General features: G+C 46.3%; 108 protein-coding genes (2 of these 108 cut by a window edge). 68 read left to right on the top strand and 40 right to left on the bottom strand.

The genetic code is table 11. From position 1 onward, the window contains the following. The 3 genes from GXP65_RS05120 to flgA form a co-directional block, all read right to left on the bottom strand. Positions 1-27: the 5' end (the start) of a flagellar protein FlgN gene (locus tag GXP65_RS05120; RefSeq protein ID WP_045416991.1), read on the bottom strand. It extends 411 nt beyond the left edge of the window; the window shows 27 of its 438 coding nt (coding positions 1-27); the start codon lies at positions 25-27; the stop codon falls past the left edge of the window. A gap of 22 nt (positions 28-49) precedes the next feature. Next, on the bottom strand, positions 50-331 hold the full coding sequence (gene flgM, locus GXP65_RS05125) for a flagellar biosynthesis anti-sigma factor FlgM (protein ID WP_162092215.1): 282 nt from the start codon (positions 329-331) through the stop codon (positions 50-52). A gap of 138 nt (positions 332-469) precedes the next feature. After that, on the bottom strand, positions 470-1,267 hold the full coding sequence (gene flgA / locus GXP65_RS05130; protein ID WP_162092216.1) for a flagellar basal body P-ring formation chaperone FlgA: 798 nt from the start codon (positions 1,265-1,267) through the stop codon (positions 470-472). 78 nt (positions 1,268-1,345) lie between these two features. Here flgA and flgB point away from each other — a divergent pair, with 78 nt between their 5' ends. Genes flgB through GXP65_RS05190 form a run of 12 tightly spaced genes read left to right on the top strand, consistent with a single transcriptional unit; the run spans position 1,346 to position 11,348 of the window. Further along, positions 1,346-1,708, top strand: coding sequence for a flagellar basal body rod protein FlgB (gene flgB / locus GXP65_RS05135; protein ID WP_005432433.1), 363 nt, complete (start codon positions 1,346-1,348; stop codon positions 1,706-1,708). Positions 1,709-1,710: 2 nt separating this feature from the next. Next, positions 1,711-2,145, top strand: coding sequence for a flagellar basal body rod protein FlgC (gene flgC / locus GXP65_RS05140; RefSeq protein ID WP_005432431.1), 435 nt, complete (start codon positions 1,711-1,713; stop codon positions 2,143-2,145). Further along, positions 2,145-2,831 carry a flagellar hook assembly protein FlgD gene (gene flgD / locus GXP65_RS05145; protein ID WP_005535962.1) on the top strand — a complete coding sequence of 229 codons (687 nt, stop codon included), beginning with the start codon at positions 2,145-2,147 and terminating at the stop codon, positions 2,829-2,831. The genes flgC and flgD overlap by 1 nt, the downstream gene beginning before the upstream one ends. A gap of 26 nt (positions 2,832-2,857) precedes the next feature. Continuing rightward, positions 2,858-4,057 carry a flagellar hook protein FlgE gene (flgE, locus tag GXP65_RS05150; RefSeq protein ID WP_005535960.1) on the top strand — a complete coding sequence of 400 codons (1,200 nt, stop codon included), beginning with the start codon at positions 2,858-2,860 and terminating at the stop codon, positions 4,055-4,057. Between the two features lie 12 nt (positions 4,058-4,069). Further along, entirely contained in the window at positions 4,070-4,801 is a 732-nt protein-coding gene (gene flgF / locus GXP65_RS05155) for a flagellar basal-body rod protein FlgF (RefSeq protein ID WP_005435899.1), read from the top strand. A gap of 39 nt (positions 4,802-4,840) precedes the next feature. Further along, the gene (flgG, locus tag GXP65_RS05160; RefSeq protein ID WP_005432423.1) at positions 4,841-5,626 is read left to right on the top strand and encodes a flagellar basal-body rod protein FlgG; all 786 of its coding nucleotides are present in this window, start codon (positions 4,841-4,843) and stop codon (positions 5,624-5,626) included. A 32-nt stretch (positions 5,627-5,658) separates the two neighbouring features. Beyond that, positions 5,659-6,330 carry a flagellar basal body L-ring protein FlgH gene (gene flgH, locus GXP65_RS05165; protein ID WP_005435900.1) on the top strand — a complete coding sequence of 224 codons (672 nt, stop codon included), beginning with the start codon at positions 5,659-5,661 and terminating at the stop codon, positions 6,328-6,330. Further along, positions 6,330-7,451, top strand: coding sequence for a flagellar basal body P-ring protein FlgI (locus tag GXP65_RS05170; RefSeq protein ID WP_038895878.1), 1,122 nt, complete (start codon positions 6,330-6,332; stop codon positions 7,449-7,451). Before flgH ends, GXP65_RS05170 begins: the two co-directional genes overlap by 1 nt. Positions 7,452-7,461: 10 nt before the next feature. Continuing rightward, entirely contained in the window at positions 7,462-8,010 is a 549-nt protein-coding gene (locus GXP65_RS05175; RefSeq protein WP_162092217.1) for a rod-binding protein, read from the top strand. Then, on the top strand, positions 8,011-9,384 hold the full coding sequence (gene flgK / locus GXP65_RS05180) for a flagellar hook-associated protein FlgK (protein ID WP_162092218.1): 1,374 nt from the start codon (positions 8,011-8,013) through the stop codon (positions 9,382-9,384). Positions 9,385-9,396: 12 nt separating this feature from the next. Continuing rightward, positions 9,397-10,296 carry a flagellar hook-associated protein FlgL gene (flgL, locus tag GXP65_RS05185; protein ID WP_162092219.1) on the top strand — a complete coding sequence of 300 codons (900 nt, stop codon included), beginning with the start codon at positions 9,397-9,399 and terminating at the stop codon, positions 10,294-10,296. Between the two features lie 11 nt (positions 10,297-10,307). Next, a complete protein-coding gene (locus tag GXP65_RS05190) occupies positions 10,308-11,348 on the top strand; it encodes a flagellin (protein ID WP_162092220.1) in 1,041 nt (346 codons plus the stop codon). Positions 11,349-11,655: 307 nt separating this feature from the next. Here GXP65_RS05190 and GXP65_RS05195 read toward each other — a convergent pair whose 3' ends face one another. Next, a complete protein-coding gene (locus tag GXP65_RS05195) occupies positions 11,656-14,376 on the bottom strand; it encodes a DUF2339 domain-containing protein (RefSeq protein ID WP_162092221.1) in 2,721 nt (906 codons plus the stop codon). A 225-nt stretch (positions 14,377-14,601) separates the two neighbouring features. On the opposite strand from GXP65_RS05195, the gene GXP65_RS05200 reads away from it, so the two are divergent. The 4 genes from GXP65_RS05200 to GXP65_RS05215 all read left to right on the top strand — a co-directional run bounded on the left by GXP65_RS05200 (position 14,602) and on the right by GXP65_RS05215 (position 19,538). Next, on the top strand, positions 14,602-16,395 hold the full coding sequence (locus GXP65_RS05200) for a sodium:proton antiporter (protein ID WP_162092222.1): 1,794 nt from the start codon (positions 14,602-14,604) through the stop codon (positions 16,393-16,395). A gap of 249 nt (positions 16,396-16,644) precedes the next feature. Further along, entirely contained in the window at positions 16,645-17,664 is a 1,020-nt protein-coding gene (fni, locus tag GXP65_RS05205; RefSeq protein WP_162092223.1) for a type 2 isopentenyl-diphosphate Delta-isomerase, read from the top strand. A gap of 162 nt (positions 17,665-17,826) precedes the next feature. Beyond that, positions 17,827-18,090, top strand: a complete 264-nt coding sequence (locus GXP65_RS05210; RefSeq protein WP_005432388.1) for a DUF3012 domain-containing protein — start codon at positions 17,827-17,829, stop codon at positions 18,088-18,090. A 266-nt stretch (positions 18,091-18,356) separates the two neighbouring features. Continuing rightward, on the top strand, positions 18,357-19,538 hold the full coding sequence (locus GXP65_RS05215) for a diaminopropionate ammonia-lyase (RefSeq protein WP_162092224.1): 1,182 nt from the start codon (positions 18,357-18,359) through the stop codon (positions 19,536-19,538). 103 nt (positions 19,539-19,641) lie between these two features. Here the strand turns inward: GXP65_RS05215 and GXP65_RS05220 are convergent, their stop codons facing one another. Further along, complete coding sequence (locus tag GXP65_RS05220; protein ID WP_011999216.1) at positions 19,642-20,127, bottom strand: Lrp/AsnC family transcriptional regulator; 486 nt, start codon at positions 20,125-20,127, stop codon at positions 19,642-19,644. 311 nt (positions 20,128-20,438) lie between these two features. On the opposite strand from GXP65_RS05220, the gene GXP65_RS05225 reads away from it, so the two are divergent. The 10 genes from GXP65_RS05225 to GXP65_RS05270 all read left to right on the top strand — a co-directional run bounded on the left by GXP65_RS05225 (position 20,439) and on the right by GXP65_RS05270 (position 29,130). After that, positions 20,439-21,206 (top strand): aspartate/glutamate racemase family protein, encoded by a 768-nt coding sequence (locus GXP65_RS05225; RefSeq protein ID WP_162092225.1) that lies wholly within the window; start codon positions 20,439-20,441, stop codon positions 21,204-21,206. Between the two features lie 40 nt (positions 21,207-21,246). Then, a complete protein-coding gene (locus tag GXP65_RS05230; RefSeq protein ID WP_162092226.1) occupies positions 21,247-22,440 on the top strand; it encodes a M20 aminoacylase family protein in 1,194 nt (397 codons plus the stop codon). A 113-nt stretch (positions 22,441-22,553) separates the two neighbouring features. After that, entirely contained in the window at positions 22,554-23,597 is a 1,044-nt protein-coding gene (gene dctP, locus GXP65_RS05235) for a TRAP transporter substrate-binding protein DctP (protein WP_045376052.1), read from the top strand. 118 nt (positions 23,598-23,715) lie between these two features. Next, complete coding sequence (locus GXP65_RS05240; protein WP_045370783.1) at positions 23,716-24,258, top strand: TRAP transporter small permease; 543 nt, start codon at positions 23,716-23,718, stop codon at positions 24,256-24,258. Next, complete coding sequence (locus tag GXP65_RS05245) at positions 24,255-25,598, top strand: TRAP transporter large permease (protein WP_162092227.1); 1,344 nt, start codon at positions 24,255-24,257, stop codon at positions 25,596-25,598. Before GXP65_RS05240 ends, GXP65_RS05245 begins: the two co-directional genes overlap by 4 nt. A 32-nt stretch (positions 25,599-25,630) precedes the next feature. Then, positions 25,631-26,812, top strand: a complete 1,182-nt coding sequence (locus GXP65_RS05250; RefSeq protein WP_162092228.1) for a Xaa-Pro peptidase family protein — start codon at positions 25,631-25,633, stop codon at positions 26,810-26,812. A 163-nt stretch (positions 26,813-26,975) separates the two neighbouring features. Continuing rightward, on the top strand, positions 26,976-27,377 hold the full coding sequence (locus GXP65_RS05255) for a GFA family protein (protein WP_162092229.1): 402 nt from the start codon (positions 26,976-26,978) through the stop codon (positions 27,375-27,377). 329 nt (positions 27,378-27,706) lie between these two features. Beyond that, positions 27,707-27,952, top strand: a complete 246-nt coding sequence (locus tag GXP65_RS05260) for a hypothetical protein (protein ID WP_162092230.1) — start codon at positions 27,707-27,709, stop codon at positions 27,950-27,952. A 139-nt stretch (positions 27,953-28,091) separates the two neighbouring features. Then, positions 28,092-28,544 (top strand): hypothetical protein, encoded by a 453-nt coding sequence (locus GXP65_RS05265; RefSeq protein WP_005432382.1) that lies wholly within the window; start codon positions 28,092-28,094, stop codon positions 28,542-28,544. 163 nt (positions 28,545-28,707) lie between these two features. After that, positions 28,708-29,130 (top strand): hypothetical protein, encoded by a 423-nt coding sequence (locus GXP65_RS05270; RefSeq protein ID WP_162092231.1) that lies wholly within the window; start codon positions 28,708-28,710, stop codon positions 29,128-29,130. A 172-nt stretch (positions 29,131-29,302) separates the two neighbouring features. Here the strand turns inward: GXP65_RS05270 and GXP65_RS05275 are convergent, their stop codons facing one another. Then, a complete protein-coding gene (locus GXP65_RS05275) occupies positions 29,303-30,067 on the bottom strand; it encodes a transporter substrate-binding domain-containing protein (protein ID WP_162092232.1) in 765 nt (254 codons plus the stop codon). Positions 30,068-30,252: 185 nt separating this feature from the next. Here GXP65_RS05275 and GXP65_RS05280 point away from each other — a divergent pair, with 185 nt between their 5' ends. The 6 genes from GXP65_RS05280 to GXP65_RS05305 all read left to right on the top strand — a co-directional run bounded on the left by GXP65_RS05280 (position 30,253) and on the right by GXP65_RS05305 (position 35,624). Then, a complete protein-coding gene (locus tag GXP65_RS05280) occupies positions 30,253-30,468 on the top strand; it encodes a TIGR02450 family Trp-rich protein (RefSeq protein WP_005432373.1) in 216 nt (71 codons plus the stop codon). A gap of 119 nt (positions 30,469-30,587) precedes the next feature. Further along, complete coding sequence (locus GXP65_RS05285) at positions 30,588-30,965, top strand: PH domain-containing protein (RefSeq protein WP_005432371.1); 378 nt, start codon at positions 30,588-30,590, stop codon at positions 30,963-30,965. Positions 30,966-31,410: 445 nt separating this feature from the next. Continuing rightward, a complete protein-coding gene (locus GXP65_RS05290) occupies positions 31,411-32,169 on the top strand; it encodes a PhzF family phenazine biosynthesis protein (RefSeq protein WP_162092287.1) in 759 nt (252 codons plus the stop codon). Between the two features lie 121 nt (positions 32,170-32,290). Then, complete coding sequence (locus GXP65_RS05295; RefSeq protein ID WP_162092233.1) at positions 32,291-33,325, top strand: helix-turn-helix transcriptional regulator; 1,035 nt, start codon at positions 32,291-32,293, stop codon at positions 33,323-33,325. Between the two features lie 116 nt (positions 33,326-33,441). Then, a complete protein-coding gene (locus GXP65_RS05300) occupies positions 33,442-34,881 on the top strand; it encodes an aminotransferase class V-fold PLP-dependent enzyme (protein WP_162092234.1) in 1,440 nt (479 codons plus the stop codon). Positions 34,882-35,033: 152 nt separating this feature from the next. After that, on the top strand, positions 35,034-35,624 hold the full coding sequence (locus GXP65_RS05305; protein WP_162092235.1) for a hypothetical protein: 591 nt from the start codon (positions 35,034-35,036) through the stop codon (positions 35,622-35,624). A gap of 45 nt (positions 35,625-35,669) precedes the next feature. Here the strand turns inward: GXP65_RS05305 and GXP65_RS05310 are convergent, their stop codons facing one another. The 9 genes from GXP65_RS05310 to fliD form a co-directional block, all read right to left on the bottom strand. Then, positions 35,670-35,957, bottom strand: a complete 288-nt coding sequence (locus GXP65_RS05310; protein WP_038890666.1) for a hypothetical protein — start codon at positions 35,955-35,957, stop codon at positions 35,670-35,672. Positions 35,958-36,043: 86 nt separating this feature from the next. Next, the gene (locus GXP65_RS05315; protein WP_005432362.1) at positions 36,044-37,036 is read right to left on the bottom strand and encodes a flagellar motor protein MotB; all 993 of its coding nucleotides are present in this window, start codon (positions 37,034-37,036) and stop codon (positions 36,044-36,046) included. Continuing rightward, positions 37,036-37,893, bottom strand: a complete 858-nt coding sequence (motA, locus tag GXP65_RS05320; protein ID WP_038890667.1) for a flagellar motor stator protein MotA — start codon at positions 37,891-37,893, stop codon at positions 37,036-37,038. Before motA ends, GXP65_RS05315 begins: the two co-directional genes overlap by 1 nt. 10 nt (positions 37,894-37,903) lie before the next feature. Continuing rightward, the gene (gene lafS, locus GXP65_RS05325) at positions 37,904-38,632 is read right to left on the bottom strand and encodes a lateral flagellar system RNA polymerase sigma factor LafS (protein WP_005432358.1); all 729 of its coding nucleotides are present in this window, start codon (positions 38,630-38,632) and stop codon (positions 37,904-37,906) included. A 12-nt stretch (positions 38,633-38,644) separates the two neighbouring features. Continuing rightward, positions 38,645-39,154 carry a flagellar basal body-associated FliL family protein gene (locus tag GXP65_RS05330; RefSeq protein ID WP_005432357.1) on the bottom strand — a complete coding sequence of 170 codons (510 nt, stop codon included), beginning with the start codon at positions 39,152-39,154 and terminating at the stop codon, positions 38,645-38,647. 22 nt (positions 39,155-39,176) lie between these two features. Beyond that, entirely contained in the window at positions 39,177-40,232 is a 1,056-nt protein-coding gene (locus tag GXP65_RS05335; protein WP_162092236.1) for a flagellar hook-length control protein FliK, read from the bottom strand. Next, complete coding sequence (locus tag GXP65_RS05340; protein ID WP_038890670.1) at positions 40,229-40,549, bottom strand: hypothetical protein; 321 nt, start codon at positions 40,547-40,549, stop codon at positions 40,229-40,231. Before GXP65_RS05340 ends, GXP65_RS05335 begins: the two co-directional genes overlap by 4 nt. After that, positions 40,533-40,919 carry a flagellar export chaperone FliS gene (gene fliS, locus GXP65_RS05345; RefSeq protein ID WP_038890671.1) on the bottom strand — a complete coding sequence of 129 codons (387 nt, stop codon included), beginning with the start codon at positions 40,917-40,919 and terminating at the stop codon, positions 40,533-40,535. The genes GXP65_RS05340 and fliS overlap by 17 nt, the downstream gene beginning before the upstream one ends. A gap of 19 nt (positions 40,920-40,938) precedes the next feature. Continuing rightward, positions 40,939-42,279: a flagellar filament capping protein FliD gene (gene fliD / locus GXP65_RS05350; RefSeq protein WP_162092237.1), complete on the bottom strand. Its 1,341-nt coding sequence runs from the start codon at positions 42,277-42,279 to the stop codon at positions 40,939-40,941. Positions 42,280-42,696: 417 nt separating this feature from the next. Between fliD and GXP65_RS05355 the strand changes: the two genes are divergently transcribed. Next, positions 42,697-42,984 (top strand): hypothetical protein, encoded by a 288-nt coding sequence (locus GXP65_RS05355; RefSeq protein WP_005432352.1) that lies wholly within the window; start codon positions 42,697-42,699, stop codon positions 42,982-42,984. A gap of 114 nt (positions 42,985-43,098) precedes the next feature. On the opposite strand, the gene lafA is transcribed toward GXP65_RS05355, so the two are convergent. The 9 genes from lafA to GXP65_RS05400 form a co-directional block, all read right to left on the bottom strand. Then, positions 43,099-43,968, bottom strand: a complete 870-nt coding sequence (lafA, locus tag GXP65_RS05360; protein ID WP_005432351.1) for a lateral flagellin LafA — start codon at positions 43,966-43,968, stop codon at positions 43,099-43,101. 236 nt (positions 43,969-44,204) lie between these two features. Next, positions 44,205-45,002, bottom strand: a complete 798-nt coding sequence (locus GXP65_RS05365) for an EAL domain-containing protein (RefSeq protein WP_086015390.1) — start codon at positions 45,000-45,002, stop codon at positions 44,205-44,207. After that, positions 44,995-47,085 carry a flagellar biosynthesis protein FlhA gene (flhA, locus tag GXP65_RS05370; protein ID WP_005432348.1) on the bottom strand — a complete coding sequence of 697 codons (2,091 nt, stop codon included), beginning with the start codon at positions 47,083-47,085 and terminating at the stop codon, positions 44,995-44,997. Before flhA ends, GXP65_RS05365 begins: the two co-directional genes overlap by 8 nt. A gap of 31 nt (positions 47,086-47,116) precedes the next feature. Next, complete coding sequence (flhB, locus tag GXP65_RS05375; RefSeq protein WP_162092238.1) at positions 47,117-48,244, bottom strand: flagellar biosynthesis protein FlhB; 1,128 nt, start codon at positions 48,242-48,244, stop codon at positions 47,117-47,119. Beyond that, positions 48,241-49,017, bottom strand: coding sequence for a flagellar biosynthetic protein FliR (gene fliR / locus GXP65_RS05380; RefSeq protein ID WP_005532242.1), 777 nt, complete (start codon positions 49,015-49,017; stop codon positions 48,241-48,243). Before fliR ends, flhB begins: the two co-directional genes overlap by 4 nt. Next, positions 49,017-49,286: a flagellar biosynthesis protein FliQ gene (gene fliQ / locus GXP65_RS05385; protein ID WP_005375036.1), complete on the bottom strand. Its 270-nt coding sequence runs from the start codon at positions 49,284-49,286 to the stop codon at positions 49,017-49,019. Before fliQ ends, fliR begins: the two co-directional genes overlap by 1 nt. 12 nt (positions 49,287-49,298) lie before the next feature. After that, complete coding sequence (gene fliP / locus GXP65_RS05390; protein ID WP_162092239.1) at positions 49,299-50,066, bottom strand: flagellar type III secretion system pore protein FliP; 768 nt, start codon at positions 50,064-50,066, stop codon at positions 49,299-49,301. A gap of 18 nt (positions 50,067-50,084) precedes the next feature. Next, positions 50,085-50,453, bottom strand: coding sequence for a flagellar motor switch protein FliN (fliN, locus tag GXP65_RS05395; protein WP_005432338.1), 369 nt, complete (start codon positions 50,451-50,453; stop codon positions 50,085-50,087). Continuing rightward, a complete protein-coding gene (locus tag GXP65_RS05400; protein ID WP_162092240.1) occupies positions 50,450-51,268 on the bottom strand; it encodes a flagellar motor switch protein FliM in 819 nt (272 codons plus the stop codon). The genes fliN and GXP65_RS05400 overlap by 4 nt, the downstream gene beginning before the upstream one ends. Before the next feature lie 386 nt (positions 51,269-51,654). On the opposite strand from GXP65_RS05400, the gene GXP65_RS05405 reads away from it, so the two are divergent. The 8 genes from GXP65_RS05405 to fliJ are packed head-to-tail and all read left to right on the top strand — an operon-like array spanning position 51,655 to position 59,720. Continuing rightward, complete coding sequence (locus GXP65_RS05405; protein WP_162092241.1) at positions 51,655-52,707, top strand: OmpA family protein; 1,053 nt, start codon at positions 51,655-51,657, stop codon at positions 52,705-52,707. Beyond that, the gene (locus GXP65_RS05410) at positions 52,707-54,038 is read left to right on the top strand and encodes a sigma-54 dependent transcriptional regulator (RefSeq protein ID WP_029388657.1); all 1,332 of its coding nucleotides are present in this window, start codon (positions 52,707-52,709) and stop codon (positions 54,036-54,038) included. The genes GXP65_RS05405 and GXP65_RS05410 overlap by 1 nt, the downstream gene beginning before the upstream one ends. A 14-nt stretch (positions 54,039-54,052) precedes the next feature. After that, on the top strand, positions 54,053-54,409 hold the full coding sequence (gene fliE, locus GXP65_RS05415) for a flagellar hook-basal body complex protein FliE (protein WP_005532233.1): 357 nt from the start codon (positions 54,053-54,055) through the stop codon (positions 54,407-54,409). A gap of 3 nt (positions 54,410-54,412) precedes the next feature. Then, positions 54,413-56,164: a flagellar basal-body MS-ring/collar protein FliF gene (gene fliF / locus GXP65_RS05420; RefSeq protein ID WP_162092242.1), complete on the top strand. Its 1,752-nt coding sequence runs from the start codon at positions 54,413-54,415 to the stop codon at positions 56,162-56,164. Beyond that, entirely contained in the window at positions 56,127-57,146 is a 1,020-nt protein-coding gene (locus tag GXP65_RS05425; protein WP_005432330.1) for a flagellar motor switch protein FliG, read from the top strand. The genes fliF and GXP65_RS05425 overlap by 38 nt, the downstream gene beginning before the upstream one ends. 4 nt (positions 57,147-57,150) lie before the next feature. Further along, positions 57,151-57,906 carry a flagellar assembly protein FliH gene (fliH, locus tag GXP65_RS05430; RefSeq protein ID WP_162092243.1) on the top strand — a complete coding sequence of 252 codons (756 nt, stop codon included), beginning with the start codon at positions 57,151-57,153 and terminating at the stop codon, positions 57,904-57,906. Then, positions 57,899-59,251, top strand: coding sequence for a flagellar protein export ATPase FliI (gene fliI, locus GXP65_RS05435; protein ID WP_005532229.1), 1,353 nt, complete (start codon positions 57,899-57,901; stop codon positions 59,249-59,251). Before fliH ends, fliI begins: the two co-directional genes overlap by 8 nt. A 28-nt stretch (positions 59,252-59,279) precedes the next feature. Next, positions 59,280-59,720: a flagellar export protein FliJ gene (gene fliJ / locus GXP65_RS05440; protein WP_005532228.1), complete on the top strand. Its 441-nt coding sequence runs from the start codon at positions 59,280-59,282 to the stop codon at positions 59,718-59,720. Here fliJ and GXP65_RS05445 read toward each other — a convergent pair. From GXP65_RS05445 to GXP65_RS05455, 3 genes are all read right to left on the bottom strand, one after another. Further along, on the bottom strand, positions 59,700-61,934 hold the full coding sequence (locus GXP65_RS05445) for an EAL domain-containing protein (RefSeq protein ID WP_162092244.1): 2,235 nt from the start codon (positions 61,932-61,934) through the stop codon (positions 59,700-59,702). The genes fliJ and GXP65_RS05445 overlap by 21 nt on opposite strands. Before the next feature lie 123 nt (positions 61,935-62,057). Further along, on the bottom strand, positions 62,058-63,059 hold the full coding sequence (locus GXP65_RS05450; protein WP_162092245.1) for a trypsin-like serine protease: 1,002 nt from the start codon (positions 63,057-63,059) through the stop codon (positions 62,058-62,060). Between the two features lie 151 nt (positions 63,060-63,210). Further along, positions 63,211-64,113 (bottom strand): LysR substrate-binding domain-containing protein, encoded by a 903-nt coding sequence (locus GXP65_RS05455; RefSeq protein WP_045376133.1) that lies wholly within the window; start codon positions 64,111-64,113, stop codon positions 63,211-63,213. A gap of 142 nt (positions 64,114-64,255) precedes the next feature. On the opposite strand from GXP65_RS05455, the gene GXP65_RS05460 reads away from it, so the two are divergent. From GXP65_RS05460 to GXP65_RS05475, 4 genes are all read left to right on the top strand, one after another. Continuing rightward, positions 64,256-65,179, top strand: a complete 924-nt coding sequence (locus tag GXP65_RS05460; RefSeq protein WP_162092246.1) for a DMT family transporter — start codon at positions 64,256-64,258, stop codon at positions 65,177-65,179. 108 nt (positions 65,180-65,287) lie between these two features. Continuing rightward, the gene (locus GXP65_RS05465) at positions 65,288-65,728 is read left to right on the top strand and encodes an SRPBCC domain-containing protein (protein ID WP_162092247.1); all 441 of its coding nucleotides are present in this window, start codon (positions 65,288-65,290) and stop codon (positions 65,726-65,728) included. A gap of 87 nt (positions 65,729-65,815) precedes the next feature. After that, positions 65,816-66,568, top strand: coding sequence for a phosphatase (locus tag GXP65_RS05470; RefSeq protein WP_162092288.1), 753 nt, complete (start codon positions 65,816-65,818; stop codon positions 66,566-66,568). A 100-nt stretch (positions 66,569-66,668) separates the two neighbouring features. After that, the gene (locus tag GXP65_RS05475) at positions 66,669-67,058 is read left to right on the top strand and encodes a cytochrome b562 (protein ID WP_005432299.1); all 390 of its coding nucleotides are present in this window, start codon (positions 66,669-66,671) and stop codon (positions 67,056-67,058) included. A 98-nt stretch (positions 67,059-67,156) separates the two neighbouring features. Here GXP65_RS05475 and GXP65_RS05480 read toward each other — a convergent pair whose 3' ends face one another. Beyond that, positions 67,157-68,062 carry a LysR family transcriptional regulator gene (locus tag GXP65_RS05480; protein ID WP_162092248.1) on the bottom strand — a complete coding sequence of 302 codons (906 nt, stop codon included), beginning with the start codon at positions 68,060-68,062 and terminating at the stop codon, positions 67,157-67,159. Positions 68,063-68,182: 120 nt separating this feature from the next. Between GXP65_RS05480 and GXP65_RS05485 the strand changes: the two genes are divergently transcribed. The 3 genes from GXP65_RS05485 to GXP65_RS05495 all read left to right on the top strand — a co-directional run bounded on the left by GXP65_RS05485 (position 68,183) and on the right by GXP65_RS05495 (position 72,326). Beyond that, positions 68,183-70,201 (top strand): alkyl sulfatase dimerization domain-containing protein, encoded by a 2,019-nt coding sequence (locus GXP65_RS05485; RefSeq protein WP_162092249.1) that lies wholly within the window; start codon positions 68,183-68,185, stop codon positions 70,199-70,201. 170 nt (positions 70,202-70,371) lie between these two features. Next, on the top strand, positions 70,372-70,731 hold the full coding sequence (locus GXP65_RS05490; RefSeq protein WP_162092250.1) for a hypothetical protein: 360 nt from the start codon (positions 70,372-70,374) through the stop codon (positions 70,729-70,731). Between the two features lie 155 nt (positions 70,732-70,886). Next, on the top strand, positions 70,887-72,326 hold the full coding sequence (locus GXP65_RS05495; protein WP_162092251.1) for a PepSY domain-containing protein: 1,440 nt from the start codon (positions 70,887-70,889) through the stop codon (positions 72,324-72,326). 52 nt (positions 72,327-72,378) lie between these two features. Here GXP65_RS05495 and GXP65_RS05500 read toward each other — a convergent pair whose 3' ends face one another. The 3 genes from GXP65_RS05500 to GXP65_RS05510 form a co-directional block, all read right to left on the bottom strand. Beyond that, entirely contained in the window at positions 72,379-72,762 is a 384-nt protein-coding gene (locus tag GXP65_RS05500) for a VOC family protein (protein ID WP_134976342.1), read from the bottom strand. Positions 72,763-72,788: 26 nt separating this feature from the next. Next, positions 72,789-73,718: a LysR family transcriptional regulator gene (locus GXP65_RS05505; protein ID WP_005432290.1), complete on the bottom strand. Its 930-nt coding sequence runs from the start codon at positions 73,716-73,718 to the stop codon at positions 72,789-72,791. Positions 73,719-73,795: 77 nt separating this feature from the next. Then, positions 73,796-74,269, bottom strand: coding sequence for a hypothetical protein (locus GXP65_RS05510; protein ID WP_050920011.1), 474 nt, complete (start codon positions 74,267-74,269; stop codon positions 73,796-73,798). Between the two features lie 286 nt (positions 74,270-74,555). Here GXP65_RS05510 and GXP65_RS05515 point away from each other — a divergent pair, with 286 nt between their 5' ends. The 9 genes from GXP65_RS05515 to tdh all read left to right on the top strand — a co-directional run bounded on the left by GXP65_RS05515 (position 74,556) and on the right by tdh (position 86,197). Further along, positions 74,556-75,239: a spondin domain-containing protein gene (locus GXP65_RS05515; protein ID WP_162092252.1), complete on the top strand. Its 684-nt coding sequence runs from the start codon at positions 74,556-74,558 to the stop codon at positions 75,237-75,239. 9 nt (positions 75,240-75,248) lie between these two features. Then, positions 75,249-75,944, top strand: coding sequence for a spondin domain-containing protein (locus GXP65_RS05520; RefSeq protein WP_162092253.1), 696 nt, complete (start codon positions 75,249-75,251; stop codon positions 75,942-75,944). A gap of 142 nt (positions 75,945-76,086) precedes the next feature. Further along, complete coding sequence (locus GXP65_RS05525) at positions 76,087-76,818, top strand: response regulator transcription factor (protein WP_162092254.1); 732 nt, start codon at positions 76,087-76,089, stop codon at positions 76,816-76,818. A 73-nt stretch (positions 76,819-76,891) separates the two neighbouring features. Beyond that, positions 76,892-78,265, top strand: a complete 1,374-nt coding sequence (locus tag GXP65_RS05530) for a HAMP domain-containing sensor histidine kinase (protein ID WP_162092255.1) — start codon at positions 76,892-76,894, stop codon at positions 78,263-78,265. A 572-nt stretch (positions 78,266-78,837) separates the two neighbouring features. Further along, the gene (locus tag GXP65_RS05535; protein WP_050910412.1) at positions 78,838-80,238 is read left to right on the top strand and encodes an aminotransferase class V-fold PLP-dependent enzyme; all 1,401 of its coding nucleotides are present in this window, start codon (positions 78,838-78,840) and stop codon (positions 80,236-80,238) included. A gap of 61 nt (positions 80,239-80,299) precedes the next feature. Continuing rightward, positions 80,300-81,232, top strand: coding sequence for a transporter substrate-binding domain-containing protein (locus GXP65_RS05540; protein WP_162092256.1), 933 nt, complete (start codon positions 80,300-80,302; stop codon positions 81,230-81,232). Beyond that, the gene (locus tag GXP65_RS05545) at positions 81,229-83,556 is read left to right on the top strand and encodes an EAL domain-containing protein (protein WP_077201992.1); all 2,328 of its coding nucleotides are present in this window, start codon (positions 81,229-81,231) and stop codon (positions 83,554-83,556) included. Before GXP65_RS05540 ends, GXP65_RS05545 begins: the two co-directional genes overlap by 4 nt. Positions 83,557-83,768: 212 nt before the next feature. Next, a complete protein-coding gene (locus GXP65_RS05550) occupies positions 83,769-84,962 on the top strand; it encodes a glycine C-acetyltransferase (protein WP_005432273.1) in 1,194 nt (397 codons plus the stop codon). Positions 84,963-85,165: 203 nt separating this feature from the next. After that, positions 85,166-86,197 carry an L-threonine 3-dehydrogenase gene (gene tdh / locus GXP65_RS05555; RefSeq protein WP_038891494.1) on the top strand — a complete coding sequence of 344 codons (1,032 nt, stop codon included), beginning with the start codon at positions 85,166-85,168 and terminating at the stop codon, positions 86,195-86,197. A 142-nt stretch (positions 86,198-86,339) separates the two neighbouring features. Here the strand turns inward: tdh and GXP65_RS05560 are convergent, their stop codons facing one another. After that, positions 86,340-87,353, bottom strand: coding sequence for a hypothetical protein (locus tag GXP65_RS05560; protein ID WP_038891495.1), 1,014 nt, complete (start codon positions 87,351-87,353; stop codon positions 86,340-86,342). Between the two features lie 367 nt (positions 87,354-87,720). On the opposite strand from GXP65_RS05560, the gene GXP65_RS05565 reads away from it, so the two are divergent. The 4 genes from GXP65_RS05565 to GXP65_RS05580 all read left to right on the top strand — a co-directional run bounded on the left by GXP65_RS05565 (position 87,721) and on the right by GXP65_RS05580 (position 94,458). Then, positions 87,721-88,827, top strand: coding sequence for a DSD1 family PLP-dependent enzyme (locus GXP65_RS05565; protein WP_162092257.1), 1,107 nt, complete (start codon positions 87,721-87,723; stop codon positions 88,825-88,827). A gap of 676 nt (positions 88,828-89,503) precedes the next feature. Further along, positions 89,504-91,081 carry a hypothetical protein gene (locus GXP65_RS05570; protein WP_240334972.1) on the top strand — a complete coding sequence of 526 codons (1,578 nt, stop codon included), beginning with the start codon at positions 89,504-89,506 and terminating at the stop codon, positions 91,079-91,081. Next, a complete protein-coding gene (locus GXP65_RS05575; protein WP_162092259.1) occupies positions 91,081-93,198 on the top strand; it encodes a hypothetical protein in 2,118 nt (705 codons plus the stop codon). The genes GXP65_RS05570 and GXP65_RS05575 overlap by 1 nt, the downstream gene beginning before the upstream one ends. Positions 93,199-93,369: 171 nt before the next feature. Beyond that, positions 93,370-94,458, top strand: coding sequence for a diguanylate cyclase (locus GXP65_RS05580; protein ID WP_162092260.1), 1,089 nt, complete (start codon positions 93,370-93,372; stop codon positions 94,456-94,458). A gap of 199 nt (positions 94,459-94,657) precedes the next feature. On the opposite strand, the gene GXP65_RS05585 is transcribed toward GXP65_RS05580, so the two are convergent. Beyond that, on the bottom strand, positions 94,658-95,872 hold the full coding sequence (locus GXP65_RS05585; RefSeq protein ID WP_162092261.1) for an OFA family MFS transporter: 1,215 nt from the start codon (positions 95,870-95,872) through the stop codon (positions 94,658-94,660). Positions 95,873-95,893: 21 nt separating this feature from the next. Further along, on the bottom strand, positions 95,894-96,940 hold the full coding sequence (locus tag GXP65_RS05590) for an alcohol dehydrogenase catalytic domain-containing protein (RefSeq protein ID WP_038891498.1): 1,047 nt from the start codon (positions 96,938-96,940) through the stop codon (positions 95,894-95,896). 581 nt (positions 96,941-97,521) lie between these two features. Here GXP65_RS05590 and GXP65_RS05595 point away from each other — a divergent pair. Beyond that, positions 97,522-98,241 carry a carbonic anhydrase gene (locus GXP65_RS05595; protein ID WP_038891499.1) on the top strand — a complete coding sequence of 240 codons (720 nt, stop codon included), beginning with the start codon at positions 97,522-97,524 and terminating at the stop codon, positions 98,239-98,241. A 67-nt stretch (positions 98,242-98,308) separates the two neighbouring features. On the opposite strand, the gene GXP65_RS05600 is transcribed toward GXP65_RS05595, so the two are convergent. Next, positions 98,309-99,412 carry a mechanosensitive ion channel family protein gene (locus GXP65_RS05600; RefSeq protein ID WP_005432249.1) on the bottom strand — a complete coding sequence of 368 codons (1,104 nt, stop codon included), beginning with the start codon at positions 99,410-99,412 and terminating at the stop codon, positions 98,309-98,311. Between the two features lie 349 nt (positions 99,413-99,761). On the opposite strand from GXP65_RS05600, the gene GXP65_RS05605 reads away from it, so the two are divergent. Beyond that, positions 99,762-100,109: a helix-turn-helix transcriptional regulator gene (locus tag GXP65_RS05605; RefSeq protein WP_005432247.1), complete on the top strand. Its 348-nt coding sequence runs from the start codon at positions 99,762-99,764 to the stop codon at positions 100,107-100,109. Between the two features lie 78 nt (positions 100,110-100,187). Here the strand turns inward: GXP65_RS05605 and lldD are convergent, their stop codons facing one another. After that, on the bottom strand, positions 100,188-101,327 hold the full coding sequence (gene lldD / locus GXP65_RS05610) for an FMN-dependent L-lactate dehydrogenase LldD (protein ID WP_162092262.1): 1,140 nt from the start codon (positions 101,325-101,327) through the stop codon (positions 100,188-100,190). Between the two features lie 288 nt (positions 101,328-101,615). Further along, positions 101,616-103,307: an L-lactate permease gene (locus GXP65_RS05615; RefSeq protein WP_162092263.1), complete on the bottom strand. Its 1,692-nt coding sequence runs from the start codon at positions 103,305-103,307 to the stop codon at positions 101,616-101,618. 157 nt (positions 103,308-103,464) lie between these two features. Between GXP65_RS05615 and GXP65_RS05620 the strand changes: the two genes are divergently transcribed. Both GXP65_RS05620 and GXP65_RS05625 read left to right on the top strand, forming a co-directional pair. Next, complete coding sequence (locus GXP65_RS05620) at positions 103,465-104,364, top strand: LysR family transcriptional regulator (protein ID WP_005432244.1); 900 nt, start codon at positions 103,465-103,467, stop codon at positions 104,362-104,364. A 137-nt stretch (positions 104,365-104,501) separates the two neighbouring features. Then, positions 104,502-106,541: a prolyl oligopeptidase family serine peptidase gene (locus tag GXP65_RS05625; protein WP_162092264.1), complete on the top strand. Its 2,040-nt coding sequence runs from the start codon at positions 104,502-104,504 to the stop codon at positions 106,539-106,541. 245 nt (positions 106,542-106,786) lie between these two features. On the opposite strand, the gene GXP65_RS05630 is transcribed toward GXP65_RS05625, so the two are convergent. Continuing rightward, positions 106,787-108,418 (bottom strand): ABC transporter ATP-binding protein, encoded by a 1,632-nt coding sequence (locus tag GXP65_RS05630; protein WP_162092265.1) that lies wholly within the window; start codon positions 108,416-108,418, stop codon positions 106,787-106,789. 80 nt (positions 108,419-108,498) lie between these two features. Then, positions 108,499-108,996, bottom strand: a complete 498-nt coding sequence (locus tag GXP65_RS05635; protein ID WP_162092266.1) for a hypothetical protein — start codon at positions 108,994-108,996, stop codon at positions 108,499-108,501. A 198-nt stretch (positions 108,997-109,194) separates the two neighbouring features. On the opposite strand from GXP65_RS05635, the gene GXP65_RS05640 reads away from it, so the two are divergent. From GXP65_RS05640 to GXP65_RS05650, 3 genes are all read left to right on the top strand, one after another. Continuing rightward, the gene (locus tag GXP65_RS05640) at positions 109,195-111,555 is read left to right on the top strand and encodes an ATP-binding protein (RefSeq protein WP_162092267.1); all 2,361 of its coding nucleotides are present in this window, start codon (positions 109,195-109,197) and stop codon (positions 111,553-111,555) included. A gap of 226 nt (positions 111,556-111,781) precedes the next feature. Beyond that, entirely contained in the window at positions 111,782-113,410 is a 1,629-nt protein-coding gene (locus GXP65_RS05645) for a methyl-accepting chemotaxis protein (RefSeq protein ID WP_162092268.1), read from the top strand. Between the two features lie 418 nt (positions 113,411-113,828). Further along, entirely contained in the window at positions 113,829-114,776 is a 948-nt protein-coding gene (locus GXP65_RS05650) for a porin (RefSeq protein ID WP_045376226.1), read from the top strand. A gap of 111 nt (positions 114,777-114,887) precedes the next feature. On the opposite strand, the gene GXP65_RS05655 is transcribed toward GXP65_RS05650, so the two are convergent. After that, positions 114,888-115,343, bottom strand: the 3' portion of a protein-coding gene (locus GXP65_RS05655) for a flagellar brake protein (RefSeq protein ID WP_170926985.1). It continues 282 nt past the right edge of the window; only the last 456 of its 738 coding nucleotides appear in the window; its start codon lies beyond the right edge, outside the window; it ends in the stop codon at positions 114,888-114,890.

Genomic DNA, 115,343 nt, shown 5'->3' on the forward strand with positions numbered 1-115,343 from the left:
AATGTGCTGCGATGCCGTCGTTGCCATGCATGACTCCTAGTGCGTTGCGTTACTCGTGACCAGTGTGAAATTGCATTACTGCTTTGGATAATGCTTGGGTATCTAGATTCAGTTCACCACGTGCCAACGCATTGCGAATTTGCTCAACCTTTGCCATGTCTACGTCTGGCAGGGATTTCATTTCTGCTTGAGCGCGATCGATCGCAGCTGTGTTCGCTTGAAATGCCGGCTCGTTAATTTTGCTCGGTGCAATGGTGTCGACTGGCTTTTTACTCGCCTGCTGGAATTTAGTTTGTGGGACATGACCGCCCGCGACCTTGTCGATTTTCATGCTGTTGTCCTCAATCATCATGTTCTAAATCGAATAGGCGACTAGGGTGTGATGAACATTAAATATTTATTTTTTGTACTCGAAGTTCACCTGCGCTGACGAGTGCCTAAATCGAAAAATGATAACCTGAGTCCAAAATCAAAACTGGGTATGCACCTGATTGAGCCCCGTTACGACAGCGCGTATCACTTTGCCAGAACTGGTGTTTTCTACCTCAATCTGCTGCCCCTTCTTTCCTTGTTCTAAAGCGACACCCTTGGTGCTGGCACTAAATCCATCTTTGCTGGCGATGATGATCACTTCGTTGCCTTTCTCGATCAATGGCGGCGAACTTAAGTTGGTTGGGTCAATGATTTGACCTGCTCGAATGCGGCGGGTGCTCTCAAGGCCAATGGCTTGGTTTGTTTTCGTGTAGAAATCGTCTTGGCGTGAAATCGTGCGTGTTTCTGATTTTAAGTTTGAGGCTGAGAGGGTTTCGTTGCGGTCAATTGTGCTGGTGGCGACAAGAACAGAAAGCGTCACCGCTGATTTGATTGTGACATTGATGCGCCATGGAGAGCTCACCGCTTCACAACTGACAGCACGCTTTAAATTGCCAACAGGCAACGGGCGGTTATCGCGTCCTATGATTGCCAAAGGGGCGTCACAAACCGGTAGATGATTGGCAGAGCCTGGCACCCATATTTGATAATCGAGTTGGTAGTTTCCCCATTGACGTGAGTATGCTAATTGCGCCACTTCTTGCTCAAACTGCTCGCCGACAATGGCTTTTAACTCGTCTGCGGTTAGGTTTTTCTCATTCGCTAAAGCATTGACTGAGCTTGCACTCAAAGCCAAACCGCAAAGCAGCATGATTGAGGAAAATCGACCTTTCCCCTTGGTTTGAATGGTTTCCGTAAACCGGAAGCGAGGCTTCCTTCCTTGTTTGTAATTCATTGATATATATAACTAAATTTTATGGCATGCATCTTGTTTTGATCTTGGCGTATTCGAGCCGACTTTAAGGAAAGATGCATGGCGATCACATTCGAAAATGCGTTAGGTGTACATCCAGAGGCACTCAATTTTCGCGTTCAGCGTACCAAAGTCCTCGCCAGTAACCTAGCAAATGTTGATACCCCAGGGTACTTGGCAAAGGACCTAAGTTTCACCACCGTGATGAACCAAATGTCAGCGGGCAGTGTGAACAAACCGGTGCCGAAGTTTCAGGTTGAGGCGCAATATTCGGTGCCTTACCAAAACAGCAAAGACGGCAACACTGTGGAACTGGGCGTTGAACAAGCCAAGTTCACGCAAAACAACATGGACTTTCAAACCAGCCTGACGTTTCTCAACATGAAATTCAGTGGCTTGGCGAAAGTGATTGAGGGACGTTAAACATGTCATTTACTGATATCTATTCGATCACTGGCTCGGCGATGACGGCACAAACCGTTCGCCTGAACACGGTAGCCAGTAACCTTGCCAACGCCGACGCGGTGTCTGCCAATCCGGATGATGCCTACAAAGCACTCAAACCTGTGTTCGCCACTGTGTATCAAAAAACGCAGATGGCGACAGAAAACGGTGTTTATCCGAATGCGGAAGTGCGCATTGTAGATGTGGTGCAGAACGCGGGTCAGGCAGAAAAACGTTTCGAACCTAACAACCCGTTAGCGAACGATGAAGGCTACGTGTACTACCCAGACATTGATGTGGTGTCAGAGATGGCCGACATGATGTCCGCAACGCGCAGCTTTGAAACTAACGTGGAAGTGCTGACGAATGTGAAAAGCATGCAGCAAGGTCTGCTTCGACTAGGGCAGGGCAATTAATGAGTCTCGCACAATATACTGCGCTCTCTTCTGACGCTCCAGTCGCAACTACCGCTAGTGGTGATACCGGCGGCATTTCTGCGAACCCATCGGATATGAACAGCGCAACGTCACTGCAAAACGAGTTTATCTCGCTCATGGTGGCGCAAATTCAAAACCAAGACCCGCTGAACCCGCTTGATGGCACTGAGTATGTCAGCCAGTTAGCGCAATTTTCGCAAGTTCAAAGTACTGAAAACATGTCGATGCTGATGCAAAACAGCATGGTATTGCTCGACAACATGCAGGTGCTTTCAACGGCTGGTTTGGTTGGTCAAACCGTGTACGTCTCTTCGAATGAATTTGAACTTGGTGAAGGCGTGCAAAGTGGCAAGGTCGAGCTAGAACATGGTTCGAACCAAGTGACATTAGTCGTCAAAGATGAGTTCGGCCAATCAACCAAAGTGCCTTTAGGTGCACACGGTGCGGGAGACGTTGAGTTCTCGATCAACCCCGAAGAGCTTGGTTTGAAACCGGGTAAATACACCGTTGCGGTGGAAGTTCAAGAAGGGCAAAAAAGTCCAAATGTTTTGCTGGCAGGCACGGTTGAGCAGGTACGTATTCCTAGCTCAGGTGGCGCAGCACTGGTCAATGTTCAAGGCGTTGGCAACGTTCCTTTCTATCAAATCACTCAGTTTGGTGCTTAACCAAATAAGGAAATCAGAGGTTATTTATGAGTTTTAACATCGCACTTAGTGGTCTGGACGCGACCAACACAGAGTTAAACACCATCAGCCACAACATTGCTAACGCATCAACGTACGGCTTTAAAGGCGGCCGCACAGAATTTGCCGCGGTTTACAACGGCATGCAACCGGGCGGCGTAGAAGTGGCGTCGATTTCTCAGAACTTCGATAAGAATGGTTCGGTGACGGGCACAGGCCGTGCAATGGACTTGGCGATCAATGGCAGCGGCTTCTTCGTGACGAAAGATCACATGGGGCAGATGCTTTACACTCGCGCAGGTGTGTTTGGCACTGATAAGAACAACTTTGTGACCGCAAACAACGGTGCCAAGTTGCAAGGTTACAGCGTAGACAACAATGCGAACCTTCAAACTGGCTCTGTTGGTGACATCAAAGTTTCTACCTCTTCACTTAACGCAAAAGCGACCGATAATCTGGACTTTGTGGCGAACTTCGACGCAAGCGCAACGGCAGTCGATCAAGCCATTTACCCATTCGATTCTTCCGATCCAAACTCATTCAATTCTTCTTACACCACTAAGGTGTACGACTCACTTGGTAATTCGCACACGGTCACTCAGTACTTCACGAAGACATCAGATAACGAATGGCAAGTGAACGTGGAAGTCGACGGTGCACCAACGACGCCAGCAACGGCTCAAACGGTTCAATTCAATACTGACGGCACGCTAGCTTCGCCAACGGGTTCTTTTAACGTTGCATTCCCAGCAGCGGGCGCAAACGCAATGAGCATTGATATCAGCTTGAACGGTAGCACTCAGTTTGGCGCTGCGTTTGGCGTGAGCACTAACAACCCGAACGGTTACACCTCAGGTGAGCTTGCGGGCGTTCGAGTGGAAGACAACGGCATGGTTTACGCGACTTACACCAATGGCCAGTCTCAGCTGCAAGGTCAGGTTGTGCTTGCGGATTTCGCTAACACGCAAGGTCTATCGAAAGTGAGCGGCACGGCTTGGACACAAAGCTTTAGCTCAGGCGCGCCAATCATGGGTGTTCCGGGTACAGGAACATTGGGTGACTTAACACCGGGTGCGCTAGAAGGCTCTAACGTTGACTTAACCAGTGAGCTAGTTGCGCTTATGACGGCGCAGCGTAACTACCAAGCGAACGCCAAAACCATTTCGACCAACGACAAGCTGACTCAAGCTCTGTTCAACGCGGTGTAATGGGAGAGTCGCATGGATAGCTTGTTATTTACTGCCACGTCGGGTGCGAGTCGAGTTCTTAAGGCTCAGCACGTACGTTCGAACAACTTATCGAACGCTGACACCGCAGGTTTCCGTGCCGATATGGAACGCGTTCGCAGCGTTGAGCTACAAGGTGCAGGCTTTGATGGTCGCACCATGGTGGTGACTAACTCAGCCGCAACGCGTTTTGATTCTGGCGACATCATGAAAACCGGTCGTCCTCTGGACGTGGCGATCATGGGCGAAGGCTACCTGACCGTCGAAACGCCAATTGGCAATGAAGCTTACACCCGAGCGGGCAACATCAAAGTCGATACCTTTGGCGCAATGAGCATCAATGGCTTCCCAGTTGTCGGTGAAAACGGACCCATCGTTGTACCTGATTTTCAGAAGATTGAAATCAGTGAACGTGGCCGTGTTTCTGTGATTCCTCCGGGTGGTGGTGCAGAAGTGGAAGTGGGCACTTTGAAAATGGTGAAACCACCAATCAACCAACTGCAAAAAGAGAGCGACAGCTTACTACACAGCGTAGATGGTGTGCCTTTCCCAGCGGATGAAACCGTGCAGCTATCTCCAGAGCACATTGAGGGCAGTAACGTTTCTGCCATTGATGAACTGCTGAGTGTGATGTCGCTAACACGTAACTTCGAAATGCAAGTTCGCATGATGAAAACCGCAGAAACCTTGGCGCAAGCCGGAAACAAATTGATGGCGGCGAGATAACCCTCTCACCAAGAGATTCTCGTCCAAAGGAGATAACCAATGCATTCAGCATTATGGGTAAGTAAAACGGGCATGGCAGCTCAAGATACCAAAATGACTGCCATCTCTAACAACCTAGCGAACGTTAACACGGTCGGCTTTAAGCGTGACCGCGTGGTGTTTGAAGACTTGTTTTACAGTATTCAGCGTCAGCCGGGCGCGCAAGTCGACCAAGTGAATGAACTGCCAAGCGGTGTTCAGCTTGGTTCCGGTGTTCGCGTTGTGGGTACGCAGAAAGTCTTCACTCAAGGCAACACACAAAATACCACTCAAGAGTTGGATTTAGCGGTGATGGGGCAAGGCTTCTTCCAAATCGAAAACTCTGACGGTCAGATCATGTACACCCGTAATGGTCAGTTCCACATCAACTCAGAGGGTTTGATGGTCAACAGCCAAGGTTTGCCACTAGAGCCGCAAATTCAAATCCCAGACAACGCGATTTCGTTCTCTGTGGGTGTGGATGGCACGGTAACAACCACATCGGCTGACGACCCAACACCGCAGCAATTGGGGCAAATCACGCTGGCGAAGTTCATCAACCCAGCTGGTTTAGAAGCCGTTGGCGGTAACTTGTTCCGTGAGACAGAAGCAAGTGGCCCTGCGGATGAATTGATTGCAGGTGAAGACGGAGCAGGCAGCATCAAACAGGGCGCTTTAGAAGGCTCAAACGTGCAGGTAGTGGAAGAGATGGTCGACATGATCACCACTCAACGCGCGTACGAGATGAACGCCAAAGTGGTTTCTGCCGCAGACGACATGCTGAAGTTTGTCGCGCAATCGATGTAAGTAAGAAATTGGTGATGATGAAGGAAAAAGCAATGAAATGGCTTTCGAAGAGTTGGGCAGTTGCCGTCGTGTTGCTGGTGGGATGTGCAGGGCGTCAGGAGTTTATTCCACCTGAGCCAAACACAGAGGAATACGCGCCGCCAGTGCTGGATTACACCTTGCCAGAAGCCAAATCCGGCAGCCTTTATCGTCACCAATACACTATGACGTTATTCCAAGACCGTCGCGCTTACCGAGTGGGCGATGTCTTGACTGTGCAGCTTTCTGAAGAGACCGAGTCGAGCAAGAAAGCGGGCACTCAGTTTGGTAAAAGCTCTACCGTTGACTTTGCTACGCCAACTATTGGCACCAAAACCATCGATGAGTTGGGCGTGAGTATTGATGGCAGTCGTAATTTCGATGGCAGCGCATCTAGCTCGCAAGGCAACAAGTTACAAGGCGCGATCACCGTGACTGTGCATGAGGTACTGCCAAATGGTGTACTTCGCATTAGCGGTGAAAAGTGGCTCCGACTCAACCAAGGCGACGAGTTTATTCGCCTAACAGGTATTGTGCGTGTTGATGATATCAACCGCAGCAACCAAGTGTCTTCTCAACGTATTGCGGATGCTCGCATTACCTACGCTGGTCGTGGCGCATTAGCCGACAGCAACGCAGCCGGGTGGCTGACTCAGTTCTTCAACAGCCCATGGGTACCATTCTAATGAAGCCAATCAACGCATTCTTTACTTCTTTCCTATTGGCTCTGACCTTGGGACTTCCTGCCACTTCACAAGCCGAAGTGGAAATTCCGATCATGGACTTGGTGGATGTACAGGGCATCCGAGAAAACCAATTAGTCGGTTACGGTTTAGTGGTGGGCTTGGCCGGTCAAGGCGACCGTAACCAAGTGAAATTCACCGCTCAATCGATTACCAACATGCTGCGCCAATTTGGTGTTCAAATTGACGACAGCATGAATCCGAAATTACGTAACGTGGCGTCAGTGAGCGTTACCGCATCCGTTGACCCAATGGCGGGACCGGGTCAAACACTGGACGTAGTAGTTTCCTCTATCGGTGATGCGAAAAGTTTGCGCGGCGGTACGTTACTGCTTACGCCGTTGCGCGGTATCGATGGTGAAGTGTATGCCATTGCTCAAGGTAGCGTGGTTGTTGGCGGTCTGTCAGCCGAAGGCAGAAGCGGCTCTAAGGTAGAAGTAAACACACCAACCGCAGGTCGCATTCCAAACGGAGCAACGCTAGAGCGAGAAATCGAAACCGACTTTAACCAACGCGATGAAATTACTCTGAACTTGCGTAAACCAAGCTTCACAACGGCGAAAAACATCGCCCGTGAAATCAACAATACTTTTGGTCCAAACGTAGCGAAAGCGATCAACAAAGCGCGAGTAGAAATGCGTGCACCAATGGACACCCAACAGCGTGTCACCATGATGTCGATGTTGGAAGAAATGAGCGTAGAAGAAGGCCGTAAACCAGCTCGAATCGTCTTCAACTCACGTACGGGTACGGTGGTGATTGGTAAGAACGTTAAGGTTGGTGAAGCGGCAGTAAGCCACGGCAACTTGACTGTTCGAATCTCTGAATCTCAACAAGTCAGCCAACCGAACGCGTTTGCTGATGGTGAAACCAAAGTCGTGGATCAAACCCAAATCGAAGTAAACGAAGAGCAAGCGCAAATGGTGATTTGGCCTCCGGGTACGGAACTGAACACCATCGTCAATGCTGTAAACAGTTTAGGCGCAACGCCAACGGATCTGATGTCGATTCTGCAAGCATTGAACGAAGCGGGCGCGCTGAATGCTGAGCTAGTGGTGATTTAAGGAGTTAGCGATGAAGTTAGATACGAGCGGCGATCAAGCACAACTCAATACCATGCTGTATCACGACAACAGCGCCCTAGCGAGCATCAAGAAAAGCCGCGATCAAGAAGGCGCTCTTGAAGTGGTTGCGGGTCAATTCGAGGCGATGTTCCTACAAATGGTGCTACGCCAAATGCGAAGCAGCAGTGATGTATTGGCCGACAAAGACAGCCCGTTTGCTAGCCAACAACAAGGCGTGTTTCGCGATATGTACGATGGACAATTGGCGATGGAGTTGGCGAAACAACAGAACTCCGGTATCGCCAATATGTTGATCCAGCAACTTAGCCCTTCAATGCGAGAAGTGGCGTTCGACCAATCACGAAATGTCTCTCCGGCGAACGATGGAAAAGTGGTCAGCCTTGAACGCGCATCACAACTTGAAAACGATGAAATCGCGATGAAGAGCGATGCAGTTAATCCCACGCTGCAAGCGGTCGCCTCTGTTAAACAAGTGCTCGGTGAAGCCGGAATGACGACCGCATTTACTCAGCCGCTGATCAGGAAAATGGAGCTGTAAATGAACCTTGTTAATATCGCCCTTTCAGGCTTAAACGCGAACCGTGTGGCGTTGGATGTGACCGCGCAAAACGTGGCAAACATCAATACGCCCGGATACAGCCGCCAACAAGCGCTAACCGCATCCGTAGGCGACGGTAAGTACAACAAGCTAAGCCCAGGCATGGGTGTTGAAGTGACGAGCATTCGTCGTGTCACAGACCAGTTCTTGGTGAAGCAAACGTGGTCCACCAACAGTTTAGCGGCTTATTCGGCAGGTTATACCACCGCTATGAGCCAGCTTGAGAACACGCTTGGCGCGGATGGATTTAGTGTTTCTGCGGGGTTAGATTCCCTTAATGCTGCGCTTAATGATGCCACAGTAAAACCAGAATCAATCCCATACCGTCAGCAGATCATTAATGAATCAGAAGCGTTGGCGCGTCGTTTCAATACGTTAACTGAGTCCCTTCACAATCAGCATAAAGACATGAGTGATCAGCGCACTGCGGCGTTGAACCATGCCAATAGCTTGATGGCGAACATTGCGGATGTGAACAAGCAGATTGTCGAAATGCAAGGCACAGGCGGTAACCCAGCACAGTTGATGGACACTCGCGATGTGCTGATTGGCGAGCTTTCTCAAATCGTTGAAATCAAAACTACCGATCAACCAGACGGCAGCATGCAGGTGACACTCGCTTCTGGTCAGCCTTTGGTTATGGGTTCGGATTATGGTCAGCTGACAGCGAAGCCAGACCCAAGCGACCCATATCTTGCGGATTTGAGTGTCGATTTCGCCTCGCAAAGCTTTGTCATTGACCACTCGGTAGGCGGTAAGTTGGGTGCGATTAACGATTATCAAACCGATGTGCTTAAGTCAAACCAAGTCGCTTTGGATGACATGGCAAAAGCATTGGCGGATGAATACAACGCTGTGCTGGCGACAGGGCAAGATCTCAACGGTAATCCGGGCAAGCCATTGTTTAGTTACGATCCGGCAAACCCAGCAGCAAGCCTAACCATTACTGATATCAGTGCGGAGGAATTAGCGTTCTCCAGCGATGGCACTCCGGGCAATGCAGATGTGTTGAATGACTTGATTCAACTGAGTAATAAGCCGGTTTCAGTCACTGGCTATGGCTCGCTGAGCTTAAACGATGCGTTCACCGCAATGGTTGGTGAAACGGCGATCAAAGCACGCCAAGCGGAAGCGGATTATGAAGCTAAAGCGGCAATGAACAAACAAGCGCATGCCGCGCGCGACAACGTCAGTGCGGTGAACAGCGATGAAGAAGCGGCGAATCTGATGACATTTGCTAACGCACACAACGCCAACATGAAAGTCATTAGCACCGCTAACCAGCTTTTCGACTCTGTATTGCAGTTATTCTAAAAGGAACCCGAGATGCGAATCAGTGACAGTCAATTTAGCCAAATGATGCTGCAAAGCCTGCAAACCAACAACGCAGGTTTGGGGCATGTTCTTCAACAAATGGCCACGGGTGACCGACTAACCAAGCTTTCTGACGATCCTATGGCGTCGATAAAGCTGCTGAACCTTGAACGTGAAAACAGCGCGATCGGCCAGTACCAGAGTAATATCGCCAATCTGAAAACCACACTTTCTGCTCAAGAAACCCATTTGGATTCGGTCAACGAGAGCTTGAAGAGTGTGCGTGATTTGGTGCTTTGGGGCGCGAACGGTACATTAACCGATGAAGATCGTAGTGGCATGATCATCGAGCTTAAAAGCTACCGTGATTCGATTGAATCCTCATTCAACGCGCAAGATGAAGAAGGCCACTACCTGTTTTCTGGCACTCAGACGGACACGCCGGCGGTGAGCAATGTAGGCGGTGCGTACCAAGTTGATGGCAACAGCGATAAGCGTGTGGTCACCGTCGCGAAGGGCGTGACCATGGATTCTAACATGACGGCAAAAGAGATTCTGGAACTTGGTGGTGGCGATAACGTATTGAACCAAATCGATGCTTTGATTGCAGAATTTGAGAACCCGAGTCCGAATTTTCAAGCGGAAGTAGACGCTAGCTTATCTGCCATTGATGATACCTTGGCGAACGTACTGGGGGCGATGACAGAAATTGGTGGTCGCCATAACAACCTCGACCTAATGGACAGCGCGCACGGCGAAAACAAGTTGTTCGTTGATAAGGTGACCAGTGACTTATCGGCATTGGATTACGGTGAGGCGTCAGTACGTTTGAGCAACTACATGGCGGCGTTACAAGCAACGCAAGCTAGCTACGTGAAGATCAACGATCTCAACCTGTTTGCTCGTATTTAAGGAAGTTTTATATGGTGATGAGCACAGTAGAGGTAAGACCCCATAGCATACGCTTAGGTGGGCAAGAACAAGCCTCTATCATGCCAACCCGCTCAGCGGATTCGAGCAGTGCGATTAAACCGCGTCCTACGCAAGTTCAGGCTGACACCGCGTCAGCCTATTCCGTTTCTGGCATTCAGCTTACTCAAGGTCAGCAACAAGCAACTGCAGTGCAAATCGCTTCTAAATCGTTGCAAGTGATCGGTAAAGAGCTGACTCAAATCAAGCGAGGTTTGACCCAAGCTGTCAACCAAGGCGTGCAGAATGTTCCCGGTCTACAAGAAGGGTTAGTACGTTCTAAAGCGTCGATTCAGCAAGTGGTTGAACAGGCACGCTTTGACAGTCAGAAAGTGATTGATAACGAACTGCGCCTCAAACTGGATAAAGCGGATATTCGCCGTTTCTCCATCCCCGGTTTGAACGTGCAACGTTTGAGTGAGAAAGCCGAGCAAATCCGCTTAGACTTTCCGCAAGGCCAATCGGTGATGATCCAATTTGATGGTCAAGCCGATGGTGCGCGCACCGTGAAAATGCTCGACCGCAGTTTGATTGCGATGGGCATGCGAGCGTCACTGGCAGAAGACGGCACCATTTTGTTTGAAGCGCGCGATACGGCATATCAACAAATGCAGCAAAAGGTGCTAGTGACGGGTGAAGGTCATCGTTTTCCTGCAGGGCAAGCGAATGTTCTGAACCTAAAATCAGAACCGGATGGCATCGCTGAGTTGAGCTTTGATTTAGGCTCTCGTGATGGCATTAAGCAAACCATCGCCAAAGTGAATCAGCACATAAGGCAGGTGCAAACCAGCTTGGAAGAAGCCAAAGCGTTTCACGGTGAGTTGAACTCGCAAATGCGTACTGTGCAGAGCCAATCCAAGCAGTTAAGTGCTGCTGGTGTCAATGCGAAACTCGATGGCTTTATGGCTACTTCTGGTCAGTTTAGCTCGACATTCCAAGCACTGAATGCACAAGCGAATGTTCGTCGTCATACTGTTGTGGCGCTGTTGAAATAACTCTTTATTTGAAATAGACCCAGTTGAAATAGCGCGTTAAGAACACTCCAAGATTCCCTTCTCAATTCATCGGTGGTTGCGTAACCCAGAAAAGAGTTGGGAATCACCTTTCTAGTTCGCGATTAAAAGAGAGATTCCAGACACTTCGTTCCTCAGTTCTGGAATGACGATCTTTGGATATTGAGTTCTATGAACTTCGTCAGTCACGCATTCCGCCTTAGAATTCGTCAACCGCTCAATACTCTTCTGGGTCATTCTCGAGAGCGACGAAGGAGCGACGTCGGGAATCTCTTTCTAAGCTCAAACCCTATTCCGCGTGCTCGGCAGGCTCTGCGACCGAGCGATGGAGTTTTTGAAATAACCATCCTAATCCAATCAGTGATGCCCCTAGGCCCAAGAAACTGATCGCACGCCAGAAGCCATCCAATGAGCGAACATCCCACAAGAACACCTTAAGTGCGACGCACGCCAACACGGCTAAACCAATGCGCTGAATCGTCATTGCTTTGCGTGTTGCGCCAACCCAAGTCAGCAAGCCTCCGACAATCAAACCAGCAATCGAGTAAGTAAACAGCTCTGCCATGCCAGTTGGCTGAGCTAGCGTCATAGAGATAGGTTGCCAGAACTGGCGAATCGACATACCTAGCCAAACGGCCGCTAAGATAAGACCAAAGCTGGCAACAACAGGACGTGGGATCTGCAATGTGTTCCAACGCTTATAAGTGGTTACTAGCAAGACAACCGCAGGCAGCAGCCAGCCAAGAGACAGCATGTTGAACACAGGCATGGATTCCGCGGAAACATTATTGACCACCAACGGCGATTCAAGGCTATTGAGCAGCATCATCAGCACAACAAAAGCGCCCCAAAGTAGATAGCTGTATGCTTGATAAACGCGTTCTAGTTGCTGAGCAAACTGGCTGCGATAGCTGTAAACCAACCCCATCACTAATGCTTGGTTAGCAAACACAATCGCCGAAGTGAAATCGATGTAGCCAAGGTAGCCGTATTGTCCCGTCAGCCAGTAGTTGGTTTGGGTGAACACCGCCATCAAGAACACGTGTAAAAACGCCCCTTCAAACCAATTGGCGAGTTCTGTATCTGAGCGATGTAACACAGTGCGAGCGTAAGCAAGAATCGCTAACGACGGCAGGTAACTGATCAGCACCCAAGCCCAGTGTCCCGCATTAACAGGCTGCCACTCTGGAATAAACGGAAACAGCGTTAGACGTACGACTAAGATGCCCATGGCGACTTTGACTGCCCAACTCGCTGGGCGGAAAACATTGGCTTGAGTCTGCAACGCCATAACCGCCACTTGAATCGAAATAGCTGTCGTGAGCCATGTGTCATTCAGCCAAACGAAAGCCGTTCCGGCAATAATGGCATGCATGATTGCAGAGCATTCCAGTGCCAACGCTTTGAACCTTTGTCCAAGTAAGGCGTAGTAAACCGCAACTGCAGCGGTGAAGAGTGTCCAACCTAAAACATGACGGCTCATGAACTCGTAGTTGTAGAGCAGGGTAATCAAAGTCATTGCAGGGGTGAGCACAAGGAAGAGGATGCCCGTTAGTTGAGAGCGATCTCCTCCGAGTGTCTGGAATAATGTTCTCAGTGCAATCAAAACAATACTAATGCCGAGCGCGAGCAGTACTGGCGTTTGTCCTTCAGCCATGTAGATAGATTCAAGCGCAATAGAAAGCAGCATGATTGCGGTAGAAGGAACCAATATCGATGGTAAATAGACTCTTAATGACCAAGTTTTACGAATGGCGGGTAGCCAAATCATGGCAGTAAAGAAGGCATAGAAGTAAATCATCTCAGCGGTATCAACGCTAGACATGCGAGCTAATGCCGACAGCACTAATAATGTCATCGCGAGAGCAATACCTGTCGGTGGATGTGTCCATCTGCCTTGGCAATGACGGTAACGCGGTTTGAGCATCCAACCCATTCTTGGCACCGCAAACAGCAGGTATAAACTGAGTGATAGGAAGATCGCAAGCCATGAGAAAAGTTGCTCTATCGGCATGCTCTCAATCAGTAACAGCATCCACAAAATATGCGGCACGGTAATCGATGGTGAAATCCAAGCGTGTCGGATCTTTTGCATCAGTAGTGTTGCGGCAACTGAAATTGCAGTGATGTAGCCCGCGAGTAAGTAATAGTTGGGCTCTGCACCGCCAATCCAAAGTGGTGCTGAGTAACCACCGATTAAGCCGAGCACGGCCATCAAAGGCCCTTGGCGCAGAGAAAGCGCTAAGCTCGAAAATGCCGCGCCCGCCAAGATAACCAGTGATGCACCGGGTGATAAGAGTTGATAGAAGACAAACGCAAAAATCACCGTGCAGTAGATGCCAGTTAACCCTGTCCCGGTAATGGCAGCAGGGACGTAGGTAAAGCCTTTCGCTCGTTCTGCTCGGTCTGGGGATTTTTGTTCACGGCGGTGGAACCATTCACCTGCTATCACGGTAGCAAGAGAGATGGAGAATGCGATGGTCACGCGCATGATTGGAGAGAACTCAATGTGGCTGCCAATCACTTGTACGAGGTAACCGCCACCAATCAACATGGCGAGCGCACCAACCCAAACCAACCAGTTTTCTTGGATGTTGGTCAGCAGTTTATTGGTTTGTTTCTCGAACACGGACTCACTGCTCTGCGCCAGCTCACCGATATGGACTTCATCGGCTGAAGGGAGGCTCGGTTCAACAATTGGCTGTGGCGCTTGTTTCGCTGCTAGAGGCGCAACTTCCGACTCAGACTCCGGTGCTGGTGCTGGTTTATTAGGTTGTGTAGCGTGTTCAGTTGGCGTTGGAACATGTTGTGACTGAGGATCATCGTGTTGCTCAGGTTTAAAAGTCGGCGATGCGCCTTTCTCAAACCAACGCGCACGAAGCTCTGCCAGCTCTTTATGAAGCTGAGACACTTCGTCCTCTAGCCTCGATATTCGACTGACAGCTTTCAACGTGATGAGCATGGCGAAAATCGCCAAGATAACCGCTAATGAGATAAACAACTGCTGCACTCCCTATCCGTTGTTTGAGAATCCTTAACTTTGAGCAACTTAGCTAAGCTTAGTTCACTGTGTGACAAGCTAACGGGATATACAACACTGAACAAGAAATTTGAGAGAAAGTCGCATATTTGAACGAAAACTGGCGGAGCATCCACACTAAACTAATCTTTTTTATAGAGTTAATCGGTTTTGGGTGAAAGCTCACCAGAACAATAACAAATTAGGTGATGATAAATGCAAGTGGGCAACGAAGCGCTGGTGCTGTCGGCGGTTGGGGTAATAGGTTTAGGTTGTCAGTGGTTAGCGTGGCGAATGCGCTTGCCTGCCATTCTCTTCTTACTGTTAGCGGGCATCATTGTTGGCCCGATCCTGCAATGGCTCAACCCAGACGAGATTCTTGGGGACTTACTTTTCCCCTTAGTTTCCCTCGCGGTGGCAGTGATTCTGTTTGAGGGCAGCTTAACCCTGAATTTTAAAGAGATTCGCGGCGTAAGTGGCTCTGTTTGGAGCATCGTCTCTGTCGGTGCAATCATTTCTTGGGTGGCCACCAGTGTGGCAACGCACTACTTTCTTAATTTTACTTGGGAGCTCTCAATCTTGTTCGCCAGTTTAACCGTGGTTACTGGTCCAACGGTGATTGTGCCGTTGCTGCGAACCGTGCGGCCAACCTCAAAACTGGCCAATATTCTGCGTTGGGAAGGCATACTCATTGACCCGTTAGGTACGCTGTTTGTGGTGATGGTGTACGAGTTTATTGTTTCGCACAATGCGGTTAATAGCGTTGAAGTGTTTGCTACTATCATTGCGGTAGGTTTGATTATTGGTGCTTTGTCTGGTGCTGCTGTGGCCACCATTTTGCGTAGAGCTTGGTTGCCGGAGTACCTTCAGCCGTTTGCGGTATTGATGGTGGTACTCGGTGTGTTCTCGATATCTAATCAGATGGAATCGGAAGCGGGCCTACTGACGGTCACCGTGATGGGGATGTGGTTAGCGAACGCTAAGGGCATCAACATTCAGCAGATCCTCCACTTCAAAGAGCACTTAACCATCTTGTTGATCACTGGATTGTTCATCTTCCTAGCGGCACGCATCAGTCTGGATGATTTCGCTGCGCTTGGTAGCGGTGCGGTGTTGCTGTTTGTTTTCATGCAGTTGGTTTCACGTCCACTTTCAATTTTCGTTTCAACCATTCGTAGTAACTTAACCTTCAAAGATAAGCTGTTCCTCTCATGGGTTGCGCCGCGCGGTATCGTGGCCGCGTCCATCTCGTCTCTGTTTGCTATCAAGCTAACAGAATACGGTATTTCAGAAGCTATGCTGTTGGTGCCAATGACCTTCATGGTGATCATCGGCACGGTAGTGCTGCAAAGTGCGACGGCTCGGCCTGTTGCGAAAGCGTTGGGAGTTGCTGAGCCGGCGCCAAGAGGCTTCCTATTGATTGGCGCAAACCGAGTGGCGCAAGAGATAGGTAAAGCGCTGGCGAGATACGATCGCAAAGTTCTGCTCACCGATTCGAACTGGGACTACATTAGCCAAGTTCGCATGTTGGGCTTGGACCATTACTACGGCAATCCGATTTCTAGCCACGCCGATGACAACTTGAACCTAATTGGTATCGGTCAAGTGGTGGCACTGACGCCAGACCAACATTTCAACATCATGGCTTGTATGCAGTTTGTCGGCGAGTTTGGCGAAGATAAAGTACATTGTCTGCAGAAAAACAAAACCAACGGCAGTGAAAAACACTCGGTTGCGGAAGAGTATCACGGCAAACTGCTGATGGGTGGCAATGTTAGTTACGCCCAAATGGCCAGTTTGTTGAGCCAAGGTGCAGAAATCAAACACACCAAGCTAAGTGAGAGTTTTACCTACCAAGATTACCTTGAGCACCACAAAGACAATCTGGTGATTCCGCTTTTCCATGTTGAAGAGAAAGGCAGAATTCAATTCTGTGATGATCCAGACCAGTTCACGCCACCTATAACCAGCACGGTGGTGGCGCTTATTCAATCGGTCGAGACTCAATAGCTCAAACGAAGTGTAGAACTGCCACTCTTGGTACATCGGAGTGGCAACATTGTTAATCGTTACCCAAGCTTAATAGAGCAGTGAGGCGCAGTGTTTTAAACGCAGTGCTTCGATATGCTTTCTTAGTCATAAAGCGAGAGCACACAAGGCTCGATTCGGTAAATAAATTGTTCAATTTCCGAATTTTCGCATTGACGGCAATGACAAGGATCGCAATACTGCGCGACTGTTTTACTTTAGGGTGACATTATGGCTCCGCAATCTAATCGCAAAGACTTACATCTAGACGCTGTTTTACATCATGACATGAACATGAAAAGCAAAACGGCGGGCTTTGAGTCTGTCGAATTCGAGCATTGCGCATTGCCTGAATGTGACTTTAACGCCATCGATCTTTCGAGTGAGTTCCTTGGTCACTCATTGGCACTGCCATTTTTGATCAGTTCAATGACTGGCGGCGCAAAAGATGCAGAGATCATCAACTGCCGTTTGGCAGAAGCGGCGAGTGAAATGGGCATTGCGATGGGGGTTGGCTCGCAGCGAGTGAGTCTAGAAGACAGCCTTCACTCAGGTTTGGGCAAAACCATTCGTGATCTCGCTAAAGGCGTGCCTTTGTATTCCAACTTGGGTGCCGCTCAATTGAGGGACAAACAGCGATTCGATAATGCTCAGCGTGCGGTGGATTTTATCCAAGCAGACGCTTTATTCGTGCATCTCAACCCGATGCAAGAAGCCTTTCAGCAGAATGGTGATCATGATTGGATTGGTGTACTTAAATCGATTGAGCAACTAAAACAGCGCGTCGATGTACCGATGATCATCAAAGAGGTCGGCTTTGGCATCAGTGGCGTGGTGGCTAAACAACTCGTCGAAGCGGGCGTGGATGCGATTGATGTCGCGGGCGCTGGTGGTACAAGTTGGTCTGCAGTTGAGGGTTACTGTCAGACAGACAATAAAATGCAGCGCGCAGCTGAATTGTTCCGTGATTGGGGCATTCCAACGGCTAAGTGCTTAGAGCAAATTCGCGGCCAATACCCTGACTTACCTTTAATTGCATCTGGTGGCGTGTATAACGGCTTAGAAGCTGCGAAAGCGGTACATCTTGGCGCCAATCTTGTTGGACAAGCCGGAGCGGTGCTAAAAGCCGCAACAATCAGCACAGAATCTATCGTCGAGCACTTTGAACAAATGGCATTAGAGCTGCGTTTAGCGTGCTTTGGTACAGGTTCTGCGAATCTTCGAGCACTGACTCAAGCTCGTCGTCTTTAAACTTCATTACTCACATTCACTGACTTATCGATGCAGTTAGATTGTATTTGCTGAATTTTGCCTCCTTTACGGAGCGAGAGTCGACAAATTGTCGTTGGCTTAACACGAGCAGTGATATTTTGGGTATAGTTCATTCATCAATTGAAAGTGGAACCTGAATTTATGAAAAAACTGGTAATGCTACTGCTAGCGGCAACAGCGCTAACAGCATGTTCTGACGAAGTAGGTACAGAAGCTTGGTGTAAAGACATGCGTGAAAAGCCAAAGACAGAATGGACAACAGACAACGCAGTTGATTTCGCGAAGCATTGTGTTCTGCAAGATGGCATCGGTAGCGAACAGTGGTGTGAAGACCTAAAAGAAAAACCAAAAGGTGAATGGACGGCAAACGAAGCAACAGGCTTTGCTAAGCACTGCGTGTTCTAAATCTCTCCGCACATCAATTCTTTAATAGAAAGTAACAATGGAATCCATCGTATTGAATTAATACGGTGGATTTTTTGTATCCAATAAAAGAAAGCCCTTGTGCGGATTTTCCTCACTCTGTATCAAGTTAATCATCGAAAACCGCGTTTTACCCTAGCACAAGGCATTTAAGCTGCATCTAAGCTCGTTAAACTTTAATGGTTGGCAATTTCATATCGCATCGCCGTATGAAGTTGAATATAAGAACAATTTAAGGACGAGCATCTATGCAGTTATTGACGGGTAAACTGAGCCACTTCTCCAATCCCTTATCGCGCTCTAGTCTTACGTATTCTGACGAACAAAGAGAGATTCTTAATCTAGAAGACGCACGACTAGCGATCGACAGTATTTCTCAATGGCCGGGTTATGTGGCCACGCCCTTACATTCATTAAACTCAGTTGCGGATCAGATCGGGGTTTCGTGCTTTTGGTATAAGGATGAATCACAAAGATTTGGTCTTAAAAGTTTTAAAGCATTAGGCGGTGCGTATGCCGTAGCTCGTCAATTACAAGATGTGATTATGCAGCGTTATGGTAAGAAGCCGACGATACAAGCGTTGCTACAAGGTGAGTGGAAGTCTGAAGCTGCCGAAATCGTGGTGAGCTGCGCCACCGATGGAAATCATGGACGCTCTGTCGCATGGGGAGCGCAAATGTTTGGCTGCGGGTGCGTCATTTATATTCACAAAGATGTTTCCGAGGGTCGTAAACAGGCCATGGAAGCCTTCGGTGCACAAGTTGTTAGAATTTCCGGTAACTATGATGAATCGGTACGTTTGGCTGATAGTGAAGCCAAAGTTCATGATCGTGTGATTGTCTCTGACACTTCTTATGAAGGTTACATGGAGATCCCTAAAGATGTCGCGCTTGGCTACACTGTGATGCTGTCTGAAATTGTCGAGCAACTTGATGGGGATATTCCAACTCATGTGTTCGTGCAAGGTGGCGTCGGCGGGTTAGCCTCTGCGGTTTGCGGATACTTCTGGGATCTTTGGGGAGCGCACCGCCCAAGGTTTATTATTGTCGAACCGGAGCAAGCCAATTGCCTGCAGAAAAGCGCGCAAGCTGGTAACCCTGTAGTGGTTGAAGGCGATTTAGAGACCTTGATGGCCGGTTTGGCTTGTGGCGAAGTCTCTACCTTAGCGTGGAGTATTCTTCATAATGGTGCCGATGACTTTATGACGTTGAGTGAAGATGCCATTCCTCAGGCTATGCGATTTTTGGCCCATGGAGAGAATCGTATCGAAGCAGGGGAGTCTGCGGTTCCGGGGTTTGCGGCAGCAGTAATCGCTCGTCAAGATGGTGGCTATTCACAAGCACTTGGTTTGGGGGCAGAAAGTAAAGTACTAGTGATAGGTACAGAGGGGGCAACGGACCCTGAACTCTACCAACAGTTGGTGAAATGAGCCCCGAGTTTGTTTCAAACCATCTGATGGGTGAAATCATTATACGGCGCTTGCAAGGAAGCGCCGTTTTTATATCCATCATTGACTGCTTTTTCTGCTCTTGTCATTGGTCATCAATTGGGATTGTAAGCCCCACTTTCACGTTATCCATCACCACGTTGGTTTGAAAGCTTTTGATGTTGGCATTGTCGAAAAATGCTTCTCGTGTAAATTTGTCATAACCTTCCATGTCTGCCGCAGTGACAATAAGAATAAAGTCTGAACTTCCAGTCACATAGTAACACTGTTGTACCGAACGATTTGCGGTCATCTCTTTCTTAAAATTGTGCATCAAGTCGACTCTTTCTCTTTCCAACGTCACTTGCACAACAAAAGTCATGGTTTGGCCTACAGCCTTGGGGTTAACAACAGAGATATCGGCTTGTATTACCCCTTGAGCTCTCATGCGCTTTAATCGACGCTGAACCGCTGCTGGCGATAGCCCAACCTGATCAGCAATAGTGTCTGATGTCGCTCTATTTGAATGCTGGACAATGTCGAGAATTTTTCGGTCGAAACTATCGACGGAAAGTGGTGGCGTTGACGTCATGACGATCGATTCCTTTCTGCCTGTAATGGATGGAAGCCATATGGTGAGCTAATCATGCTCTGGCTCCGAATTGTGACCTCACTCATGAGCGAATGTCTTGTTTTTACTAATTAAAGGAAAACCACTATAGCTCACCAAAAATGCAGGAAATCCGCACAATATGGGAGTCATTCGATGAAATTCCTTGTTGTCGCCAAGGCATTATTAATCTTGTAAACAAAATGTAAAGCAATAATAAATCAAAACGAAAGGCGAATTGGCAGTACCAAAACGTCAAGTTTCAGCAAGATATTGATGGATAGGATGCGAGCATGGAAGTGGGATCAGTAGCGCTACAGAATGAACTGGATAATCTTGCGAGTGCAGGTCGTGTGGGTGTTATTTCGCTGGCGACAGACTTTAATATCGAGAACGATTTACGCCAACTATTCCCACAAGATGTCGCTTCATTTACCAGTCGGGTGCGCAACTACAATCCGCTAACCATAGAGAATCTGCGTCGTATGGAGCCTGGAATCCAAGAGGTGGCGGATACGATTCTTCCTGGGACAGCGCTAGATGTGGTTATCTATGCGTGTACATCGGGCACTATTGCGATCGGAGAACAGCGCATCATCGACCTTATTCAGGCACATCACCCTGATGCAAAAGTGACAAACCCAGTCACTGCAGCTCTCGCTGCGTTTGAACGATTGAACATAAAGCGCGTCTCCATTGTTACGCCCTATACGCAAGCAGTAAACCAAGACGTGGCCGCCTTTTTCTCTACGGTAGGTCTCGAAGTACTGAACATCGTAGGCTTTGATTTTGAAGATGACACCGCGATGACGTTCATCTCGCCAAATGATATTGCTCATGCGGCAATACAAGCTTGTCATCCCGATGCTGACGCCGTTTTCATTTCTTGTACCGCGCTGCGAGCGACCACGGTTATTCACGATATTGAAGCTGCAATAAACAAGCCAGTGTTATCCAGTAATCAAGTACTGGCTTGGCACGCTTTGGCACTTCTTAACTACCCCAAGCACATCGAAGGCTTTGGTCTCCTTTTAGAGCAGCACTTGCCACTCAACCTTTAATTACTTCGCTTTTAAAACTGATTTTAAGGGATTTTCTGTTATGCATTCATCTACGCCTATCGACCCTAACCAGCTCTCCTCTGAATTGATTCAGAACATGATGGAGTGGCGTCAACATCTACATCGATTCCCTGAATGCGGGTTTGATGTCGATATGACCGCAGACTTTATCGCAAACAAGTTACAAAGCTTTGGTATTGAAGTTGTGCGGAATATAGGAAAAACCGGCTTAGTTGGGATACTGCGCAACGGACAAAGTGAGGCCAGCATTGGTCTTCGAGCCGATATGGATGCGCTTCATGTACATGAGAAAAATACCTTTTCTTACTGCTCTCAGCATGATGGGAAGATGCACGCCTGTGGCCACGATGGACATTCTGCCATGCTGCTTGGTGCCGCTTGCTATCTTGCCGAATACGGTGAATTTGACGGGACCGTTTACTTCATATTTCAACCCGATGAAGAGCATGGAAAAGGGGCGCAAGCCATGATTGACGATGGGTTGTTTGAGCGATTCTCCATCGATGAAGTCTATGGCCTTCACAACTTTCCGGGACTAGCGGAAGGGAAGTTGATGGTCAGGCCCGGTTCATTGATGGCGAGTGAGACAAGCTTTGAAATTGTGATTAAAGGTGTCGGTGGGCATGCCGCTCTACCACACCAAGGGATAGATCCTCTTGTGGTCGGTGCACAGGTTATTTTGGGGCTGCAAACCATTGTTTCGCGAAGCTTAAGCGCAATTCATGACTCTGCGGTGGTATCCGCAACGGAATTTATCACCGACGGCACGGTGAATGTTATCCCTACAACGGTGACCATTAAAGGAGACTGTCGCTGCTTTACCGAGCGCAGCCTAGATACTATCCGAACGCGCATGGAACAAATTGTGGCAGGGCTTTGCCAAGCGGCAGGTGCGGATTACACGTTTGAATTCATCAATACATTTTATCCGACCATCAACAGCCATGAACAAACCGCTTATGCAGTGTCGACTGCGCAGCAAGTGTTGGGAATTGACAACGTTGATGGCGACTGTGACCCGATAACCATCTCGGAAGACTTCTCCAGCATGTTACGTGTTAAGCCGGGCTGTTATGTGTTGCTCGGTAATGGCGTTGATTCTGTTGGTGGATGTGCATTGCACAACCCTAAATACGATTTTAACGATCGGATTTTGAAATTCGGTACGAGTTACTGGATTCAATTGGTTAGAAATCGATTGAACCCATCGTAAGGAGAATGACTGGCGGAGGTTTTGAAAAGTGGTCGTCCTCTGTGAGTTCAAGATAAGCGCGAAAATGAGGGGTTTCATTTTGCGTATCACTTGGAAGGAAAAGGAAGAAAAGGATGAAAAAATTAAGCGCGGCAATTTTAAGCTTAGGTGTTGTGTTTGGTGTTCATGCCGAAACATGGAAGTTTGCTTCAGAAGAGGACAAAACTGACGTTCAAGATATTTACGCTCAGAAGTTTGCCGAGGTGATCAAGAAAGAGTCGGATGGTGACATTCGTGTTCGTATTTATTACTACGGGCAGTTGGGTACGGAAAACGACATAGTCGAGCTTGCCGCGAAAGGTACCATCCAGTTTGTTTCAGTTGGGGCTGGGCATTTGGGGTCTTACGTGCCTGAAGTACAAGCTGTGAGCTTACCCTATGTGCTGGGGACGGATGAGAAAATCACGCATCAAGTCTTAACGGAAAGCCCGACGATTTATAACCAACTTGCTCCTAAGTTTGAGAGTGTGAACCTAAAATTGCTGTCCATGATGTCTGAAGGCGAGATGGTTTGGGGAGGCAACAAACCGATCCGTACGCCAGAGGATTTTGCCAATCAGAAGATCCGAACGTTCACTTCAACCATTCCTGTTGAAACCTATAAAGCCTTTGGAGCAACCCCAACGCCACTGTCTTGGGGAGAAGTTTATGGCTCTCTTCAACTGAAAACGATTGATAGCATGGTCAACCCAATCTACTTCATATACAACGCGAAATGGCATGAAGTTCAGGACTATTTGATGTTCCCAGGGCAGCAGCCTTATGTGAGTACCGTATCGACCAACAGCAAGTGGTACAACGGCTTGTCTAAGGAGAAGCAAGCCATGGTTGATAAAGCGATCAAAGCCGCAGATCAGGCTGCCTACGATTACCAAATTCGCATCAACAAAGAAAACATGGAGAAGATCCTTAAAGAGCGCCCAGATCTTGAAGTGGTGATTCTATCTGAAGAAGAAAGAGAGCGCTTTAAAGTGCTGAGTGAGCAGCTTCATGATACCTATTTTGATGTTGTCGCGAATGCTTATCCGACAGACCAGCAGGCTGAAGCTCGCCAAGGAGCAAAAGTCATTCTTGAAAATATCTTAGATGAAGTGCGTGTGGCATCTAAAACGCAATAACGCTTTATAAGGTAACGGTTATCCGTTTGAGTAAGTGAAACGGATAACCCTCTTTTCTGCCTATCAATCAGGGTAGAAAGGGTGGTAATGCTCAAGGACGTATGGAGCTCAGCGAGCGATGAAAGATCTGTTACATAAAATGAGTGTTGTGACGGAAAAGCTGGAACGCTTTCTTATCATGATAGCCATTCTTGCCATGATGGCGAATTCTACGGCTAATGCGATTGGCCGTTATGCTTTTAATAAAAGTCTATTTTTTTCTGAAGAGCTCAATCAGTTTTTGATTGTGACGGTGACCTTTGTGGGTTTCGCTTACGCGGTAAGGCAAGGTCGCAACATACGAATGACAGCAGTCTATGACTCGCTAAGTTTTCGTGCTCAAAAAATCCTCACCACAATGATCGCGTTGTGCACTGCGCTTCTTATGTTCTATCTAGCGTACCAAGGTTTGCTCTATGTTGAAGAGCTTAAATCTATCAACCGACTTAGTCCTGCATTGCAGTTTCCAGTTTATTGGGTGTACTCAATCATTCCTATCGGATTTGCGATTGCCGGTTTGCAATATTCAATGAGTTTTATCATGAACTTGCTACACCAAGAGATCTACGTGTCCTTCGATGTTATTGAAACGAAAAATAAAACCAAAGGTGAATTCGAATGAGTAGCGTGACACAGTTTATCTCTGACATCATTGCTGGAGAGCCGGATATTTATGTCATGACCTTCACCTTAGTCACGGTGATGGTTATCCTGCTGTTTCTCAGTTTTCCTATGATCGTTCCTCTAGCAGTGGGAGCTTTAATTGGTCTCATCCACTTTTCTCAGGTGGAACCCGGTGTCGTCATTCAGCAGATGGTTACTGGCATTTCGCCAAACGCTTTGATTGCGGTTCCGATGTTCATCTTGGCTGCGGACATCATGACCAGAGGGCACACTGCATACAATTTGCTGGGATTAATTCAGGCTTTTGTTGGGCATCTGCGCGGCGGTCTTCCGATCACAACTTGCATTAGTTGTACCTTGTTTGGCTCAGTCTCAGGCTCGACTCAAGCTACCGTTGTATCTGTTGGACAAATCATGCGACCTAAGCTGTTGCAAGCAGGGTACAAAGACAGCTTCGTGATGGCGCTGATCATCAATGCAAGCGACATTGCGTTCTTAATCCCACCAAGTATTGGTCTGATCCTTTATGGCACCCTCGCCAATGCCAGTGTTGGTGAATTGTTTATCGCCGGTATTGGCCCGGGGTTAGTTTTGGCAGGGCTGTTTTCACTGTATAGCTATGCCTACAGCGTACAACACAGTGACAGCCTTACCTTGGTAGAGAAAGCCAGCAAAGCGGAAAAGCTGCTCGCGATTAAACAAGCGATTTTGCCTCTTGGTTTCCCTGCGTTGATTATTGGCGGTATCTATTCTGGTATTGTCACGCCAACAGAAGCCGCCTCGTTTGCGGTGCTGTATGCCATTATTGTTGAATGCCTTTTATACCGAAAACTGGGCGTCAAAGACATTTGTGATGCGGCTTTAAATACAGGGCTGATTACTGCGGTTGTGTTTGTTTTGGTTGGTATTGGGCAAGCTTTTTCATGGTACATCTCATTCGAACAAATACCTCAAGAATTACTTGCACCTCTTGAACTGGACAATGCGTCACCAGAATACATCCTGTTTATCATCGCGTTAACTTTCTTTGTGGGCTGTATGTTTGTCGATTCGCTTGTGGTGTTACTGATACTCACACCGATATTTATGCCTATCGTCAATGCCGCAGGAATCGACCCCATTTTGGTGGGTGTTATGGTGACGCTACAAATGGCAATTGGCTCCGCTACCCCTCCTTTCGGTTGCGATATCTTTACCGCCATTGCCATCTTTGAAAAGCCGTATATGGAAGTCATACGTGGCACGTTACCTTTCTTTCTCATCCTAATCTTGATGTCTGCGTTGCTGATTTTCTTCCCTGAGATCGCCTTGTTACCAAGAGACATTTTGTTTAACTAACGCCGTGTTTAGCGCACTAAAAAGGATTAAAAGTGAGTACATTACCTTTAATTGCACCACCAAGGGGCTTTGAAAAAGCGGAATTTGAACAGCGTACTTATGAGTTGCAAAAGCGCATGAGAGAGCAGCAAATTGACGCCGCTTTCTTTACAACGGAACCGGAATTTCGCTATTTCAGTGGTTTTAAATCTCAGTTTTGGGAGAGCCCTACGCGACCATGGTTTCTCGTTGTCCCGAGTACTGGTAAACCTATTGCCGTGGTTCCGGAGATCGGCGCGTCAGGCCTTGAAGATAGATGGATAGATGATGTAAGAACCTGGCCGTCGCCTCGACCAGAAGATGATGGCATTTCTCTATTGGCAGCGACGTTAGCAGAGGTGAGTACGTGCTCACGTAACATTGGCGCAATGATTGGTCCAGAAACGCACTTGCGTATGCCTGCTCAAAACTTTCAATTGCTACAAAGTAAGTTAAGTCAACATGATGTTGTTGATGTCTCTTTGATTGTTCGTGATATTCGCAGCATTAAATCGAAAGCTGAAATCGACAAGATTCGTTTTGCTTGTCAGGTGACTGCTGCGGGGTTTGAGTTTTTGAAGCATCGTCTCGCAATAGGAATGACCGAGCGTGAAGCGTGTAAAGCAATGCATATAGAAATGCTGCGGTTGGGAGCTGACAGTTGCCCTTATTTAATATCTGGATCGGGAACTGGCGGCTATGACAGCATCATTATGGGGCCGAGTGATAGGGTGCTAACGGAGGGAGACTTACTGATTATTGATACCGGTGCAAACTATGATGGGTATTTCAGTGACTTCGACAGAAACTATGCCTTTGGTCAAATGGATGAAGAGACTCAGCTGGCGTACGATTCGGTCTATCAAGCTACCGAAGCGGGGCTAAAAATAGCAGAGCCGGGGCGAACCACAGGTGATATTTGGCAAGCAATGTGGTCTGTGCTCGAGAAAAACGGTGCATTAGGTAATGATGTCGGACGCATGGGGCATGGGCTTGGAATGCAACTGACAGAATGGCCTTCTCATGTTCCAGACGGTGACGTCATATTGAAACCGGGTATGGTACTCACACTGGAGCCGGGAATGGCGTTTGCTCTGGGGAAAATGATGGTTCATGAAGAAAACATCGTCATAACCGAGCGTGGTTGTGAACTACTTCATGATAGAACATGGAAGAATTTGCCAGTGATACGTTAAAGAGCAAGGCTGACCAAAGCTGAGCATTACGCTCGGCTTTCTTGTATCTGTCTGTTGACTCTCAATTTTTCGTTCCATTTTTGCAAACCTGATTTACTTATCTTTATTTCGTCTTATTGGACTGGCATGGTTGTCGTCATTCCAATAAGAGAAGGACTAAAAAATGGAAGTACTCAAAGGCTCATGTCTATGTGGCAAGGTAAAACTCGAAGTGGCGGATGAATTCAAATACATGGGCAATTGTCATTGCTCTGAATGCTGCAAATTTACCGGATCCGATTACTCGTCAGCGGGTGGCATTGCATTGGATAAACTGATTGTGATTGAGGGCGCGGAACACATCCAAACCTATCAGAAGAGCGCCAATACCGAACTCTCATTCTGCCGTCACTGCGGCTCTAGCCTTTACTCGAAGAAGAACAACGGTTTAGTGAATATTCGTCTAGGCATCCTTGATGATACCCCTTGTGACAAACCCAGCTTTCATATTTTTGTGGGCTCTAAAGCACCGTGGAATGAGATTACTGATGACCTTAAGCAATTTGAAGCTGCGCCCAAGCTATAAGTTGGTTTAAGGCCGAGCGCTGCGCTAAATTAAAAAGCCTTTAACGTAGAGAGATAGAGCCATTCAAGAGAGTGGCTCTTTTCTTTTTTAAGGCCAACAACATCTTGTCTCTCTTTGTTGGTCAATTTGCAGTCAGATTTTTTGTAACTGTTTTATCTATAAGTAAATCCGAGTGAAAGTGCGTCTTACATCTAATTTTGAAGGCGAGTGCTTATGATAGGCTCACGTCAATTGAGCAGCATACTCATTGCTATGAAGCACCTTTTTCTCTCTTCATTTAAAAGTGCTGCTCCCAACATCAATTTATCTCGATAAATTAGGACCCAACGATGGCGAAAGCATTAAAAATCGAATCAGGTCGTTACTTAAATATGGATCATGTAGTGACGTTCTCATTAGCGAATGAAACCATTGAAGTTACCTCGACCATTCAAGCGTTTACGTCGATTCATATTGGTATAAAAGGTAAGACAGATTACGCCGATTGCTTTGTCTCAATTCAAGATTTTCATCGAATTAAGCGAGAGCTTTGTGACTATATGGGAATCGACGAACCAACGCTAATAGTTGACTAATCACTCAAAAATTACAACAAAATGACACGTACAGTATGTAATGCTGCAACTTTTAGTCTAACTTTTAACCATCACTGGCTAGGTGAGCAATAACACGGCGGCGAATATCGTCCGTTAACTAAATACAATAAGGGACATTATGTCTGATAAATATATCTCAATGATCCAGGAGTTTTTTCAGGTCTTTGAAGCTTTGAATCAACATGTCTTTGATTCCTTCGGTGAAATGGCAACGTGGGAAACACAGTTAGTAAGGCTTGATATTGACCAAGGTGATAAGGAGCAGTCGTATGACGTGGCGCAGATTGCGAGCATGCTTAACTTCTCCGAAGACACTGTACAATCATTCCTAGTGGTCTACAGCTTCTTGAGCAATAACCTTTATGATCTCATTGGCAATCGCGAATACGAAGATTGGGGAACAGATGGCAATAGCCTTCAAGTGGAATATTCCGATCTCACCATCGAATCGTTTGATGCTAACCAAATTGCACCACTTATGGAGCGTCGTGTTTACTTCGAATGGACATTTGAAGCGCTACAGCGCACCTACGATGACATGATGGCAATCAGTCACGGCAGGATTGCTTGATACGTATAACGTCTTATTAAACATCAAAGCCGCTTTCTAGAGCGGCTTTGTTTTGTGGGGCTGTAAAGCGATTCTGTTTCCTCTTCTTACAACTCTTAAATTAAAATCTCTCGGCTAATCACGTATTGTGATGATTAGCGATTCACTTGTTAGAAGAACAAATATGAAAAAAACAATCTCAACAATGGTTTTGGCAATGGCGTTGGCCGGCTGTGATGACGCAAGCAAAGCCATTGACCAAGCACAAGAAGCCGCAAATAAAGCGATTGATACGGTCCAAGAGCAGATGGAATCGGTAGAAGACGCATTCAACCTTGATCAATTTGGTGACGCTGCTGAATCAGCAGAGGAGTTAGCGGCATCGGTTGAAGAAGCAATGAATGTGGATTTCAGTGATCCGCAGGCCTTAATTGAAGCCAAAGAACACATTGCCAATGCGTACGCTTGTTTGGTGGAGGCGTCTTCTGAATCGACAGTGGATAAGGTGATGGACAAAGTAATGTCATCCATTGGCAGCGAAGAAACCAAATCTCTGATTGAAGAAGGCATTGAGAAAGCACAAGCAGCAAAAAAGTGCGTGATGTAATCGCTCTCGGCGAATCAAACTGATGAAAAAGGGGATGGTGATATCCCCTTTGTTGTTTCTACGCCGTGCTAACTCTACTCGCTTTTCAGCTCTTGCTGGACGTAATCCATACAAAGCTGCTGAGCTTCCGGTTTGATACTGCTTTGCTCGTTCTTTCCTAGGCTTTAGTCCGCTACTTGAGCGAGTTATGGTGCATAAATTGTTCGTCGATGCCTTTGAGTTTCATTTCATCCATGATGAAGTTCACGGTGTTCAACAAACGCTGTTCGCCTTTAGGGATAAGGTAACCAAACTGACCTTTGGTGAACGGGTCTTCGCAGCGAGCCGCTTCTAAACGCTCGTCCGTGACTTGATAGAACAGGCCTTCAGGCGTTTCGGTAACCATCACATCGACTTTACCTGTTGCGACGGCTTTCGGTACGTCTAAGTTGTTTTCGAAACGAGTAAAGCTGGCCTTTTGTAAATTAGCATCGGCGAAGGCTTCGTTTGTGCCGCCAATGTTCACGCCTACACGCACAGAGGCTTGGTTTACTTTGTCTATTGTGTTGTATTGCTCGATTTTCCCTTTGGCGACTAAGAAGCACTTACCAAATGTCATGTAGCCTTGTGTTTGCTCTGCATTCAGTTGGCGTTGCATCTTGCGAGTAATGCCTCCCATGGCGATGTCGTACTTGTCTTGGTTTAGATCGGTAAGCAGCGCTTTCCAACTGGTACGAACGATTTCTAGCTCTACGCCTAGTTCTGCTGCTACGTGCTTAGCGACATCAATATCATAGCCAGAGTAGGTCTTGCCATCGTAGTAAGAAAACGGCTTGTAGTCGCCCGTGGTTCCGACACGTAACGTGCCTGATTTTTGAATATCTTCCAGCTTATCGGCTTGAGCCACGCCGGAAAGCGTCAGTGCTACGGAAGCAAGTAAAAGAGTTGTTTTATTCATAATCATTCTTTTGATGTGTTGTGTTTGTGTGCATGACTCAAAGTAACAGGAAGTGTCAGTAAAACAGATCAAACCAATTGGAAAAAACACGATATTGAAGAAAAACTTTCCAACATTAAATGTGATTGCATTTGCGAGTTTATACGTATGAAAAGCAAACTTTTTCTGATGAATGGCAGAGTGTTATGAATCGAGTTCACCCTAAAAAGCTACTGCAAAGCAAATGGACAGCAGCAGAGCCAGTAAACAAAGAAAAGCATTTCATCATTTCAGAAATGGAGTTTGATGAAGAAGGCAACGTAGTGAGGTGCGTTATTGAAGCGGTCATGACGAAGCGAGAACGAGAGTTGGATTGGCACGACTTAAAAGACTCACAAAAATGGCGTCAAGGGTGGAAGTAACCTTGGCGCAAAGACCAAAAACGAGATGGTGATAGAAAAGTCACCAAAATCAATAGGCTCGCGGTAGAGACTTTGCTATTAATTGATGAAGGTTTTTATTTATGTTCTAAGGGAACGCCATGATCGATTTCGAAAACTCATCGATATTCAAACTCAAGCCGATTGAAACTTCAAAGGTACGAGAGGACTTCCATAAATTCTTAATTGATGGGGAGAGCATTTTTGCAGGTTTCAAAACGGTGCGTGACCAAGTCGTGTTCACCAACAAGCGCGTTATTGCGGCCAATGTGCAAGGGATTACGGGATCAAAAGTCGACTACACTTCTTTGCCATACAGCAAGATCAATGCGTTCTCGATTGAAACATCTGGTACGCTTGATCTGGATTGTGAGATTGAACTATTCCTAAGTGAAGTAGGTCGAGTGCGCTTTGAGATCAGAGGTTCATTCGACTTGGTTTCTTTCAACAAAATGATCAGTGAGCATGTTCTCGCCTAGGCATTCTTGCAGGGACTAAAGACAGACCAAAGACAAGGAGTCAGTATGGCAGTGCGAAGTGATTTGAAAGAGAAGAAGAGTGAAGGGAATTCAACACCGACTCAACATCTTCTGGCTATATTGGGATTTACGGCCGGTGTGATCTTTTATCTGATGATTCGTTAATCTGAGCTTCGTTACTTAACGCTTCAGAATTCAATCACCACCTTCAAAGGGAGCCCTCACGGCTTCCTTTTTCATTCCCCTCATTTGGTTTAGACCTTTACAGAGATAAATCGTCGCTTAAGGTCACTTAATGATATGAGTGTGCTTGCGTAATGGTTTGTCGCACGATATTTTCACCTTCTGTTAGGTAAAAGTAGCATTTCCATCGTTTAGGGATGTTTGCTATTACCGAGCAATTTGATGTTTGAATGGCGATATGAGGTGAGTTATCGATACCCAAATTTATGATGTATTCTGCTCTGAGGATGCGCAAGGTAATCCTTGTGGCGTAGTGCTTTTATCTGAGTGGTTGAGTGACTCAGAGATGTTGGAGATAACTCAAAGTATCGCCCAACCTATCACCTCATTCCTTTGCTGTGTCGATGGGCGTTGGTGGATTCGTTGGTTTTCTTTGGCCAGTGAAATCAACTTGTGTGGTCATGGCAGTATGGGCGCTGGCGCGGCGTTGATTGCTCATCTAAACCAACGCTCTGTTAAGTTGCACAGTAATTATGGGGACATCACCATTGCTAAGCATGGTACTCAGTACCAAATGGCTTTGCCTGCATGGGATGCCAGTCCTGTTCCTGCCAGTTTAGATTTACAGTTATTAAACTTAGAGCAATCTGGTGTGCAAGTGTTAGATGTTGTCACTACCCGAGATCTTGTGGTGGTGTTAGCGTCTGAGCAGCAAGTGAAACAGTACCAGCCGGATTTTGATCGCCTATGCCAAATCCGAGACTTTCATGCTGTGATGGTCACCGCTCAAAGTGGGCCTAACGATTATGTTTTGCGTTACTTTGCGCCAAAAATCGGCATCAATGAGGATATCGCAACAGGGTCAGCACAGTGCTCACTCGCTCCCTATTGGTTTAAGAAGTTGGATGTAGATAACCTCAATGCGAGTCAACTTTCCTCAAAAGGCGGCTTTTTCCAAGTCGCGAAACTCAGCTCTGACACGTTAGTGATATCTGCATCAGCGCGATTAAGAGAGCAGTAAAGCTAACGAGGTACTCCAAGAAGAACCACAAAAGCGCAATGATCTCATTGTCGCCAAATGACAAGACAAGGCGCTTTCTTTTCTTTACCTTCCAACCAAACTCAATGTGGTAAGGAGAAAGATGATGGTGGGTTCATTCAAGGGCGTTCCGTTAGTCAGGGCAACGTGTATCCATGGCTTAGGTGAGCTTTTCAAAGAGCTTGATATTGATACTCATCAATTGATTCAATTAACCGGAGCCCCAGATGATGTTCAAAAAAGAGAGTTCGAGTTCCTACCTGAAACGACATTAAAAAATCTCATTTTGATATTTGGAGAGTCTTGCTCGACAGAAGATTTTATCCTTACGATTTGGACTAAGTGCCGAGAGCTCTATATACCAAAGATATTGGAGAACTTACATCTCGTACCAAGCATGACAGTGGCTGATGCCATTGAGGTCTTCTGTCTATTCATCCGACAATACTCCAACAATGCTCAATTCTGTCTTGAGAGATACCATCACCATACTTGGTTTGCGCGGTACAAAGAGGGGGAAAACGAGCCGTGGTATAAGTATGCGGAGGTATTCAGTATCATTTTTATGGATGAATTGGTCGCCGCACTTTCAAACTCTCGTCAAAAAACCATGAATGTGAGTTTGAAAAGCACTGAGATGGAGCCGTTTTTCACCTGTCCGCAGCTCCTACATATTCAGTTTTATACCAATCGTGCTGCAACCGGTATTCAGCTTGATGGTGCGATCCTGAACAAAGCGATTTTTATGCCCAAAAAACAAAGACGGGAGAGGGCAGCTACGCTTTGTGAGGTCCCAGAGTCTTTTCTATCTTCGTTTCGATTTGCAATTCAGCCTTATATCTCTGGTGGCCGACTTTCTATTCTCGATGCGGAACGTATTCTGGGGGTTCCGAAACGGACCCTACAACGGCGCTTGCACAAGGAAGGGGTAACCTATAGTCACATTGTTGAAGAGTTGCTAATAGAGAGAAGTCTGCAATTATTGAGAGACTCTCGCCTGTCTATTACGGCTATCGCATCTTCTTTGGGCTATACCGATACAGCAAACTTTACTCGATTTATTCGTAGAAGAGTAGGCATGACCCCTTCAGCCTATCGAAAGCTTAACTCTTCGGCGTCAGACATAGTAATAACCTGAGATGCTGCGTTTCATCACTGCCACAACTTGTTCCATTTGATGGCACAGGATGACAAGTTATATTTCTCTCGATCAATAAGATGAAGGGCATTGAAACTAAAGAGAGAGAAACGAATATGTCCCATCGATTCCACGAATACCGTTCACCACTTTCCCAGTCCTTAGAGCACGCGGTTGAATATTTAGAATCACTAAATGAACGACCAGTAGACAAGTGCGTGACGTCTCAGGAGTTGAGAAAGGCCATTGGGGGAACACTTCCAACGACACCAACAGATCCATCCACTGTGATTAACGAGATGGTCAAAAATGTTGATGCAGGCCTTATCGCAACAGGTGGTCCGCGTTTCTTTGGTTATGCTATTGGCAGCTCTTTTCCTGCTTCTTTGGCGGCAGATTGGTTGGTGAGTGCGTGGGACCAAAACGTCCCGTACTACGTTGCTAGCCCTGCGCTATCAGTGGTTGAAGAGACCGCCGCTGAGTGGATGACTCAACTGCTTGGTTTGGCTCCCAACTGTGGCATTGGTTTTACCTCTGGCGCGCAGGAGGCAATTTACACCAGTCTTATCACAGCCCGTAATGCGCTCTTGCAACGTGCTGGTTGGGATGTTGCCAACCAAGGCATGTACGGTGCACCACGTATTAATGTGGTTGTCAGTGACCAAATCCACTCAACGATTAAGCGAGCGCTTTCGATGATTGGCATTGGTTTGGAAAACATTGTTAAGGTGCCGACCGACGACAACTTACGCATTATTCCAGATAATCTAATGGAAACGATCACTGCACTGGAAGGCCCAACGTTAGTTTGTGCGCAAGCAGGTTGTATCGACTCTGGTGCTTTCGACCCTTTCCACGCTTTGGCTGATGCCGTCGCTGCTCATGGTAATGCGTGGCTGCATGTTGATGGTGCGATTGGTCTATGGGCAGCAGCAAGTGCCAAACATCGTTACCTGCTTGATGGTATTGAGCGGGTAGATTCGATTGATACCGATGGCCATAAATGGTTCAACATGCCATACGACTCAGGCATGGTCATCGTAAAAGATGCAGGCTTGCTTTCTCAAGCCATGGGGGGGAGCAATATGGGCGACTACCTCAATGATGCAATGGACAAGCCTGATCGTAATGCGATCAACTTTGGTATTGGTGCTTCGCGACGAGCGCGCGGCGTGCCTGTGTACGCTGCGTTTAAGTCGCTAGGTAAGCAAGGCATTGAAGAGCACGTTGATCGTTGTACTTTGCTGGCACAACACATGGCAGAAAGACTTTCAACGGTAGATGGCATTACTATTTTGAATGATGTGGTGTCTAATCGCTTCTCAGCGCAATTTGGTGAAGGGGATGAGGCATATCGGAATGAACTGACGGCGCGTGTGGTTCATCGACTGCAGCAAGAAGGAACGCTTTACCCTTCTACTTCGGGTTACAAAGGACTGAAAACTATGTTGTTCTCAGTACTAAGTTGTCATACCTGCTTGGAAGATATTGAACTATCAGCTGAGAAGATCATTGAAGCTTATCTGACTGAAAATGAGCTAATGAACGCTGAATAAAGCCGGTGGCTTTGCCTCCTAAATGAAAACCCAGCCTCGACGCTGGGTTTTTTATTTCTGGTCGATTTCTTTAGGCATGCAATGACAATTAATCACTCTTTGCTTTCCTTATTCTTTTTGAATCACTTCTCCGATTCAATAAGGATTCAGATATGAAATCAAAACCACTCGCTCTTCTCTTTGGATTATTCATTTCCTTTGGGTTAGCGATTCTTAATGGCTGCTCAAGTGCGACGCCCTTAGATAGCTACCTCATCAGTGCCTCGGGGTTAGATACAGCCTTCTTAATAAGTAAAAAGGCTAGCTTGTTAGGGGAGATGGAGTACTCCAAAGCAGACACCAAAAGTAATGCTGCGCTTAACCAAACCCAAACCAGTATCAAAGTATTTAAAGATGACCAAAACACACTAACACTGGCCCAAGTAAAGAGCTGCAACAATTGCAATTATCAGCTAGAACGTAGACAGCAAGGTGTATTGTTTCCCATTGGTGGTGAAAACCAACACACTTACATCGGTAGAAAGAAGTTAGAAGACTTGTACTCGGAGCATCCGGTTTATGTGGACAAGATTCGTTCTTTTATCACAGCTAACCCATGGCTAGAAGCGCATGAAGAAGCGTGTCTTGACGTGCTAGCTATCTACTCAAAAACCAGTCGTATCGAGGTTGGAACCATCACCAGTTGTGCAACGCCGCTAAAAAGTCATTCGATTAAAAATGTGCAAATGGTGCCTCTAAGCTAGCGTTTCTGCTGGGTGGTCAAAAGTGCAATCGCATCATGCTTGAAGTTACACCAGAAAGAAAAAATACAGGAAGCAGACGAACGCCAGTAGCGTCGCTGAAAGTACAGGATAGATGATGTAAGAATCATGGTTGCTGGTACGCTGGTAGCAGAACGAAACCAGCAAGATATTATAAACCACGAGCAGTAGGCTAATCATGGTGCCGCTGTTGAGGTTGAGACTTGATAGTTGAGTGAGAAAAAATGTCAGCAACAGGTAGTCGAAAATGATCAGCCAGAGAAAGGCTTTTTTGAGCGAGTCATTTTTTGATTTATTGGGCGCAGGTACGGACATATCGAACTCAACTACACAAATTTCAGCAATATTATCGTTGGGGAAAAGGTCACGCAGAGGGTAGAAACTGGTGACCTTTTAGGGGGTTATAGGTCTTGAATCTGAGGTTTAGTATCGTCAGGTTCGACCGAGTAACGAATCACTTCTTGCCTAATCACTGGCTGGTTAAACTCTGCTTGTTGTTTGGCTTTTTGTAGCTCACTGCCTTCTTGATTGCCGAAGAAGGTTTCCAAAACTTGTGCTGCTGGTGTGGTCAGAATGAATAACTCAATTCGGCGGTTCTCGCTAGAGTCGGGTTCTTCTGGGTTAAGCAAGGCACGATCTGACATTCCAGTCACTTGCATAACGCGATCGTCTGGCATGCCACCTTCCACCAAGGTATTTCTAGCGACATCGGCACGGGAGGCGGATAGCGCCCAGTTCGATTGTCGACCAAAACGCTTTTTGAACGGTGTCGAATCGGTATGGCCACTGATGATCAATGGGTTGCTGATGCGTTCGAAAACGGGAGCAAGCGCAAGTAACAAATCCTCAAAGAAAGGGGTTAATTCTGCGCCGCCACGGCTGAACATGTGTTGCTTGTAGTCATCCTGAAGCACAATGCGCAGACCTTGCGGGGTAATGGTGACATTAACGTTACCCTGCGCGCTGATTTGCCCGACGACCTCATCAATCACTTTGGCCAGCAGAGCGAGTTGCTCTTGGGTATCGAAATTGCCTGGGATAAGCGAGTCAATCTCTGGGCCATCGCCGTCACCTTGGAAGAAAGAGCTGACGACGTGGTTAGAGTTGTGCTTACTTGGCACAGAAGAGTCCTGTGCCAAGTCGATGGGAGAGATACTTTGTGAGGTATCGAAAGGGTTACCGTAGCTCTTATCAAAAACGCTCGAACTATGAAGGTGCGCCACAATGGCTTTGCGCTCTTCCTTGTCGACCACTTGCATGACCCAAAGGACAAGAAACAGCGCCATCAACGCGATCATGAAGTCGGCAAACGCGACCTTCCACGCGCCACCATGAAACTCGTCATGGTTATGTGCTTTCGCGCGTTTGAACACCACATGCTCTTGTTTTTGCATTATCCCTCCTGTTCAGCTAGCCACTTCTCCATTTGGTTGAAAGTTGGTTTGATGTCTAACTGAATGTGTTTACGGCCAGCGTCGATAGCGAGCAATGTTGGTTTCTTCGCTACGTAAGCAACCAAAGTGGCGCGTACACACTCGAAAGCCGTCATGTTTCGTCTAACTCGTTGAGCCATGGCGTTACTGAGTGGATCTAAACAACAGTAACAACCGAAAATACCAATGAATGTACCAACGAGGGCGGCGGCAACGTGATAACCAATCAGTGCAATTGAGCCGTCAATGGCTTGCATGGTGATGATGATGCCACCGACTGCCGCAAGAATACCGAACCCAGGAAGAGCCTCTGCCGTGCGCTGCATAGAGCGTGAAGGCAAAAGCATCTCGGTTTGAATCGCTTCGATTTCTTGTTCTAACAGTCCCTCTAATTCATGAGGCGACATTTGTCCCATTGCCATTAAACGTAAATTGTCGGTAATGAAAGAAATTAGACGATGATCGTTACTGACTTTTGGATAAGCGAGGAAAATAGAGCTCTGCTCTGGTGATTCAATGTGCGAATCGAGAAACTTAAAACCGCGGCTGCGTGCGGTTTCGAGTAGGTTATTAAGCAGCGCCATTAGCTCCATGTAGTACTCATACTCTTGACGCGGGCCAGAGATGGTCGCACGTACTTGCTGACGCATTTCTTTTAACACTTGTGGCGGGTTGCCAATGATCAGTGAACCTGCTGCCGCACCGATGATGATCAAGAACTCGGCTGGCTGCCAGATAGCGCCGAGTTTACCGCCTGCCCACATGTATCCGCCGAAGACACACATCAGTACAGTAATGGCTCCAAAAAACTTTTGCATCTTGTGACTCCTAAGAGGACATTAATTGATTGAGTTGTTTAAGCGCTTGTTTGTGCAACTGACAGATGCGAGGTGGTGTCAGATCGAGCACGAGCGCGATTTCATGGAGGTTGAGTTCATGCTGATAGAACAAGGTGAGCAACAGTTGGTCACGTTTCGACATTTTGCCCAGCGCAGTGTCTAAGCTGCGGCGAATGTGCTCATGTTCCATGCCGTCATATTGGCCGCCAAAGTGGCTGTCTCCGCCAGTTTCCATCAATTGGTCGAGGCTTTGCATTTCGCCCGCGAGTGCGGCGTTTTGGCGGTTATAGTAGTCTTGCTCATCAGTACCTAGCGCTTTGATGATTTCAGCATCGGTGGGCATTCTGCCCAGCGCCCGAGTAAGATCTCGTGTCACATCGTTAAGCTCATGCGCCTGTTGGCGGGTTTTGCGTGAGCGCCAATCCAAACGACGAAGCTCGTCCAAAATCGCGCCACGAACACGACAAACGGCAAAAGCGGGGAAGTGTGGATCATCCACATCCCCATAACGACGCCCAGCTTCGACAAGCGCAATCAAGCCGATTTGCTGCATGTCTTCAATGCTGCAGTGCGAGGTCGCATGAACGCGCAGTTGATTTACTACGCGCTTAACCATGACTTGGTGACGTTGCAGCAGTGCATTTTCATCAATCGGGCGCGACGGCGTATTCACTTCCTCCGTCGCGGTATAACTTTCCTGTAAGTTCATCTCCAACATGGCTGTGCTCCGTTATTGCACAACGTACTTGGTTAGCAGAACATCATCGATATCACGAACGATGTCGGTTTTTGCGAACGCAAGCAGCAGAGTCTCTTTGACTTCGCTTTGTAGGATATCAATGGCACCCGCCTGCTGAAGCTCATCAAAGGTTTTGTCGCTAAACAGTTTTAGCAGTGAGTTTTGAACCATCGGCATGTAAGCATCAATGTCCTTAATGCGCTCTGGGCGGCGTGTTTCCACCGCAAGTTCCAGCATCACAAAATGAGTTTGTTTCTTGCCTTTGATGGTCAGCACCACTTTATCTAATGGATGAAAGCTTGGGCCTTTTGTTGTTGGTTGCTCAGAAGTTAGGAATGCCAGCGGTGAGTCCTCCAGGAAGGCACTAACGCTGGATTCTGATGAAGAAGACTCCGAACTTTTGTTGAGGTACCAAATACCGCCGACCACAGTGGCAGCGGAAACGAGGGCACTGGTGATGATCATGGTGATAAACAGGGCGATCATTTGTTGTTTGGTCATAACCTTTTTCCTCGATGATTCATTAGGCTTGAGTGTTCAGCCAATGCTCTGAATAGTTTGTTGTTGTATTAGATTGAAAGGCGTTGGTTTCACGCGCGGCGAAGACGGTTGCTTCTTCTTGAGAGCCATCATGAGAATGTCGCTCTTGACCTTGATCTGAGCCGACGTTGACGTCTACGTGAACGAAGTTCTGTTCTTGCAGTTCAGTGCGAAGGCGCTCAGATACCTGCATTAAGGCTTCACGAGTTGCGGCAGTATTGGCGTTAATCTGCACGCTCAAGCGGTCACCTTCCACGCGTACCAATAAATCCAATTTGCCTAACTCTGGTGGGTCGAGACGGATTTTAGCTTCTTGTAGGTTTTGCTGAGCTTGTAATGTCACGCGATCTTGCAGCACTTGCATCATCTGCTCGCCCCATCTACCAGAGCTGGTATCCACGCGAACCGCCGCCCACTCCGCACGTTGAGCTTGAGTTGCTGTAAGCGGTGAGGTTGGAATTGAATGTTGCACGTTTGGTGTCTGCGATTGCGTGTTGGCTGCGAATGCTTGCCCATGAGCAGGTTGATTCAGTAACGTTTGCAAATCAGAAGCAGAAACTTTAAGTGAATTTACCGCGCTCGCTTGCACACCACGTTGGTTCTCTTGCGCGGGGGCTGTAAGCATTGGGTTGGCTTGAGCGCCCATGTTTGCACTTTGCGATGTGTTATTTGCTGACACTTGTGCAAGCTGGTTGGTATCGCCTTGCTTAGTGGCCGCCTTACTGATTCCCTGCATGAGAGCTTGCGCTTGGGTGGCCAGATTCACCTCTGATGAAGCATTACCTAGTAACGTTTCGTCAGAGGTGTCTTCTGTGTGGAGCTCTGGTGAGCTGGCGTCAGGTCGCATCACTTCCGCCGGTGAGGCTTGCGTATTTAAGCGAAATCCGGCAACGGTGATAGGCGCGTTGGTTTGGCCCTGCTGAGTGACCGCGGCTGAATTTGCTGGTGAAACGCCTTGCTCTGAACGAGCGTGAGAGATCTTCCCAGCGGCTGTCGATTGAGAAGGTGAACTCGCAGGTATTGAGTTAGTGACCATCATTGCGTTAGCTCCATCGTCATCGCAAGTTGATATGCCATGGCTCGTTCTTGTTGGTCGTTCACCATGTTCATCTCCTGCTGTAGTTCGCTGGTGGCTTTCTCAAGCGCAGCAAACGCAGTAGCATGCACCGCTTTTGCTCGCTGAATTTCCGGTGCGAGTTTCGGATCTTTCAAGAAAGGTTTATGGCTGATAAGCAGTTCTCGCAACTGTAAGTCGTAGCGTTTGAGTGCTTGCCAATCGGCCGTTTTAGTGGCGATTTGGATCAGTTTTGATAAGTGGCGAAATCGCTCCGGCGACACTTTATGCTTGCTGTCCAAAGTTCATCCATCCTTCTCGAATGTTACCCATTACGCGCTCTACGTTGTCTAAACGTGTCGCATCGTTCTGTACGCTGGTGTAATACAATTCGACTTGGCAGAAGTCGTAGAGCTGACGTAAGTTCTCAGCGATCTCACCGCCATTCTCTTCATCCAATGCGCTGCTTAATCCGATAAGGATGTTCATGCACTTGTTAATGCCAATTCCTTTCTCAGCAAGACGATTGGCAGCCAAATGGCCGCGGACACGTTCAATTTCATCGAGCAACCCGTCGATCAGCATGACAACGAGTTGGTGTGGGTTGGCGGATGCTGCTTGAGCATCCAGATCGACCTGTTGGTATGAGTCGTAGCCGGAATCCATTAGCATAAGTACTTCTCCTAAAGCCTTAACCAAACATCGACATGGTTTGGTTCATTTGCGTCATTAAGGTGTTCATTTGAGTGAATTGTTTTAGATAGCGGTTGTAAGACATCTCGTACTTGCGTTCTAAGGTTGTCTGCTTATCTTCAATTCGGTCCAGATTGGCTTGTAGTGCGTCTTTACGAGAATTGAATGTGCCAGACGAGAACTTCAAAAACGGCTCTGCCATGTCATCGAGCGAGTCGAGCAGGGCGCCATCGCCGTTAAACATTGATTCGAGTGCAGCGCTATTGTTCTTTTGTGCTTCTGTAAATTCGTCTTGGTCGACTTTCATTTTGCCGTCGCGATCAAGAGTGATGCCGACTTCGCTCAAACGCATTCCGCCATGCTCGCCGCGCACCAAGCTGGTTAATTGGCTTTCGATAGAGCGCAAGGTAGGGTCACTGGCCAGTACGCCACGTGATTTATCTTCTCCACCAATTTGGGTGTATTCATCGATGGTAGAAACCAGAGCGTTGTAAGCTTCAACAAACTTATCAAGTTGTTCTTTAGTGCCTTCGCTGTCTGCGCCTACGTCCATTGAAATAGAGGCTTCTCCTGAGGTTTGCGCTTTGGTGACCGTGATGTCGACACCATCGATCACACCTTCAAAGGTATTGCTTGAGTTAGTCAGTTGCAGCCCTGTACCTTCCGCGCCAAGCCAGATAACAGCATCTTGTGGTTTACTGATTTCTGTTGTGTTGGTGAATGCATCTTCAAACCAAGCTTGTCCTGTTCCCGTCGCACTGACATTGATGGTGTTTGCTACGCCTGTCTCGGTACTGGAGAGCATGAAGTGTGTTTGGCCATTTGAACGCACAAGCGTGGCATTCACGCCTGGGTTATCAGGGTTGTTGTTGTTGATTGCGCTGACTAGGTCCGTCACGGTCGCTTTGCCATCGCCGTCAGTATCCACCGTCGACATATCTAAAGTCATGGTTTCACCATTGATGGTGAACTCTAACGTACCGGTAGTTGGGACCTCGGTAGTGGCCTCCAAGTCTGCAGGCATACCCGTAGAAATCTGATGTGAAGTGGCGACTTGCTCAACGAAAATCTGGTAGTTACCGACTAATGCGTTGGCATCGGCACTTGCGGTGAAAAAGCCGTCTTGAGAGGTCGTTGCGGTATTTTTGATGATACTGCTTGTGCTGCTGTTCATCTCATTAACCGCAGTTCGGAAGTCACGCAATGCACTTTCCACTTTGCCTAGAGCGGTAAGTTGCGCTTGGTATCGATCGGCCTGCATTTGGTAACGTTGCTGAAATGGCTGAACGTCTAACGTGGCGAACTGGGTTGCCATGGTAATTGGATCTAACGAACTCATGAGGTCGCTCCCTCTCTCATCTGTATTTGGCTTTTCTATGCCAGTAATAAATACTCAATCGCAAGATGTGTGCCTGATATCTATGCCTATATAAAACAGTATCTTACGTTCAATTTTGTGTGTTGGGAGGAAGCGGCTTTTCCACCTTGCTGGTTCCGCTTTCCCCTTGATAGCTAAAGGGGTTCCCAAATAAAAAAGGCGACCAAAAGTGGTGAAAGATTTAATGCAATGGAGGGAAGAAAAGAGAGGTATGTAGCGATACGCATCATGCGAAAGTTTAGGCGTTTACTGCTAAGGGATTCAGATTTTTCTGATCCTGTTTGAATGCAAAGGTTTGCTATCTTATGCCCCTGCAATTTTTGTGGTTGCTAGCGGCTGGCTATCCTCCCTAATTCGACTAAAAAAAGAACGACAATAATGAATGACTTTGTTTTACGACTGATGAAGTGTGCCCGTGCATATGAGGCTTTCATTGGCACCAAACTGCGCAGTAAACAGAACATTAATGCCGAGGAACTGGCGAACATTCGTGTAGAGGCGCTCTCTCGATTTCCAGAGCTCAAAGCGTATGAGCCACATCGAGGTGTGGAATCTGCCGAGCTGGAGCTGTTCAACAAAGTTCTACATAACACCATGCTGAAAGCAGGCTTTCGCATTCCTTCTAGCCACACCAACGAAGCCACTTCTATCTATATCCGTCGCTAGAACGCTTTTCCAAGCGCTTTTTTCAGACAAAGAAAAGCCTCCCAGATACGAGGGAGGCTTTGAGCTTTCAGACGAACTAAATTTTGCGCGTTGTTAGGGAATAGAAAGGTTCTATTAACGCAGTAGCGACATTGCCATGCCTGGCAGCTGGTTAGTTTGAGAAAGAACCGTTGTACCAGCTTGCATTAGCATTTGGTTCTTCGTCATGTTTGAAGATTCAACAGCAAAGTCTGCGTCAGTGATACGGCCTTTCGCAGCAGATGTGTTTTCAACCATGTTGCCTAGGTTTGTCATTGTGTGCTCAAGACGGTTGATGTTCGCACCCAGTGCTGAACGTGCAGTACCGATTTGACCTAGAAGACCTGCATCACCCGTTGCGCCTGTTAGTGCTGTCATTGCAGTTTGCGCGTTTGCTTCAGATGTTAGGTCACCCACAGCTAGTGCACCAGATGTACCGATTGACGCGTTGATTGCTTGCACTTCCGCAGAAACGTCTACTGCTAGTTGTTCACCCGCTTGAGTACCAATTTGGAAGTTAACCGCTGCCGCACCAAATGTGCCAGCATCTTGTAGAAGCTTGTTACCACCAAAACTTGTTGAATCCATAATGTTCGCAAGCTCTTCACCTAGCTGCTGGTACTCAGCGTTTAGTGCAGTACGGTCGTTTGCTGATACTGAACCGTTCGAAGCTTGTGTTGCTAGGTCGTTCATGCGGTATACGATGTTTGTCATTTCATCCATCGCGCCTTCCGCTGTTTGCATCATTGAGATGCCGTCTTGCGAGTTACGCATTGCAACGCTCATGCCGCGAGTTTGAGACTCAAGACGGGTAGCAATTTGTAGACCTGCTGCATCGTCTGCTGCTGAGTTGATACGGTAACCCGTGCTCAAACGTTCCATTGACGTGTTCAGAAGGTTACTTGTATTGTTCAGCGTGTTCTGAGTTACAAGCGATGCGAAGTTAGTATGCATAGATAAAGCCATCTTGGTCTCCTTAGTTTTTCACTATTCTTTCAGGCTTCGGGATTCTCCCTTGCTCACTAACTAGAGGCGGTCGGTTGGTTTTAATGATTAATTGGAAATTTAAAAATTTTGCCAAAATCGCCAATTTTGATGATTTTTGGTGATATCTATTCCAGAAAATTCGCATTTTAAGGCTGTTTAGACATGAAAAAGGGCGAGTTCTGATAGCTGAACTCGCCCTTTTTCTTTAGCTCAGTTTATTCATCGGCGAACGATTTAAACGACAATGAAGTGGGAATATCACTGAAATAGCCGAAATAATAACTCGCACCGAGTAAGCGGTAACGATTGAGCTCGTTTTGGCTTGCGACTCTACCTGCCACCCAAGGGAATTGATTACGACGCAGGAAGCGTGCGATGGGAAGGAACGCATGCTGATCTTGCTTGTTTTCCATCGTGACGGATAGCTTGATCAGGTCGGGTTCAAACTCGGCAATGCGTTCAAAGTGTGTTTGGCTGGTCGCAATTTCAAACCACAGGGCATACGCGTTGTCTTTCAGTTGTTCAACTAAAGCAGCGACGCGTTCATGCAGGCACAGAGTTTCATCGGCTTGCAAAGCGGGCACGACATGTTGAAATGCAGCCTTGTGGAATTGAATCATCTGATTCAAAAAGTGACGGCCTGCTTGCCATAGTAAAGCGTCGACCCGAATAGGCACCACGACATTGCTGATAAGGTCCGGATGAAAGGTATCGAGCTGGAACTGAGTTTGGCGCAGGGCTAGATACAAGCTGTATAAATCTAAGCAATATTGCATTTGCTCAGACAATTCAAACTGATAAACACTCTGCTCGCCACGTACTCCAAAGCGCAAGGTAAGGTGCTGGTATTCCACCTCACCGGTTTTTGTTTTACGGATCGCCTGACAGGCGTGTTGAATGTCATTGTGTTTGAGCGCATCAAACACCAGTTGATCGTCGTCCGTGACAATGTGTTGCAGTGCGAGATCGCACAAGTAGTCATACATCGCTTTATTTGAGATGAGATTAACCAAGGTTTCCTACCACGTTGATCTGTTTATTTTCTGGAATTTCATTGTAAGACAGTACCGCCAATCCTTGGGTAAAGGTACGTGCGTAACGTGCCAGCAATGGACGTAGTTGAGGCATGACCAATAAGATTGGTGGCAGCCCTTGCTGCTTCAATTGCTGACGAATCAAAGGCAAGTTCTGTTGGAACTGGCTAAGAATGTTTGGCTCAATCGGGAAGCTATCGAGCATGACGGTGCCTGCTGCTTGTGCTTGTTGCAATGACGTCATCAGCATCTGTTCAAGTTCATCAGACAAGGCGTAGACGTTCAGTTCGTTCTTCTGGCCCGCAACTAAGTTAACCAAGGTTCGCTTAAGTGCGCAGCGTACATCTGCCGCGAGTAAAATCGGATCTTTAGTGTTTTCCGAAGATTCCAGCATGGTGTTGGCGATGGTGCGAATGTCTTTTAGCGGAACTTGGTCGAGCAGAAGCTGACGGTAAACCTTAAGCTGCTGTGCTGGCGTTAGTGCAGCGGCTAAGGCTTCGGCCAATTTTGGCGCTTGCGCCGTAAGACGTTGAGTCATGGCTTCAACATCGTCATGAGTAAACAGTTCAGCCAAGTTAGTTTTCATGATTTTGCTGATGTGTGTGGCGATAACCGTGCCATCGTCAACCACTTGGTAGCCCATGTTCAGCGCTTTCGCTTTGTCTTGATGTTCAATCCAAACCGCAGGCAGTTGGTAGGCTGGGTCACTGCCAAGAATGCCATCCACTTCGCCATAGGTTTCACCCACGGCAATTGCCATCAAACGTTCTGGCTCGATAAAACCTTGTTCAATTACTTCGCCGTTCAAAGCAATGGTGTATTGGTTCGGCTTTAAACTTAAGTTGTCACGGATACGTACTTCCGGCAGTAGAAAACCCACTTGCTCAGAGAGATTGCGGCGAACACCACGAATACGCTGCGCTAGAGGTGCGCCTTGCTCTTTGTTAACCAAGTGAACCAATCGGTAGCCCAACGCAAGAGACAGAGTGTGGACATGAGGAATATCGTCCCAAGTAAGTGCGGTTTCTTCTTCCTGCATGGCATGAGAGAGGGCTTCTACTTGGTCGATTTGCGTATCTTGCACCGGCTTTTTGCTTTGTCGCCAGCCCGCGAATGCTAGCACCGCGGCAAAGGTGAAGAACGCAAGGTGAGGCATTCCTGGAACCATACCAATGATCGCCATGATAGCGGCAACGGTATACAAGGTCGCTGGTGTCGCAAGCAGCTGCTTGTGCATGGTTTCCGACATGCCGTTATCACTGTCGTTAATACGCGTCACGATAATGGCTGCAGCGGTAGCAAGTAACAGTGATGGAATTTGAGCAACAAGGCCGTCACCGATAGTCAGTAGGGCGTAAGTCTTGAAGGCTTCTGACGCTGGCAATCCGTGCTCGAACACACCAATACTGATACCACCAATGATGTTGATGAACAGGATCAGCAAGCCAGCAACCGCATCACCACGAACAAACTTGGACGCACCATCCATGGAACCGTGGAAGTCCGCTTCGTTCGCCACTTCTTTGCGGCGTTGACGCGCGGTTTCTTGGTCGATCAAGCCAGCGTTTAAGTCGGCATCGATGGCCATTTGTTTGCCCGGTAGTGCATCCAAGGTAAAGCGTGCCGACACTTCAGAAATACGTTCGCCACCTTTGGTGATCACGACAAAGTTAATGATCATCAAGATGATGAACACCACCATACCGACCACGTAGTTACCGCCGATCACCACTTCACCGAAGGCTTGAATCACCTTACCAGCAGCATCGCTGCCGTTGTGACCTTCAAGTAATACGATACGCGTTGAAGCAACGTTTAGAGTGAGGCGAAGTAAGGTTGCGACCAACAAAATGGTTGGGAAAATCGAAAAGTCGAGCGGTCGCTTCGCTGTGGTGCTGACCAGCAATACCAAGATCGCTAACACGATATTGAAGGTGAACAGCGCGTCCAATAGCAATGGTGGCAAAGGCAAGATGACCATTGCCAATACCATCAACAAGACGATTGGAATACCAATGTAGCCTTTAGTGGAAGTTTGAAGGTGTTTTAACCGGTTAAACATACTCTGGTGTCCTTGGGTAAACGCGGGTTAATCAGTGTTGCAAATGCTTTGGAATTGAAAAATGAGGCAAAGGCGTCGGTTCCTTTCCGCCCCCTTTACGAAAGGCTTTCAACTGCAAAACGTAAGTTAAAATATGAGCCACCGCGATATAGAGTTGGCTTGGTATGGCTTGCTCAATGGCCGTGGTGTGATAAATCGAACGAGTCAGCGGCGGCGAGTTGATGATCTCGACTTTATTCTCGCGGGCGATGCGTTGAATGTGCATGGCGGTTTCATCGACGCCTTTTGCCACCACAAATGGTGCATCAGATAACGAAGGTTCGTATTTCAATGCCACGGCGTAGTGAGTCGGGTTGGTGATCACCACATCTGCGGTGGGCACCATCTTGTCGATTTTACGGCGAGCAAATTGCTGCTGGATTTGGCGAATGCGTTGCTTAACTTCTGGTCGACCTTCGTTGTTCTTGAACTCTTCTTTCAGCTCCTGTTTGGTCATGCGCAGCTCTTTGAGGTGCTCCCAGCGCTGGTAAGGAATATCAAGCACCCCAAACAGTAACAGAGCGAATCCCATCAGCAGCAGACCTTCAAACAAAATCGACATGATCAGTGAGAAGCCTTGGCTAAGTGGTAAGTTTTGCATGCCAAGCAGTGGCTGAAGGTGGTTGTCTAGGTAGCCATAAAGAATGCCGAAGATGACTAACACCTTGACGGTGGATTTAACCAGCTCCACCACTGAGCGAGTGGAGAAAATACGTTTGATACCCGAAATAGGATTGAGCTTACTCAGTTTCGGTAACACGTTCGCCGGACGGAACATCCAGCCTCCTAACACCATGCTGCTGCCAAAGGTGACAATGATGATAACGGTGAAGAGAGGCAAGAGCATCTCAATGATCACCGCCAAGCTCTGACCAAGATGCTCCACCAATTGTTTTGGGTTTTCTAAGTCAGCTTTGGTTAGGGTCATGTTGTAACGGAATACACCAGACATGCTTTCCCAAATACTGTTGAGCTGGGAATAAAAAAACATCGCAACGGCTAAGAAGATAACTGCGGTAGTGAACTCTTTTGCGCGCGGAATTTGTCCTTCCTGACGGGCTTTTTTGACCTTCTGGGGGGAGGCTTTCTCGGTTTTGTCTTGAGACGACTGTTCGCTCATGCGCCCCCCAACATAAAGTTATTCAAGAAACGAATGGTGTCGTGGACTAACGCGGTATAGCGACTAGGCACCCCAGAAACAGAGATCAACACGCTGAACAAACCTAACAGCATGGTCATCGGGAAGCCTAATGCATATACGTTTAGAGAGGGGGCGGCTCGGTTCATCACACCAAAGCTGATGTTGGCGAGCAGCATGGAAACGATCGCTGGTAACGCTAAGGCAAGTGCAGAAGCAAACATCCACCCAAAGATATTCACGACACCTTGCAAAGACAGGGCGGTGATACCCGAGCCTACAGGCCAAATGACAAAGCTTTGAATGACGATATCAATAACCAGTAAATGCCCTTCAAGAGCAAGGAAAAGCAAAGTCGAAAAGATGAGGAACATGCGGCCTAGAATCGCCACAGACAAGCCATTAACCGGATCGTTCATCATCGCCATACCCAAGCCCATTTGTAACGAGATAGTCTGGCCGAGCATGGTGAATACATTGAACAACATGTGCAGGATTAAGCCGAACATCAGTCCCCAAATCGCCTGTTCAAAGGCTAAGAAAAGCGAGGTCATCGAGAACAGTTCGACTTCTGGCATCGGTGGCATCAGTGGTGCGGTGATCACCACAATCGAGAGCGCAAGTAAACTGCGAACCCAGACTGGAATCAGTGCGTCACCAAAAAACGGCATGGAAATGAATACGGCACCGACGCGAAAAAATGGCCACCACAGCTGGCCTAGAATCACGGACAGTTCCGCAAACGTGATCGCCATTAGCCGATCATCCCCGGAATGTTGTGGAACAAGAAATCAAACAGCTCCATGATTTTTCGCAGCATCCAGTGGCCTGCGAAAATCACCATTAGCAGCGTGACCAACAAACGTGGCAGGAAGCTCAGGGTTTGCTCGTTGATTTGCGTGGCAGCCTGAAATACCGCAATGCACAGACCAACAATCAAACCCGGTACGACCAAAACGGCCACCATCAAGATGATCAGCCAGACGGCGTCAGAAAATAGGGTAACGGTGAGTTCCGGTGTCATGATGCGCTCCCACTATCCAAAGCTGGCGGATAGTGTGCCGACCGTCATTGCCCAGCCGTCGACCAGCACAAACACGACGAGCTTGAATGGCAACGAAATGATCAGGGGGGACAGCATCATCATACCCATTGCCATCAACACGCTGGCGACGACAAGGTCGATGATTAGGAACGGTATAAACAACATGAAGCCGATTTGAAACGCGGTTTTCAGCTCACTGATGACAAAAGCGGGCAAAACGACAGCAAACGAAATGTCTTCCACGTTTTGGTCGATGGGCTCGTTGGCAATACGCAACATTTGCTCCAGCGAGCTTTGGTGGGTTTGTGCCAACATAAAGTTTCGCACTGGCTTTTCGGCCACCGAAAACGCCTGCATCAAGGTGATCTCGCCGTTGTCATAAGGCTTAAAAGCATTGTCGTGAATATCGGTCCAGACAGGGCGCATAATAAGTAACGTCAATGCTAGGGCAATGCCGACCAAAACACGGTTTGGCGGGCTTTGCTGTAGACCTAATGCCTGACGCAGAATCGCCAACACCACGATAATGCGTGTAAAGCTGGTGGCCATCAAGATGAAGGCTGGCAAGAAACTGAGAGCTGTCATGAGCAACAGGATTTGTAGCTTAACGCTGTACTCTTGCTGTGTGTCCCCGTCGGAAACGGACAAGATGGTTAAGCCATTGTCGGCAGCCATGGTTGGCAGTGCAAACAGCAGTAAACACAGTAATGCAATCGCCATTAACGGCAACCGACGCTGACTGTCACTCAGAAGATTCATCGCACAACCCACCTGAATTTATCGACCTACGCCGCTAAGCGCAGAGTCATGCACATCGATAAGGCGTAGGCCATATTTGTCGTTAATAACCACAACTTCTGCCTGCCCCATCAGAGAGCCGTTTACTTTCACATCAAGTGGTTCGCCATTGAGCTTGTCCAGTTCAATCACTGTGCCTTCACCGGCTTTCATCAGGTCGCCCAAAGGAATCTCTTTGCTTGCGACTTCTAGCGTGACTGTTACTGGGATGCTTTTGAAGAAACTTAGGTCGCGCTCTGCAACAGGCTCGGGAGCGAATGCCTGTTCAGTTTCAAAATCTTCCAATTGAAAATCGTCAAAGTTTAAATCATCGGCGTCGAATGCTTGGTTGTCTTGCGCGTCGCTCATCGCTGCGATTCCTTATCTGGGTTAAAAATCAGTACAAGCTGGCCGTCTTGTTCCGCAACACGGCCAGAGAAAAGAGTTTGGTTACCAATGCTTACTGGCACGGTGTTGAGAAGCTCGATGGGCAATATATCGTCCGGTTGCAATCCGACCACATCACTCAGTGCCATGGTTTTCTTGCTCAATACGACATTGAGACGCACCGGTGTTGATTCCAGAGAGCGACAAAACGGCTGATACAAGTCCGTATCGTTATGGAGGGCTAGCTGCTCGATCAAAGTTTGAATCATGGTGCTATCGAGCTTGAGGTGAATAGCACCTTGGAAATCTTCAAACGCGATAGAAAGCTCAGCATGCAGTCCGATACCTCGTGGTGTCTCGTACTCGCAGTGTTGCCACATTTCTTGCGGTGCGAGCCAGTTGATGATGATTCGGCTAATGCGCTCTTGAAGGCGTAAGTCACTCGCCGTCAAAGAAGTGGAAGTACGCTCGGTTGCGGCGCCGTAAAAGCGATCGGCCAGTTTGATTAATGCTTGCGCGTCTCCGTGGATATACACCATGCCACCATCTTGGTGTTGATAGGTTGAGGTTTGGTCTTTATCCAATAAAGTTGGTGAGAATCTGTGTAGTTCTACGGCAACTAAATTCGCTTCAATTTTGTTGGTGCTGAGCCAATTTTGTAATTCATTGGTTAGGCCCGAACAAGACTCTGAGATCAAACTTTCGAGCTTCTCACGAATGATATGAATAGGTTTGCCTAGCAACTCTACATCAAGCAATTTGATGTCGGAAATAGGCTCATTAACTCTGCTTTCCATTTATATTTTACCGTGCGTTAACAAACTAAACTGTTTTAACTTAATAGCGGACAGTCTACACAGACTTTTTTAAGAACCTTTAGTTTCAACTTTAAAGATTGTGACTTTAGTTCACATGTTGATTTGAATCTAACTATAGGTACTTTTAATGAAAATTAAAAAGAGTTAGCTTTGACTTATAAAAGAGTTAATAAAAAATATAACAATTATTAGCTAAGTTGTTGTTAATTCGATCAGTTAATGCTGATGGAGAGAACAGCAGTCTTTGCAATTTGAGCCTTGTAACTCATTGTTTTGTTGGTCTAAAAAAGTCTATTTATGAATGCTTGCTTGAGCTTTGTGACGGAGTTATGACCACTTTTAATATTTCAGAATAGGGAATTTATATGATTACCTATGCCAAATTTTATAATCCAATGGCATATTTAATTAAACCTTCTATGTCAGGGAATTGTGATAAATACCTACAAAGAAGCCGTTTGATAATATTTTCTAAAGTATTCCTGTTAGCTGGTTTAACTTCACCTAGTTTTGCATCGGCAGGTGAGGAAATCACCGTTCCAATGGATCTTTCTACTTGGCTATATAAAGGAAATAAATTTGAATGCAACTTAATGCACTCAAATATTCCTGAGGGGAAGTTTTATTTCCGCGCGGAACCAAATAACCGAGTTTCTTTTATTGCCAACGTTCATAATAACAACAATAAATGGAACGGCGCTGTATTGCTTAGTGAGAGTGCACCGTGGGAAGGAGAGCTTTTAAGAAAAGAAGAGGCTTCGCTTGCGTTTACCTCGGCAACTAACCAGTTCGCTTTCTCGCATGGTATAGAGTCTCTACTTGCATCCATTTCTTCCGGAAGTTGGGTTACACTGTCACTTAGTGGGAGTGAAGGTTCCGCTCTCAGCAGTATCACTCTGCCAACCATTCAAATACAAAATGCATTGACCTCATTCAATCAATGTCGAGATCAACTGCCAAAGTTATCTTACTCCCAGGCTCGTGATGTGAATTTACCATTTCAGTTTGGTCAAAAAACATTAAGCCGCAGCCAACAAAGTACCTTGGCAGCACTCTACAGTTACATTTCTGTCGATGATCGCGTCACCAAAATTCTTGTCGATGGCCATACCGATAATGTTGGCTCTCAATTGGCGAATTTAAATGTATCTCGCCAGCGAGCTGAGCAAGTCGCAGAGGCTTTGGTTCAACAAGGTGTTGACCGTTCGTTGATTGAAGTTCGTGCTCATGGCTCGCGATACCCAATTGCCAGTAATAACACCCAAGCAGGGCAAGCCAAAAACCGTCGAGTGACACTGCGCTTGGTTCGAGATAACGAGCGTGTGATTACTAAAAATGACTTGGCCAGACACACGTCAGGCAAAAGCAACCCAGAAGTAAAACAACAACCCCAACAAGAGAAGGTAAAGGTTCAATGATGACGAAAATGGATATTTTGTTGGTTGAGCCAAATGAACACCTCGCTCAACCAGTGCTGGATGTACTTGGGAATGCTGGTTATTCCGCAAGACACAGTCGTACTGGTCGCAGCGCGCTATTGGAAGAGCGAGCTTGCATTACGTTGGTCAGCTCAAACTTACCGGACATGTGTGTACGTGAGTTTGTCGCGTGTCATCAAAAGCAGCGTAGTGCTGGTGTGGTGATTGCGATTGTTGATCAAGAGCAGGGCATTTTGGCGGCGGAAACAATGAAGTCTGGGGCGACGGATTACTTACTTCGTCCCTTTGAAACGAATCAATTGCTGAACTTACTCAAGCGAGTGGAGGCTTTGGGCAAACCACTGGCGAACATTGTGGCTGAATCATGGCGCAGTAAACAAGTGCTTCAACTCGCACATCGCGCTGCCTGCACCAATGCCAGCGTGCTTATTACTGGTGAATCGGGTACGGGTAAGGAAGTGCTGGCACGTTACGTTCATGAGCAATCTCCTCGTGATGACGGTCCGTTTGTCGCAGTGAACTGTGCTGCGATTCCAGAATCTATGTTGGAAGCAGTACTGTTTGGCCACGTGAAAGGGGCATTTACTGGTGCCACCAATTCGCAAAGCGGTAAGTTTGAAGAGGCCAATGGTGGCACGATTCTACTGGATGAAATTGGTGAGATGTCACCAGCGGTGCAGGCGAAGTTATTACGTGTGCTTCAAGAGCGAGAAGTGGAACGTGTTGGCAGTCATAAAGCGATTCAGTTGGATATCCGAGTGATCGCTGCAACCAACAAAGACCTGCGCGAAGAAGTGCAAAAAGGCACATTTCGTGAAGATCTTTACTACCGCCTAGATGTGCTGCCATTGCATTGGCCACCTCTGCGAGAGCGCAAAGAAGACATTTTGCCGATCAGCCAGTTCTTTATTGGAAAATACCAAGACGGCAGCCGCTGCCATCTGTCTCAAGATGCCATTTCTGCCCTGAGCCAATATCACTGGCCGGGCAATATTCGCGAACTCGAAAACGTGATTCAACGTGCACTTGTCATGCGTCATGGGGATTACATCACCGCGCATGATCTGATGCTGCCAATCGAATTGCTGACGCCTGTGCCTTCCGCTGAACCGGCTTCAAGCTTTGGCCACGTTGAGGCGAAGAAGCAAGCTGAGTTCCAGTTTATTCTCGACAAATTACGTCAGTTTGGTGGAAACCGAACCAAAACGGCCAACGCTTTGGGAGTGTCTACTCGAGCGTTACGTTACAAGCTCGCCGCCATGCGCGAACACGGTATTGATTTACAGTCGGCGCTTGGCTCGGCTGCCTAAAAGGAGAAAAGTAGATGGCAAGTCAACCAACTAATGCAGTCTCAGCAGAGCAATTAATGCTGTCTAAAATGGAGGCAATGCGAACGCAAGTTCAGCCGCCAGAATTTGTTGTGAGTGCAAACCCGTTAGATCAACAATCTTTGAACGCCCCATTGTCTTTCTCACAAGCGATGACCAATGTGCTGGATACGGTCAATCAGCATCAATCGGTAGCGAGTCAAAAAATGACCGCCGTCGAAACGGGCGCAAGCGATGATTTGGTGGGCGCGATGATCGCCAGCCAAAAAGCGAGCCTTTCATTCAATGCTTTGATGCAAGTGCGCAACAAAGTGGTCATGTCCTTTGAAGATATCATGAAGATGCCGGTGTAACCCATGTCAGAACTTTCCACTCAAGTGGCCGGTAATTCTGCAATGCATGCCGGTACAACTCAGACTCCTTCCTCAAATCGAGGGATGGATGACGTAACCAATAAAATCAAGCAACTGTGGTCGAGCAGCCAGCGTAACCTCGTATTATCCGCGGTGTTAGCGGCCATTGTTGCGGCCATCATCGTGGTGGCGCTTTGGAGCTCTTCGCAAAGCTTCCGTCCGTTATACAGCCAACAAGAGCGTTTTGATATCGGCGAAATTGTGTCGGTATTAGAAAGCGAAGGTATTAGCTACCGCATGCAGGAGCAAAACGGCCAAGTATTGGTTCCAGAAGGTGAAGTTGCCCGCATCCGCATGCTGCTTGCTTCGAAAGGGGTGAAAGCGAAATTGCCAACGGGTCTGGACTCATTAAAAGAAGACAGCTCGCTAGGTACCAGCCAGTTTATGGAAACGGCACGTTATCGTCACGGTTTAGAAGGTGAGTTAGTGCGCACTATCATGTCGCTAAATCCAGTGGCGAATGCACGTGTCCATCTTGCGATTCCTCGTCAAACCTTGTTTGTGCGCCAAAACTCGGAAAATCCATCGGCTTCTGTGATGTTAGAGCTTAAGCCGGGCGAAGATCTAAAGCCTGAGCAGGTCGAAGCTATCATCAACCTGGTGGTGGGTAGCGTGACAGCAATGAAGCCTGAATTTGTCTCGGTCATTGACCAATACGGTCGACTATTGAGTGCGGATGTGGCTTCTGCTGAAGCGGGCAAAGTGAACGCGAAATACCTTGAATACCAAAAGAGCGTTGAGAAGCAAATCATCCAGCGCGCGGCTGACATGCTGACGCCAATTGTAGGGCCAAGTAACTTCCGCGTACAAGTTGCGGCGGATATGAACTTTAGCCAAGTCGAAGAGACACAAGAGATCCTCGACAACGCCCCAGTCGTTCGTAATGAACACACTATTCAAAACAACTCCGTTGACCAAATCGCGTTAGGCATTCCAGGCTCGTTAAGCAATCAGCCTCCCGTAACTGGTGAAACGCCAACCAACGATAGCCAGAACACCAATGCACGTTCAGAAGTGAATCGCCAATATGCGGTAGGCAGCAGTGTGCGCCGAACTCAGTACCAACAAGGTCAAGTTGAAAAGCTCAGCGTGTCAGTTTTGCTTAACTCGCAAGCCGCACCAGATGGTGTCGCGTGGAGTGAAGCGGATAAATCGCAAATCTCAACCATGATCATGGACGCTGTGGGTATCTCGAATGCGCGTGGCGACAGCTTGAGTTTGATGAGCTTTAACTTCACCCCAATTGAGATCGACGCGCCGCCAGCATTGCCTTGGTGGCAAGACCCAACGGTACAGCAACCATTGCGTTACGTGATTGGCGGTGTGTTAGGTCTAGCGATGATCTTCTTTGTGCTTCGCCCGTTGATCATGCATTTAACGGGAGCGGATAAGCCTGCTCAAGAACTTGAATTTGCTGAGCCACAAGAAGAACCGCAATACGATAACCTCCAGACTCGTGAAGAGCGTGAGCGTGAAGAAGCGCTCAACCGCAAACTGTCGGAGAAAGGTATTGCCGTATCGTCCGGCTTGGATGTGAACAGCGACATGCTGCCGCCAGCGGGTTCTACACTAGAGATTCAATTGAAACACCTACAGCTTATTGCCAACGAAGAGCCAGAGCGTGTAGCCGAAATTCTGAAACAATGGGTAAACATCAATGAACACAGCACAGTCGACGTCAAAGCAGACGCTTAGTTATGTAGAACAAACCGCGCTTGTGCTGTTGGGCATGGGTGAAGATGCAGCCGCTAAAGTGTTGCAGCATTTTAGCCGTGATGAAACCCAGCGAGTGACACGTGCAATGGCGAAGTTGAATGGCATCAAAAGTGATTCTGCCCGCAATGTGATTCAACATTTCTTTGAAGATTTCCGTGAACACAGTGGTATTCGCGGCGCATCAAAAGAGTACTTGTCGAATACTTTACGTAAAGCCTTGGGTAATGATCTGGCTAAGGGCTTACTCAACAACCTGTATGGCGATGAAATTCGCAATAACATGCAGCGTTTGCAGTGGGTAGAAGCAGAAACTCTGGCTCGTTTCATCGTCAATGAACACCCTCAGATGCAAGCGATCTTCTTGGCGTACTTGCCTGCGGACAGCTCTTCTGCGGTCTTGAAGCACTTGCCTCAGGATTATCATGATGAAATCTTGTTCCGCATCGCTCAATTGCAAGATATTGATCATCAAGTTGCGAACGATCTGCATGAGTTGGTGGAGCGCTGTATCGATAAAGTGTCTGCAAGCCAAAGCACACCGCTATCGGGCGTAAAACAAGCGGCGGATATCATTAACCGATTTGAAGGTGACCGCGCATCCCTGATGGAAATGCTCAAATTGCATGACGAGAACGTGGTCAACGAAATCGAAGAGAACATGTTCGACTTTATGGTGCTCGGTCGTCAGCGCGAGGAAACCATGGACGCGTTGGTTCAGCAAATTCCACTAGAGCTGTGGGCTGTGGCATTGAAAGGTGCAGAGATTACCTTACAGCAAGCCATCAAACGCTCTATGCCACAACGTATGGTCAAAGCGTTGGAAGATGACATGGAGCTGCGTGGTGCTGTGGTACTGAGCCGAGTGCAGCGCGCTCGCCAAGATATTATGCAGTTGGTACGAGAGCTTGATGAAGCGGGCGAAATCCAACTGGTTCTCTACGAAGAACCAACGGTGGAGTAAGGCGATGAGCGAAAGAAGATCAAATGCCATGCGTTTACCACCAAGCGGCTACCGTTTACATCGTTTTCCGCCTTTGGCTCAGCCAGTGAACATTGAAGATGACTTCGCCCTAGACGAGCAAGGTTGGCAAGATACGCAAGCGGATGTTCAACAGCAGCTTGAGGCTGGCTTCCAGCAAGGTCTACAACAAGGTCATGATGAAGGGCTTCGCCAAGGGATTGAGCAAGGCAAACAACAAGGATTGCTAGAAGGGCAGAAAGAAGGTTTCCAGAAGGGGTTTATCTCTGGAGAGCAGTCCGGAAAACAGGGCTTTGTGGAAGCGGCTAAACCAGTCAATGAGCTGTTCCATGCCTTATCTCGTTGGCAGAATGAAAAAGAGCAACAACAGCGTCATATGATCTGCGAATTGGTGCAGAAAGTCGCACAGCAAGTGATTCGTGCGGAGCTCACCTTGATGCCGCAACAGATTCTGGCTCTGGTCGATGAAACCTTGTCAGCCATGCCGGGCAAAGCAGAGAGCGTGATTGTTCATCTCAACCCGCAGGATTTGGAGCGCATTACACAAATTAACGCGGATTTACCGACGGCTTGGAAACTGGTCGCTAATGCAGAGCTACCTGTTGGTGGATGCCAACTTGTGACAGAGGATGCAGAGGCGGATGCGAGCTGCGATTCACGCCTGCAGGCCTGTATGGATAACGTGAAGCAACACTTACTTGATGAAGTCTCGATGCCACAGGTAGACACTGAGCATGAGTAACACGTTGAGCCACGAGCTGTTAAACGAACGATTGAGTGATGCATTAGCGTCACTCGATTCGATTCCTGTCGCGCGAGTGACGGGACGTTTGATCAAAGTGAACGGCTTAATGCTGCAAGCCGTGGGGTGCCGGTTCAAACTTGAACAACGCTGTCTGGTTGAAACCGCTGAGGGCGACATGATCGAGGCACAAGTGGTTGGCTTTGATCATACCGTGGCTTACTTAATGCCAATTCGCCGCTTAGGTGGCTTGTTCGCTGGCGCCAAGGTGATCCCCCTTGACGGCGACAGTACGGTCCAGCTCAGTTCACAATGGCTAGGACGTGTAGTGAATGGGCTTGGCGAACCTTTTGATGATGGTGCGCCGCTAAAGGGGGGAGATCGTGTTTCACTTGAACCTAAACCGATCAACCCGCTTAAGCGTCGTCCTGTTGATACGCCTTTAGATGTTGGGGTTCGCGCCATCAATGGTTTGCTCACCGTAGGCAAAGGTCAGCGTATCGGTTTAATGGCAGGCAGTGGTGTCGGTAAAAGTGTCTTGATGGGTATGATTACTCAAAACACCGAGGCCGATGTGATTGTGGTGGGCTTAATTGGCGAACGTGGCCGAGAGGTGCGTGAGTTTGTTGAACGAAACCTCACTCCAGAAGCGCGTAAAAAAGCCATTATCGTTGCCGCGCCAGCCGACGAATCTCCGCTAATGCGACTGCGTGCGACACTACTTTGCCATCGTGTGGCGGAGTATTTTCGCGACCAAGGCAAAGACGTGTTACTGCTGATGGATTCATTGACACGTTACGCCATGGCACAACGTGAAATTGCCCTTTCTTTGGGTGAACCACCTGCCTCACGTGGTTATCCACCTTCGGTATTCAGCGTGTTACCTCAGCTCCTCGAACGAGCAGGGAACAGCGAAAACCCTAACGGAAGTTTGACTGCGATTTATACCGTTCTTGCTGAAGGGGACGACCAACAAGATCCTGTTGTGGATTCGGCTCGAGCGATCCTTGATGGGCATGTAGTGCTGTCTCGTCAATTGGCTGAGCAAGGCCACTATCCTGCGATTGATATCAATGCGTCTATCAGTCGCTGCATGAATGCTTGCACTCATGAGGCGCACAGTACTATTGCGAATAACTTCCGTCAGCTTTACTCCAACTACTTGCAAGTGAAAGAGTTATTACCACTGGGAGGATACCAACCCGGACAAGATCCAGAGTTGGATCAGTCGGTTTCTATGTATCCGCATTTACGTGCTTATTTACAACAGTCAGCCAATGAAGCGGTGGACTATCCAACCAGTTTGACTGCGTTAGCGCAGATGTTTCAAAGTGAACAGCAGTAGCAGTTTGATAAGCGGATTAAGGAATTAGATGGAATCGAAACTTAAGGCAGTAGGCAAGCTGCAACTGATGGAAGAAAAGCAGCGTGACAGAGTGGGACAGCAGCTTGATGTTATGCGTCAGCGTCACTCTCATCTTACGATGCAGTTAGCGCAGCTTTCTGCCTTGAAAAACCATGCCGGACAATCCGCATTAACGACTCCTGTGCTCAATAGCGCGGCTTTGATGAACCTCAACCGCGTAGACCAAATGCTTCAAAAGATGCTGCGTCACCACGAACACGAACAAGCGGTGATGCAGGCGGAATGCGCGTCGGTGCAAAAACACCTTGAGTACAAACATGCTCGAGTTCAAGGCTTGGAGAAGGTGCTGGAACGTTGGCGTGCTAAACAAAACTACGAAAAAGCCAAGAAAGAACAAAAGCTGATTGAAGATATCATCAACTCTCGATTAAAGCGCAAAGTCTTGTAGTGCGCTTAGCTCTGATTGAGGTGCTGGCTTTACTTCAAATAGCTCGTCTAAACATTTGCTCAAAGGCATAGGTTTCGCGACGCCATAACCTTGCGCAAAGTCGATGCCCAAGTTTCTTAATATTGCTATGTGTGCAGTGCTCTCGACAAATTCTGCCACCGTCTCTAAATGCATGTCTTTTGCGACCGTAACAATGGAGCTGACGATCAAACGGTCCGTCTCACTCTGCGTGATCTCACGAACAAACGCCCCTTCAATTTTAAGAATATCCAATGGCAATCTGCGCAAGTACGCGAAGCTAGCGTAGCCTGTTCCAAAGTCGTCTATCGCAATCTTACAGCCGTGATCTCGTAAGTGGCTCAAGTTTGCAATGGCTTGTTGCTCATTGATGAGTGCGGATGATTCGGTGATCTCAAAGCAAATCTTGTTCAGCGGAATCGAAAAGCTTTGTGCACTTTCAATGATGCGCACTGCAAGGTTCTCGGCACTGAGTGTTTTGGCGGTCAAGTTGATGGCGCAGTGGCCAATGTTATTCCAATTCTTCACCTTGTCACTCAGCATTCGGAAGGTATTGAGAATGACCCAGTGATCGAGCTTGATCTCTAAACCAAATTGATTAATCAATGGGAAAAATGCCGAAGGTGGCAGTACTTTTCCATCCTGCTCTTTAAGACGAAGGAGTACTTCAAAGCTGTGTTTTGACGGTTCCGATTCAGAAAGCTTCATGTATGGTTGGCAGAACAACTCAAATTGTTCGCGCTTAAACACTTGTTGAATGTGGTTCAGTTTGTCCACGCGATCCATTTCGAAAGATTGGATGTTAATCCAATGGATGCTGCTATCACTTTGAGGCGGTTGATCGCACAGAATCGACACCACTTTCTCAATGTCCTGATCTTGGCTGACGAGCGTGCAGAAAATGGTTGGGGAGACTAGTGCAACCGATGTACCTCGCCAATAAAATTGGAAGCTTTCTAAGTAGTCCGCGACCTCGTTAAGGTCCTCTTCTGCGGTATCTGAGTAATGGGTAAAGCTCAGTAGACCCGTTGAGAAAGGTGGCCGATAACAACGATTTATGCTGTTGTTCCGTGAGTACAAAAACTCACTGAGTTGCATGATAAGCTGAGATTTTCCCTCATGGCCCAAATCAGTCAACATCGATAATGTGGGCGTTAAGTCAAGATAGATGAGTAAAGAACGAGATTGGTGACTGATGTCTTCTTTCAGCTGAGCAATGTTCGATAGTCCAGAATATGGGTCGATACGCTCGGAGCGGATCTGCTTTTGTGTCATCTCAAACAGTTTTACCGAGTAGCCGCCCAGTAAATACGCCAAGGTGGTAAGCACAGTAATGATGATCAATAAGCCGTAGAACTGTTTGTCTCCAATTAATGCTTGGTTGTAGTGGCTGATACCGTCATTGATTATCAACAAGATAAATGGCGAGCCGACAAAGAGTGGCCGAATCAAGCCGTGTTTTGCCAAGCCAACGACGACAAGCAACACGGCGAAGAAGCTGAGCGAATTGAGCATGAAAGAGGTGGAAGAAAGCGCGGCAGCAATGAAAATCGCGATGCAACTCGCGAGCCACGCTAAATAGCCTCGACAACGGCTATTAGAGATTCTTAAACGTTTATCCAAAGCGAGGTAAGACTGGGTATCGGTATCCGTCAACAGGCTCACCAGCACGTATAAAATAGGTGTTACCAACAGTTGAGTTAAGTAATTGCCTAACGTGGCATAAAACAGAAAATCAGGACTTAAAAACTGGCCATCAACGAAGGTATTCACCAACATGATTTTGATGGTATTCGCGAAAGGAAATAAACAGCCCATAATGACAAAAAACAGGCTGATCCGCTGTGCGGCTGGTTGATGTAGCGAGCGATTGTTTAGATAGTGAAATAGGCTTGAAAACGCAAAAGGTAAGATCGGAACGGTGAGAGAATACAACAAGGCATGCTCAGGGCTTCGACCGGTAAAGGCATAGTAGGCGAACAAGCTCAAGACAATTGCAGGCAAGGCTCGCCATTGATAGCGCAAAAAACTCACCACCATAACCGAACTCACCACCGAGATAAGCTGGAATGCATCTTTTTCTATGACAAACATCTGCGAAAGGGCAAATCCGGTAAACACAGAGAAGGTGACACCAAGCGTCAGAAACAGCATCGCTTTAACTTTAATACGGCGATCCGATGCAGCATTATTCATGAGTTTGATCTGAAAGTGGTTGGGTAGCCGATAATAACAGGATTATCGGCATGGAATGAATAGGAAAATCTCGATAAATAGAGTTTTTATTCTAAAAAGTGTAACTAAGGTTAAAGCTACGTGCTACAAGGCTTCTCGGCGTCTTAACCACGTGAGTAAACCGCCTAATGCGAGCCATCCGAACCCGATAGAACCCCCACTGCTGTCATTGCTGCCAAAGTCGTTACTGAGGGTATCTTCTGGGTCAAAACCGGAGTCTCCTTCGCTATGATAACCCTCGGTTGCCGCAAGCGAGGCATCATAAGTTGTTTTTGTTCCAGCGCTGGTTTGTGCTTCGATCCACGGGGTGTAATTCAACACTTCGGTAAATACGCTTGGAATCGCTGGGGATTCACATCTAGAAGAGCCATAACTGACAATACCGATTTGCTGATAGTTACCGTTGTTATCCTGGTAGGTTAATGGTCCGCCCGAATCGCCACTACAAATCCCTGTGTAATCGCGGTCTGGAAAGCCATTCGCACACAAACTTTCTTGTGAGTTGAAGTCGGGCACCAGTGAAATACATTGGCTATCGGTGAGCGGCTGAATTTCTGCCCAGCGAAGGTAATTCGGTCCTGTTTGGTCGTCGGTTGACGTTTGCCCAAGCCCGAAAATCTGGTACACCGACTGGTTACTGTAGTCACCAAAGTCTTGCGGCAAAGTGATAGATTGAACGTTATCAGTGATTGGACGAGTGAGCTCCAAAATGGCGATATCGTTAATCCACAGGTCATTGGGATTGTAGTCTGGATGAATCGTAATCGAACGTACGTCTTTGAACTCTTCCACAAACACATCATTCATGGTTGGGTTCTTCACTAAGACTCGAAGATCATTGATTGTCCAACCATCAGTAAATACGTCCGATTCTACACAGTGTGCAGCGGTCATGATGTAGCGGTCATTGACGATCGTACCACCACAGATGTTGGCAAACTGACGTGAGCCAGTGCGGTGCAATATTAGGCGAGCAAAGAAAGGGAGTTGATTAGCAGAGGCTTGTTGGCCGCCAATAATAAATGTTGTGAAATCAGAGTCGTCACCGTTATTCGCCGTTTCTGCACAAACTGCCAGTGGTCCCATGAGTAAAACACTACTCAGAAAAACATGATACAACCGCATAAAACCGTCCTTGGGTTTGAAAGTACTCTTCTTACTTTATACCAATTCCGGCATTATTCTATTCACCTAGAAAACGAATAAATGTCTTAATGCCTAGCTAATACTCAACAAGTTACACTTTCGTTTGGCTAAATTCTTGTCGTAGCCAAGAACGTAACAAATGAAAGGCTTCATGCTTAAGTTTATGCGGTGGACATATCAAGTAGAATTGTTGGGATGGATTAACGATAGGCTGTCCTAGTTCGACCAACTGGCCGTATTTGATGTCATCTGTTACGAACAATCGATGTGTGACCAGCAAGCCCAGACGGCGAATGGTCGCTTGTACTGCTTGAATGGACATGTCAAAGGTAACCGGTTTTTTTCCTTTTGGCCTTTCTATGCCAGTTTGTTCCTGCCAGATTTGCCAATCGTGCTTGCGGCGGTCATTGGTGACTTCAATAATTGGGTAGGTTGATAACAGCTGTTTGATGTCTTGGCTATTTGGTTGATCTAATAGTTCTGGGCTGCACACCAGGACTAACTCATCGTCGCTCAACTTCTCGCAGTAGTAATCTTGCCACTCTTGAGGGCTACCGTGCACTAAAGCAGCATCAATACCTTCTTGTTCCAAACTGAACTGCCCAATAAGGTTGGATAAGCGAACATCAAGTTGCGGAGCGAAGTCTTGTAAACTCGACATTCTAGGAATCCACCAATGCAGGGCCAGTGAATTGGCCATATTAAAGGTAATCCGTTTTGAATTTTGGTCGTGAAGGAGCGCTTCTGTTGCATCAACGATCTGCTCGAGTGCAGGGGCGACTTTGCGGTAATATTTTTTGCCGTCGTTATTGAGACGAACTTGGCGACCGACTCGATCGAACAGCGGTTTATTCACTTGGCTTTCGAGAGATTTGATGGCTTGACTCACAGCGGAATGGCTTACTGAGAGTAGTTGAGCGGCTTCTGTCATGCTGCCTGTCTCGGCAACCGCGACAAAGGCGTAGATGGACTTCAAAGGGACTAACTTGCGCATGGTATCTTTACTCCTAATGCCTTCTTTTTTCATCTTCAAACAACTTTGTATTGTAAGTTTTACTTACATTAGCGTTTAAAAATACTCGCTATTTCTCGCTTGTGCCTTTTCTTAAAATACTCCGTGAATTAAGGAGTATCCAATGAAAGAAGAAAATAAACCCGTCATCTTTATGTTGATGTCTACATTAAGCTTATCTGTTACAGGACTGTTAGCAAAACAGCTCAGTGACGAATTGTCCGTGACCATGTTCAGTTTTTTACGCTTCTTTACTCCAGCTCTCATTTTATTGGTCATGCTGCGCTTTAGAAATCTCAAATTACCTACCATCGATACCATTAAACCGATTTTGCTTCGTGCTTTTTTCATTGGTATGTGTCAGTTATGTTTTATCGCCTCTCTACAAACGTTGACTCTAGTTGAAGGGGTGGTGCTGTTTGCGACCGGGCCACTGTTTATGCCAATTGTGGAGAGGCTTTTTATGCGTGGACAAATCCGCATGTCGGCGATAGTCGCGCTTGTGATGGCATTTTCTGGTGTTGTTTTGTTGGCAGGAGCGGATGGAGAGTTTACGTGGCGTGTTGACTTATTACTGGGGCTTGCTGGTGGGTTATTGAACTCAGGCTCTCAATTGACATTATACAAAGCAAGTAAGAGCGGTCTATCACCACTAGAAATCAATTTTTGGACCTTTGGTGTTGCAGCTCTACTTATCTTGCCACTCGTGTTGGTCAATGATTCGAGTGTGTTGGCTAACTCATTGTCGATAAACACGTTTGAAACTCCCAATACCGCACTCATATTCTTGATGTCATTGCTGATTATTAATACGCAGGTATTTCGTTCAAAAGCGTATCAGCTGGTAAGTAGTGGATCTCAATTAGCGCCACTTATATTCACCAACCTGCTGTTTACCGCGGTGTGGCAATGGGCGTTCTTTGAAGACCAAATGAGTGATATTCAGGTTATGGGCATCAGTTTAATTGTCCTAGCGACGGTAATGAATACCTGCTGGATTCGGTTCTCGGCACGCCGTATACATTTACTGCGACCTAAAACACCTTAAGGATAGGTTTAGCCTAGCAAGCTGTGACAAATGAAGTGTAAACGTCAGTGCCTGTTTGATTTTTAACTAGATTGAACTAGCGTCAAGAAAGGTGCTGGGAGAGAAAATATGCTGACTTTAAACTATCACGTCGAGATTGCCGCGACGCCTCAGCGCGTATGGAGCGTGCTGACCGATGTCGAATTATACAAACGATGGGCGCAAGCCTTTTCACCTCAATCTCGATTTGATGGTGTATGGGAAGAGGGTTGTGATATTACCTTTTTTGACCCTGATATGGGTGGGACGAGGGCGGTCATTGATACAGTGCAGCCGTTACACAAACTCGAGTTTCATCATGTTGCCATCTTTAATCCAGATAATCGGCAGCAATTGGATGGCGACCTAGCCTCAAAGTGGATCGGATCACGAGAGATCTATCAGATCTACACGTTAGATGATCGCTTATTGTTGAGTATCACCATTTATACTCACAGTGATTTTGTGTCGATGTTCAATCACGGCTGGGAGAAGGCACTGCCTTTAATCAAAACCATCAGCGAAGAGTAAGGTTAGCTTGCCAACTAAGATTGGGCTGACGACAGCTTGCTTGTGGGTATACAATGGCCGTCAATTTGCGCACCAAGAGAGTAGATGATGGAACTTAAGGTTGATACCCACACGCATACGTACGCCAGCGGTCACGCTTATAGTACGTTGATTGAAAACGCGAAATCGGCAAAAGAGAACGGACTCGATATGTTCTGTACGACCGATCACGCTGAGTCAATGCCGGGGGCGCCTCATTACTGGTTCTTCTCTAACCAAAAAATATTGCCTCGTTTTCTTGAAGGCGTTGCGATTATCCGCGGCGTTGAATCCAACATTATGAATACTCAGGGTGACATCGATATTCCAGAAAGCGTTGATCGCAATTTGGATTGGGTGATTGCTAGCTTTCACGAGCCAGTATTTCGCCCAGCGGATAGCGCTACGCATACTGAAGCGCTGTTGAACATCATCAAAAACGGTCGTGTTGATGCGCTAGGTCATTTGGGTAACCCCAACTTTGACTTTGATTTTGAAGCCGTGCTGAAGTGTGCAAAAGAGCACAATGTCGCGATTGAAATCAATAACACCACACTGAAAGGCAACAGCCGAGTGGGCAGTGTAGACCGCTGTCACGAGATTGCACAAATCGGTAAGGATCTCGGTGTCTTCTTCACTACGGGCAGTGATGCGCACTTCTGCCACGATGTGGGTAATTTGAGTTTGGTGGGCGAGTTAATGGATAGAGTTGGTATCGACAGCAGCAAGGTTATTACCCACTCAGCACAACAATTCTTAGCCTTCTTAGAGCTACGTGGCCGCAAGCCAATTGCAGAGTATGACGAGATTCGCAACGCATAAACTTGATTACATTTTTGGTTATGCAAGTGTTAAGGGATTGCTTTACACTGCTCGCATTAAAAAGCCGACTGAGAATTCGGTATTCAATGGAGAAGTGAAGATGTTACGTCCTTTAGTATTGGGGTGTGTAATTGCGTTGGGCTCAACATACGCAATGGCAGAAGCCGTCGATTTAAAACAAAACATGAAGCAGATGAAGATGGAATTCAAGCAGGCGGCAGAAGCGTCTGATGTTGACACCATGAAATCTGCGATTGATAGTTTGCAAGCGATCGTCGAGCAATCTAAGCGTGGTAATTACCCGCCAGAGAAGTTCGATATCTACCTAGAAGGTTTTAACAAGCTGACGGTAACGCTAGACAAGATTGAAGCGGATCTTGATGCGGGCAAGCTAGAAGAAGCGAAAGACCAACTGCGTGAAATCGATAGCCTACGTGAAGAGTATCACGACAAGCGTAACCCAAGCATTTGGAGCAAGCTTTTCGGCTAATCGCTCACTGAGTTATTTGAAAGAATACGATATCAGCCCGCCACTACGGCGGGCTTTTTTGTGCCTTTGACTCTCTATCTCTATTCGATTCTCTATCTTTAAGATTCTGCCGCGAAATACGACCTGAGCTTATCTCTCAGCCAAATATTTGCGGGGCTGTGTTTCATTCGGTTATGTGCAAGCAGTCGGTATTTGATAGGGATATTGGTGAAAGGCGCATCCATTACTTGTAAATCTAGCCGTTCAGCAAATTGATTAGCGATGCTTTTGACGGTTGCCGCTAAGCAATCACTGTTCGAGATCATCGTCATCTGCGATACCAAAGAGTCACACTCTGCCGCGACTTTACGTTCTTCTATCGATTCTTCGGTGAACAAGTCCGCGAGATAGGCGTCTTCTCGACGAAGTTTTAATGTCACGTGCTTTTCGCGATAGAACTGCTCGAGTGACAGCGTTTGCTGAATTCTTGGGTGACCTTTTCTGGCAATCAGGCAGATCTCATCATTTAAAAAGAATTCAGAGAAAAAGGAAGGAGCAGAGTAATGAGCGAAATCGATCGCTAAGTCTGCTTTTTGTTGATTGAGGTTATTGATCAGCTTTGTTTCACTGGACAGCGTCGGGTGCAATTCTATCTCGACGTTACCGAGCGTGTTATCTGCTTCAATCTTAGGAAGCAGCATTAACATCACCGGTTCAGAGGTATAAACCACAAAACGACGGGAGTTCTCCGTGGAGAAGCTTTCTATTCCTTCCAATGCATTTCGGATTTGATTCAGTGCGGGCTCAACTTGGCGGGCTAACTCGTGAGCCTGATGCGTAGGCTCTATGCCTCGTCCTGAGCGAACGAAGAGTTGTGCGCCTAGCTGCTGTTGCAGTCGCTTCAACACGCCACTGACTCCTGGCTGGGTTAAACCCATTGTATTCGCCGCAACCGTGATTGAACGGTGTTGATAAACCGCGATAAACACTCGAAGAAGATTGAGATCGATGTTGGATGGTTGCACAGGCTTTTCTCAATACATAACAAATGGTGATGTTTTAAATAAAGTTTCATGCATGTATTTTGATGTGTCAACGAAATAAAGTGAATGCATATCCAATAACGAGACACCACGAGGCTCACTATGACAAACCGTTTTGCACCCTCAGCGATTTCACTTGCACTGTTCGTTTCTTTTTCTGCAACAGCGGATTACGCCAGCTTAGATACTTACCAAGGTAAGCCAGCAACGGAGCATACTCAGCGCGCAAACGCGATGTTGGCGAAAGATCTACCTTGGCAAGACGTCAGTGCATTTGAACGCACGAAGAAAGGGCTCATTGCCGAGTTTGGCACTCACGAAGCAGGCGAGCTAAAAAATCGCTTTGAATACATGTCAGAGATGAGTGTGGAGCAATTACCAGCGTCGGTGAATCCATCGATTTGGCGTCAAGGCATGTTGAACTACGCCGCTGGTGGTTTGTATCAAGTAACGGATGGGGTGTATCAGATTCGTGGTGCAGACTTGTCTAACATGACTATCTATCGCACTGACAATGGTTATGTGATTCACGATCCTTTGCTGTCAAAAGAAGCGGCAGCCGCGTCATGGGCATTTGCTAAAATGCACCTACCAAAGATCAATGGCGAACATAAAATTACGGGCATGATTTACTCGCACATGCATGCGGATCATTTTGGTGGTTCCCGCGGTATTTTTGAATCGGGAGACTTTGTTGAAGGTGCACCAATCTATGCACCCAATGACTTTATCAAAGAACTCGCGGATGAAAACGTGATTGCGGGCGCTGCAATGGGCCGCCGTGCAAACTACCAATACGGAACCACGTTGGACAACAACACTCAGGGCATCGTCGATAACGCACTTGGTCTCGGCACTTCTCGAGGTGAAGTCACCTTGGTTGCTCCGACACAGGAAATTGAAGAGCGTGAAAAAGTCGTCACCATCGATGGACTAGAGTTCCACGCGATCAATATGCCAGGGGCTGAAGCGCCAGCAGAAATCGTCCTTTATATTCCAGAGTATCGATCACTGAACACCGCGGAACTGACCTATGACGGTATGCACAATATCTATACCTTCCGTGGAGCAAAAGTGCGTGATGCGTTGGTTTGGACTAAGTATCTGACAGAGCTTAAGTTGCGCTACGTTGATAGTGGCTTGGTTGATAACATTCATGCTGCTCACTCTGCACCAGTGTGGAATGATGCCAAGACAGAAACCAACGAAATTTCGGATTACATGACACTCCAACGTGACAACTATGGATTTATCCATAACCAAGCGATGCGTTTAGCAAACCATGGTGTCACTATTCATGATGTTGGGCGTGAGATTGAAAAAATCGTTCCACAATCTCAAAAAGATACTTGGCATACCAACGGCTATCACGGCTCATACAGCCACAATGCTCGCGCAGTAGTGAACTTGTACCTTGGTTACCATGACATGAACCCAGTAAACACCAATCCACTGCAAACTAAAGCGAAGTCGTGTGTTTACGTAGAAGCAGCAGGTGCGGATACCTTATTCAAAGCAGGCCAAACGCACTTTAAAAAGGGTGAGTACCAAGAGGCATCACAACTGTTCAATGATCTGGTTCAGTGTGACCCAAGCAATATCGACTACCGATTTGCATTAGCGGATAGCTTTGAGCAGCAAGGCTACCAGTCTGAAACCATGGCTTGGCGTAACTCTTACCTGCAAGGTGCGGTTGAGCTTCGTACTGGAGACATTCAGCCATCGATTAAACTAGCATCTCCAGATGTTATCGCAAATACCCCAACGGGCATGTTCTTGGATTTCCTTGCGGTTCGACTAAATGCGGAAAAAGCAGAGCAGGCGAGTTTAGACTTTAGCTTTGGTATTCACCACCCAGACTTGAATGAGTCTTACTTTGGCGAAGTGTCTAACTCCAATATGGCGAACATCCAAGTAGATGAGCTGCCAACTACAGATGTCACGTTACAAATCAGCAAGGCGGATATGACGGCGATGGTACTCGGGCAAGCAACGCTGGATGACCTATTGAAGTCTGGTAAGGCGAAGTTAACAGGCAATGCCAAGCTGGTTACTCAACTGGTGAGCACATTGGATGACTTTGATGGGATGTTTGAAATCCTACCAATGCCAGCAAAATAACTCACTTGTTGCGATAGAACCAAGCCTCGGTGTTTTCCACTGAGGCTTTTGGGTTTCTATTCCATAATTATTGGCATAGAAACCTGTGAGGCAGAATCCACTTATTGATTCTCTTTTTGAGCTATCACTCAGAATTGGTTACGCTGTGTGAAATTTGTTAAGTCACCGTTATGCGTAGATTAATTCCTTTTTATCGCTCCATGCTATTTGCTAGTGCTCTAAGTTGGGTGCTAGTGACGCTGATGCCTGTTATCAATGCTCATGGTAACAGCATGGGCGTGTGGGCGACGCTATGTACGCTTAACGGTTTTGAATTGGTTCAGATAGAAGAGGGCGACAACTCTGTCAGCCACAAAGGCAAGCCTTGTCCTTTTAGCCATTTCTCGACTTTTCATCACGATACACTTCCAACGACACCGATACTTTCACGACTGAGCTCGGTGATTTCTGACAGTTACACTTATTTGGCTCTAAGTGTGCGATTTGAAACGCCAGTTCCTCGCGCGCCACCTGTTCCCCTTTTCTCATAACAAAAACAATTACAAGTAAATAAAGCCAACAACACTGCCACTTCGAGCAGTGGTACTCCCGAATCTAAGTCAAATAGCGCCGCATACCTATGAAGTATGCGCTGGATGCGTTTGGCTGAATTTGGGCGTTTAACTATGAAAAAAGGAAAATACATATGTTGAGAAACTCGGCAAAGCCTCAACTCAAGGAAGCCTCGCGCGCAAAATCCATCTACTTTATGACGTGGCGATGGCACTTCTACGCAGGATTATTCGTTATCCCGTTCATGCTCATTCTTTCCCTTACAGGGCTTGTGATGCTGTTTGATGATGAAATCGAACTGGCTCGATACCAGGCGATATTACAAGTTTCGCCACAAGAGCAACCTGTTCCTGTCTCCACCCAATTAGAAACCGTAAAGCAGACCTATCCCGATTTTAATGTCACTCAATTTGTACCTGCTGAAACGGCCGATATCGCCAACCGATTCTCGATTCAAAACCAAGAAGGTAGCTCACTGATTGTTGCAGTAAATCCTTACACAGGAGACGTGCAAGGCACCATTGACCGTAGTGATAGCATCTATGAACTGATGAACAGCATTCACGGCACTTTGCTCATCGGCGACCTAGGCGACCGCTTAATTGAAATTGCCGCAAGTTTGGGCATTTTACTTTTGGTGTCTGGTTTGTACCTTTGGCTGCCAAGAGATAACGCAAGCCGAGCGGGCTTTATGAAAATCCGTGTTGGCAACGGCACTCGTATTTTGATGCGAGATTTACACGCGAACTTAGGTGGCGTGTTGTCGATTGTGTTGCTGTTCTTTTTAATCTCGGGTCTGTCTTGGGCAGGAGTTTGGGGAGCAAAAATGGTGCAGGCGTGGAATACCTTCCCAACTTATTACACATGGGGCGAGAAACCAGAATCGATACTGACACACAAAGATCTAAATCATGGTGCGTCTGAAGAAATGCCATGGAACTTAGAGCTTGCTGCTGTGCCTGAGTCAAAAGATAAGCCCGATCATGATCATGCCAATATGAAGGAAGAGATGGCATACGCAGGCAGCCAAGACGCGCTATCTATTGATGACATCGTCCATAAAGCGGAAATGATGGGCTTTACGGGCTATAAGCTGTTTTTGCCACGCTCTGAAACAGGCGTTTATACCGTTGCGGCTAACTCGATGGGCGGTGATATTTCCGATCCAAGACAAGATCGCACCAGTCACTTGGACCAATATTCCGGTCGCTTGCTGGTGGACGTGACGTGGCAAGATTACAGCCTATTTGCCAAGTTTATGGCGGCAGGTGTGTCATTGCACCAAGGTGATGTCAGTGTGCTTAACAAAGTACTCAACGTGGTGTTCTGTTTGGCGTTCATCTTAATCTCAATCACAGGTGTGGTGATGTGGTGGATTCGTCGCCCTAGCCGCAGTGCAGCATTGGGGGCGCCACCTAAGTTTCAGCAAGATGGCATTTGGAAGCTTGGTTTGGCAACGTTAGTCGTATTGTGTCTGGCGTTCCCGATGGGTGGCTTGGCGATTGTGACGGTTCTCGCACTGGATTGGTTGTTGTTCAACCGAGTCGAGAAGCTGAAAACAGCGTTGAATTAGCAAGACAGAGAAGAGTGGAATAGTAAAAGAGCCAGCTAAGTGCTGGCTCTTTTTATTTCTGGTAAATCTCCAGTGGCAAGCCATCTGGATCTTGGAAGAAGGTAAACGCTTTGCCTGTGAATTCATCAATACGAATTGGCTCAACTTCAACGTCATTCGATTCGAGGTAGGCTTTTACTTGCTCAACATCATCAACCAAAAATGCCAGATGTCTTAACCCTTGTGCTTCAGGAAAGCTCGGTCTCTCCGGTGCGCCTGGAAAACTAAACAGTTCAACTTGGCTGCCGTCAGGTAAGGCGAGGTCAAGCTTGTATGAGTCTCTGGCTTCGCGATAGTTTTCAGCAATGACTTTTAACCCCAATACTTCAGTGTAAAAGTGTTTTGACCTTGGGTAATCACTGCAAATGATCGCAACGTGATGAATGGCCTTAAACATGGTTAGCCCCTTCAAACATGGTTAGCTCAAGCATGGTTAGTATCCTCGGAGACTAAATGCTCCTTAACGAAGTCGATAAACACGCGCAGGCGAGCAGGCATGTACTTGGTTTGTGCATACTGCATCGCGATAGCACCGTGGTAATTACTCTTGATCATCCAATCCGGTAGAACTTCCACCACTTCACCTTGTTCTAACGCGTCTTTAATCACGAAGTCATGAAAGATCCCAATCCCTAAGCCGGACTTAACGCCATTTAAGCGCATTTGTGAATGGTTGACAGCATAACGGCCACTCACTGCAATCGAGTGGAACGCTTCCTCTTTAAAGAACGACCAGATGTTGTCTTTGTCGTTCTCTGCAAGGTAAATACAGTCGTGCTGTTCAAGCTCGGTTGGGTGCGCTGGCATGCCGTGTTTGGCTAGGTAATCTGGAGAAGCGCACAAAACCAAATTGGTCTTGCTGATCTCTTTGAGTACCAGATTCTCATCGGGTTTGTCGGTGAGCTTAAACGCAACATCGATGCCTTGGCGAAACAGATCAATCTCACCATCGGCAGCACGCAGTTTGAGCTGTATATTTGGGTAGCGGTCTAGAAATGGCAGCACAAATGGCTGAAGCACGGAATTAAGAAAGGCCTCGGGAGCCGCCACTGTGAGAGCACCCGTGGGCTCGGCATGATCTTCCGCCGACAGCTCAACCGCTTGCTGAGCCGCGTTCACCATGGCAATGCTTTGGTCGTAAACTTTTTGCCCTGCTTGCGTGATGATCAATTTGCGAGTGGTGCGCTCAAACAATTTTACTGAGAGCGCTTGTTCTAGGCGCGTGATCAGCTTACTAAGTGCTGACGGTGTCACACCGAGTTGTTTGGCGGCAGCAGTAAAGCTACCTTCGTTTACCACTAAGATAAACGAAGCGAGATCAGGGAGTAGGGCGATAAGTTTTGGGTTAACCATAAATAGTCAGTGGTGCGCAAATGAATAGAGATATTGTCTTGCACGACTCCACATGGTTCAAGTGTGCCCGTCTCTCTTTAGCGATATTTTGTCAAAAACGCGTCGAGCGCAGGCAAACCAGATGCTCCAGCATGGTATTGCTGCCAACAGTGATAAATAGCCGTTTCATGGTCTGCAATCAACTCGATCGCTTCTCGCTCAGTGATTGAATATTGCTGTGAAGTTTTCACTTCTTCATACCACTCTCGATACTTGACCTCATAAGGTTCTACCCACTTCAAAAGAGTTGCCACCAACTCTTGCCATGGTAAACCGATCCACTTGGTTGCATCTGCCAAGCCTTTATCCAGCATCTCTTGGTGCCGGTTTTCAATATCCATGTCATTTGCAAGCAAAATAGGTTTGAGCTTTTCTGCGGTGAGTTCTTCTACTTCTATCAAGGTTTGCCAAAGGAGTGGCTGTTCACTACGTGCGTAGTTACTCAGGTAATGGTTGAAAAAAGCAATGCCATAGATTTCGCCATAGTAGGCAGACAGTACGTTCTGAATCATGAAGAGAGTCGGGTGTAAATAGAGAATGGCATATTGTAGATGGTAAGTGAGTTAAGAGTAAATAGTGGTATCAGCGCAATAAATTACTGTTGAGAGAGATTGAACAGCACTTGTGAGAATTTTATGAGATTTCGATGAAGTTGCTGATAGATTTGCTCGTCATTCTTAGAGGCAAGAACGCAAAACGTTCGAAACGTATGCTTAACCTACCCAAGTCACGAACAAAGAAGTAAAGCCGTACACATGGGCTTGGGTAGTTCAAACCTCGTTAAAGGATGGAATCACAATGAAAAAACGTACCCAATTTGGACTCGTCATGACTTCAGTCGCGATGGCACTAGGCTCTGCATCAGTGAACGCGGCGGAATTGGAAATCACCGTGACCAACGCAACCAAAGGTATTTACTTCACACCACTGATTGTTGCGGCTCATGGCTCTGATCTTCAAATGTTCAGAACGGGTGAAGTCGCGACCCCAGAATTAGAAGCAATGGCAGAAGGTGGTGATATCTCTGGCCTTGCAAGCCTCATCGGTAATGCGGGCGGGGTTGTGGTAGAAAACCCAGCAGGCGGTATTTTAAACCCAGGCGTTGCAACCACTTTCACCATGGACAGTGGTGACCATGGTTATCTTTCTCTTAGCGCGATGTTGCTGCCAACCAACGATGGTTTTGTGGGGCTAGACAGCTGGAAAATCCCAACTGAAGCGGGAACATACCGGGCAACACTAAGAAGTTATGATGCCGGTACAGAGGCGAACGATGAACTTGCGTCTAGCATGCCAACCCCACCTTTCATTACCTTTGGCTCTGGCGGCACAGGCGTTGAAGCAACGGTAACTAACGATAAAGTTCACGTGCATCCGGGTAACTTGGGTGACAGCGACCCGACAGGCGGCATCAGTGATCTAGACAGCAGCAGTCATCGTTGGTTGAACCCAGTTGCGACCATCACCATCGTTGTGAAGTAAGGGGGATGTATGAAAGTCAGAATCTTACTCGTAGCAGCTTCAGCCGGTTTGCTCGCCGGTTGTCCAAGCGATGATGATAACGATGTAGTTAAGTCGTATCGCTACACCGTCAGCGTCGCAAATCTAACCGCGAACCAACCTATGTCTCCGCTTGCAGTGCTCACTCATAACGGTGACTACCAACTGTTTGAAATTGGCCAAGCCGCATCCGTCGAACTTGAGCACCTTGCAGAGGGTGGCAGTAACGCAGAGCTAATTAATCTGATGAACAGTAATGATGATGTTTACCAAGGCGTATCAGGTAACGGATTGGTGCTGCCGGGGGCTTCAGATGAAGTCACCATCACTGTTGACCCTAGTCGTTACGGTTACTTGTCTGTGGCGTCTATGTTCGTGAATACCAACGATGCTTTTGTTGGTGAAACAGGGCTGTCGCTAAAATCGTTAGCGGTCGGTGAAAGCTATCAAATGAGCATGAACGTTTGGGATGCCGGTACGGAGCTGAACGATGAGCTTGCCGCAACCATTCCGGGTCCTGCAGGAGGTGGTGAAGGCTTTAATGCTGCTCGTAATGATAACAATGATGTCGTTGCTTTCCATGCTGGTGTTATTAGCCAAGATGACGGATTAGGAAATTCTGCGCTCTCTGCGAACCACCGCTTCTTGAACCCTGGTGCGAAAGTCACCATCACTCGAGTCGAATAAAACAGGCTCCGATGACGTCTCCTTTCCAAAGTGCTTGTACTAAGCGCATCCCTCATGGCGTCATCGGAACCTTTTTTGAAAGGATTTCTGACCTGTTCCGGTCATGTGCAAAGTGAGGATACTTGAAGGCAAGGAAAGGACCATGGAACAACAGGCAATCAATTTAGTCGCGAATATCTTGCTGGTGGAAGATGATGATGATTTGGCGGAACTGGTTCAAATGCATCTCAAGTTTCAAGGGCATCAAGTGTTGAGAGCAACGAATATCGCTGAGGCTAAAGCGCAATATCAACAGCAATCTTTTGATTTATTGATCCTTGATAGGGGTTTGCCAGACGGTGATGGTCTCGACGTCTGCCATTATTTGCGCCAGAAACAAGATTGGAGTCCTGTACTTATGCTGACAGCCAGAGATGGGGAGATGGATAAAGTCGACGGTTTAGAAGCGGGAGTGGATGATTACATTACCAAGCCATTTAGCGTATTAGAGTTCCAAGCGCGAGTTCGCAATGTACTGCGTCGTGTTAGCCATACCACGGAAGTGCAAACAGATAAAAACCTCGTAGAAGATACGATGGATTTTGGTCCGTTAAGAATTATTCCAGAGTTGCATCAAGTCTCTTTGCATGACAAGGACGTGACCCTCACTGCGACCGAGTTTACCTTGCTTCAATTCCTCGCGACGCGTCCAGGTAGAGTCTATAGCAAAGATGAGTTGCTCGACCACGTTTGGAATACCAACCATTCCGGTTATCACCATACCGTGTGTAGCACCATCAACCGCTTACGTAGCAAGTTGTCTTTGTCTGATTCTGATCATCATTTCATCCAGACCGTCTGGGGTGTTGGGTATAAATTTCAACCTAGACAATGACTTGGTGAATTTATTTATTGTCATGTTCTCAATCACGCTCACAACCAATGTTGCTGTTTAGGGAGGCGATAAAATGAGCTTCAAATCTCGCTTAGTGATATTCACAAGCTTATGGTTTTTGTTGGCAGCAATGGTGATAGGCCTCACTTACAATTGGCAGAAAGAGACGATTGAGTTGCGTACCAAGCAGAGCTTGCACAAAGACCTTGCAAGCCATATGCGCGATGATAGCCCGTTGATGATAGGTACCGATTACAACCCCAAAGCGCTTAAATCTATCTTTCATACGCTCATGCTGATCGGTCCTGATTTCGAAATTTACTTTCTTGATAGTCAGGGCAACATCACTACCCATGCAGCGCCAGAAGGGGCAGAGATCATGGGTAAAGTGGATCTCCAGCCCATCAAGCAATTCTTAAATGACGAACCCTTTCCTATTTTGGGTGAAGACCCTCGTAATCGTGGTGAGCACAAAGTGTTTTCCGTTGCCGCGATTGAAGAGCTCGGATCGACCTTGGGTTATCTCTATGTTGTGATTGGCAGCACCAGACATGATGCCATCGCCAACGCACAGGTCGACACACCTTATATTGCGCTAGCGGGGTTAGTTTTGGTGTCGATTTTAGGCTTTGCATTGGGCGCTTATGTTCTGGTAAAGCGCAGCTTGTTGAACCCAATTGAGCGCGTCACTAATCAGCTTCAACAGCAAGCAGAGCATGATTTTCGTCTACAACCCGATTTTACTCGTCAAGTGCCGGAGTTAGTGCCGATCGCGAACTCTTACCAGATGATGGCGAAGCACATTCAGCAGCAGTTTTTACAGTTAGAATATCAATCTTCTCATCGTCGCCAGAGCTTGCTGCAACTTAGCCATGATTTGAAAACACCGCTATCGAGCGTACTTGGGTATTTGGAGACGTGGCGTTTGCAGCATCCGGAGTCTGATCCTCTGATTGACGTGGCTTTTCGAAATTGTGAGAAGCTTTCAACGCAATTGCACTCATTGCTTGATTCGGCGCGCAAAGAAGCGCCAACACCAAACTACGAGTATCGACCTGTCGATCTTGAGGCACTGATGACCGAATGTACCGAGACGATGCAGAGCCAGTTTTCTCGCAAAGAAGTCGTATTGAAAATGGATGTCGACGATAAGATTCAAACCGTAGGTGATAAAGGTTTACTAGAGCGGCTAGTGCTTAATCTGCTAGAAAATGCGCTGCGCCATAGTCCTATGGGTTCGGAGGTTCATTGCCAAGCGCGTTTGAGTGAGGATAAATCGCGTATCCATTTTACCTTTGTTAATCATATCGAGCACGAAGCAGAGAGCGGTTCTTTAGGGATAGGCACTAAGATTGTTCAATCGATATTAATGCTGCATCACAGTTATCTTGAGACCAGCGATACGTCGTGTCTGTACCAACAGAAGTTTACGTTGAGAGCCGTGTGAACGTTTTGTTCTCAGCGTAGTCTCTATGTTGTCCATTCATCAAAAGCACTAAACACACCCTCCTGCTGGGTGTTTTTCTATGCCTCTATTTCAAGGCTTCTGACTTTAGGAAAAACGCCTCGCCAAAATAGCCAATTTAACAACTTAGTATGTTTATCTTGAATAGTTGATTAAATTTTTTTCAAAGACTATATGCAAATCAAATTAAACCAAAAGGTACATGTTGTTACATATTTAACGTGCTAGAAGCGATATTAACCTTGTTGTCTAATTTGTGATTTAAATATTACAAATCATTAATTTGTATTTCTAAGGGAAGTTATAAATTGATTTGTGATTTATATTGGTAATAAGTGTTTTAATGAATATTCTGTTATGTGTTTAGTTGTTTATTTAATGTTGTATAAAATGTTGCTTATATCATCACTCGAGATGAAAAAGTGGAACTAAAGTCACTTAATTGCAGCGAGAACCCATAAACTATAGGTCTATTAGGTAATAATAGTTTAGTAACAGATAGTTACGGATTCATAATTTATAATATGGCTAAACTTCCGACAAGGATCGAAAAGATGAGCGACAAGGAATCTATTCAGACTAATCGCAGCCGCCGCAATTTTTTAAAAGGTGCAACTGGTGCAGTTGTGGCTGGCGTCAGTGCTTCAGCGTTTTCTGGTGCTGTTCAAGCAAAGGAACCGAATATCGACTGGAGCCGTCTAGGTAAAAAGAACGATAAGCGCTTTTGGCGTAAAGTTCAAAAGCAGTTTGTATTGGATAAACGAACGACTTACATGAATATTGGTACGACGGGTTCGATGCCAAAACATGTTCTTGAAGGATACGAAGACAACAACAAAATCGTTGCTAAGTACCCGTGGGATATGAAAGACAAGTTTGGCGCTTGGCCTCATGTTTCTGAAATGGTGACAGACGTTGCACCAGGCTTTGGTGCTAATCCAGACGAAATTATTTTGAGTCGTAACACTACCGACGGTTTATGTTCAATCATCAACGGTCTGCATTTCGAGCCTGGTGATGTAATCTTAACTACTCACCACGAACACGTTGCTGCAACGTCACCAATGAATGTGGCAAAACACCGCTTCGGTGTCGAGGTCGTTGAAATTCAACTTCCTGTTTTCACGGGCACGGAAGAGGTTTCAGAAGAAGATTACATTCAAGCCTTCCGTGAAGCGATTGAAGCGCACCACAATGTTCGCCTCATCGTGTTCTCTCACATTACCTACAAAACAGGTACAACGCTGCCAGCCAAAGCGATTTGTTCTCTAGCAAAACAGCACGGTATCCCAACATTAGTTGATGGTGCGCACACTGTCGGTATGTTCGACTTAGACTTCCACGATATGGATTGTGACTTCTATGCAGGATCTGGCCATAAGTGGCAGTGTGGTCCGGGCGCGACAGGTATCTTGTATGTACGTGATAACGGCAACCGTTTGAATGAGTACTGGAGCGATCGTGAAAATCCACTGTGGTTGATCAATTCTTCTCTTTCTCACGCTGATCATCTAGGCAAGCAATTGCAAATGCAATACATTGGTAACGATAACTACCCAGCAAAACAAGCACTTGCCGATAGCTGTAAGATGTGGGATGAGATTGGCCGTGACCGCATTCAAGAGCGTGTACTAGAGCTGAGCGATCTATGTAAGACGCTGCTTAACGAAGCGTTACCACATGCTCAGATGTATTCGCCAAACGTGGAAGGCTTAACCAGTGGTCTAACAACGTTTAACCCATTAAGCGATGTAACAGATAAAGAGCGATTGACTCTGTTCCGTGACCGTCTTCGTGAAGAATACGGATACATCATCCGTACAACAAACTTCAAGTTGTACAAAGACGACGCTTACGAAACGCAAGCACTGCGCATCTCGACTCATTTATTCCATGATGAGAAAGATGTGGAAGGTCTTGTCGAAGCGATTACGGATCTTTACTACTCGTTCTAACCTTGTTGAACTGTCAAAGCGCCCTTTAATGGGCGCTTTGTAGAAGAGAGGGATATTCACCATGTCAGTGAAAACAATCAAACGAACCATGACGGCACTTGCCATTGGGGTGGCATCATTTATGTCGACTTCTGTCTCGGCTGGCGATCTGCAAGACATCAAAGGTCGAGGTGTGCTACGTCATATCGGTGTACCTTACGCGAACTTCGTTTCGTACATTGACCAAGGCGAAATGCAAACACTGACCGGTCTTGATGTCGATATCATAAAAGGGTTCGCAAAATCTCTCGGCGTTCGCTATCAATACGTACCAGCGCAATGGAACAACGTAGTAGGTAAGCTGACAGGCCAGCAAGTTGAGTACAAAGATGCGCAGCTTGTCGTTGGTGAGAAGATGGCAGTGGAAGGTGACCTGATTGCGAATGGTGTGACTATCCTCGACTGGCGCAAAAACGTGATCGATTTTTCTGATGATTACTTTCCTTCTGCGGTATGGTTGATCGCTCGAACAGATTCAACGTTAACGCCGATCACACCAACAGGCTCCGTGGAACAAGACATTGATAAAGTGAAAGCGCTCATTAACGGACGCGAAGTACTCGCGATGGAGCACTCTTGCCTAGATCCAAACCTTTACAACTTATATGACACCGGTGCGAAGGTGATCCTGCCCGATGGCCAGCGCCGTTTGAATGAGATGGTGCCCGCCATCATGAAGAACGATGCCGAGAGTACGTTGTTAGATGTGGCAGACACATTGATTGCGTTAGAGAAGTGGCCAGGTGAGATCAAAGTCATTGGTCCAATTTCAGAAAACCAAAAAATGGCAGTGGCTTTCCGTAAGGGCTCTCCTGAACTAAAAGCCGCATTTAACCAATATTTGAATTCAATTAAGCAAGATGGGACCTACCAAGCCTTGGTCGAGAAATACTACCCATCTATTTACTATTTCTATAATGACTACTTCTTAGAAGATAGTAAGAAAGATATATGAGAAAGTCTGTAAAAAAAATATCAAGCCAAAGAATCATCACCATTAGTGCGATTTTAGTGTCGCTCTACTTGGCGATGATTATTACGGTAACGAGTTTAGGTCAAAATAAATTAAAAGATTCACAACACCGAGAACTCGACTTAAAGGTGAAAAGTTACGCAGGTACCCTTGATAATTTATTTACGCTTGCCAGCGAAGATGTCGATCATTTATCCACCGATAAAACGGTGCAGACTTTTTTTGCCAACCTTGCTTCCGGGATGTCGATGGAATACGGGTTAGGCGCGAGCTTGATCAATTTGAAGCGTAAGCTCCAAGAGAAAGCAGAAGCGAAAACCGTCAATAATCAAATCATCTATAAAAAGCTGACACTAATCGGGTTAGATGGCTCTACTATTGTGACCACTGGCGAAAAAACCGATCACCGCATAGACACTTCCCGACTGCTTAACGAGCACGATCACCCTGAAGAAGTCAGAGCGATACGAGAGGGCGGCAAAGTCCTTATTCAAGTGGTTAAGCAAGTGATGTTTTCTGGTAAGCCTGTTGGCTACTTGATTGCAGACATCAACAAACAAGTGGTGATTTCCCAACTGACTAATCAGGAACACGAAGACAGCTACAGTCGCATGGTGTTGAAGATCAATGATGTTGAAATGGAAGTGTGGGACTCGATCAGTCGCAAACTCGAACAAGAAAACATCACGGCACCAGAAGCATTAGCTCAAGAGTTAAAGCAAAAAATCTACTTTGAAGTTCCGATCGAACATCATCACTTTAAATTAATGGCGTGGTTTGAGTCATTAAGTGAACGTGACATCTACACCTCTCGTCTGTTCATCAATGGTTTGAGTGTTCTCGCTATCATGATTGTCGTTGGACTACTGTACGCATTCACCCTTAATAACACTCGTGTCGAACTGAAAATCAAACTGGAAGAAGAGAAAAAGCGTAAAGATTTCTTGTCTCAGCAAAACGAGCGTTTAACCAGTGAAATTGAGCGCCGTAAATCGTCCGAGATGGAGCTGGCATATCAAGCCAAACATGATGCACTTACTGGTTTGCCTAACCGTGTTTATGGTTCTGAACGTTTGGATTTAGAGTTGTCACGCGCAGAGCGAATGAAATCAAACGTACTGGTCATGTTTATCGACCTTGACCACTTTAAACAAATCAATGATTCAATGGGGCACTTCGTTGGTGACGAAGTGTTAAAGCTGGCGGCAGAGCGATTGCACAACGCAGTACGTAAAACCGATTTGTTGGCACGTATTGGTGGTGATGAATTCCTGTTGGTTATCCCTGATTTACAAGATGCCGACAGCGCAAAACGTTTTGCAGCTACCGTGCTGTCGGTATTCAATGAACCGTTCGTTTGGCAGAACCACGAGTTCTTCCTATCGGCGAGTGTCGGTATGTCGGTATTCCCTGAAGATGGCGACAATGCAGAGCAGCTACTGGCGTGTGCGGACATGGCGATGTACCGAGTGAAACAAGATGGCCGTAATGCATTCTGCTTCTATGATCACAACATGAACCAAGATTTGCAGCGCTTCCTAGAGCTAGAAAGTCGTCTTCGTCATGCCATTTCTCATGATCTTCTTGAGCTGTATTACCAACCTATTATCGATCTCGATAGCGGCGTCATTGTTGGTGCAGAGGCTCTGATGCGCTGGAACGACGAGAAGTTTGGCTTTGTGAACCCTGAAGAGTTTATCTCCATCGCTGAAAAGAACGGTCTGATTCATCAGCTGGGCGACTTTGCGATTCGTCAAGCTTGCCAACAGGCGGCACAGTGGCAGGACGTTGCTCCTCTGTTTGTGTCGGTAAACTTCTCAAGTGTGCAGTTTAGATACTGCGATCGACTTTTCGAACAGATCAAGCAGCACATAGAAGAGTCGGGCTTGTCACCTGAATTGTTTGATGTAGAGGTGACAGAGAGCTTGTTGTTCAACCACAGTAGCGACCTGATGGAGATGTTAGACAACTTACGAGCACTGGGCGCTAAGCTCACCATTGATGATTTCGGCACGGGTTACTCGGCGTTGAGTTACTTACAGAAGTTCCCGTTTGATCGCCTCAAGATTGATCGCAGCTTCTTGCAGAACATGTTTGAGAATGAATCTGACCGTGAGCTTGTGAACGTGATTATTGCGATGGCGAAAGCGCTGAATCTGAAGATTGTCGCAGAAGGCATCGAAGAACAGCGTCATGTGGATTACCTGAAAAACCTAAACTGTGAGTTCGGGCAAGGTTTCCACTATAGCCGACCATTACCCGCTAAGGACTTTGAAGCGCTTTTAGCTAAGCCAACTTGGCTATAACTCCTTTCATTACAACATCATAGAAAAGCATTAATTGGATTCGTGCCTCGGATTCATTAATGCTTTTCCACCTTGAGGGATAATCGTTTTTCCTTCCTTGAATTACACTACACTTAATTGATAAGTAAGTGCCTGTGATGCCCGTCACATAAAGGCTCAACCTCATTCTAATCGAGTAAAAACTCGACAAAATAAACAGGAAGGAATTGCGAATGTCTTCTGCATTTTACCAACAGATTGAACAGCAAATTGAAGAAGTGAAGGCGGAAGGCCTTTACAAAGCAGAGCGTATCATCACGTCTCAACAGCAAGCAGCGGTTAAAATCTCAACTGGTGAAGAAGTTCTGAACTTCTGTGCGAACAACTACCTTGGTCTTGCTAACCACCCAGCGCTTATCGAAGCGGGTAAAGCGGGTATGGACGAGCACGGTTTTGGTATGGCTTCAGTACGTTTCATCTGTGGTACTCAAGACATCCATAAAGAGCTTGAGCAGAAGCTTTCTAAGTTCCTAGGTAAAGAAGACACGATTCTTTACACATCATGTTTCGACGCAAACGCGGGCCTATTTGAAACTATCCTTGGCAAAGAAGACGCAATCATCTCTGATGCACTAAACCACGCGTCAATCATCGATGGCGTTCGCCTATGTAAAGCGATGCGTTTCCGCTACTCAAACAACAACATGGAAGAGCTAGAGCAACAACTGATTGCTGCGAAAGAAGCAGGCGCTCGCCACATCCTTATCGTAACAGACGGCGTGTTCTCAATGGACGGCGTAGTAGCAAACCTACCAGCTATCTGTGACCTAGCAGAGAAGTACGGCGCATTGACTATGGTTGATGACTCTCATGCTGTTGGCTTCATGGGTAAAACAGGTGCAGGTACGCACGAGCACCACAACGTGGTTGACCGTATCGACATTATCACTGGTACGCTAGGTAAAGCAATGGGCGGCGCTTCAGGCGGTTACACATCTGGTAAAGCGGAAGTCATTGACTGGCTACGTCAGCGTTCTCGTCCATACCTATTCTCTAACTCTGTTGCACCAGCAATCGTAAGCGCTTCTATCCGCGTTCTAGACCTACTAGAAGAGAGCGGTGACCTACGTGACCGCCTATGGGAAAACGCTGCACACTTCCGCACTCGCATGGAAGACGCTGGTTTCACAATGGGTGGTGCTGACCACGCAATCATTCCAATTATGCTTGGCGACGCAAAAGTAGCAGCAGAATTTGCAGAGCGTGCTCTAGAGAAAGGCATCTACGTAATCGGCTTCTCATTCCCTGTTGTACCAAAAGGTCAAGCGCGTATCCGTACTCAAATGTCTGCGGCGCACTCTCGTGAGCAACTAGACCGTGCAATCGACGCGTTCATCCAAGTTGGTAAGGACATGGGCATCATCTAAGTTTCGTTTCCCCTTCCTAGCCTCCTCCTAAAACATAGGAGAGAGATTAGATGGGAAGGAGAAAGAGCTTACGTTTAAAGATAAAAAGGCTTTCCCAACTCTTCTGAGTCGGCTCATGGGTAAAGCCTTTATTCCTTCTTTAAACGCATTAGATGAAAGAATTTTTTGTCACGCATAGAGCGGGGCAATGTTTGGTGAATACTATGAAAATTAAAGCATTATCAAAGCTAAAGCCTGAGCAAGGCATTTGGATGACTGAGGTTGATAAACCGGAAGTTGGCCATAACGACATTCTGATCAAAATTAAGAAAACCGCTATCTGTGGTACAGACGTACACATCTACAACTGGGACGAATGGTCACAAAAGACAATTCCAGTGCCTATGGTTGTCGGTCACGAATACGTGGGTGAAGTGGTTGCGATTGGTCAGGAAGTTCGTGGCTTTGAAATCGGTGACCGCGTATCTGGCGAAGGTCACATCACGTGTGGACACTGTCGTAACTGTCGTGGCGGCCGTACTCACCTATGTCGTAACACGATTGGTGTGGGCGTTAACCGTGAAGGTGCATTCGCTGAATACCTAGTGATCCCAGCGTTCAACGCGTTCAAGATCCCTGAAGGCATCTCTGACGATCTAGCGTCTATCTTTGACCCGTTTGGTAACGCAGTACACACCGCGCTTTCTTTCGACCTAGTAGGCGAAGATGTGCTAATCACTGGTGCTGGCCCAATCGGTATCATGGCTGCTGCAGTTGCGAAGCACGTTGGTGCTCGCCACGTAGTGATCACAGACGTGAACGAATACCGTCTAGAACTTGCACGTAAGATGGGCGTAACACGTGCAGTAAACGTTGCTGAAGAGAAATTGGAAGACGTAATGTCTGAACTAGGCATGACAGAAGGCTTCGACGTTGGTCTAGAAATGTCTGGTAACCCAGCCGCATTCAACTCAATGCTAACCACAATGAACCACGGTGGTCGTATTGCACTACTGGGTATTCCACCATCAGACATGGGTATCGACTGGAACCAAGTTATCTTCAAAGGCTTGGTGATCAAAGGTATCTACGGCCGTGAAATGTTCGAAACTTGGTACAAGATGGCTTCACTAATCCAATCTGGTCTGGACCTATCGCCAATCATCACGCACCACTACAAGATTGATGACTTCCAAGAAGGCTTCGACGTAATGCGCAGCGGTATGTCAGGCAAGGTTATTCTTGATTGGGAATAAGGTCGCGATAAAGCAACCTAAAACCTTTTAATATCAAATTAATAAAAACGCCCCAAGTGAACCTTGGGGCGTTTTTGTTTTATCAAGTTGGTTTGAACGTGTAACTAGAACTCGCTACTGCTTATTTTCTATTAATTCAGCCTTAGCGCTTTATCGCGATGGTTCCGGTTTCAACTACGCGAGATTCCTTCGAAACCATGACTTTTACCGAGTGTTTTTCTGAAGAGAATAGTGTTTTAGCCGAAGTCGTTGGCCGCCCAAGTGCAGGCGCATGCTCTTGCTTTTGATAATGGATTTCCCAATGACGAGCTTGAGTGTTGTAGCGCATAAACGCAAAGCCATTCACACTCTTGATGGTGGTGTTACCTTTTTGGTAGAAGCCGTAGTCGCGAAAACTCATATAGTTGATTAAACCGTTGCGATGGTCTTTCACGTCATTGTATTGCTTATCTTCTTTGCTGCCTTCCACGTGATACACCCTGATTAGATCGTCACTCCAATCATCAACAACAAAAGAGCAGCCGCTGAAGTTTGGTGTGAAAACATACAAATGATCGCGATGAGGGTCAGGGTGTTTAGGTATATCTAGATACTTGCCTTGCGCGACCCAGTAGGCCATCTGTGATGTTTTTTGGTCGGGTTGTTGCCCAGCAAATGTATCAATGACTTCGATAGTGCCTACTGTTCCATGAGCGTGTTTGTATTGCATGCCACTGAAAACAAGCTCACCGCTTTCTTCTACTTCTTTCTTTGTCGCCGGGCTGAGAGATGTCATCTGATGAGCAACGATCTCTGCGCTGACACATTGGTTGTTAAAGCTAGAGCCTAGCAAGTCGGACGGCAGCACACGTGTTCCGGTCGCATCGATCATTTCCTTTCTTGATGTCGGCATCGGTGACAGAATGGCATCAGGAAACTCACGTTCTTCGCCTACGTGAATATGGTTTTTCTGTTCTGTCGCGGCTTCAGTGATATTGGCTTCCTGCTTCTCTTTGTTGCGCTCATCAATGGTTTTATTTTTGTTATTGTTCCATCGCTTATAATCATCTGTTGAATAGGTTAATTCAGCCCTGCGTTCTTGCCGCTGTCGTGCCGCTCGCTGTGCTGTGGTTTCTTGTGTTTCTTCCGAACTAACAGGCGCTGATTGATATCGCATGTAGGCATTCCGATAAAAAATAAATAAAAGAATACCAGCGGTTTTATAAATTTCATGACCCAACTATTTAAATAGTAATTTTTACTAATAAAAAACTCACAATGAATTAATTTTTAATGTTAATTGTGTCTATAAAGTTTTTTTGAATGGTTTAAATCAAATTTAATAATAACTGTAATTGCTATTGGGTTAAGTATTCATCTGGTAAATAAGGGACTGTTAATTAACGTCGGCTTAATTTTTATTTAAGGGGTCTCAGTCAGCCCCTTAAATGCTTTAAGTTACGTGCCTTGCTCAAAACTCTCCATGCCTTATAATCAATGGCTTTCTAAGAAAATAACTAAAAAACTGTAGCTAGGTGACATATATGGATATCAATCAATTAGAAACCCCTTCGTTATTTGTGGATATCGATAAGATGAAGACAAATATTAAGGCAATGCAGCAACGCATAAATGATTTGGGTTTAACTTTACGTCCCCACACTAAAGCACACAAAATTCCGGCGATTGCGCAAATGCAATTAGACGCTGGAGCGCAGGGGATTTGTGTGGCCAAATTAGGTGAAGCAGAAGTGATGGCGCAAGGTGGCATTAAGGATATTCTCATAACCACGCCTATTGCGGGACAAAAGAAAATTCAGCGTTTAATCACTCTGCATCAAGATCATCCTGACGCCCGTTTTATTCAGGTGATTGACGATTATTATCACGTTGTAGAAATTGCAAAAGCCGCATCAGCGGCAAATCTTTGTGTTGAGTTGATGATTGAGGTGGAAAGCGGTCAGCAGCGCTGCGGTGTTCAGGTTGGTGATGATTTAGTGCAGCTTATCCACGCGATTCAAAGTACGGATGGTGTCAGCTATGTCGGCCTCCAAGCTTATAGCGGACACTTACAACATGTTAAGGGCTATTGTTCGCGAAATGAGCAGGCGAGATCGGTTGTGGTGCCTTTGTTTGATTTCATTACATCTACTTTAGAGCCTCAAGGTATGACACCTCAGATAATTAGCGGAGGAGGGACAGGGACATATGCAGCCTATCAGGGGTTAGGCTACAGTGAGATTCAAGCGGGTTCGTACCTTTTTATGGATGCGGCTTACCTTGCTATTGGAGACGAAACTAATGCGACCGAGAATCAGCAGTTTTCTCCTGCACTTAAAGTGCTAAGCACCGTGATTAGTCAGCCAACACCTTCGCGTACCGTGATTGATGCAGGGATGAAATGTCTTTCTATTGATCTTGGCATGCCTATTGTTGAAGGTAGTGAAGGAGTAAGGTATCAAACTGGCGGTGATGAACACGGTATCCTTCATCATGAAGAAGGTTGCGAGATTCTTGAACTTGGACAGCAAGTTATTCTGTTGCCAAGCCACTGTGATACAACATTGAATAACTTCGATACTTTGTATGCCGTGCAAGACGGAAAAGTGGTCTGTCAATGGACAATCGAAGGGCGTGGGCGCTCAGATTAAGAGCACAGTATTCACTTACCGTTGAAAATTACTCAAAACACGACTCAATATAAAAACGGCAGTTTGCACAGAGTGATGTTAGCTCGCATCATTTTGACACTGACTGCTGTTTCATCAAATCACTACAAGCTTACTCTTATTCAATAGCAAGCGGCACATGACATCGTTTAAATTTGTGTAAATTAAGTATTTCAAAGTATCGCAATCCGACTTTTTACCAACTTAAAAAATAGTTATTGATAGATTTAAGCGGATAAGAATATTCTTTTAGTTACATTGCCTGTCAATTTCTCTGGTTTGTGGTCACTTTTGCATCATGACGGTTGATATTTAACCTGTTAATGTATGTGTGTTAGGCATGTTTTGGTGATTTCTTTACCAAAGTTTTTCTAGTTTAGTTAGAGCTAATTATCTGAGGCTTTGCACAAACTCTCAGTGATACTTTAGGTTTTTCTGAATATAAAAATCGAGACTGTGAGTAAGAGAGGAATATTATTCCCCTTTTATTCAGAGTCTAACCGCTGCTTTTCATCTTATAAGGTTCTCCGTACTACGTAATTTATAGCTCCCTAGGACTTACTAGGGAGCTTCTATTCCCTCATGAGACAAAATGCATGAGTGTCAGAACGTATTTTTGGAGAACGTAAATAACGTGACCCTTTATTTGAAAACCACTATGAAAATATTATTCGCAATTGCTCCACTCTTTTTATCAATGTCCGTTGAGGCATCGGTTTATTTTGGCCCTCCCGATGGGGAGAATATTATTGATATAGGTAGTAAAGATGGCTACCTATTTAAGGTCGAAAATGGAATCTATGTACAAGCTCATTCGGAGGAATTCGTTCTCGGAATCGCGACTCTATTTGAAAACTTGAAGCAGACTCGCACAGGGAAAGCCATCATTAACCAAGCCTCTCACTATGTCCCGATTGCGCTGCCAAATAAAGAGCGCGCTTTAGCGTTCCATACTGAAGGTCTAGTTGATGGAACGATAGAAAAGATTAACGTTGTAATAAGGCCTCCTCGGGACGGAAAGCGGTTTGTCACAGAACCTCTAATCGCGTCCTCTGAGTTTGTGAATTATCAATCAAATGGGCTTGGAGTTCCTGCCGTGATTTATTTTGACATCGATAATGCAGTTTTAATCCCCGGTCATTCAACCATTATTGAACCGTCCATAGCTCTGGGACATGAACTTATACACGCTCGTGACTATTTAACCGGAGGTTTACCAACGGGTACGCAACGGATTCGTCATCGTGCTCCTGTCGCTGGAACAACTCATAATGGAGAAGAGTTTACAGAGGGAGAGGTGATTGAATTTAACTTAATGAAACGTGAGATAGAAGCGACAGGACTCGCCTACCAAAAAGGGAGTACAAAGTTAAAAACACTCACGACTTCGCGCCAATCGTCTATCGAAAGAAGAGAAAGCGTGATGAATGTTTGGGAAGAAGCATTAAAGAATAAATCGGTACCTAGGGCTGATTACGCTCGCGTTAAAACCAATATTCAACGTTTAAAATCTGAAGTGCCAGTATCTGAATACCATTTATCTAAAGAGTTTGGGAATCAAGCTCGTGATATGTATTGGCCTGGCTCTATGATTGATTACTCATCAACCCCGACTGATATAACGTTGAAAAGCGTAAAGCAAACTACCTCTGGAGTATTGAGCTCAACAGCACTCAGTACAACAAAAGTAAGTGAGGCACTCCATAGCAGCCCTCAATCTCTTTTACTAATAAGCACAAGCTTAATTGAACGAAAAAATGGTTTCCCAAAACTTGATAAAGTGTTGCGTACCGCTCTTGAATTAGCCATCAAAGCGGATCGCAAAGTTATACTTCTCGAAGGTGATAATTTTTCATCGTTAACAGAGGTAGAAAAGCGCCTCACAGTAGCAACGATTGAAAAAGCCGCGGATAGTATTAAAAAAGGCAATACCCCATCTTCTGTCATTCAAATAAAAGCTGATGAGATTAGTAATAAGGGCAGGGATTGGTTAACTCAAGTGGATCAAGTGGTCTTGATTTCGACCAATGACGATATTTCCGCGTTGACGATGTCCGAAAATATTGCTGGTAGCTCTCAAAAACTATTAGTCAATCGAATTGTGAGATCAGCTCAACCCAATCCGAGTGTGATATACGCGAACCGTTTGCGCTGGTCTAAGCTCGCAGAAAAAGAAAATGTAACGTTAGTGGCAAACTCTGCATTACCTAAGTCAAAGAGGTGTTGGAGCCGATAATGAAGATCAAAAATTTAATATTGCTCATTGGTCTTTGCGTAAGCTTGAATGTCAATGCATTGGAAACTTGTAATCTTGGCTCCGAAAAACTTGAAGAAGAGCACGAGTGGCTGGCTCGGTTGGACTATGAATTTGAGAGTGAACTGACTGATGTTAAAGAAGTTGCAGCATTGGATAAAATTCCAAGTTTAAACCTTCCCATAAGCGAGCAAGGCATGCTTGCTGAACATTGGGCTGGCGTTACAGCGGCCATAGACAGTAAAAATAGTCAGCCCAACAGTGCAAAAAGAATTGCCCAATTGGAGCGTGTTTCTGAGCGTCAAGCTCTGTGGCAGCTAGCTAAAAATGGTGGTAGGGCTTTTTCAAGCGTGTTGGATATTATTTTTTTCGCACCTTGGATTGAAGATTTAACAAGAACCATGTGGGATGACTCTGCCAGTGCTCTGCACCAACTGAGTGTTACTACTGAGCCAATCCCTTTCGTCGGTTTTGCTATCGGCTATTATGATTACCTTTCCACATTGGATAGCCCAGAGAAACGACTCAATCAATGGCTGCAAAATGGGCATTACAGTTACGGGCAAGAGACTGTACTTGAGCGGCTAAATACGACATCTGCAGAGGCTATTGAGCAGCAGCACGAGCAGTTAAAGCTGCATATCGTTGAATTGACCAAAAGGCTTTCTTCTATTCAGTTGCTTCATTTCGACGCAACCTACAGTGCAAAAGTATTGGAGCTGCAGGAAATCATCAATAAGATGTTTTCTGCGATTGACCTCGAATACGCCAATACAATGCTAGAGCTCTATAATCTTCCCCCTCACGTGATTCAAAAATTTGGAGAGCAAGCTTGCGTGAATCAAAAGCAAGAGGTCGTAGAAGAGCTTGCTCGTTTAGGCACTGCTTCTACTGGGGCTCTGGACGATTTAAGAGCATGTAGCTATCGAATGCTAGTGGCAAATCTCGGAAAACTTTATGGTATTGGAAAGTACTCGCATATCGAGAAAACGCGTCAGGAGGTTTTCGAGCATAAACAAAATATCGTTGAAAATGCACAGAGACATATTCTTGACTGGCGAAGAAAAATACTTGAAATTCAAAGCAGTAGTATTGAAAAGCTTGTTCTAGAAACAATCAATAATGACAATATTCGTCTTTATCGACAGTATTTAAATCAGCACGCCCGCCGCATCGCGATAGACAACTTTTCTTTGTCGATTTTACAGCAACGTGCTACCGAAGAGGAACAGCGAACAGGGCGATTTCTTGTTGGGGCAGGAGAGCTGATCTGCGGACTGTACTCTTGCCAGGTTTATGAAGGCAGAGAAGTCTTTTTTGATGAAGACTCTGATCCACTTTTACAAAAGCTGTCTGAGCCCTTGGACAACATCGATTTGAGCAGTTACATCAACGAGCGTGTTAGGCGTGGATGGACAAACGTTGAGCTTGATGAGCCTTATATAAATCTCTGGCAACAGTGGCAAAATAGAGAAGATGTAAGTCTGTCAGCTTTGCCTTATAAAGGTAACCCTTCATTGGAAGTGATTAAAAAAGACATGCCAGAGTTGTTTGAGATTTTAGAGAAGATCCCAAGTCACTTATCAGCGGAACAGGCTAAACCTTTTTTATTTCAATTGATAAGAAATAGGATGTTTAAAGAAGATATCCAAACCGCTTGGACGAAACTTGGCGATTTTATATTTCGATTTCAATATGAACAGCGTCAACATCAATCGCTCAACTTCCTACCTTTGCAGTGGCAGCAAGCCATTTGGCCTTCTCAGCCTCAAGGTGTGTTGTTTAGTGCTTTTTTAGACAAAACATACATGTACTACTCTCGTCAGCCTTGGGCTCAAGCTTTACCGTATTCGGATGAGAAAAATGCTACCTCTAATTGGACGCTATATCAGGGAGAGGCACATCGCTACTATTTGACCCAGTCGGTGCCCGAGGATGTCTATCTCGGAGACCAATATTGGATAGAGGTAAATGAACAACTCAGTCACGTTTTATCATTGCCCGAAATTCGCTGGCGTCCGTTTGAACAGATGATTCTCATGGATATTTGGTCTCAGATTACTGAGATAGAATCTCTAGTCGAGATATCTAAATCTTAATGTAAGGGTGGCTTAATTTTTTAATACAGAGGATTGTTGGCTAAAAATCTAGGAAGTCGCTCTCCATGGTGCAGAGCGACTTCCTTGAACTTATGTCACTAACATAGGGCTGAAATCTGCACCTTTCAGCCACTAGGGTATATACTCTCGGATTTTAGTGGGCTGACTAACGTGAAACATATTATTCGATTGCTAATTGTTGCTGCAACAGCGTTGTTGATGTGGATGGATTTCAAAATCTCAGCGGTAAGTCGAATTGATACACTTATTGATTTCTCTCAATCGATCAGAAATTTCACGTCGATGCCTAGCTATTCTTCTACCACACAGTTTCCTTTCAACGTTCCTAGCTACGTGACAGTGCACATGACTAAAGAGCTCAATGCACTCTCAGACATGGCAAATTATAAAGAAGTGAGCCTCAACCCAACTAACCGTGAAAACCTTGCGAATGAACGGGAGACTTCTGTCTTAGAGAGCGATGAGATATCAAGTGCCTATCGTGTATATCTCGAAAATAGTAATGTTTATCTTACGCGTTATGATCCGATCGTCGTAGAGCCATCATGTGTTCAGTGCCATGGTTCGGTAGATACGGCGATGGCGGAACAAATCGAGATGTATGGTCGTGACGGCGGTTTCAATTACAAAGTTGGGGATATCTATGGGCTAAAGGTCGCTTCAATTGACATCACCTGGTTCTTGCTAAGATACGTTGGTCTGGCCGTATTGTTTGGAGTGCCAGTGGCTATTTTGGTCAGCAGATATAATCGAAAGCTCAATGCTGCAATGAACATCGATGCGCTTTCTGGTGCGTTCAATAAAAACTATTATCTGAAGACCAAACATACTTTTGGTTCGGGCTATTTTCTTCTTGTTGATATTGATGACTTCAAGCAAATCAATGACACCCATGGGCACCAGTATGGCGATATGGTGATCAGTCAAGTTTGTCAGCTCTTAAAATCACACTGTCGAGACTCGGACCAACTGTTCCGTTTTGGTGGTGAGGAGTTTGCTTTGTTTATGCAAGGGGACGCGTCTAAGCTGCGAGTTGAAGATTTCTTAAAAAGTACACTCAATGAAATAAGGCAGACATCGTTTGGCGACGAGCAGGTTAAGCTTCGAGTTACTGTCTCTATTGGAGTTTGCCACAAAGCGGATGAACAGCAGATTGATGATGTGATGTCGAAATCAGATAAGGCGCTATATCAAGTCAAATGCACTGGTAAAGACAACTTCCTCTTTTGTGATGAATGATCGTCGACGAAGCATTGATGGTCTTCTCTATGTGGTAACTAAATAAAGCGCCTAATAAACGATGACAACTTATTTAAAAGTGGATACGGTTTCTTTTAAAAATATCGTTTATTAGGCGAAACTGGTTGATTGGTAACAGCGTTCATTTGGCTGTTTGAAAAATCAATAAATTATTGAAATAGATGAGCTTTACTCTATTTTAATATTCAAGCTTTGCCGCATTTCTATTAACTATTTCTGATTTATCAACGGGTTTCATTAAATAGTTCATTGCAGTAATGAAAAACAAGAGTACCGCGAATGCCAAATACGTCGTTTCAGTCGTCCCCGATATTGAAGCGAGTATCCCTCCGAAAAAACCTGATACGCCCCATGCAGAGTAGAGTATGCCGAAGTTAGTGCCGTATGACTTCAAGCCATAGTCAATTGCCGTGACCGGAGGGAAAACACCAAATAAAGCACCGTAAGACATTGCGCCAACTGAGATTCCAATCATCAGTGGGATTGTGGTTTCTATCGTTGTGAAAAAGATCATGTTCACGGCTTGCAATAGGAAGATCAAACCTAAGGTGTGAACACGTCCTATCTTGTCAAAAACGACCCCGCCAATGACTCGACCTGCGGTGTTGAAGATGGCAAGCAAAATGATACTTAGCGCGATTTCTTCAGATGTTAATCCTATCGATTTACTGACGTTACCAATAGAGCCTATTAGCATGATACCGGCTGCCGATGAGACCATGAACATCAACCATATCTGATAAAACTGTGGCGTTTTCAGCATGTCTAGCCACTGAATGTTCACATCGACGCAAGATTCTGTGGTTTCTCCCTTTGGCTCATCGGCCACATAACCCTTCGGAGGATCAACGAGCAGTGATGCCATTGGAATCATGAAGAGTAAGCCAATACCGAGAATCTTAAACGTATCTAAAATGCCAAAGTGCTCGATAAGAACCGTTGATAGAGGCGCTAAATACAGCGCCGCCATCGCAAAACCGCCAGCGGTGAGGCCGCTGACAAGTCCCTTCCTATTCTCTGGCCACCACTTCATGGTGCAAGGGCCGATACAGGCATAAGCAAACCCCATACCTGCGCCAACCATGCACCCAAATGTAACCTGCAGTTCCATCAATGTTGAGGCATAACCCGAAGCCAAAAGTCCTGCTCCGACAAGGAAAACACCAAGGATTGTTACTATTCTTGGTCCTACTTTGTCTTGCCATACACCGGCCAAAAATAGACTGACTGAGAAGGTAAAAACAGACGTCTGATATGGCCCATCTACGTGCTTTGCATCAACACCCAGCGCTTCAGCTAAAGGTTCACTGAAAACACCCCATACGTATAAGATACCGATTGATAGGTTCACTATTAAACCTATCAATAGAATTTTAAATGGTTTATTAATCAATTTAGCCTCAACATATTTTTACTATGAACAATCGTTAGAAATAATGACCTTTAATGATTTATGGTCGGAGGCATGCGTAAATGTTGAATACGCTTCCTCTGCTTCTGATAAAGTAAATTGATGGCTAATCAGATCTTTCGGCTTTAAGTAGCCGGCTCTAATTTGTTTGATCAACATCGGAATAGTATGGGTATGGACCATGCCTGCCGTCATGGTGAAATTCCGTTTCCACATATCTTCAAGGTTGATGATTGCTGGCTTACCGTGCACACCAAGTACTGCAATGTTGCCTCCTGGGCACACCAGCTTTTGAGACATATCCCAGCCAGCAGGAATACCAATGGCTTCGATAACGACGTCTACGCCCACATCATCGGTCATGTCCAAAATTTGCTGTACTGCTGTGCCATCTGAGTTATCAATTGCGTGTGTGGCGCCTAGCTCTTTAGCGACTTGAAGGCGGTGAGGGTTATTGTCGATCGCGTAGATTTCGCTTGGAGAGAAGAACTTAGAAGTCATTAATGCCGCAAGGCCAACCGGACCACAGCCAATCACCGCCACAGAGCAGCCAGGTTGGACTTGGCCATCAAGGACGCCCACTTCATATCCAGTTGGGAAGATGTCACTCAGCAGAACCAAACAATCGGTATCGATGTCATCAGGAACAAGGTGCAAGCTGGTGTCACCATGAGGGACGCGAACGTATTCAGCTTGGCACCCGTCAATTTCATTGCCTAGCAACCAGCCGCCATCTAAACACTGGCCAAATTTAGACACTTGGCACATTTTGCAGCTGCCGCAAGAGGTAATGCATGAAACAATGACGCGATCGCCTGGCCTAAAGTTATTAACGCGATCACCACAAGACTCTACAATTCCGACGCCTTCATGACCCATGATGGTGCCAGGTTTAAACGTTGCTACATTATTTCTTAAAATATGTAAGTCAGTCCCACAAATGGTTGTCTTTTCGATTTTAACGATGACATCACTTTGATTAATAATTTCAGGCTTTTCTCGCTCGACTAATTTAGCGGTGTCTTTTCCGTCAAATACATATGCTTTCATTGGGGGTCCTTAATTCACATTATTGTTATGGAAACACCAAAATATAATATAGGCGTAGTTTATAAATTAACGTGACTCATTTGGCAGTTAACAATTGATTAACAGATAATAAACATAATTCAAGTTTCTAATAATTTAAAAGAGTCAGTAATATAAAAATAAAATTGCATTATTAAAGAAAGTGAATAATATAATTTCAAATAAATCATTTTAGCGTGGTGGTTTTAAATAACTTGCCATAAATAGATAAACGATGATTCCTCACTTTATTAAAGGGTTTATATATTCGGTATGAGGTCTAAGCCTATGACGGGGTGACATACATTGTTGGATTGAGGGGAATACGGCATTTGGGTAGCGAACCAGAACGATTTGAGTTCGAACCGCAACCTTATGCGCTCTAATCGTTGACTTATCAATTACATAAAATGTGGAGATCATTTCCAAATTTGGCAGGTAAACATAGATTGCATAGCGCGAGCTAATCCAATTCTGTCATTCGTTTGTTAATACTGCATGCAATAAACACGATCTGATGAACGTGTTTATTTACCTAACCATGAATACAAAAGGAAATGAAAATGAGAAAGTCACTGACAGCACTTGGTTTAGCATTGGTATTTGCAGGCTCAGCAAACGCAGCAAACTGGGGATATGAGGGAGAACACGGCCCAGCGAATTGGGGGGAGTTTGCTTCTGAATGTGCTAAAGGTCAGAACCAAAGTCCGATTGACATTCAATCAACGACAGAAGCGAAGCTAGATAAATTGAACTTCGATTATGAAGGCAAGGTAATGTCGTTGCTCAATAATGGCCACACGCTGCAAACCAGTTTAGAAGGCAACAATACGCTAACGGTTGACGGCAAAGAATTCACACTGAAGCAATTCCACTTCCACACACCTTCTGAAAACCACGTTGATGGTAAAGAGTACCCATTGGAAGCGCACTTTGTTCATGCGGATAAGGCGGGCCACCTAGCGGTTGTGGCGGTGTTCTTTAAATTGGGTGACGCGAACCCAGATCTCGCGAAGCTGCTGGCTAACGTTCCAAATAAAGATCAGGATGTAGCGATTAAAGTCCCATTTGATGCGGATGCCTTAATTCCAAGTGATAAAGAGTACTACCGTTTTAATGGCTCTCTAACGACACCGCCATGTTCTGAAGGGGTTCGTTGGTTGGTGATCAAAGAGACGCAAACTATCTCTCCAGAACAAGTAAAAGCCTTTGCGAAAGCGATGGGTCACAACAATCGACCAATTCAGCCACTGAACGCGCGTATGATCCTAGCGCAGCAGTAAGTTTGAAAAACGAGTAACGAAAAAGCCCGCTTATAAAAAGCGGGCTTTGTGATTTCTCTGGCTGTGTTTAGAAGCCATTGTCTTCTTGTGCTTGAGCTTTTGCCATTTGAATTGGGTCGAGCTTGAGCGTTTGTGTTGGGAACGCGATATCCGCTTCGTGCTTCTTAATGATCGCCATCACTTCGAGCAGTACATCTTGCTTCACCTCGTGGTAGCGAACCCAGTTCACTGTTTTGGTGAAGGTATAGATAAAGAAGTTAAGAGATGACGCTCCAAACGCATCAAAGTTCACGATGAGGGTCTGGCGTGTATCGATGTCTTTGTGATTCTTCAGCATTTCACGCACTTCATCAATGATCACTGGCACTTTGTCCGCATCGTCGTAACGTAGGCCAATCGTTTCAAAGATTCGACGGTTCAACATGCGTGATGGGTTCTCTACTACGATGTTGCTGAAGACAGAGTTCGGTACGTACAAAGGACGCTTATCGAAGGTGCGAATGCTGGTCATACGCCAGCCGATACGCTCCACCGTGCCCTCAATTTGACGGTCAGGAGAGCGGATCCAATCTCCAACTTTAAATGGGCGGTCAAAGTAAATCATCAAACCACCAAAGAAGTTAGAAAGTAGGTCCTTTGCGGCCAAACCGACAATCAAACCACCGACACCACCGAAGGTCAGTAAGCCAGACAGGCTAAGGCCAAATGCCTGCATTACTGTAAGAACGCCAATAACGATAAAGAACAGACGTGCAACTTTCGCCACGGCTTGTACTGTGGTCTCGTCACGGGTTTTCTGTTCGAGAACGTAATCTTCGACGTTGGTGATGAGGCGCATCACGATCCAAACTAAGATGCTGATCACGAGGATGAGTTTGAGGGTACTGAGCCAGTTGAACTCATTACCTAACTCACTTTGCAGTACGATGCCAAGCGAGACCGTTGCTGGCCAACACCAGATTAAGGTACTAATGGGTGTCTTGAGTGCTTCGAGTAAAAGGTCATCCCAATGGAAAGGGGTTTTCTCAAATAAAATCGCGAGACGAGAATAGAGGACGCGCCAAGCAACCCAAGCAAAAAAGCTGGCGATTGTTATGAACAGTACGCTACTGCTCCAATCTTGATGGTTCGCCATGACGTAAGTTTGAAGTTCTGTAAACCACTGTGGCATAAGTAAAGTTTCATTTTTTAGAACAATGGGTGAAAGGTAGCAGAGTTTGAGTTTTCGCCCTAGCAAAATGATGTGATCCGAAAAATCAACGTTCATCTTTTAAGTGCGAAAAATCAAAGGATAAGTATTTAGTTAGGTGTTAATGATTTTTATGTAAATACAAGTCAATGACAGGAAAGGTGAAATGCAAATTATGTGTCGCTCGGTTAGTCCCATGTGATGAAACTCGAAGTTTGAAAGATAAGCGCTATCATTCGAACCATCAATTGTAGGTTCTTTGACTCATCGCTAACATTTATCAAGTTCAATTATGAGACTGTAAGGTTAATTTGATATGCGGAGATGAACCATGGAATTTACAGAGCTAGATAGAAATGCGCTCTACGACATTTGGATGTCGCAAAAAGCAAAAATGCACCTTACCCAAATGGAGATGGCAAAACGTCTAGGTATTAGTCTGCATGAGTTCTCTTCTTTGTTACGCGGCAATGCTCCGCTAACTCTGGGGTTTGTTAAACAGCTATGTGAGCAATTACACGTTCGCCCTGGACAAGTTATTCCATCCTTGACGGAACGAGATATCTCCGGTTCTGGTTCGGTATATTTGCAAAACCGCATTACTGTCGACGGTGAGATCCGCAACGTGTTTGTTGAAGGCAATCAGGTTGTGATTGAGTACGAGCACCACGTAAGCTAATATGAATGAACAGACAAAAAAGCGAGCTTGAAGGCTCGCTTTTTTGTTTTCATGCTGCTGGCAGGAAGTTATTTAAGCTTATGGTATATTTACCAGTGAATCACGCGATAGGTCAGAGATGGTTTTCGCTCCTGTCAGTGTCATTGCTACGCGCATCTCTTTGTCATATAGGTCGAGCAAGTTTTCCACGCCAGCACCACCTTGAGCTGCTAGAGCGTAAACAAAAGAGCGACCAAGCAGCGTGCAGTCAGCACCAAGTGCTAGCATACGAACCACATCCAGACCTGTACGGATACCCGAGTCGACGAAAATCTTCAGATCACCTTTTACTGCATCTGCAATGCTTGGCAGCGCTTTTGCTGTTGAAAGCACACCATCTAGTTGGCGACCACCGTGGTTAGATACCACGATACCATCGGCACCGAAGCGAACTGCATCTTTTGCATCTTCTTCATCCAAAATACCTTTGATGACCATCGGGCCATTCCAAAAATCACGAATCCACTCTAGATCTTTCCAAGAGATTGAAGGATCGAAGTTTGCGCCCAGCCAGCCAATGTAGTCTTCCAACTTGGTTGGCTCGCCACGGTAAGTGGAGATATTACCTAAGTCGTGAGGTTTACCCAGCACGCCGACATCCAGTGCCCAGCTTGGACGAAGCATAGATTGGAATACACGGCGCATCGCCGCATTTGGACCACTCATACCGGAGTGCATGTCACGGTAACGCGCGCCTGGCACTGGCATATCCACAGTGAAGACCAGCGTTGTTACGCCAGCGGCTTTCGCGCGCTCAAGTACGTTCTTCATAAAGCCACGGTCTTTCAGAACATACAGCTGGAACCACATTGGGCGTTCAATCGCAGGGGCCACTTCTTCAATTGGACAAACGGATACGGTCGACATGGTGAAAGGAATGCCTTTCTTTTCTGCCGCTTTTGCTGCTTGAACCTCACCACGTCGTGCGTACATACCTGTTAAGCCAACAGGCGCTAGAGCAATAGGCATCGCCAGCTTTTCACCGAAGATTTCCGTTTCTAAGCTTAGCTCACTCATATCGCGCAGAACACGTTGACGTAGTGCTACGTCACCTAAGTCATCGGTGTTGCGCTTTAATGTGCGCTCGTCGTATGAACCGCCATCAATGTAATGGAAAAGGAATGGAGGCAGCTTGGCTTTCGCGGCAGCGCGGTAATCTGTAGAAGCAGAGATAATCATATTCGTGTGTCCTGGCTGTTATTCTAAGATTGCGTCCTGAGTCAATGAGCACCTGCTCTGTCAGTGTTTCACTGACTGCCATCCTTTCGGCAGTCGACATCAGAATAGAGTATAGATAAGTGATTGAGCTGTTAGACATTCCATACACGGAACAATCAATTATCTGCACTGAAAAAGACTGGCACACCGGTCGGGGGATTGATGCAGCAAGCCACACCAAAAGTCGGGGTAGTAGTGCTGACCGCTGTGCCAGAGAAAGTGCAGGGCGGGGGAGACCCTGCGTAAGTGTTACTTCATTAAAGCGTCGGTGACTTGGAATCCGTAAATCAGAATCAGACCGATGATGCCTGTTACGACTAGGTAGTAGAACGTTGGGATAACCGTCTTGCGAAGGGTTGCGCCTTCTCGTCCTAGCAGGCCAACCGTTGCAGAGGCAGCAACCACGTTGTGGATGGCAATCATGTTACCGGCAGCCGCACCAACCGCTTGAAGGGCCACCACAATGGCACTTGAGATAGTCAGTGTCTGCGCTACTTCGAACTGGAACTGGCTGAACATCATGTTCGACACGGTGTTCGAGCCGGCGATGAATGCACCAAGGGCACCAACAGTCGCACTCAACGCCGGGAATGCTGAGCCAACGAGTTCTGCCGCGAAGTTAGCCGTCGTTACAGGCATACTTGCTAGCTCGGCGCCGTTGACACCTGAGTTAATAAAGATACGAACCATAGGGATGGTGAACACGAGTACGAAACCTGCGCCGATTAGTGTCTTGCTTGATTCGCCAAACGCTTTGCCAAGTGACTTAGCGCCGCCACCTTGCAGCAGAACAGCAAGTAACGCAACGAAGACTAAGATGCCACCCGGAAGGTAAAGAGGTTGAATCGCTGTGCTGATACCAGTTTCACCAAGAATATTACCAAACGATAGGCTTACGCTCTTAAGCAGACCTTTGAACTCAGGGCTTACGCGGCTTGCTACTAGGATAACTGCTAGCATCACGTATGGTGCCCAAGCTTTGGTTAGGCTCATTGGTTTGCCTGGGTTGTCATCAAGATTGATCTTTAGAGAGCCTAGCCATTCTGCTGGCCACTTATCTTCGCTCTCGAAGTCCCATTTGTTTTTTGGAACGAGGAAACCTTTCTTCGCCGCAGTAACTACAATAGCCAGACCAACTAGACCACCGATTAATGACGGGAACTCAGCACCTAGGAATACGCCTGTTAGTGCGTAAGGCACAGTGAAGGCAACGCCTGCGAATAGCGCGAAAGGTAGGATGTCTAGACCTTCGCTCCAGCTCTTATTCTTACCGAAGAATCGAGTCAGCATCATTGCCATGAGTACAGGAATGAGAGTACCAACCGTTGCGTGAATCATTGCTACGCTTGCGGTGATTTGCTGTAGGTACGCGTCCCATGTTGAGCCATGAGCAACCAGTGCTTCACCAATATTGTGCGTATCTAAACCTTTGTTCACTCCTACGATGATTGGTGTCCCAACCGCACCGAAAGATACTGGTGTAGATTGGATCATCATGCCCATCAGTACCGCTGCAAGCGCAGGGAAGCCAATCGCAACCAATAGAGGGGCGGCGATAGCAGCAGGTGTACCGAAGCCAGATGCACCCTCAATGAATGAGCCGAAGCACCAAGCGATGATGATGGCTTGAACGCGACGGTCGGCTGAAATATCAGTAAACCCATTGCGAATAGTGGTGATCGCGCCAGTGTGTTTTAAAGTGTTGAGCAAGAAGATGGCACCAAACACGATCCATAGAACAGAGACGGTAATGCCTAATCCTTGAAAGACAGACGCCAGTACGCGAGTAGCTGACATATCCCATAACATTAGGGCGATAGCGACGGTTAGACCGAACGCAACAGGCATGGCTTTTTTAGCAGGCCAGTTGAGACCAACCAATAATATGGCGGCGACAACTATTGGCGAAAACGCCACAAGGGCAAGTAGGGTTTCACTCATTGGTACATCCTCGTACGCTGACTTCTCGAACCGCTTTATGCTGTTGAGATGATTTTTGTTGTAATGGTTTTGTTAATTTGGCGTGAATTTACCCCTTTATTTTTTATAGATATAGGGAAATAATGAAATTGATTTATTCCAAAAGTGACATAATAGAATGCGTGCAGATGATCTAATCCTGTTCTCACAGGTGATAGAAATGGGCAGTTTTAGTAAGGTGGCTGAAGAAAATAACCTTACAAATTCAGTAGTTAGTAAAAGAATTGCGCGGCTAGAAGAAGAGATAGGTGCTCAGCTATTATATCGAACAACGCGTAAATTGACCCTGACCGAAGCAGGGAAGGTTTTGTTACACAGTGCTAAAAATGTGAAGCAAGCCACTCAGGAGGCTATGGATGCAGTTTCCGGCTTTGGTGAGAATGTCAGCGGTCATATCAAAATGTCGGTGCCGACTATCTCGGGTGATTTGATCTTGGCGGACGCCGTTGCCGAGTTTTGTAATATGCACCCAGGTTTAACCGTCGATATGTCGCTTGATAATCGCTTTGTTGACTTGGTTGCTGGTGGCTTTGACTTGGTGATTCGAACTGGTTATCTAGAAGATTCCAGCTTGATTGCGCGTCATATTCTTGATTCACAATGGGTGGTTTGTGCCTCGCCTTCTTATATTGTCAAAAATGGCAAACCGATTGAGCCCATCGACTTAACCACGCACAACTGTTTGCAATACGCCTATCAAACTACTGGTGCTACCGACTGGCAGTTCAAAGGCAAACAGGGTGACTACATCGTCAAAGTGTCGGGCAGCTTCTCTACGGATAACGCTACCGCATTAAGAAAAGCAGCACTGGGTGGACATGGTATCGCCTACGTACCGCGTTGCTTGGTTTATCACGATATTCGTAGCGGTGAGCTGGTGGATATTTTCCCTGAGTTGGTCGGTAAAAAGCTCGGCATCTACGCGGTTTATCCTTTTACTCGTCAGCCTCCAAACAAAGTAAAGCTCTTGATTGAGCACATTCGAGAACGATACCTAACTATCTCGCATTACTTTTAGGTAGTTCATAAATACAAGAAATGTTTCAATCTATTGGTTGAAATTCTATACCTGAGCCCTAAGGTAGGTATTGAGAATAAATCTCAACAAAATAATAAAACAAAACACTCAACTTCAAACGGAGTAACACGGACGTTATGCATTACCCAAAAACTCGTAAAGATTCTGTCGTCGACACTTATTTTGGTCACGACATCGCAGATCCATATCGCTGGTTAGAAGACGATATGAGCCAAGAAACCGCAGAATGGGTTTCGGGGCAAAACTCAGTGACCTTCGATTACTTAGGTCAAATCCCTTTCCGCCAACAAATTCGCGATTTAGTGGCGAACAGTCAGAACTATGAAAAGTATTCTCAACCTTTTGTTCATGGTGAATACACCTACTTCTATAAAAATGATGGTTTGCAGAACCAGAGCGTTTTATACCGTCGCAAAGGAGAAGAGGAGGCGGAAATCTTTCTCGATCCGAATACTTTTTCAGAAGAAGGAACGACATCGCTTGGCGAAGTGAAGTTCTCTAAAGACGACACACTTGTCGCGTATTCCATTTCTGAAGGTGGTAGCGATTGGCGTAAGATCTTCGTCATTGATGTCGAAACCAAACAGCAGCTTGAGCCTGAAATTGTCGACGCCAAGTTCACCACTATTTCTTGGGTTGGTAACAAAGGTTTTTACTACGCAAGCTATGATAAACCACAGGGCAGTGAGCTTTCGGCTCGTACTGAGCAGCACAAGCTTTACTACCATGAGTTAGGTACTCCACAAAGTGAAGACAAAGTGGTCTTTGGTGCGTTGGAACCACAAAAGCATCGTTATGTAGGGGGAGTGACCACCAAAGACGATCGTTTCTTGATTATCACAGGTGCGGAATCTACATCAGGAAACCGACTGTTTTATGTGGATCTCACTTCAGAAGAGCAAGACGTTATCACGCTTCGAGATACAACCGATGGTGATACTTATTTGATCGATAACCAAGATGACACTTTAATCTTATACACCAACTTGGATGCGCCTAACGGCAAAGTGGTTGGCTACAACATTCAAACTCAACAATGGACAGAGATCATTGCTGAACAGGAGCAACCACTGGATATCAGCAAAGGTGGTGGTTACTTGTTCGCGACTTACATGGTCGATGTTTTGTCTAAAGTTCAGCAGTTTACTTATCAAGGCGAGTTAGTACGTGAAGTGACTTTACCTGACCAAGGCACCGTATATGGCTTGCAAGGCAAAGCAGAAGATAAGACGCTTTACTACTCTTTTACTAACTACGTGACGCCACCAACCATTTTCTCTTTTGATGTAGAAAGCGGTGAGTCAACGCTTTATCAAGAATCGAAAGCACCGTTCGACCGTAAAGAATACGAATCTCAACAAGTGTTCTATACCTCGAAAGACGGTACAAAGGTTCCGATGATCATCTCATATAAAAAAGGCACCAAACTCGATGGCAGCGCACCAACCATGCTTTATGGCTATGGTGGCTTCAATATCAGTTTGACGCCGATGTTCTCAGGAAATGTCGCGAACTGGTTAGAACTTGGTGGCATCTACGCAGTCGCTAACATGCGTGGCGGCGGTGAATATGGTAAAGCTTGGCACAACGCGGGTACTCAACAACAAAAGCAAAACGTATTTGATGACTTTATTGCGGCGGCTGAATATTTGATTGAACAAGACTACACCAGCTCAGAGCGTCTTGCGATTCGTGGCGGCTCAAATGGCGGTTTGTTGGTCGGTGCATGTATGACTCAACGACCAGAGCTGTTTAAAGTGGCGATTCCTGCGGTTGGTGTATTGGATATGCTTCGCTACCATACTTTTACTTCTGGTGAGGGTTGGAAATACGATTTTGGTACTTCCGAGCAAAGTGAGGAGATGTTTAAGTACATCCTAGGTTATTCACCAGTGCACAACGTGAAAGAGGGCGTCTCATACCCAGCAACGCTTGTCACGACCGCAGACCATGATGACCGTGTTGTACCTGCGCACTCATACAAGTTCATCGCAGAGTTGCAAGACAAGCATCAGGGAGACAATCCTGTGCTGATCCGTATTGATGTCAATGCCGGTCACGGTGCGGGGATGCCGCTAAGCAAACAAATCGACCTAACTACCGATGTTTATGCATTTGCTCTGCACAACATGGGTATCGAGAAGCTCGATATTTAATGAACGTATTCTGCTACTGATAGCGAAACGCCAGTTAACGAACCGCAATAAAAAATGCCGCGATATCCATCGCGGCATTTTTCATGGTTGGGGGAACTCAATTTGATCGTTAGGGTGACTAAGCCTAACGTTGAACCAACCAGTCTCGGCGGCCAAACCGAATGGCAGCTATACCATTTTCGTAGTTATGGCGAAAAATTCGCCATACTTTAATCCTAGTTTATGAATATGAAATTGTGATGAATCTAGGCTGCATCATGTTGATTTTCATTGTTTTCAAGATCAAATGAGGCATCAATCAGCTTTCTCGTGTAATCGCTTTTTGGATTATGGAAGATCTCTTCCGCCGTACCTTGTTCCATCACTTCACCCTTTTGCATGACTAACACACGATCAGACAGTGCTTTCACAACAGAGAGATCGTGGCTGATGAACAAGTAGCCGATGTTATGCTTTTTCTGCAGATCTTTCAGAAGATCAATTACGGTCAGTTGAACGGAGCGGTCCAGTGCCGACGTGGGTTCATCAAGCAGAATGAAAGAGGGTTCCAGGATCAGCGCGCGCGCAATCGCAATACGTTGGCGTTGACCGCCAGAAAACTCGTGTGGGTAACGGTTAATAGATGCTGGGTCTAAGCGCACCTCTCGCAGAACATCACGTGCTTTTTGCATCCGTTCTGCTCTACTCATTTGAGGTTGATGCACGGTAAGAGCTTCTGTGATGATGTCGCCAACGGTCATTCTTGGTGAAAGTGAACCGTATGGGTCTTGGAAGACCATTTGTACGTCTTTCTTCAGCTCGAAGCGTTCTTTGTCCGTCAGAAGTGCTAGATCTTGCCCTTTGAATTGAATTTTTCCGGTTGAGGGCAGTAAACCAATCAAAGCTCGGCCAAGTGTTGATTTACCAGAGCCTGATTCACCCACGATACCTAGCGTTTCACCCTGTTTTAGTTCTAAAGAGATACCTTTTACGGCCTCAAAGTATTCGTTCTTACTTGCGATAAAGTGAGGCTTAATAAGAAATTTAACGCGAATATCATCGGCTTTAAGCAGTTCAGTTGCCCCTTCTTTAATGGGATCTTTACTGCCTTTTGGAATCGAGTTAATCAGCATCTTAGTGTAATCATGCTGAGGATCAGAAAAGAGTGTTTCTGTGATGCCTTCTTCGACCACTTTACCTTTACACATCACCAAGACCCGGTCGGCAAAGTGTTTCACCACACCTAAGTCATGAGTAATGAAGAGAATCGCCATGCCCATTTTCGCTTGGATCTCTTTGATCAAATAAAGCACTTCAGCTTGAACGGTCACGTCGAGCGCCGTTGTTGGTTCATCGGCAATCAGAATGTCGGGCTCGTTAATTAACGCCATGGCAATCATGATACGTTGTAACTGACCGCCGGAGAATTCATGTGGATACTTGTCGTAAGCTTGTTGCGGGTTTGGTAAGTGCACTAAATCGAACAACTCGAGAACTTTTTGCTTCGCTTGTTTTTTACTCACTGGACGATGGCACATGATGGCTTCGGCCACTTGAATACCCACACGCATGTATGGATTTAGCGAAGTCATGGGTTCTTGGAAAATCATGCCAATACGATCGCCACGGATACTCTGCATTTGGCGTTCAGATTTTTCTAGGATTGATTCGCCTTCAAAGACGATAGAGGAATTGGCGTGCAAAATGGCATTATCTGGCAGCAACCTCATCAACGCATTGGTCGAGACTGATTTTCCTGAACCAGATTCGCCTACGATAGACAGCGTTTCACCAGCTTTAAGATCAAAGCTAACATTCTTTACTGCATCGACGATACCATCGTTTGTCGTAAAGCTCACAGACAGGTTGTTCACCGAAAGAATGGTTTGTGTGGACATCACGTTTCCTTGTGTATCGAGTTGTTGTTACTGTTACTGCCTCTTCACGTTGGCAGAAACCTATACCGGGTTATCCCTGCCTAGTTATATAGCTGAGGCGCTCCCGTTTCTGCTGCAGTCATTGCTTGCAGATACAAGAATTGCTCATGAGCACGAGTGACATGGTCGAGTTCGATCATCCACTGAGCATTGCGCTGCGCCGAGCAAAATGCGGCCATGTGCGCGAGTAAATCTTCACTTTGCTTACTCAATAACTGGCTAACTCGGCTAATCAAATCATGGCTTTCGAGTTGTAAGAACTGGAACAGAGCGTACGATTGGTTAAGGGCTGAAAACGCCTCTTGCTGCATTCCAAGTTTATTGAGAATTTCAGATTGGGCTACGCTGGCATCGCGCAAACCGCTGATGAGACATACAAACTGGCATGGCTTGGTAAGGTCGTTTTCGAGTGCGGAGTGAATGTGATTTGGCAAATGGCTGAGAACATCTTCATACAAGCGATGAGCTTCTGGCCAATGGCCTTGTTCCATCAGCTGTTCTGCTTTTAAGTAGCGCATCCAGCATTGCTCAATATTCATCTTCATCTCCACAAAATTCGATTTGAATAGATATTAAATGAAATTAATTATCAATTGCAAGTGCGACTTGTTTTCATTTTAAATGGCGTACAGCTGTTCGTAAAATGTCCAAACGAACCGGTGTGGAAGATAAATCACTTAAATTTAAACAAATAATCTCTACACTGAGGTAAAGACAATAAGAAAAAGGAGGCGAGTATGGCAGTACTAAGATTGGAACCTAAACAGCTGTATTCTGTAGCTGAGTTAGAGAATATGCCATGTAAGTCGACCAAGGAATTACCTCCGATTGACGAGATTGTTGGGCAAGAACGCGCACAAAAAGCGGTTGAGTTCGCTATGTCAATCAAGGAGAAAGGGTACAACATCTACGCCATTGGTCAGAATGGTCTGGGCAAGCGCACCATGATTTTGCGCTACTTAAACCGCCATCAGCATGATGATGCGGCTCTGTTTGATTGGTGTTATGTCGCGAACTTTGAAGACACGCGCACACCAAAAGTACTGAAACTGCCTTGCGGTATCGGTAACAAGCTTAAAGTCGATATCGAAAAACTGATGGGCAAGCTACTGAATGCACTGCCTCTCGCTTTCGATAACGAGATGTACTACAGCCGTGCCGATCGCCTAAAAAACCAATTGGCGAACAAGCAACAGTCAGAATTGGATACCATCAGTAAAGAAGCCAAAGAGAAGGGCATTAGCCTAACGATCACTGCGCAAGGTGATTATCAATTTGTGGCTATGAATGGTGAAGAACTGCATACCGAAGAGTCTTTCGATGAGCTAAGCAAGAAAGAGCAGGAATACTTCGGCAGTAGCATTGATGAGCTGGAAGTGAGCTTACGTAACATGGTACGTGAGTTAACCGAGTGGGAAGACTCGTTCAGTGAGAAGATCAAAAAGCTTAACGATGATGTGACGTTGGATGTTATCACTCACTTCATCAAGCAGTTGAAAGTGGATTACGCTGAGTATCCAGAAATCAAAACTTACCTAACCGATCTGCAAAAAGACATTGTTGAAAACGCTGAGATCTTCTTAGAGCAGAGTGGTGAGCAAGGTGAGATTGCGACCGCTTCTCTGGATAAGAAACTGCCACGTCGTTACAAAGTCAACGTGCTGGTAAATCGCAAAAACAGTGAGTTCCCTATCGTGGTAGAAGAGAATCCGAACTACCACTCGCTGTTTGGTTCAATTGAAACCGCAACCTTCAAAGGTACGGTATTCACCGATTTCTCTTTGATTCGAGCGGGTAGCTTGCACAAGGCGAACGGTGGTGTGCTATTGATGGATGCACAAAAGGTACTAGAACAGCCTTACGTGTGGGACGGATTGAAGCGTGCTTTACGCTCTCGTCAGTTGAGCTTCACGTCACTAGAGAAAGAAGTAACGCTGACTGGCGCGGTTTCTCTTGATCCTGAACCGATTCCATTGGATATCAAGATCATCTTGTTTGGTGATTACCGTACATACCAATTGCTGCAACATTACGATCCGGAGTTTGGTGAGCTGTTCCGAGTAACGGCGGATTTCGAAGATGAAATGAAACGTACGCCGGATTCAGAGCTGCAATACGCACGTTTTATCTCTAGTGTGGTGAACGACAACAACATGCTGCACTGCGATAAGAAAGCCATTGCGCGCATTATCGAGTACAGCTCACGCTTGTCTGGTGACCAAACCAAGCTTTCGTTGCATTCTGCCAATATCGCTAACCTATTACGTGAGTCTAACTACGTTGCTCGCCAAGCGAATTCCAACATGATCCGTATCGGACACGTGGAAGAGGCTTTGAGCAACCAAGAAATGCGAGTTAGTCGTTTGCAAGATAGCGTGATGGAAACATTCGTCAATGGCACAACCTTGATTCACACTGATGGTTCTGCTGTTGGCCAAGTCAATGCTCTTTCGGTACTGAGCACCAGTGATCACATGTTTGGTGCGCCAAACCGAATTACTGCGACGACGTGTTACGGCGATGGAGACGTGATTGATATCGAACGAAGTGTCGACCTTGGCGGTAGCATCCACTCTAAAGGTGTGATGATTCTGTCTGCTTACTTGTCGTCTGTGTTCGGTAAGACTGCACGTGTACCACTGACCACCACAATTACCTTTGAGCAATCGTACGGTGGTGTTGATGGCGATAGCGCAAGTATGGCTGAGTTCTGTGCTGTGGTATCTGCGTTCTCGAAACAGCCAAACCGTCAGGATATTGCGATCACAGGTTCGATGAACCAATTCGGTGAAGCGCAACCTATTGGCGGTGTGAACGAGAAGATCGAAGGCTTCTACGATGTGTGTGAAATCAAAGGGCGTCATGCGGGACAAGGGGTGATCATCCCACGTTCCAACGTGCATAACCTAATGCTTCGTCCTGACATTGTGAGAGCAGTAGAGAAGGGGGATTTCCACATCTGGGCAATTGATCACGTAACTGAGGCTGTTGAGCTATTTACTGGTAAAGCGGCGGGCGAAGCAACAGACGAAGGAACTTACCCAATCGACACCATTTTTGGGTTAGCACAAGCTAAGTTAAATGCGCTGAGAAAATAAGCGATCGTTGACTTAAAAGTTTATAGAAAGACGTACAAGCTTTCATAACTTGTCACAACGACAATATCCTGACGTAATGTCGGGATATTGTCGTTAAAGCCATGAAATTGATGGCTTTTTACTCTGGACAAAAATGTGATCTACCTCTAGTATTTGCCTCCTTGTCTATTCGTCTGGGAATAATCCCATCGCAAGGAAGCCAACACTCAAATACCTGAGGTTACTCATGCAGCTATCACTGAAAAACTTGTCGGTACGAACGCAAGTTTTGGTTCCAGTTCTATTCACCGCGATCACTCTGTTTATTACATTGTGGATCACTCAAAACAACCTAGAAGCAGAGCAAGAATTGGTTGCTTCTAACTCCGATTCTCTCGTGTTTTACAAAGACACGCTGGCTCAAATTGATGACCAAGTTTACCCATTACGCATAAGCGCGGTTTACGCGATCTACGATGCTGCTCGTCGTGATGCGTTCCTTGCTGACCTGAAAGCGGGCGCAAAAGCCATTGATACAGACCTTGATCTTATCGATGCACGCGGTACGTTTAGCAAAGACGCGGAGAAGGTTCGTCAAAGTATCGATGCTTACATTGATTACTCTACTCGTGCTGTTGATTTCTTTAACCGCCATGACCGTGGTTTAGTGTCGGATAACGAATACACAAACTTCATCTCAGGTTACCGCCGTGTGGGCAACGAAATGGTTGCGACCATCAACGCACTATCACAGCGTGTGAATGAGATTGCTACGGAAGCAACTGCAGAGAGCGCACGCCAGCATACTCGCGTACAAAACAATGCCATGATGTCAGTTATTGCGGTATTTGCATTCTCTTTACTAGGCGCTTGGTTCCTATCTGGCATGATCGTAACGCCAATCCAAAAACTGCAAGAAGTGATGCGTAAGCTAGCAGGTGGTGACCTGTCGGTACGTGCAGACATTGATGGCGACAACGAAATTTCTCAGCTAAGCAAAGACGTAAACCAAACAGCGAAGCAACTTCACGATACGGTTGATCAATTGATGCGCATCAGTGAAGAAGTGGCTTCTGCTTCAACTGAGCTTGCTGCAGTAATGACGCAAGCAGAAGCAAATGCTCAGCAAGAGCTAGCGGAAATCGAGCAAGTTGCGTCGGCAGTCAATGAGCTAGCGAGCACGGCTAATAACGTAAGTGATAACGCGACATCTGCAGATGCAACAGCACGTGAAGCTGACGGCCTAGCGCAATCTGGCCTAGCGATCTTCCAAGAGAGTGCACAAGCAAGCGAGCAAATGTCTCAAGCACTGAACGATGCTGCGCAAGTGGTTCTGCGTCTAAAAGAGCAATCCGTTCAAATCAACGACGTTATCGAAGTGATTCGTGGCGTATCTGAGCAAACGAACCTTCTAGCGCTAAATGCCGCGATTGAAGCCGCGCGTGCTGGTGAATCTGGCCGTGGTTTTGCCGTGGTAGCTGATGAAGTGCGTATGCTGGCTGCTCGTACACAAGACTCTACGCAAGAAATCTCGTCTATCATTGAAGAGCTTCAAGCGCAGTCTGGTCTAGCAAACGACAGCATGCAGGTGAGCCTAGAGATGCTTAACCGCAACAACGAGCTGACTCAACAAGCGAACGACGCACTGATCGGCATTACAGAGTCGGTAGCGAATATCAACGACTCGAACACGCAAGTGGCGACTGCGGCGGAAGAGCAGTCTCAAGTAACACAAGACATCAACCGCAATGTCGTTAACATGTCTGAGCTTGTGAACCAAAACGTAGCGGGCATTAGCCAAAGTGCGAGTGCAAGTACGGAGCTTTCTCACCTTGCAGAGAAACAAAAAGAACAGTTGAGCTTCTTCAAGCTATAAGCATTAAGTAGAAACCTTAAGCAATACAAACTGACTGAATATAACCAGAATCCCTGAGCCTCGGCTCGGGGATTTTTTTTATGAAAAGTGAAGTAATGACTCAATCAACAGTAATTAAAACAGTCAGTTACCAAAAATAATGCGTGACTCATGTCACATTTATAAATGTTAAACCAGGCTTTCTAGCGTCAAATGTTTTTTGACGCGCACACATTTTTCTAACTATCCGACAACTTGATGGTTTTGACATATTCATATCGTCACCACTAATGGTGTTTTGTTCAATTTAGGCTGTGTATTCAACTTGTTGCGCTAAAAAGCGCAGCTGCTACTATGCCGCCCGTTTTCTCGTTGGTACAGAAAAGTCCTGTTTTCTGGTGAGAAAATAATGACAAAACAAAGATATGGAAAACTATAAATGAAATTGAAAACTTTAGCTGTAGCAGTGGCACTGTTAGCATCTGGATCTCAAGTTGTCGCTTCAGAACTGTACAACCAAGATGGCACTTCACTAGAAATGGGCGGCCGCGCTGAAGCTCGTCTATCTATGATGGATGGCAAAGCAGAAGACCGTTCTCGCATCCGTCTTAACTTCCTAGGCAAACAGGAAATCAGCGATAGCCTATACGGTGTTGGTTTCTGGGAAGGTGAGTTTGAAACATTCGAAAACGGTGGTGTAGACGGTAACAGCGATCTTGAAACTCGTTACGCTTACGCGGGTCTTGGTGGCAAGTACGGTGAAATCACTTACGGTAAAAACGACGGTGCACTAGGTGTTATCACTGACTTCACTGATATCATGGCTTACCACGGCAACACTGCAGCACTAAAACTGCCAGTTGCTGACCGTACAGATAACATGGTTTCTTACTCTGGCCAGTTCGAGCAACTAGCAGTACGCGCAAGCTACCGTTTTGCTGATCGCACAACAGATGTGAACGGTTTTGACGACAACGAGCAAGATGGCTTCTCTCTATCTGGTATTTACGCATTCGCTGACACTGGCTTTGAGCTAGGTGCTGGCTTTGCTAACCAAAATGACTTTGATCAGTACATGCTAGCGGCTTCTTACACTGTAGGTAACTTCTACGTTGCTGGTAACTACACAGGTATCGAGAAAGATTCTGACGATTACAAAGGCTACGAACTTGCAGCTGCATACACAATGGGCCAAACAGTGTTCACCTCTACTTACAACAAAGGTGATGTAGAAGACACTGATATTGTAGACAACCTAGCGGTTGACGTAACTTACTACTTCAAGCCTAACTTCCGCGGCTACGCGTCATACAACTTCGACCTAACGGACAACGAAGGTGCTGACGAGAAAGACGAGCTAGCACTGGGTCTACGCTACGACTTCTAAGTCGATAATGACTGAAAATATACTGCCTTATTCTTAGTCATTTAAAACCCCTTGCCAGATGGTAAGGGGTTTTTCCGTTACAGCGGTAAAATGCAGAAAAGCCGTGTTGCGTTAGCCTTTCAGCTTTAGCTTGGTGCCATCAAATTTGAGATGGCTTAACAGGTTCTTAGCGTTAGCTTTGCCGAAATCATCAAACTCCACGCCGTAACGGGCGTAATGAACCGATTTCTGCAAGTTACAAATTCTCCCCTTCAATGGCGCAAGCATACGACCATTACCTGGCATGGTAATGTCGAGCGTCACCAGATCGCCAACTTGCAATGTTCTGCTCATTGGTGACGTCACGAATCGACAACCGCTTTTAGAGAGATCACGTATCTCACACTCTGCTCGGTATTGTTCAAACTGAAGGCGAGAGCGCAGATTCACTTCGTATCGCACTTCTTTTCTCAGCTGATATACCTGCATGGTATTAGGAAGGTTTAGTACCAATAGTGGGTAGGGGTCGCCTAAACGGTGTTTGAGCTGTGCTCGGAAAGGAATGACGGCACCTTCGCCACGATGGGA

The sequence above is a fragment of the Vibrio sp. LB10LO1 genome (assembly GCF_010092875.1).
GTDB lineage: Bacteria > Pseudomonadota > Gammaproteobacteria > Enterobacterales > Vibrionaceae > Vibrio > Vibrio campbellii.

Excerpts from the sequence above, each read along its gene's own strand:
- flgM (WP_162092215.1), bottom strand. The coding sequence starts at position 331 with ATGAAAATCGACAAGGTCGCGGGCGGTCATGTCCCACAAACTAAATTC.
- flgA (WP_162092216.1), bottom strand. The coding sequence starts at position 1,267 with ATGAATTACAAACAAGGAAGGAAGCCTCGCTTCCGGTTTACGGAAACC.
- flgB (WP_005432433.1), top strand. The coding sequence starts at position 1,346 with ATGGCGATCACATTCGAAAATGCGTTAGGTGTACATCCAGAGGCACTC.
- flgC (WP_005432431.1), top strand. The coding sequence starts at position 1,711 with ATGTCATTTACTGATATCTATTCGATCACTGGCTCGGCGATGACGGCA.
- flgD (WP_005535962.1), top strand. The coding sequence starts at position 2,145 with ATGAGTCTCGCACAATATACTGCGCTCTCTTCTGACGCTCCAGTCGCA.
- flgE (WP_005535960.1), top strand. The coding sequence starts at position 2,858 with ATGAGTTTTAACATCGCACTTAGTGGTCTGGACGCGACCAACACAGAG.
- flgF (WP_005435899.1), top strand. The coding sequence starts at position 4,070 with ATGGATAGCTTGTTATTTACTGCCACGTCGGGTGCGAGTCGAGTTCTT.
- flgG (WP_005432423.1), top strand. The coding sequence starts at position 4,841 with ATGCATTCAGCATTATGGGTAAGTAAAACGGGCATGGCAGCTCAAGAT.
- flgH (WP_005435900.1), top strand. The coding sequence starts at position 5,659 with ATGAAATGGCTTTCGAAGAGTTGGGCAGTTGCCGTCGTGTTGCTGGTG.
- GXP65_RS05170 (WP_038895878.1), top strand. The coding sequence starts at position 6,330 with ATGAAGCCAATCAACGCATTCTTTACTTCTTTCCTATTGGCTCTGACC.
- GXP65_RS05175 (WP_162092217.1), top strand. The coding sequence starts at position 7,462 with ATGAAGTTAGATACGAGCGGCGATCAAGCACAACTCAATACCATGCTG.
- flgK (WP_162092218.1), top strand. The coding sequence starts at position 8,011 with ATGAACCTTGTTAATATCGCCCTTTCAGGCTTAAACGCGAACCGTGTG.
- flgL (WP_162092219.1), top strand. The coding sequence starts at position 9,397 with ATGCGAATCAGTGACAGTCAATTTAGCCAAATGATGCTGCAAAGCCTG.
- GXP65_RS05190 (WP_162092220.1), top strand. The coding sequence starts at position 10,308 with ATGGTGATGAGCACAGTAGAGGTAAGACCCCATAGCATACGCTTAGGT.
- GXP65_RS05200 (WP_162092222.1), top strand. The coding sequence starts at position 14,602 with ATGCAAGTGGGCAACGAAGCGCTGGTGCTGTCGGCGGTTGGGGTAATA.
- fni (WP_162092223.1), top strand. The coding sequence starts at position 16,645 with ATGGCTCCGCAATCTAATCGCAAAGACTTACATCTAGACGCTGTTTTA.
- GXP65_RS05210 (WP_005432388.1), top strand. The coding sequence starts at position 17,827 with ATGAAAAAACTGGTAATGCTACTGCTAGCGGCAACAGCGCTAACAGCA.
- GXP65_RS05215 (WP_162092224.1), top strand. The coding sequence starts at position 18,357 with ATGCAGTTATTGACGGGTAAACTGAGCCACTTCTCCAATCCCTTATCG.
- GXP65_RS05220 (WP_011999216.1), bottom strand. The coding sequence starts at position 20,127 with ATGACGTCAACGCCACCACTTTCCGTCGATAGTTTCGACCGAAAAATT.
- GXP65_RS05225 (WP_162092225.1), top strand. The coding sequence starts at position 20,439 with ATGGAAGTGGGATCAGTAGCGCTACAGAATGAACTGGATAATCTTGCG.
- GXP65_RS05230 (WP_162092226.1), top strand. The coding sequence starts at position 21,247 with ATGCATTCATCTACGCCTATCGACCCTAACCAGCTCTCCTCTGAATTG.
- dctP (WP_045376052.1), top strand. The coding sequence starts at position 22,554 with ATGAAAAAATTAAGCGCGGCAATTTTAAGCTTAGGTGTTGTGTTTGGT.
- GXP65_RS05240 (WP_045370783.1), top strand. The coding sequence starts at position 23,716 with ATGAAAGATCTGTTACATAAAATGAGTGTTGTGACGGAAAAGCTGGAA.
- GXP65_RS05245 (WP_162092227.1), top strand. The coding sequence starts at position 24,255 with ATGAGTAGCGTGACACAGTTTATCTCTGACATCATTGCTGGAGAGCCG.
- GXP65_RS05255 (WP_162092229.1), top strand. The coding sequence starts at position 26,976 with ATGGAAGTACTCAAAGGCTCATGTCTATGTGGCAAGGTAAAACTCGAA.
- GXP65_RS05260 (WP_162092230.1), top strand. The coding sequence starts at position 27,707 with ATGGCGAAAGCATTAAAAATCGAATCAGGTCGTTACTTAAATATGGAT.
- GXP65_RS05265 (WP_005432382.1), top strand. The coding sequence starts at position 28,092 with ATGTCTGATAAATATATCTCAATGATCCAGGAGTTTTTTCAGGTCTTT.
- GXP65_RS05270 (WP_162092231.1), top strand. The coding sequence starts at position 28,708 with ATGAAAAAAACAATCTCAACAATGGTTTTGGCAATGGCGTTGGCCGGC.
- GXP65_RS05275 (WP_162092232.1), bottom strand. The coding sequence starts at position 30,067 with ATGAATAAAACAACTCTTTTACTTGCTTCCGTAGCACTGACGCTTTCC.
- GXP65_RS05280 (WP_005432373.1), top strand. The coding sequence starts at position 30,253 with ATGAATCGAGTTCACCCTAAAAAGCTACTGCAAAGCAAATGGACAGCA.
- GXP65_RS05285 (WP_005432371.1), top strand. The coding sequence starts at position 30,588 with ATGATCGATTTCGAAAACTCATCGATATTCAAACTCAAGCCGATTGAA.
- GXP65_RS05295 (WP_162092233.1), top strand. The coding sequence starts at position 32,291 with ATGATGGTGGGTTCATTCAAGGGCGTTCCGTTAGTCAGGGCAACGTGT.
- GXP65_RS05300 (WP_162092234.1), top strand. The coding sequence starts at position 33,442 with ATGTCCCATCGATTCCACGAATACCGTTCACCACTTTCCCAGTCCTTA.
- GXP65_RS05305 (WP_162092235.1), top strand. The coding sequence starts at position 35,034 with ATGAAATCAAAACCACTCGCTCTTCTCTTTGGATTATTCATTTCCTTT.
- GXP65_RS05310 (WP_038890666.1), bottom strand. The coding sequence starts at position 35,957 with ATGTCCGTACCTGCGCCCAATAAATCAAAAAATGACTCGCTCAAAAAA.
- GXP65_RS05315 (WP_005432362.1), bottom strand. The coding sequence starts at position 37,036 with ATGCAAAAACAAGAGCATGTGGTGTTCAAACGCGCGAAAGCACATAAC.
- motA (WP_038890667.1), bottom strand. The coding sequence starts at position 37,893 with ATGCAAAAGTTTTTTGGAGCCATTACTGTACTGATGTGTGTCTTCGGC.
- lafS (WP_005432358.1), bottom strand. The coding sequence starts at position 38,632 with ATGTTGGAGATGAACTTACAGGAAAGTTATACCGCGACGGAGGAAGTG.
- GXP65_RS05330 (WP_005432357.1), bottom strand. The coding sequence starts at position 39,154 with ATGACCAAACAACAAATGATCGCCCTGTTTATCACCATGATCATCACC.
- GXP65_RS05335 (WP_162092236.1), bottom strand. The coding sequence starts at position 40,232 with ATGATGGTCACTAACTCAATACCTGCGAGTTCACCTTCTCAATCGACA.
- fliS (WP_038890671.1), bottom strand. The coding sequence starts at position 40,919 with ATGCTAATGGATTCCGGCTACGACTCATACCAACAGGTCGATCTGGAT.
- fliD (WP_162092237.1), bottom strand. The coding sequence starts at position 42,279 with ATGAGTTCGTTAGATCCAATTACCATGGCAACCCAGTTCGCCACGTTA.
- GXP65_RS05355 (WP_005432352.1), top strand. The coding sequence starts at position 42,697 with ATGAATGACTTTGTTTTACGACTGATGAAGTGTGCCCGTGCATATGAG.
- lafA (WP_005432351.1), bottom strand. The coding sequence starts at position 43,968 with ATGGCTTTATCTATGCATACTAACTTCGCATCGCTTGTAACTCAGAAC.
- flhA (WP_005432348.1), bottom strand. The coding sequence starts at position 47,085 with ATGTTTAACCGGTTAAAACACCTTCAAACTTCCACTAAAGGCTACATT.
- flhB (WP_162092238.1), bottom strand. The coding sequence starts at position 48,244 with ATGAGCGAACAGTCGTCTCAAGACAAAACCGAGAAAGCCTCCCCCCAG.
- fliR (WP_005532242.1), bottom strand. The coding sequence starts at position 49,017 with ATGGCGATCACGTTTGCGGAACTGTCCGTGATTCTAGGCCAGCTGTGG.
- fliQ (WP_005375036.1), bottom strand. The coding sequence starts at position 49,286 with ATGACACCGGAACTCACCGTTACCCTATTTTCTGACGCCGTCTGGCTG.
- fliP (WP_162092239.1), bottom strand. The coding sequence starts at position 50,066 with ATGAATCTTCTGAGTGACAGTCAGCGTCGGTTGCCGTTAATGGCGATT.
- fliN (WP_005432338.1), bottom strand. The coding sequence starts at position 50,453 with ATGAGCGACGCGCAAGACAACCAAGCATTCGACGCCGATGATTTAAAC.
- GXP65_RS05400 (WP_162092240.1), bottom strand. The coding sequence starts at position 51,268 with ATGGAAAGCAGAGTTAATGAGCCTATTTCCGACATCAAATTGCTTGAT.
- GXP65_RS05405 (WP_162092241.1), top strand. The coding sequence starts at position 51,655 with ATGATTACCTATGCCAAATTTTATAATCCAATGGCATATTTAATTAAA.
- GXP65_RS05410 (WP_029388657.1), top strand. The coding sequence starts at position 52,707 with ATGACGAAAATGGATATTTTGTTGGTTGAGCCAAATGAACACCTCGCT.
- fliE (WP_005532233.1), top strand. The coding sequence starts at position 54,053 with ATGGCAAGTCAACCAACTAATGCAGTCTCAGCAGAGCAATTAATGCTG.
- fliF (WP_162092242.1), top strand. The coding sequence starts at position 54,413 with ATGTCAGAACTTTCCACTCAAGTGGCCGGTAATTCTGCAATGCATGCC.
- GXP65_RS05425 (WP_005432330.1), top strand. The coding sequence starts at position 56,127 with ATGAACACAGCACAGTCGACGTCAAAGCAGACGCTTAGTTATGTAGAA.
- fliH (WP_162092243.1), top strand. The coding sequence starts at position 57,151 with ATGAGCGAAAGAAGATCAAATGCCATGCGTTTACCACCAAGCGGCTAC.
- fliI (WP_005532229.1), top strand. The coding sequence starts at position 57,899 with ATGAGTAACACGTTGAGCCACGAGCTGTTAAACGAACGATTGAGTGAT.
- fliJ (WP_005532228.1), top strand. The coding sequence starts at position 59,280 with ATGGAATCGAAACTTAAGGCAGTAGGCAAGCTGCAACTGATGGAAGAA.
- GXP65_RS05445 (WP_162092244.1), bottom strand. The coding sequence starts at position 61,934 with ATGAATAATGCTGCATCGGATCGCCGTATTAAAGTTAAAGCGATGCTG.
- GXP65_RS05450 (WP_162092245.1), bottom strand. The coding sequence starts at position 63,059 with ATGGGACCACTGGCAGTTTGTGCAGAAACGGCGAATAACGGTGACGAC.
- GXP65_RS05455 (WP_045376133.1), bottom strand. The coding sequence starts at position 64,113 with ATGCGCAAGTTAGTCCCTTTGAAGTCCATCTACGCCTTTGTCGCGGTT.
- GXP65_RS05460 (WP_162092246.1), top strand. The coding sequence starts at position 64,256 with ATGAAAGAAGAAAATAAACCCGTCATCTTTATGTTGATGTCTACATTA.
- GXP65_RS05465 (WP_162092247.1), top strand. The coding sequence starts at position 65,288 with ATGCTGACTTTAAACTATCACGTCGAGATTGCCGCGACGCCTCAGCGC.
- GXP65_RS05470 (WP_162092288.1), top strand. The coding sequence starts at position 65,816 with ATGGAACTTAAGGTTGATACCCACACGCATACGTACGCCAGCGGTCAC.
- GXP65_RS05475 (WP_005432299.1), top strand. The coding sequence starts at position 66,669 with ATGTTACGTCCTTTAGTATTGGGGTGTGTAATTGCGTTGGGCTCAACA.
- GXP65_RS05485 (WP_162092249.1), top strand. The coding sequence starts at position 68,183 with ATGACAAACCGTTTTGCACCCTCAGCGATTTCACTTGCACTGTTCGTT.
- GXP65_RS05490 (WP_162092250.1), top strand. The coding sequence starts at position 70,372 with ATGCGTAGATTAATTCCTTTTTATCGCTCCATGCTATTTGCTAGTGCT.
- GXP65_RS05495 (WP_162092251.1), top strand. The coding sequence starts at position 70,887 with ATGTTGAGAAACTCGGCAAAGCCTCAACTCAAGGAAGCCTCGCGCGCA.
- GXP65_RS05500 (WP_134976342.1), bottom strand. The coding sequence starts at position 72,762 with ATGTTTAAGGCCATTCATCACGTTGCGATCATTTGCAGTGATTACCCA.
- GXP65_RS05505 (WP_005432290.1), bottom strand. The coding sequence starts at position 73,718 with ATGGTTAACCCAAAACTTATCGCCCTACTCCCTGATCTCGCTTCGTTT.
- GXP65_RS05510 (WP_050920011.1), bottom strand. The coding sequence starts at position 74,269 with ATGATTCAGAACGTACTGTCTGCCTACTATGGCGAAATCTATGGCATT.
- GXP65_RS05515 (WP_162092252.1), top strand. The coding sequence starts at position 74,556 with ATGAAAAAACGTACCCAATTTGGACTCGTCATGACTTCAGTCGCGATG.
- GXP65_RS05520 (WP_162092253.1), top strand. The coding sequence starts at position 75,249 with ATGAAAGTCAGAATCTTACTCGTAGCAGCTTCAGCCGGTTTGCTCGCC.
- GXP65_RS05525 (WP_162092254.1), top strand. The coding sequence starts at position 76,087 with ATGGAACAACAGGCAATCAATTTAGTCGCGAATATCTTGCTGGTGGAA.
- GXP65_RS05530 (WP_162092255.1), top strand. The coding sequence starts at position 76,892 with ATGAGCTTCAAATCTCGCTTAGTGATATTCACAAGCTTATGGTTTTTG.
- GXP65_RS05535 (WP_050910412.1), top strand. The coding sequence starts at position 78,838 with ATGAGCGACAAGGAATCTATTCAGACTAATCGCAGCCGCCGCAATTTT.
- GXP65_RS05540 (WP_162092256.1), top strand. The coding sequence starts at position 80,300 with ATGTCAGTGAAAACAATCAAACGAACCATGACGGCACTTGCCATTGGG.
- GXP65_RS05545 (WP_077201992.1), top strand. The coding sequence starts at position 81,229 with ATGAGAAAGTCTGTAAAAAAAATATCAAGCCAAAGAATCATCACCATT.
- GXP65_RS05550 (WP_005432273.1), top strand. The coding sequence starts at position 83,769 with ATGTCTTCTGCATTTTACCAACAGATTGAACAGCAAATTGAAGAAGTG.
- tdh (WP_038891494.1), top strand. The coding sequence starts at position 85,166 with ATGAAAATTAAAGCATTATCAAAGCTAAAGCCTGAGCAAGGCATTTGG.
- GXP65_RS05560 (WP_038891495.1), bottom strand. The coding sequence starts at position 87,353 with ATGCGATATCAATCAGCGCCTGTTAGTTCGGAAGAAACACAAGAAACC.
- GXP65_RS05565 (WP_162092257.1), top strand. The coding sequence starts at position 87,721 with ATGGATATCAATCAATTAGAAACCCCTTCGTTATTTGTGGATATCGAT.
- GXP65_RS05570 (WP_240334972.1), top strand. The coding sequence starts at position 89,504 with ATGAAAATATTATTCGCAATTGCTCCACTCTTTTTATCAATGTCCGTT.
- GXP65_RS05575 (WP_162092259.1), top strand. The coding sequence starts at position 91,081 with ATGAAGATCAAAAATTTAATATTGCTCATTGGTCTTTGCGTAAGCTTG.
- GXP65_RS05590 (WP_038891498.1), bottom strand. The coding sequence starts at position 96,940 with ATGAAAGCATATGTATTTGACGGAAAAGACACCGCTAAATTAGTCGAG.
- GXP65_RS05595 (WP_038891499.1), top strand. The coding sequence starts at position 97,522 with ATGAGAAAGTCACTGACAGCACTTGGTTTAGCATTGGTATTTGCAGGC.
- GXP65_RS05600 (WP_005432249.1), bottom strand. The coding sequence starts at position 99,412 with ATGCCACAGTGGTTTACAGAACTTCAAACTTACGTCATGGCGAACCAT.
- GXP65_RS05605 (WP_005432247.1), top strand. The coding sequence starts at position 99,762 with ATGGAATTTACAGAGCTAGATAGAAATGCGCTCTACGACATTTGGATG.
- lldD (WP_162092262.1), bottom strand. The coding sequence starts at position 101,327 with ATGATTATCTCTGCTTCTACAGATTACCGCGCTGCCGCGAAAGCCAAG.
- GXP65_RS05615 (WP_162092263.1), bottom strand. The coding sequence starts at position 103,307 with ATGAGTGAAACCCTACTTGCCCTTGTGGCGTTTTCGCCAATAGTTGTC.
- GXP65_RS05620 (WP_005432244.1), top strand. The coding sequence starts at position 103,465 with ATGCGTGCAGATGATCTAATCCTGTTCTCACAGGTGATAGAAATGGGC.
- GXP65_RS05625 (WP_162092264.1), top strand. The coding sequence starts at position 104,502 with ATGCATTACCCAAAAACTCGTAAAGATTCTGTCGTCGACACTTATTTT.
- GXP65_RS05630 (WP_162092265.1), bottom strand. The coding sequence starts at position 108,418 with ATGTCCACACAAACCATTCTTTCGGTGAACAACCTGTCTGTGAGCTTT.
- GXP65_RS05635 (WP_162092266.1), bottom strand. The coding sequence starts at position 108,996 with ATGAATATTGAGCAATGCTGGATGCGCTACTTAAAAGCAGAACAGCTG.
- GXP65_RS05640 (WP_162092267.1), top strand. The coding sequence starts at position 109,195 with ATGGCAGTACTAAGATTGGAACCTAAACAGCTGTATTCTGTAGCTGAG.
- GXP65_RS05645 (WP_162092268.1), top strand. The coding sequence starts at position 111,782 with ATGCAGCTATCACTGAAAAACTTGTCGGTACGAACGCAAGTTTTGGTT.
- GXP65_RS05650 (WP_045376226.1), top strand. The coding sequence starts at position 113,829 with ATGAAATTGAAAACTTTAGCTGTAGCAGTGGCACTGTTAGCATCTGGA.